Origin of the sequence: Pararhizobium sp. PWRC1-1 (genome assembly GCF_049897905.1) — a bacterium.
In the GTDB taxonomy this organism is placed as follows: domain Bacteria; phylum Pseudomonadota; class Alphaproteobacteria; order Rhizobiales; family Rhizobiaceae; genus Pararhizobium.
In genome coordinates this window covers 167,932-281,444 of sequence record NZ_JAFCXE010000001.1, presented here as the reverse complement: position 1 = coordinate 281,444, position 113,513 = coordinate 167,932, and the positions used below count along the sequence as shown (strand labels likewise).

At 58.2% G+C, this 113,513-nt stretch carries 111 protein-coding genes and 2 pseudogenes (1 of these 113 running past the window's edge); 55 read left to right on the top strand and 58 right to left on the bottom strand.

Annotated elements, in window-relative coordinates:
* Positions 1-268 precede the first annotated feature (268 nt).
* The 4 genes from ACP7E0_RS01405 to ACP7E0_RS01390 all read left to right on the top strand — a co-directional run bounded on the left by ACP7E0_RS01405 (position 269) and on the right by ACP7E0_RS01390 (position 2,864).
* A complete protein-coding gene (locus ACP7E0_RS01405; RefSeq protein WP_426122478.1) occupies positions 269-637 on the top strand; it encodes a hypothetical protein in 369 nt (122 codons plus the stop codon).
* On the top strand, positions 616-1,320 hold the full coding sequence (locus tag ACP7E0_RS01400; RefSeq protein WP_426122477.1) for an SOS response-associated peptidase: 705 nt from the start codon (positions 616-618) through the stop codon (positions 1,318-1,320). The genes ACP7E0_RS01405 and ACP7E0_RS01400 overlap by 22 nt, the downstream gene beginning before the upstream one ends.
* Positions 1,321-1,424: 104 nt before the next feature.
* Positions 1,425-1,907, top strand: coding sequence for a hypothetical protein (locus ACP7E0_RS01395; RefSeq protein ID WP_426122476.1), 483 nt, complete (start codon positions 1,425-1,427; stop codon positions 1,905-1,907).
* Positions 1,908-2,207: 300 nt separating this feature from the next.
* Positions 2,208-2,864, top strand: a complete 657-nt coding sequence (locus tag ACP7E0_RS01390; RefSeq protein WP_426122475.1) for a thermonuclease family protein — start codon at positions 2,208-2,210, stop codon at positions 2,862-2,864.
* Positions 2,865-2,868: 4 nt separating this feature from the next.
* Here ACP7E0_RS01390 and ACP7E0_RS01385 read toward each other — a convergent pair whose 3' ends face one another.
* From ACP7E0_RS01385 to ACP7E0_RS01360, 6 genes are all read right to left on the bottom strand, one after another.
* Complete coding sequence (locus ACP7E0_RS01385; RefSeq protein ID WP_426122473.1) at positions 2,869-3,900, bottom strand: hypothetical protein; 1,032 nt, start codon at positions 3,898-3,900, stop codon at positions 2,869-2,871.
* The gene (locus tag ACP7E0_RS01380; protein WP_426122472.1) at positions 3,894-5,330 is read right to left on the bottom strand and encodes a hypothetical protein; all 1,437 of its coding nucleotides are present in this window, start codon (positions 5,328-5,330) and stop codon (positions 3,894-3,896) included. The genes ACP7E0_RS01385 and ACP7E0_RS01380 overlap by 7 nt, the downstream gene beginning before the upstream one ends.
* The gene (locus tag ACP7E0_RS01375) at positions 5,330-6,148 is read right to left on the bottom strand and encodes a hypothetical protein (protein ID WP_426122470.1); all 819 of its coding nucleotides are present in this window, start codon (positions 6,146-6,148) and stop codon (positions 5,330-5,332) included. The genes ACP7E0_RS01380 and ACP7E0_RS01375 overlap by 1 nt, the downstream gene beginning before the upstream one ends.
* On the bottom strand, positions 6,126-7,583 hold the full coding sequence (locus ACP7E0_RS01370; protein ID WP_426122469.1) for a hypothetical protein: 1,458 nt from the start codon (positions 7,581-7,583) through the stop codon (positions 6,126-6,128). Before ACP7E0_RS01370 ends, ACP7E0_RS01375 begins: the two co-directional genes overlap by 23 nt.
* Before the next feature lie 835 nt (positions 7,584-8,418).
* On the bottom strand, positions 8,419-8,775 hold the full coding sequence (locus ACP7E0_RS01365) for a hypothetical protein (RefSeq protein ID WP_426122468.1): 357 nt from the start codon (positions 8,773-8,775) through the stop codon (positions 8,419-8,421).
* A gap of 159 nt (positions 8,776-8,934) precedes the next feature.
* A complete protein-coding gene (locus ACP7E0_RS01360; protein WP_426122467.1) occupies positions 8,935-10,722 on the bottom strand; it encodes a DUF262 domain-containing protein in 1,788 nt (595 codons plus the stop codon).
* A gap of 373 nt (positions 10,723-11,095) precedes the next feature.
* On the opposite strand from ACP7E0_RS01360, the gene ACP7E0_RS01355 reads away from it, so the two are divergent.
* Complete coding sequence (locus tag ACP7E0_RS01355; RefSeq protein ID WP_426122466.1) at positions 11,096-12,181, top strand: CHAT domain-containing protein; 1,086 nt, start codon at positions 11,096-11,098, stop codon at positions 12,179-12,181.
* 261 nt (positions 12,182-12,442) lie between these two features.
* Here the strand turns inward: ACP7E0_RS01355 and ACP7E0_RS01350 are convergent, their stop codons facing one another.
* The 5 genes from ACP7E0_RS01350 to ACP7E0_RS01330 form a co-directional block, all read right to left on the bottom strand.
* Entirely contained in the window at positions 12,443-14,356 is a 1,914-nt protein-coding gene (locus tag ACP7E0_RS01350; protein ID WP_426122465.1) for an AAA family ATPase, read from the bottom strand.
* Positions 14,337-14,867 carry an ABC-three component system middle component 5 gene (locus ACP7E0_RS01345; RefSeq protein ID WP_426122464.1) on the bottom strand — a complete coding sequence of 177 codons (531 nt, stop codon included), beginning with the start codon at positions 14,865-14,867 and terminating at the stop codon, positions 14,337-14,339. Before ACP7E0_RS01345 ends, ACP7E0_RS01350 begins: the two co-directional genes overlap by 20 nt.
* The gene (locus tag ACP7E0_RS01340; protein WP_426122463.1) at positions 14,867-15,433 is read right to left on the bottom strand and encodes an ABC-three component system protein; all 567 of its coding nucleotides are present in this window, start codon (positions 15,431-15,433) and stop codon (positions 14,867-14,869) included. The genes ACP7E0_RS01345 and ACP7E0_RS01340 overlap by 1 nt, the downstream gene beginning before the upstream one ends.
* A 3-nt stretch (positions 15,434-15,436) precedes the next feature.
* Positions 15,437-15,610, bottom strand: coding sequence for a hypothetical protein (locus ACP7E0_RS01335; RefSeq protein ID WP_426122461.1), 174 nt, complete (start codon positions 15,608-15,610; stop codon positions 15,437-15,439).
* Between the two features lie 215 nt (positions 15,611-15,825).
* Entirely contained in the window at positions 15,826-16,191 is a 366-nt protein-coding gene (locus tag ACP7E0_RS01330; protein ID WP_426122460.1) for a hypothetical protein, read from the bottom strand.
* A gap of 171 nt (positions 16,192-16,362) precedes the next feature.
* On the opposite strand from ACP7E0_RS01330, the gene recQ reads away from it, so the two are divergent.
* Positions 16,363-18,222 (top strand): DNA helicase RecQ, encoded by a 1,860-nt coding sequence (gene recQ / locus ACP7E0_RS01325; protein WP_426122459.1) that lies wholly within the window; start codon positions 16,363-16,365, stop codon positions 18,220-18,222.
* Positions 18,223-18,402: 180 nt separating this feature from the next.
* On the opposite strand, the gene ACP7E0_RS01320 is transcribed toward recQ, so the two are convergent.
* The 7 genes and pseudogenes from ACP7E0_RS01320 to dnaG all read right to left on the bottom strand — a co-directional run bounded on the left by ACP7E0_RS01320 (position 18,403) and on the right by dnaG (position 28,795).
* On the bottom strand, positions 18,403-19,599 hold the full coding sequence (locus tag ACP7E0_RS01320; protein WP_426122458.1) for a hypothetical protein: 1,197 nt from the start codon (positions 19,597-19,599) through the stop codon (positions 18,403-18,405).
* A gap of 88 nt (positions 19,600-19,687) precedes the next feature.
* Complete coding sequence (locus ACP7E0_RS01315) at positions 19,688-21,157, bottom strand: hypothetical protein (RefSeq protein ID WP_426122457.1); 1,470 nt, start codon at positions 21,155-21,157, stop codon at positions 19,688-19,690.
* 655 nt (positions 21,158-21,812) lie between these two features.
* Positions 21,813-22,283, bottom strand: a pseudogene (locus ACP7E0_RS01310) (DEAD/DEAH box helicase); the annotation flags it as partial.
* Between the two features lie 76 nt (positions 22,284-22,359).
* Complete coding sequence (locus tag ACP7E0_RS01305; protein ID WP_426122456.1) at positions 22,360-24,216, bottom strand: flagellin; 1,857 nt, start codon at positions 24,214-24,216, stop codon at positions 22,360-22,362.
* 173 nt (positions 24,217-24,389) lie between these two features.
* Positions 24,390-25,787, bottom strand: coding sequence for an MATE family efflux transporter (locus tag ACP7E0_RS01300; RefSeq protein WP_426122455.1), 1,398 nt, complete (start codon positions 25,785-25,787; stop codon positions 24,390-24,392).
* A gap of 219 nt (positions 25,788-26,006) precedes the next feature.
* Positions 26,007-26,641: pseudogene (locus ACP7E0_RS01295) on the bottom strand (LysE family translocator).
* 153 nt (positions 26,642-26,794) lie between these two features.
* Positions 26,795-28,795, bottom strand: coding sequence for a DNA primase (gene dnaG, locus ACP7E0_RS01290; protein WP_426122453.1), 2,001 nt, complete (start codon positions 28,793-28,795; stop codon positions 26,795-26,797).
* Between the two features lie 194 nt (positions 28,796-28,989).
* On the opposite strand from dnaG, the gene ACP7E0_RS01285 reads away from it, so the two are divergent.
* The 3 genes from ACP7E0_RS01285 to ACP7E0_RS01275 all read left to right on the top strand — a co-directional run bounded on the left by ACP7E0_RS01285 (position 28,990) and on the right by ACP7E0_RS01275 (position 30,567).
* Positions 28,990-29,244, top strand: a complete 255-nt coding sequence (locus ACP7E0_RS01285) for a BrnT family toxin (protein ID WP_426122452.1) — start codon at positions 28,990-28,992, stop codon at positions 29,242-29,244.
* Positions 29,207-29,542: a BrnA antitoxin family protein gene (locus ACP7E0_RS01280; RefSeq protein ID WP_426122451.1), complete on the top strand. Its 336-nt coding sequence runs from the start codon at positions 29,207-29,209 to the stop codon at positions 29,540-29,542. Before ACP7E0_RS01285 ends, ACP7E0_RS01280 begins: the two co-directional genes overlap by 38 nt.
* Positions 29,543-29,664: 122 nt before the next feature.
* Positions 29,665-30,567 (top strand): hypothetical protein, encoded by a 903-nt coding sequence (locus ACP7E0_RS01275; RefSeq protein WP_426122449.1) that lies wholly within the window; start codon positions 29,665-29,667, stop codon positions 30,565-30,567.
* On the opposite strand, the gene ACP7E0_RS01270 is transcribed toward ACP7E0_RS01275, so the two are convergent.
* A complete protein-coding gene (locus ACP7E0_RS01270) occupies positions 30,542-31,000 on the bottom strand; it encodes a GatB/YqeY domain-containing protein (protein WP_426122448.1) in 459 nt (152 codons plus the stop codon). The two genes, ACP7E0_RS01275 and ACP7E0_RS01270, sit on opposite strands and share 26 nt — an antisense overlap.
* A 279-nt stretch (positions 31,001-31,279) precedes the next feature.
* Between ACP7E0_RS01270 and carA the strand changes: the two genes are divergently transcribed.
* Positions 31,280-32,485: a glutamine-hydrolyzing carbamoyl-phosphate synthase small subunit gene (gene carA / locus ACP7E0_RS01265; protein ID WP_426122446.1), complete on the top strand. Its 1,206-nt coding sequence runs from the start codon at positions 31,280-31,282 to the stop codon at positions 32,483-32,485.
* A 64-nt stretch (positions 32,486-32,549) separates the two neighbouring features.
* On the opposite strand, the gene ACP7E0_RS01260 is transcribed toward carA, so the two are convergent.
* The 9 genes from ACP7E0_RS01260 to ypfJ all read right to left on the bottom strand — a co-directional run bounded on the left by ACP7E0_RS01260 (position 32,550) and on the right by ypfJ (position 39,944).
* Positions 32,550-32,933, bottom strand: a complete 384-nt coding sequence (locus ACP7E0_RS01260) for a VOC family protein (RefSeq protein WP_426122444.1) — start codon at positions 32,931-32,933, stop codon at positions 32,550-32,552.
* Between the two features lie 122 nt (positions 32,934-33,055).
* Positions 33,056-33,607: a GNAT family N-acetyltransferase gene (locus tag ACP7E0_RS01255; protein ID WP_426122442.1), complete on the bottom strand. Its 552-nt coding sequence runs from the start codon at positions 33,605-33,607 to the stop codon at positions 33,056-33,058.
* On the bottom strand, positions 33,604-35,022 hold the full coding sequence (locus tag ACP7E0_RS01250; protein WP_426122440.1) for an MATE family efflux transporter: 1,419 nt from the start codon (positions 35,020-35,022) through the stop codon (positions 33,604-33,606). The genes ACP7E0_RS01255 and ACP7E0_RS01250 overlap by 4 nt, the downstream gene beginning before the upstream one ends.
* A 171-nt stretch (positions 35,023-35,193) precedes the next feature.
* Complete coding sequence (locus ACP7E0_RS01245) at positions 35,194-36,450, bottom strand: TCR/Tet family MFS transporter (RefSeq protein ID WP_426122438.1); 1,257 nt, start codon at positions 36,448-36,450, stop codon at positions 35,194-35,196.
* A 153-nt stretch (positions 36,451-36,603) separates the two neighbouring features.
* On the bottom strand, positions 36,604-37,503 hold the full coding sequence (locus ACP7E0_RS01240; RefSeq protein ID WP_426122437.1) for a LysR substrate-binding domain-containing protein: 900 nt from the start codon (positions 37,501-37,503) through the stop codon (positions 36,604-36,606).
* Positions 37,504-37,601: 98 nt separating this feature from the next.
* Positions 37,602-37,925, bottom strand: coding sequence for a hypothetical protein (locus ACP7E0_RS01235; protein WP_426122436.1), 324 nt, complete (start codon positions 37,923-37,925; stop codon positions 37,602-37,604).
* 147 nt (positions 37,926-38,072) lie between these two features.
* Positions 38,073-38,423 (bottom strand): hypothetical protein, encoded by a 351-nt coding sequence (locus ACP7E0_RS01230; protein WP_426122435.1) that lies wholly within the window; start codon positions 38,421-38,423, stop codon positions 38,073-38,075.
* 56 nt (positions 38,424-38,479) lie between these two features.
* The gene (locus ACP7E0_RS01225) at positions 38,480-38,815 is read right to left on the bottom strand and encodes a hypothetical protein (protein WP_426122433.1); all 336 of its coding nucleotides are present in this window, start codon (positions 38,813-38,815) and stop codon (positions 38,480-38,482) included.
* Positions 38,816-39,002: 187 nt separating this feature from the next.
* Positions 39,003-39,944: a KPN_02809 family neutral zinc metallopeptidase gene (gene ypfJ, locus ACP7E0_RS01220; RefSeq protein ID WP_426122431.1), complete on the bottom strand. Its 942-nt coding sequence runs from the start codon at positions 39,942-39,944 to the stop codon at positions 39,003-39,005.
* Between the two features lie 184 nt (positions 39,945-40,128).
* On the opposite strand from ypfJ, the gene ACP7E0_RS01215 reads away from it, so the two are divergent.
* Complete coding sequence (locus tag ACP7E0_RS01215) at positions 40,129-41,157, top strand: zinc-dependent alcohol dehydrogenase family protein (protein WP_426122429.1); 1,029 nt, start codon at positions 40,129-40,131, stop codon at positions 41,155-41,157.
* Positions 41,158-41,287: 130 nt separating this feature from the next.
* Positions 41,288-41,746, top strand: coding sequence for a pyridoxamine 5'-phosphate oxidase family protein (locus tag ACP7E0_RS01210; RefSeq protein ID WP_426122428.1), 459 nt, complete (start codon positions 41,288-41,290; stop codon positions 41,744-41,746).
* Positions 41,747-41,767: 21 nt separating this feature from the next.
* On the opposite strand, the gene ACP7E0_RS01205 is transcribed toward ACP7E0_RS01210, so the two are convergent.
* The gene (locus tag ACP7E0_RS01205) at positions 41,768-42,841 is read right to left on the bottom strand and encodes a sensor histidine kinase (RefSeq protein WP_426122427.1); all 1,074 of its coding nucleotides are present in this window, start codon (positions 42,839-42,841) and stop codon (positions 41,768-41,770) included.
* 169 nt (positions 42,842-43,010) lie between these two features.
* Complete coding sequence (locus tag ACP7E0_RS01200; RefSeq protein ID WP_426122425.1) at positions 43,011-43,715, bottom strand: glutathione S-transferase family protein; 705 nt, start codon at positions 43,713-43,715, stop codon at positions 43,011-43,013.
* Between the two features lie 109 nt (positions 43,716-43,824).
* Between ACP7E0_RS01200 and ACP7E0_RS01195 the strand changes: the two genes are divergently transcribed.
* A complete protein-coding gene (locus tag ACP7E0_RS01195) occupies positions 43,825-44,190 on the top strand; it encodes a winged helix-turn-helix transcriptional regulator (RefSeq protein ID WP_426122424.1) in 366 nt (121 codons plus the stop codon).
* A gap of 26 nt (positions 44,191-44,216) precedes the next feature.
* Here ACP7E0_RS01195 and ACP7E0_RS01190 read toward each other — a convergent pair whose 3' ends face one another.
* Positions 44,217-44,828: a TetR/AcrR family transcriptional regulator gene (locus ACP7E0_RS01190; RefSeq protein ID WP_426122421.1), complete on the bottom strand. Its 612-nt coding sequence runs from the start codon at positions 44,826-44,828 to the stop codon at positions 44,217-44,219.
* A gap of 109 nt (positions 44,829-44,937) precedes the next feature.
* Between ACP7E0_RS01190 and ACP7E0_RS01185 the strand changes: the two genes are divergently transcribed.
* The 4 genes from ACP7E0_RS01185 to ACP7E0_RS01170 all read left to right on the top strand — a co-directional run bounded on the left by ACP7E0_RS01185 (position 44,938) and on the right by ACP7E0_RS01170 (position 50,781).
* The gene (locus tag ACP7E0_RS01185) at positions 44,938-45,567 is read left to right on the top strand and encodes a class I SAM-dependent methyltransferase (protein WP_426122420.1); all 630 of its coding nucleotides are present in this window, start codon (positions 44,938-44,940) and stop codon (positions 45,565-45,567) included.
* Positions 45,568-45,600: 33 nt separating this feature from the next.
* Positions 45,601-46,602 (top strand): NAD-dependent epimerase/dehydratase family protein, encoded by a 1,002-nt coding sequence (locus tag ACP7E0_RS01180; protein WP_426122419.1) that lies wholly within the window; start codon positions 45,601-45,603, stop codon positions 46,600-46,602.
* A gap of 244 nt (positions 46,603-46,846) precedes the next feature.
* On the top strand, positions 46,847-50,332 hold the full coding sequence (carB, locus tag ACP7E0_RS01175; protein WP_426122417.1) for a carbamoyl-phosphate synthase large subunit: 3,486 nt from the start codon (positions 46,847-46,849) through the stop codon (positions 50,330-50,332).
* A 254-nt stretch (positions 50,333-50,586) separates the two neighbouring features.
* Positions 50,587-50,781 carry a DUF2283 domain-containing protein gene (locus ACP7E0_RS01170; protein ID WP_276120748.1) on the top strand — a complete coding sequence of 65 codons (195 nt, stop codon included), beginning with the start codon at positions 50,587-50,589 and terminating at the stop codon, positions 50,779-50,781.
* A 39-nt stretch (positions 50,782-50,820) separates the two neighbouring features.
* On the opposite strand, the gene ACP7E0_RS01165 is transcribed toward ACP7E0_RS01170, so the two are convergent.
* Both ACP7E0_RS01165 and ACP7E0_RS01160 read right to left on the bottom strand, forming a co-directional pair.
* Entirely contained in the window at positions 50,821-52,275 is a 1,455-nt protein-coding gene (locus ACP7E0_RS01165; RefSeq protein ID WP_426122416.1) for an MFS transporter, read from the bottom strand.
* A gap of 93 nt (positions 52,276-52,368) precedes the next feature.
* Complete coding sequence (locus ACP7E0_RS01160) at positions 52,369-52,986, bottom strand: NAD(P)H-dependent oxidoreductase (protein ID WP_426122415.1); 618 nt, start codon at positions 52,984-52,986, stop codon at positions 52,369-52,371.
* Positions 52,987-53,065: 79 nt separating this feature from the next.
* Between ACP7E0_RS01160 and ACP7E0_RS01155 the strand changes: the two genes are divergently transcribed.
* Positions 53,066-53,683 (top strand): TetR/AcrR family transcriptional regulator, encoded by a 618-nt coding sequence (locus ACP7E0_RS01155; protein WP_426122414.1) that lies wholly within the window; start codon positions 53,066-53,068, stop codon positions 53,681-53,683.
* 10 nt (positions 53,684-53,693) lie between these two features.
* Here ACP7E0_RS01155 and ACP7E0_RS01150 read toward each other — a convergent pair whose 3' ends face one another.
* Together ACP7E0_RS01150 and ACP7E0_RS01145 are read right to left on the bottom strand one after the other, a co-directional pair.
* A complete protein-coding gene (locus tag ACP7E0_RS01150) occupies positions 53,694-54,674 on the bottom strand; it encodes an SDR family oxidoreductase (RefSeq protein WP_426122413.1) in 981 nt (326 codons plus the stop codon).
* A gap of 20 nt (positions 54,675-54,694) precedes the next feature.
* Positions 54,695-55,048 carry a hypothetical protein gene (locus ACP7E0_RS01145; RefSeq protein WP_426123011.1) on the bottom strand — a complete coding sequence of 118 codons (354 nt, stop codon included), beginning with the start codon at positions 55,046-55,048 and terminating at the stop codon, positions 54,695-54,697.
* Between the two features lie 302 nt (positions 55,049-55,350).
* Here ACP7E0_RS01145 and greA point away from each other — a divergent pair, with 302 nt between their 5' ends.
* Complete coding sequence (gene greA / locus ACP7E0_RS01140) at positions 55,351-55,827, top strand: transcription elongation factor GreA (protein WP_426122412.1); 477 nt, start codon at positions 55,351-55,353, stop codon at positions 55,825-55,827.
* A gap of 87 nt (positions 55,828-55,914) precedes the next feature.
* The gene (locus tag ACP7E0_RS01135; RefSeq protein ID WP_426122410.1) at positions 55,915-56,967 is read left to right on the top strand and encodes a glycosyltransferase family 4 protein; all 1,053 of its coding nucleotides are present in this window, start codon (positions 55,915-55,917) and stop codon (positions 56,965-56,967) included.
* Here ACP7E0_RS01135 and ACP7E0_RS01130 read toward each other — a convergent pair whose 3' ends face one another.
* Complete coding sequence (locus ACP7E0_RS01130; protein WP_426122408.1) at positions 56,968-57,777, bottom strand: FkbM family methyltransferase; 810 nt, start codon at positions 57,775-57,777, stop codon at positions 56,968-56,970.
* Positions 57,778-57,892: 115 nt separating this feature from the next.
* Positions 57,893-58,915 (bottom strand): glycosyltransferase, encoded by a 1,023-nt coding sequence (locus tag ACP7E0_RS01125; protein WP_426122407.1) that lies wholly within the window; start codon positions 58,913-58,915, stop codon positions 57,893-57,895.
* 340 nt (positions 58,916-59,255) lie between these two features.
* Between ACP7E0_RS01125 and ACP7E0_RS01120 the strand changes: the two genes are divergently transcribed.
* Positions 59,256-60,050 carry a glycosyltransferase family 25 protein gene (locus ACP7E0_RS01120; protein WP_426122406.1) on the top strand — a complete coding sequence of 265 codons (795 nt, stop codon included), beginning with the start codon at positions 59,256-59,258 and terminating at the stop codon, positions 60,048-60,050.
* 25 nt (positions 60,051-60,075) lie between these two features.
* Here the strand turns inward: ACP7E0_RS01120 and ACP7E0_RS01115 are convergent, their stop codons facing one another.
* Positions 60,076-60,897 carry a polysaccharide pyruvyl transferase family protein gene (locus ACP7E0_RS01115; protein ID WP_426122405.1) on the bottom strand — a complete coding sequence of 274 codons (822 nt, stop codon included), beginning with the start codon at positions 60,895-60,897 and terminating at the stop codon, positions 60,076-60,078.
* A 68-nt stretch (positions 60,898-60,965) separates the two neighbouring features.
* Positions 60,966-61,709, bottom strand: a complete 744-nt coding sequence (locus tag ACP7E0_RS01110; protein ID WP_426122404.1) for a hypothetical protein — start codon at positions 61,707-61,709, stop codon at positions 60,966-60,968.
* Between the two features lie 262 nt (positions 61,710-61,971).
* On the opposite strand from ACP7E0_RS01110, the gene ACP7E0_RS01105 reads away from it, so the two are divergent.
* Together ACP7E0_RS01105 and ACP7E0_RS01100 are read left to right on the top strand one after the other, a co-directional pair.
* Positions 61,972-62,712 carry a hypothetical protein gene (locus tag ACP7E0_RS01105; RefSeq protein ID WP_426122402.1) on the top strand — a complete coding sequence of 247 codons (741 nt, stop codon included), beginning with the start codon at positions 61,972-61,974 and terminating at the stop codon, positions 62,710-62,712.
* 359 nt (positions 62,713-63,071) lie between these two features.
* Positions 63,072-64,004 (top strand): hypothetical protein, encoded by a 933-nt coding sequence (locus ACP7E0_RS01100; protein WP_426122401.1) that lies wholly within the window; start codon positions 63,072-63,074, stop codon positions 64,002-64,004.
* Between the two features lie 58 nt (positions 64,005-64,062).
* Here ACP7E0_RS01100 and ACP7E0_RS01095 read toward each other — a convergent pair whose 3' ends face one another.
* A complete protein-coding gene (locus ACP7E0_RS01095; protein WP_426122400.1) occupies positions 64,063-64,530 on the bottom strand; it encodes an Lrp/AsnC family transcriptional regulator in 468 nt (155 codons plus the stop codon).
* A 219-nt stretch (positions 64,531-64,749) separates the two neighbouring features.
* On the opposite strand from ACP7E0_RS01095, the gene trxB reads away from it, so the two are divergent.
* From trxB to ACP7E0_RS01060, 7 genes are all read left to right on the top strand, one after another.
* On the top strand, positions 64,750-65,724 hold the full coding sequence (gene trxB / locus ACP7E0_RS01090; RefSeq protein ID WP_426122399.1) for a thioredoxin-disulfide reductase: 975 nt from the start codon (positions 64,750-64,752) through the stop codon (positions 65,722-65,724).
* A 113-nt stretch (positions 65,725-65,837) separates the two neighbouring features.
* Positions 65,838-66,734, top strand: coding sequence for a LysR family transcriptional regulator VtlR (locus ACP7E0_RS01085; RefSeq protein WP_113245712.1), 897 nt, complete (start codon positions 65,838-65,840; stop codon positions 66,732-66,734).
* A 642-nt stretch (positions 66,735-67,376) separates the two neighbouring features.
* Positions 67,377-67,670 carry an ArsR/SmtB family transcription factor gene (locus tag ACP7E0_RS01080; RefSeq protein ID WP_426122397.1) on the top strand — a complete coding sequence of 98 codons (294 nt, stop codon included), beginning with the start codon at positions 67,377-67,379 and terminating at the stop codon, positions 67,668-67,670.
* A gap of 71 nt (positions 67,671-67,741) precedes the next feature.
* Positions 67,742-68,866, top strand: coding sequence for an alkene reductase (locus tag ACP7E0_RS01075; RefSeq protein WP_426122395.1), 1,125 nt, complete (start codon positions 67,742-67,744; stop codon positions 68,864-68,866).
* A gap of 158 nt (positions 68,867-69,024) precedes the next feature.
* On the top strand, positions 69,025-69,825 hold the full coding sequence (locus tag ACP7E0_RS01070) for an aminoglycoside phosphotransferase family protein (RefSeq protein WP_426122393.1): 801 nt from the start codon (positions 69,025-69,027) through the stop codon (positions 69,823-69,825).
* Positions 69,826-69,909: 84 nt separating this feature from the next.
* A complete protein-coding gene (locus ACP7E0_RS01065; RefSeq protein ID WP_426122391.1) occupies positions 69,910-70,434 on the top strand; it encodes a GNAT family N-acetyltransferase in 525 nt (174 codons plus the stop codon).
* Between the two features lie 43 nt (positions 70,435-70,477).
* Complete coding sequence (locus ACP7E0_RS01060; RefSeq protein ID WP_426122389.1) at positions 70,478-71,419, top strand: lytic transglycosylase domain-containing protein; 942 nt, start codon at positions 70,478-70,480, stop codon at positions 71,417-71,419.
* Positions 71,420-71,480: 61 nt separating this feature from the next.
* On the opposite strand, the gene ACP7E0_RS01055 is transcribed toward ACP7E0_RS01060, so the two are convergent.
* The gene (locus tag ACP7E0_RS01055; RefSeq protein ID WP_426122387.1) at positions 71,481-72,515 is read right to left on the bottom strand and encodes an NAD(P)H-binding protein; all 1,035 of its coding nucleotides are present in this window, start codon (positions 72,513-72,515) and stop codon (positions 71,481-71,483) included.
* Between the two features lie 90 nt (positions 72,516-72,605).
* On the opposite strand from ACP7E0_RS01055, the gene ACP7E0_RS01050 reads away from it, so the two are divergent.
* The gene (locus ACP7E0_RS01050; protein ID WP_426122385.1) at positions 72,606-73,499 is read left to right on the top strand and encodes a LysR family transcriptional regulator; all 894 of its coding nucleotides are present in this window, start codon (positions 72,606-72,608) and stop codon (positions 73,497-73,499) included.
* Here the strand turns inward: ACP7E0_RS01050 and ACP7E0_RS01045 are convergent.
* Positions 73,484-74,683: an MFS transporter gene (locus ACP7E0_RS01045; protein WP_426122384.1), complete on the bottom strand. Its 1,200-nt coding sequence runs from the start codon at positions 74,681-74,683 to the stop codon at positions 73,484-73,486. The genes ACP7E0_RS01050 and ACP7E0_RS01045 overlap by 16 nt on opposite strands.
* 376 nt (positions 74,684-75,059) lie before the next feature.
* On the opposite strand from ACP7E0_RS01045, the gene ACP7E0_RS01040 reads away from it, so the two are divergent.
* Entirely contained in the window at positions 75,060-75,368 is a 309-nt protein-coding gene (locus tag ACP7E0_RS01040; RefSeq protein WP_426123010.1) for a GIY-YIG nuclease family protein, read from the top strand.
* A gap of 263 nt (positions 75,369-75,631) precedes the next feature.
* Here the strand turns inward: ACP7E0_RS01040 and ACP7E0_RS01035 are convergent, their stop codons facing one another.
* Positions 75,632-76,834: a pyridoxal phosphate-dependent aminotransferase gene (locus tag ACP7E0_RS01035; protein ID WP_426122383.1), complete on the bottom strand. Its 1,203-nt coding sequence runs from the start codon at positions 76,832-76,834 to the stop codon at positions 75,632-75,634.
* A gap of 460 nt (positions 76,835-77,294) precedes the next feature.
* On the opposite strand from ACP7E0_RS01035, the gene ACP7E0_RS01030 reads away from it, so the two are divergent.
* From ACP7E0_RS01030 to ACP7E0_RS01010, 5 genes are all read left to right on the top strand, one after another.
* Positions 77,295-79,646 carry a marine proteobacterial sortase target protein gene (locus ACP7E0_RS01030; RefSeq protein WP_426122382.1) on the top strand — a complete coding sequence of 784 codons (2,352 nt, stop codon included), beginning with the start codon at positions 77,295-77,297 and terminating at the stop codon, positions 79,644-79,646.
* A complete protein-coding gene (locus ACP7E0_RS01025; RefSeq protein WP_426123008.1) occupies positions 79,636-80,352 on the top strand; it encodes a class GN sortase in 717 nt (238 codons plus the stop codon). The genes ACP7E0_RS01030 and ACP7E0_RS01025 overlap by 11 nt, the downstream gene beginning before the upstream one ends.
* Before the next feature lie 141 nt (positions 80,353-80,493).
* Positions 80,494-81,390 (top strand): DMT family transporter, encoded by an 897-nt coding sequence (locus tag ACP7E0_RS01020; RefSeq protein ID WP_426122381.1) that lies wholly within the window; start codon positions 80,494-80,496, stop codon positions 81,388-81,390.
* A gap of 548 nt (positions 81,391-81,938) precedes the next feature.
* Positions 81,939-82,154: a cold-shock protein gene (locus ACP7E0_RS01015; protein WP_037098666.1), complete on the top strand. Its 216-nt coding sequence runs from the start codon at positions 81,939-81,941 to the stop codon at positions 82,152-82,154.
* Between the two features lie 144 nt (positions 82,155-82,298).
* Positions 82,299-82,742 carry a BA14K family protein gene (locus ACP7E0_RS01010; protein ID WP_426122380.1) on the top strand — a complete coding sequence of 148 codons (444 nt, stop codon included), beginning with the start codon at positions 82,299-82,301 and terminating at the stop codon, positions 82,740-82,742.
* A gap of 94 nt (positions 82,743-82,836) precedes the next feature.
* Here ACP7E0_RS01010 and ACP7E0_RS01005 read toward each other — a convergent pair whose 3' ends face one another.
* Together ACP7E0_RS01005 and ACP7E0_RS01000 are read right to left on the bottom strand one after the other, a co-directional pair.
* Complete coding sequence (locus tag ACP7E0_RS01005) at positions 82,837-83,478, bottom strand: MBL fold metallo-hydrolase (RefSeq protein ID WP_426122379.1); 642 nt, start codon at positions 83,476-83,478, stop codon at positions 82,837-82,839.
* A 135-nt stretch (positions 83,479-83,613) separates the two neighbouring features.
* A complete protein-coding gene (locus ACP7E0_RS01000) occupies positions 83,614-83,784 on the bottom strand; it encodes a hypothetical protein (protein WP_426122377.1) in 171 nt (56 codons plus the stop codon).
* 431 nt (positions 83,785-84,215) lie between these two features.
* Between ACP7E0_RS01000 and ACP7E0_RS00995 the strand changes: the two genes are divergently transcribed.
* Positions 84,216-84,485: a hypothetical protein gene (locus ACP7E0_RS00995; RefSeq protein ID WP_426122376.1), complete on the top strand. Its 270-nt coding sequence runs from the start codon at positions 84,216-84,218 to the stop codon at positions 84,483-84,485.
* A 103-nt stretch (positions 84,486-84,588) separates the two neighbouring features.
* Here ACP7E0_RS00995 and ACP7E0_RS00990 read toward each other — a convergent pair whose 3' ends face one another.
* Positions 84,589-85,479 carry a branched-chain amino acid aminotransferase gene (locus tag ACP7E0_RS00990; RefSeq protein ID WP_426122375.1) on the bottom strand — a complete coding sequence of 297 codons (891 nt, stop codon included), beginning with the start codon at positions 85,477-85,479 and terminating at the stop codon, positions 84,589-84,591.
* A 307-nt stretch (positions 85,480-85,786) separates the two neighbouring features.
* Between ACP7E0_RS00990 and ACP7E0_RS00985 the strand changes: the two genes are divergently transcribed.
* Genes ACP7E0_RS00985 through ACP7E0_RS00975 form a run of 3 tightly spaced genes read left to right on the top strand, consistent with a single transcriptional unit; the run spans position 85,787 to position 88,390 of the window.
* Positions 85,787-86,236, top strand: a complete 450-nt coding sequence (locus ACP7E0_RS00985; RefSeq protein WP_113317021.1) for a MarR family transcriptional regulator — start codon at positions 85,787-85,789, stop codon at positions 86,234-86,236.
* A gap of 49 nt (positions 86,237-86,285) precedes the next feature.
* Positions 86,286-86,987 (top strand): response regulator transcription factor, encoded by a 702-nt coding sequence (locus ACP7E0_RS00980; RefSeq protein ID WP_113245688.1) that lies wholly within the window; start codon positions 86,286-86,288, stop codon positions 86,985-86,987.
* 23 nt (positions 86,988-87,010) lie between these two features.
* A complete protein-coding gene (locus ACP7E0_RS00975) occupies positions 87,011-88,390 on the top strand; it encodes an ATP-binding protein (protein ID WP_426122374.1) in 1,380 nt (459 codons plus the stop codon).
* Between the two features lie 25 nt (positions 88,391-88,415).
* On the opposite strand, the gene ACP7E0_RS00970 is transcribed toward ACP7E0_RS00975, so the two are convergent.
* The 7 genes from ACP7E0_RS00970 to ACP7E0_RS00940 form a co-directional block, all read right to left on the bottom strand.
* Positions 88,416-88,700: a DNA-binding protein gene (locus ACP7E0_RS00970; RefSeq protein ID WP_426122373.1), complete on the bottom strand. Its 285-nt coding sequence runs from the start codon at positions 88,698-88,700 to the stop codon at positions 88,416-88,418.
* On the bottom strand, positions 88,681-88,983 hold the full coding sequence (locus ACP7E0_RS00965; protein ID WP_426122371.1) for a toxin: 303 nt from the start codon (positions 88,981-88,983) through the stop codon (positions 88,681-88,683). Before ACP7E0_RS00965 ends, ACP7E0_RS00970 begins: the two co-directional genes overlap by 20 nt.
* A 68-nt stretch (positions 88,984-89,051) precedes the next feature.
* Complete coding sequence (locus tag ACP7E0_RS00960) at positions 89,052-89,609, bottom strand: protein tyrosine phosphatase (protein ID WP_426122370.1); 558 nt, start codon at positions 89,607-89,609, stop codon at positions 89,052-89,054.
* Between the two features lie 25 nt (positions 89,610-89,634).
* Entirely contained in the window at positions 89,635-89,976 is a 342-nt protein-coding gene (locus ACP7E0_RS00955) for a tRNA-binding protein (RefSeq protein WP_426122369.1), read from the bottom strand.
* Positions 89,977-89,991: 15 nt separating this feature from the next.
* Positions 89,992-90,810, bottom strand: coding sequence for a pyrroline-5-carboxylate reductase (gene proC / locus ACP7E0_RS00950; RefSeq protein WP_426122367.1), 819 nt, complete (start codon positions 90,808-90,810; stop codon positions 89,992-89,994).
* A gap of 2 nt (positions 90,811-90,812) precedes the next feature.
* Positions 90,813-91,313: a YbjN domain-containing protein gene (locus tag ACP7E0_RS00945; protein ID WP_426122366.1), complete on the bottom strand. Its 501-nt coding sequence runs from the start codon at positions 91,311-91,313 to the stop codon at positions 90,813-90,815.
* 436 nt (positions 91,314-91,749) lie between these two features.
* Positions 91,750-92,010, bottom strand: coding sequence for an accessory factor UbiK family protein (locus ACP7E0_RS00940; protein WP_113317013.1), 261 nt, complete (start codon positions 92,008-92,010; stop codon positions 91,750-91,752).
* Between the two features lie 189 nt (positions 92,011-92,199).
* Here ACP7E0_RS00940 and lgt point away from each other — a divergent pair, with 189 nt between their 5' ends.
* From lgt to ACP7E0_RS00910, 6 genes are all read left to right on the top strand, one after another.
* Positions 92,200-93,045: a prolipoprotein diacylglyceryl transferase gene (lgt, locus tag ACP7E0_RS00935; RefSeq protein ID WP_426122365.1), complete on the top strand. Its 846-nt coding sequence runs from the start codon at positions 92,200-92,202 to the stop codon at positions 93,043-93,045.
* Positions 93,046-93,055: 10 nt separating this feature from the next.
* Positions 93,056-94,150 (top strand): class I SAM-dependent methyltransferase, encoded by a 1,095-nt coding sequence (locus ACP7E0_RS00930; RefSeq protein ID WP_426122364.1) that lies wholly within the window; start codon positions 93,056-93,058, stop codon positions 94,148-94,150.
* Positions 94,151-94,309: 159 nt separating this feature from the next.
* A complete protein-coding gene (gene pgeF, locus ACP7E0_RS00925; protein ID WP_426123007.1) occupies positions 94,310-95,104 on the top strand; it encodes a peptidoglycan editing factor PgeF in 795 nt (264 codons plus the stop codon).
* A 1-nt stretch (position 95,105) separates the two neighbouring features.
* Positions 95,106-96,257: a M24 family metallopeptidase gene (locus ACP7E0_RS00920; protein WP_426122363.1), complete on the top strand. Its 1,152-nt coding sequence runs from the start codon at positions 95,106-95,108 to the stop codon at positions 96,255-96,257.
* A gap of 86 nt (positions 96,258-96,343) precedes the next feature.
* Positions 96,344-97,219, top strand: a complete 876-nt coding sequence (locus ACP7E0_RS00915) for a hypothetical protein (RefSeq protein ID WP_426123006.1) — start codon at positions 96,344-96,346, stop codon at positions 97,217-97,219.
* Positions 97,220-97,443: 224 nt separating this feature from the next.
* Positions 97,444-98,376 (top strand): ribose-phosphate pyrophosphokinase, encoded by a 933-nt coding sequence (locus ACP7E0_RS00910; protein WP_060505735.1) that lies wholly within the window; start codon positions 97,444-97,446, stop codon positions 98,374-98,376.
* 27 nt (positions 98,377-98,403) lie between these two features.
* On the opposite strand, the gene ACP7E0_RS00905 is transcribed toward ACP7E0_RS00910, so the two are convergent.
* The 3 genes from ACP7E0_RS00905 to ACP7E0_RS00895 form a co-directional block, all read right to left on the bottom strand.
* Complete coding sequence (locus ACP7E0_RS00905) at positions 98,404-98,790, bottom strand: DUF779 domain-containing protein (protein ID WP_426122362.1); 387 nt, start codon at positions 98,788-98,790, stop codon at positions 98,404-98,406.
* A gap of 165 nt (positions 98,791-98,955) precedes the next feature.
* A complete protein-coding gene (gene adh / locus ACP7E0_RS00900; RefSeq protein ID WP_426122361.1) occupies positions 98,956-100,464 on the bottom strand; it encodes an aldehyde dehydrogenase in 1,509 nt (502 codons plus the stop codon).
* 179 nt (positions 100,465-100,643) lie between these two features.
* The gene (locus ACP7E0_RS00895; RefSeq protein ID WP_113318512.1) at positions 100,644-101,591 is read right to left on the bottom strand and encodes a sigma-54-dependent Fis family transcriptional regulator; all 948 of its coding nucleotides are present in this window, start codon (positions 101,589-101,591) and stop codon (positions 100,644-100,646) included.
* 200 nt (positions 101,592-101,791) lie between these two features.
* Between ACP7E0_RS00895 and ACP7E0_RS00890 the strand changes: the two genes are divergently transcribed.
* A complete protein-coding gene (locus tag ACP7E0_RS00890) occupies positions 101,792-102,976 on the top strand; it encodes a benzoate/H(+) symporter BenE family transporter (RefSeq protein WP_426122360.1) in 1,185 nt (394 codons plus the stop codon).
* 7 nt (positions 102,977-102,983) lie between these two features.
* Here the strand turns inward: ACP7E0_RS00890 and ACP7E0_RS00885 are convergent, their stop codons facing one another.
* Entirely contained in the window at positions 102,984-105,080 is a 2,097-nt protein-coding gene (locus tag ACP7E0_RS00885) for a putative bifunctional diguanylate cyclase/phosphodiesterase (protein ID WP_426122359.1), read from the bottom strand.
* 342 nt (positions 105,081-105,422) lie between these two features.
* On the opposite strand from ACP7E0_RS00885, the gene ACP7E0_RS00880 reads away from it, so the two are divergent.
* The 5 genes from ACP7E0_RS00880 (at position 105,423) to ACP7E0_RS00860 (ending at position 110,722) form a co-directional block, all read left to right on the top strand.
* On the top strand, positions 105,423-106,028 hold the full coding sequence (locus ACP7E0_RS00880) for a 50S ribosomal protein L25/general stress protein Ctc (RefSeq protein ID WP_113312831.1): 606 nt from the start codon (positions 105,423-105,425) through the stop codon (positions 106,026-106,028).
* 240 nt (positions 106,029-106,268) lie between these two features.
* A complete protein-coding gene (locus tag ACP7E0_RS00875; RefSeq protein ID WP_426122358.1) occupies positions 106,269-108,650 on the top strand; it encodes an EAL domain-containing protein in 2,382 nt (793 codons plus the stop codon).
* Between the two features lie 22 nt (positions 108,651-108,672).
* The gene (locus ACP7E0_RS00870; RefSeq protein WP_426122356.1) at positions 108,673-109,404 is read left to right on the top strand and encodes a substrate-binding periplasmic protein; all 732 of its coding nucleotides are present in this window, start codon (positions 108,673-108,675) and stop codon (positions 109,402-109,404) included.
* Between the two features lie 138 nt (positions 109,405-109,542).
* Positions 109,543-110,256 (top strand): aminoacyl-tRNA hydrolase, encoded by a 714-nt coding sequence (pth, locus tag ACP7E0_RS00865; protein WP_426122355.1) that lies wholly within the window; start codon positions 109,543-109,545, stop codon positions 110,254-110,256.
* Positions 110,257-110,260: 4 nt separating this feature from the next.
* Entirely contained in the window at positions 110,261-110,722 is a 462-nt protein-coding gene (locus ACP7E0_RS00860; RefSeq protein WP_426122353.1) for a GNAT family N-acetyltransferase, read from the top strand.
* Positions 110,723-110,742: 20 nt separating this feature from the next.
* Here the strand turns inward: ACP7E0_RS00860 and clpS are convergent, their stop codons facing one another.
* Positions 110,743-111,054: an ATP-dependent Clp protease adapter ClpS gene (gene clpS, locus ACP7E0_RS00855; protein WP_426122352.1), complete on the bottom strand. Its 312-nt coding sequence runs from the start codon at positions 111,052-111,054 to the stop codon at positions 110,743-110,745.
* Positions 111,055-111,243: 189 nt separating this feature from the next.
* Between clpS and ychF the strand changes: the two genes are divergently transcribed.
* Together ychF and ACP7E0_RS00845 are read left to right on the top strand one after the other, a co-directional pair.
* Positions 111,244-112,347, top strand: a complete 1,104-nt coding sequence (gene ychF, locus ACP7E0_RS00850) for a redox-regulated ATPase YchF (protein WP_426122350.1) — start codon at positions 111,244-111,246, stop codon at positions 112,345-112,347.
* 115 nt (positions 112,348-112,462) lie between these two features.
* A protein-coding gene (locus ACP7E0_RS00845; protein WP_426122348.1) for a hypothetical protein crosses the window boundary here: on the top strand, positions 112,463-113,513 show its 5' portion. It continues 461 nt past the right edge of the window; only the first 1,051 of its 1,512 coding nucleotides appear in the window; its start codon is at positions 112,463-112,465; its stop codon lies off the right edge, out of view.

The window sequence follows — 113,513 nt, the reverse complement described above, 5'->3', positions numbered from 1 at the left end:
GCGCGAACTAGAATGTCTGTTTTGCTCACTCTCAGAGAGTTTCGAGGTCTGGTGATTACGGTTGAGTGCAAGGCATGTGACAGAGCAGCGGAACTGGACCGAAAAGCGTTGGTGAAGCAATACGGGGCCAGCCTTCGTTTCGTTGAGTTGCGACGCAGAATGGCCATTGGCTGCGAGAAGATGATCTGCGCCGATGGCCAAGACCGATGTCAAACTAGATTCCCCTGCCTATTAGACGCCAGCCTATATCTAGAAGGGGGCACCCCATATGAATAGTATTATCGAAACGTCGACGCTGTCAGCGGATGACGCCCTGCAGGGCGCTGTGATCTTTGGAAACACGCCCGATGAAAGCCGCCAGGCTGCGCTTGGTTCTCGATTGGATTTCTATAGGCAGGAGCGCGATCTTGTCAGAAACTACGTTGAGGCTCTCGACGAGGACCTGGTGACCATTGCCTCTGGCGTCAATGCGCACGACCCAACCTTTGGCTTGGCACATTTGACCAACGTGCTGCTGAACTACGACACGCTCATGTCCGAACGCATGGGAGAGCTTGAGGTTGAGCTAAAAACCCTCGATGGTACTCTCGCCTGCTGCGACAATGAGGACTCCGAATGTGTAACCTCTACAATTTGACGTCAAACCAGCAGGCGATTAGGGATTTTATCGACATTACCCGCTATCGCGAGGGCAACCTGCCGCCGACGGTAAACGTTCACCCCGACAGGCCTGGCCCTATCGTCCGCGTTGACGTCGAAGGTGAGCGCGAACTGGTGATGTCGACCTGGGGAATGCCGACGCCCGATGTTCACCTTGATGGCAAGCCGGATCGGGGTGTCACCAATGTGCGGAAAACGTTCATTCCACACTGGCAGCAATGGCTCGGCATCGCGAACCGATGCCTTGTCCCGGCAACCTCATTCTCGGAGTACGAACAAGAAGCCGACGCGGAGACTGGAAAGAAGCCGCTGCGGTGGTTTGTGGTGAATGAAGACCAACCGGTGTTCGCGCTCGCGGGCATTCATACGAAATGGATTGGAGCACGCGGGCCGATCAAGGCACCCCGGGAAGGTGAGCATGACCTTTACGCGTTTCTCACGACCAACCCCAATGACATTGTGAAGCCGATACACCCTAAGGCGATGCCCGTGCTGCTCACAACGCGAGAAGAATGCGAGATTTGGATGACTGCGGACTGGAAGGAAGCGAAGAAGCTTCAGCGGCCACTTCCTGATGGTCGGATGATGGTTCTGCCTCGCTACACCGAAGTTGGTGGGCTTGGAGGGCATCCCGCGAAGACAAGCGAGTTGTTCGCCTAGCGGCGGAAGTGCCAGCCGGTACTGTCCAGAGAGAGTTTACTCCAGTGCATTGACGCCACTCCCTCCCGTCTCCTATTTTCCCGGGTGGGAACCGGGAAAATAGCATGAACATAAAGCGAGGGTTATTCAGGGTGTGGGTGGTGATGTCCGCCGCATATGTTTTGGCGGTCGGCGTTTTCGGTGCCAAGCCGCTGCTTGAAGAGTTCGGCAAGGCCTCAGAGCAACAATCGGCGCTGCAAGGGACTTCGTACGGTTTCCCGATTAAATGTGAGCAGGTTCTAGGCGAAAAAGACATTGATTGGACGAACGGTAACCCGTGGGAATACGACTATCAGAAGATATGCTGGTACAAGTTGGACGGCCTCAGGCACTATTTTCCCGGCTACGCCTCGTTGTCTCCGGAAACGACTTTAAAAATGACCTACGCCAGAGCTGAGACATATTTCCCGAAGCCACGACCTTGGAACAGCCTTTTGGAGGGAATTGGCTGGGTAGTCGGGCTACCCCTATTCTTTCTGGTTGTCGGTTCGGCGCTCTACTGGGCATTCTCCGGCTTCTCCGGTCGGCCGCGAAACACGGACTTATAAAAGTCACGGAGCTTTAGGCCCAGATCAACCAACGACTTTTCAGACAGTGCATTCCCGCCGCAGTATTCTCGGTCGACAGTTCATCTTTGGTCATCCCTAGCTGCCGCCGACGATCTTCGACCATCTTCCGGTCACGCTCCTTGTTCCGTTGTTTGGTCTCGTCAGCGCGTCTCTGGGCAACTTGCAATTCTTCTGGTGAGGCCGCAATCATCTCGCTCGCGATGGCATCAGCCCTCACCGTTCTTCGGTCGAACGGACGGGGCGTCTAGTTAAGTGAGCGCAACCAGCATCGGAAGCTAAGTGAAAGCTTTATTTTTTGTGTCTCTCCTCGTCGGGCTTTGGACATCTTCACTTCAAGCATCTTCAAGTGTTCGAATTGTAGACGGCGACACACTCGAAGTTGCGGGGATCGTCTACCGCCTACACGGTATCGATGCCCCCGAGGCGGGACAAAAATGCAACTCCGCGACGGGCAAAGCGTGGACTTGCGGACGAGAGGCCATAGCCTCGATGGAAGCGCTCGCAATTGGTAAAGACGTCGTCTGCGACAATCGCGGCCAAGACGGCTACGGGCGGGTCATCGGTGTCTGCAAAGTGGGATCGACAGACCTCAATGCCACGATGGTCGAGAGCGGACACGCGTGGGCCTTCCGGAAATTCTCGGAGGACTACGCTATTTTGGAGGATGTTGCGCGTCGAAATCATATCGGGGTCTGGCAGGCTGAGACCGAGGCCCCATGGGATTACAGGGCCCATAAATGGGATGTTGCCAAGCAGGACGCGCCCGACGGCTGCCCGATCAAAGGCAACATTTCGGACAACGGCCACATCTACCATGCACCTTGGTCTCCCTGGTATGGCCGCACCAAGGTAAGCGTGAAACAGGGCGAACGTTGGTTCTGCACCGAGAAGGAAGCCGTAGAGGCAGGATGGAGAGCGCCCTTCTGGGGCCGCTGACCGGCTACGGAGTGATCGACGCGTTTCGACGGCGGATACGGATTTCGATACGGCGGCGGGATTCGACATTCCCCGCCTGCCCCGTTGTCAGAGTGTCGCCCGGCAAAACCAGCTGCGCTGCCGACATTGGCAGTATCGTCGCCCCTTTCAACTTGCCATCGGCTTTCAGAACATTCGCCACTGCGATGGCTCGGGCCAGGCCAAGCCCGGCGTTATCAGCAGGCAGGACTCCTGAAATCGGCTTCTTGCCAGCCAGTACATCGATAAAGCTCTGATCGAGATTTGAGGTAGCACGCGAGATCGGCTGCTCGTCGGTGTGACCGATGACCTCAATGATATCGACCTGATATTGCTGGAGGCTCTGTGCGATCTGGTTTGAAATGGACCCGCGCAGCTTTTCTTCGAATGGCCCAGCCAACGCAGCGCTGCCAGATTGGAAGAAATAGCCTCCTGCTTCACTCAGATTGATGATCGGCGGCCACTCGTGCGGCTTGGTTTGAGCCTGTTTTTGCTCATTCTCCAAGAGGGCCTTCAATCGCTCTGCGAGAACCCTGGCGTCTGTGGTCGAGAGACCACTGTCCTTCACTACCGCCACCGTTTTTTCAAGCTCATCCGCAGCTTTTTGAAGTGCGGCCATATTCTCGGCGGTGACGCCCTCCTCCTTCAACCGCTGGAGTTCTGTGTTGGCGGCAACGAGATCGCGCCATTCCTTTTCGAACTTGGCACGGTCGGCCGGAACGAGGCTGACAGAACGGAGTTGGTTCTCCAGTGCCGCAAGCCGGTCCCTTAACTCTTTCGCGGCCGCCTCCGCCTGCTTGTCCTTTGTTTTAAGGGTAGCCACTTCAATCTTAGACGTCTGCAACGCCTTCTCGGCATCACGCGTCTTGGTTCGCTCCGCATTGATGATCGCCGCCGCCACAAGCAAGAGGCAGAAGACCAGCAACAGCATGGACTCGGCCATAGTTAGGCCAAGGATCAGTCCCCGATTGTATCCCTTGTGCTCCAGCTTCGTGGCCGGTTCAGCGTAGTCTACCATCTCCACAGTTTCCTCGGTTCAGGCTGCTTGTCCGCCGGTTGCGACATTTCTGCCGTCGGTCCATTCGATGTCAGGATTGCAGGCTCCGAAGGAGGCGCTTGGACCGATGGATGACCGTCAAGAATGATTGGATGACCTTTAGGCTCGGTCACTGCAAATGGCGTCGCCTGGAAGAGATCAGGAACATCATGCTGATTGGCCGTGCTCTTGGTAGTCTTTTCCAGCGTGGTCGTCGCGTCACCGATCTTAGCCGATGCCTTGTCCAGAAGATCGGCAGCGGTGCTGACCCTTTTCGCGACTCCGCTTAGTGGCTTGAGAGCAAGTTCGATTTTGTCCCCCATGCCTTCGAACGGTTTAAGCGACGCTTCGATTTTGGCCGGAACCTGGTCCATGGCCTGGTATCCCGCACGCATGGCTTCAGGAAGCTTGTCCAACGGCTTCAGCGATGCGTCCAAACGTTCTGGAAGGCGATCCAATGGGAGAAGGGCCTGCGTCATCCGCTCAGCCTGCTCTCTCGAATTCACGGCCGTTTCGTTGAGCCGTTTAGCCTGAAGCTCACCGAGTTCGGCTATCGCTGCCAAAACGGGGGTCAACTCGACCTTGAGGACATCCTCCGGAAGGCGCATCCCGGCCAGCCGTTCGCCAGCGGCCTCAACCTGCCCGCCAAAGGACGCGATAATCCCGGACAGGCTGTTTGATGTCTCTTGCAGTTTGGCCAACGCTACTTCGGCAAGCTCGTTGTTGGCCTTCGCACGTTCTTCTACGACCTTGTTATTTGCATCCATGATAATGGCAAGCTTCTCTGCTGCTTCCTGGATCGGGCGTATTGCCTCCCTGGAAACAGCCTCGATAGCCTTCTGTACCGCTTCACCGCTCTTTTCGGCCTGACGCGCGATTTCCTCAAAGCCCTCGGAAAGCATCTCGCTGCTTGTACGACGATAGCTAGAGAACTCGCGGGCGGATGAATCGAGTTCGGTCCGGACCTTTCGCGTCATCTCTGCCAATTCATGGCGAACACTTCGCTCGATATCCAAGGGGTCGCGGCGCATCTGGTTAAAGAGGATTCGCAGCGTGATGCCGACGATTGTCGACGTGACCGCGATGCCGAAATTACGGACGATGTCGTCGATGGAGGCGGCATCGGTAAACCTGTAGAGCGAGACACCGAGACTGGAGAGGGTATACAGAAACCCCATGTAATAGAGGTTGTCGCCCGCCTGCTCGTTGTGCAGCCTCAGACCGTTGGCAACGAACGAGAGGCCGAAGTAGAAAAGCATCAGGCAGATCGGAACCGCCGTGACCACGTAGGTATTCCACTCGAACGTCTTTGCCGTCCAAATGAAAGCCATTCCGCCGAAGGTCAGGGCGGCGAAAACGACGATTGGGCCTTTGTTTCGGACGAACGCCTGCAGTTGCTCCCGGGTAGCCATCAGTTCATCCCTTCAAGACGGGTGAATCTCTTCATCTCTCCGTCGTTGACCTTGATCCAAGCCGTCCAGAACTCGGCGATTTGCATCGAGTCAAATTTCAACCCAGGTCTTTGGAACTCCAAAAGTCGAATTTCCGTCCCGTTGAGCGCGGTACGAAACTGGTCGCGGGCGGGAGATTTTTGAAATTTCTGGAAGTCAGCTCCGTCTGCGTACATGGAAAATGCGCTGGTGTGCTCGATCAAGTCTGAGGCGACGACCATTTCTTTCGGGATGTCGCGATAGTTCGGGGAGCCGAAAATATTCAAGTTGATATTCTGGATGCCCGCCATGATCGGCGACTGTTTGCCTGCAGTCCCTTTGCCGATCTCTCCTGCAATCTCATCCAAAGGTCTCTGAAAGCCCTTTTCCCACCTCTCTTTTGCCAGGCGTTTATTCCCGGTGATGTCGTCTTCACTTGATCCGTCCCCAGGGTTGCAGCCGCTGAAGGTCTGGCCAAGCTTACCTTGCTCATCTGTCAGGGCATAAACCTCGATGAGCCCGCCCTCGGGGACGGCCTTGACGATATCTTGGAACTGATTGCGGAGATCGAGCGCCGTGACATCTGAAATAGGGTCTGTGACATCAAGAAGTACCGCCGTGATCGCCTTCGGACCGGTCACGGGGCACATCGTTACTTTGTCCAACTTCGGCTTGGAATTGGCCTCTGCCTGGAACCAGACAAATGCCCCCACCAATCCTATCGAAAAAAGACCAAACAGGATCGTCCCGATAACCAGCCCGGTATTGCTTTCTGAGCTACTTTGTCTGCGTCTGGCCATTTATGTTCCCCGGGAAAATAGTATCAAGCTGGTGATAACGGTCGATGGCAACTGAATATGCCTCCCCAATCCGCTTCACCTGTTCTGTCAGTTCTTGTTGATGCTTGTTGATTTCGACAGCCAGTTCCTGATCGTTCCATTCCTCGTGGACGTGAGGCACAGCATTCAGCCGGTCCATCCTGTAAGTCGTCCCGAAATATTTTGGCTCCGGGCTCGTTCGTGATTTTCGGTTGGCCTCACGATAGATGGTCAAAAGCGAGTTGGCGGCCTGTTCAAGCTGGTTTTGATGTTCGTTGAACAACGAGATCACACGAGCGCGATGGGCAATCGTTGCCTGAAAATCCTGACGGCGATTGCTAAGCTCCCGGATAATATCGTTGACCTTGTTGTTATGGTCGTTACGGATGTCGGTGAGATTTTCGATAAGCTGATCTTTCCGGCTCCGGTAGCGAGTGCGCTTTACGTTGCGTTGCTTCTCTGTCGACGCGAAACCGGGGTAGGGGTCGGTCATAAAGCAGGCGTCAGCGAAGGCCACAATTGAGAAAAGGAGGCCTAGACCGAAGAGCAACCATGATTTCAGGTCAGTCAATCCAGCTGGATTCGTTCGCAATCGCTCAATAACAGCGGTTCCAGCCCCTTCGAAGCTCACCTCAGCGATTTCGCGGTAATGCGCGAGCGCGAGGTTGATACCCACCGCAACGACGACATATGCCGCAAAGGTGAGATAGCCGCCTAACTTGAACACGATGGACCGGTGCGCGAGAAGCTTGGAACAGGCAAGTCCGAGTGCAAGTGCGTACCCAATGTTTACGACGGCAAAGACAAACGCTTCGATGATGCCGCCGACCAGGCCCTGCGAACTGCCTTCCCCGAGAAAGTTGCCGTTCATAATGGTTTCAATTAGGACCAGGAAGACGATAACCGACACCTTGAATGCCCACATTTCGGGACTGGTGATTTTTGCGGCGCGTTCCAGATTATGTTTCTGCTTGAATTTAACGAGCTGGTTTTCGGCAACAAGCATGTCGTCGCGAAGAATATGAAGCTCGTCCTCGCCTCGAACCGCTTCCGCTTTGAAGTCCGAGAGGCTACTTGCGTTTGCACTGCGGATGAGACTGAACTGCCCTTGAAAATCCAGGCTCTTCAAACGATCAGAAAAATGATCGAAACGGTCTTCCAAAATTTGATAAGAAGCCTTCTTCTCGGCTTCGACCTTCGCCACGATCCGCTGCTCTGTATCATCAAGCGCCCGGGCGGCCTTTGGGGGCAGGTTCGCGGAGCCGCTTTCAGCCCCACGCTCCAGAAGTTCGAGGGTTCGGCTCACTTTCTCAACTTCGATAATCGGAAAAACATCGGTCGTAGACCGAAAATCATGATTGGACTCTCGGACAGTTTCCCAGAGTCGGTTCAGTGCTTCAAATCGAGGGACGGCCATTTGCTTCCGAACTAACGTGGTTACCATAGGTTATTGGTAGCAACTCGGTAACGCATAGATTGTCCTTGGTCCAGAACATGGTTTAAAAAAGGTTAACCGACGGACATTGACCATCATGACGGTGGCGACGACTGCCCGCAACCTCCCGGTAGCAAGCCTACGAAACAGGGCTAAAACCACGGAACCTCCTTGCACCACTCCAGGCCAGAAACCCGCTAAAGCTACGGACTCCCTAGTCTTTAACGATTGCGAAGATAGATAATGCAATGGTCGTGTTCGGAGACTTTTAAACCTCTGCGTTGTATATGCAGTGATCGGCAAACGATCACGCGCCGACCACCCGACATGATAGTGCGGTCGACGAAAACTGTCGCATTCGTGAATATTAAGACGCCTGCCATCAACCACGTCCTACCTTTCGAGGTGCTACGCCCCACTGTTGTTCACGGCCTCCAAACGCTAGCTCGATTGCGAAACTTCGGGTTAAACGCGGACGTCAGGCGATTGATAATCAGCGCACTTTAGGCTCTTTATCAGTTTTATGTCCTCACCTATTCGCACTGACCCGTACCATTTGGACAGCCCGTTTTCCTAATCTTCTCCTGACGGACTTCAGTAACTCTCGGCGGCTTCAAGAGCATTCGCCCCACTAACCGTACAAAATAAAGTGCTTTAGCAATTGGAAAATCAATTGTCGGCCCCGTTGACCCACCGCCAACGCCGTTGTCAACTGCCCAAAGTAGGACCACATTGACTAACTCTCGTCACCGTAACGCCTCCCCCTGCCCGTCGCGATTTTGAGGCTAAGTGCCGAGTCGGAGACAAATTTTCTAGCTTAGTGAACGCTCCGCATTGGCGGGGATAATAGTCCGACTGCCTTGTCGGCAATAAGCTTCATCTTCTCCCATTCCGGCATGTTTTTCTCACCAATACGTTCCTGTATGGCCATCAGCATCCAGCCTGCTGCTTCGATTTCCTCCGCTTCCTTATGCTCTTGGAACTTCCGGAGGCATGCGACGATGCGGGGTCGGGGCGAACCGGCCGACAGCGGGATTGATGCCGCGAACGTCTTCGCAATAAAATAAGCTTCGGAAATACGCTGGCGGTCGCCTGGATTGCTTCTGACGATGACATTAAGGCTGAAGATCAGGGTTTCCAGCAAATGGTTGGTTTCGTCGTCAGCGCTGAACATATGCAATCCCCATCCTGTTGATGGGGATTTTAGCGGATCAAAGTCGAAGCTTGCAACCACTGATTGGATGAATGCCCTCCAATTCCTGCCTCCCGAAATTTTCGGGTTAGGAACATCACAAAAACGGAATCTGTCGTGAGTGTCTCGTCGGAATTGCGTTCAAGGAACAGGCCATCGTGTAACGGCAATGGCGGCCAGTTCCTTTGAGCGTGCGTCTACCTGGGGAAAGCGAAAGTGCGTGTGTTTCGAAAGTGCTTTGGTCAGCAAGATCGACGATTTTTGATAATTGTTTTTCTTGGCGTCGAATGGATTATTTGATGCAATGATGTTCAAGGCTCCTGCGAACAACGTCAAGTTGCCGATCCGTCCGACATTTCGGGTGTGTCGATGGACGGCTTTGTCGCCCAGATACAACAACCATCCCTCTTGTTCTGGTCTGTTTCGTCTGGGTTGAATTTTTTGCGGAATAATGTGTTCAACGTGAACTTCGTCGCTGCCCAAGACAGCCAGCTCTTGGTGCTCACCATGCTTTGCGATTTCAAACTGTTCCAGACAGTACCTAGCACGCTCGATGATATTGGCTGGATATTGAGCAGATGCAAAATCCTCCTGAAACTTTTCGTCCGTCGGCGTGTATTCCCGATAGCTTTCGATGAGATCAGGCAATGGATTTAGGGGATCGATTTCGCAGAGGTGCGCAAACAGCGTTTCTGTCTCGTTTGCTCGTTCGCGACATACATGCCTGCGAACCAGGAAGTTTTCCGTCAGCTTGAGGACTTTGACAAAGGTGGCGTCATCAATACCTCCAACCCGCAGGTGCATCAGAAATCCGTAGGCCTGCGTCGCCTTAATCATCCGGAGGTTTCTCAGGTGCCGATCAATCTTCTTCTGACCGGTGTCGCCTGAGATCAACTCCCCATATGCCTTGCCCGCGCTGACCAGATTTGCAAGAAACTCTTTGAATGTGATCTGGGTAGTCGCCTTTGCATATTCTTCAAGCTTTTCCTTAACCTCATCGACGCCCTCGCTCTCATCTTCTTCCGCCTCCTCGTCCCAGTAATAATAGGCACGATCAGGCAGTTTGTCCGTTTCGATAACTTCGCTCATAAAAAACCAACGGAAGTCCTCAATCACTTTCGATTTGGTCACCCTCGCCTGGAGTTTAGAGATGAGAAAGTAGCGGAAAAAGGAATCTGCGTCGGTACCATCAAGATGGGTCATAAGCGTCGACCAGCTCTTCTTCGCCGTTTCAAGCTGATCATCACCAAATCGGGCAGCATTGCCGAGCATGAAATTCTTTATGATGTCCGTCAGGCTGAGTTTCAGGCCTCGATTGTTGATAGTTTCGAACAGCTTGAAAGCATCCTTGGCGTTGGAGACGTCAAGCCGGACGATGATCGCGTCGCTGATAAGTTTGTAGGCAAACTTGGAAATGTCTTCAGCAGCCGTACCGTTGACCCATTCTCTCGCGCTCTCAAAGACCCTTCGCAAATTCTCGTTCAGGAACGTCTGTCCGTGGCCCGGTGGCTTTTCCAGGTGCTGCTTGAACTCCTCCGCATCCATTGTATCGAGCTTGATTTTCGCCAGAGCAGGACCATCGTAGGTTTTGCATCTCAACAGGCGCGAAATTTCTTGCACACGGTCGGTGTTTCCTTCCGCTTCAAACCTCTCGCGAAGGCATTCCAGGAGTACGCTGATTGTCGTCAGTCGCTGCTGGCCATCCACCAATTCGAGCGTATTCAGTCCCCCGCTGTGCGCCCGGGTCAAACACACGATGCTTCCCAGTAGATGGCCGTCGTTGGTCTCGATCATCTCGATGTCGTTTATGAGCTGGCGGAGCTGCTCAGGCCTCCAAGAATATCGACGTTGATAGGAAGGAATTAAAAACTGCTCGTTCTGAGTGCCCAAGAGGTTGGAAACACTCAGCGCGTGGGGTTGAATTCTCATTTATGTCTCGACCTGGTTGAATAACAAGGCTGGACCCTATGGTTGCATATGTAAAAATCACGTTATCATCGTTGTGTATTCTAAGCTCAACGCCTTGAAAGAAACTCAACGCGCCAAGACGGGGACGGCACACCCGCTTATTTTTCTCTATCCCAGAACACCGCACTGGAATTGTTCAGTCCCCCACCGCAGAAATGACCAGCCGATTCTCTGACCGCCGCGAGCCTCTCCGCAACACGACTTAGCCTACATTTTGTAATAACCTTTAACTATCAATTATTTACAGTTAAAAATGATTCAAGTTACAATCACCCGATTCAAAATGTGAACTTGAAGATATGGGGCAGACCTGTCCCATAGACAGGAGGACTTGATGGCCCGTTCTGACACACTTCGCAGTGAAATCGCCCGTCTTCAGAAGTCAGAGGCCGATCTCCAGAGAGATATTAGCAAAGTAGAAGGCGCAGCGGCGTCCGCACGTGCAGCTTCGTCGAAGAAACGCGGTGACGCCCTGAGAACGAAATCCGACACGACGCGACGCTCGAACCTCCGAGCCGCCGAAGCTGAAGATAAGAAGCACGTGGCTGCGGAAAAGAAGATCGCCGACCTGAAGGCGAGGCTCGCAAGGAATGCCAGAGACCAGGCAGCGAAACAGAGGTCGCTGTCAGCTGCCGAAAAGACAATCTCGCAAGCCGCAGGCCGGGCTTTAACAAAGCGGCGTCAGGAGGATATCAAGCATGCCAGGGAGGTCTCCCGGCTAACCTCGCCCGCTGTGCGCTACGTAGAGGTCCCCGCTCCGAAGCCAGAAAAGCTTCGCGTTCTCTATCTGACGTCGAACCCAGAGGCGACCGAGACGGAATATACGACGCCCGATGGCGTGGCGGTTAAGGAGAGCTATTGGCTGCGGACCGAGGCTGAGGTCCGACAGGTCAAAAATGCTTTGCGGGGCTCCAAATACCGCGACCTCATCGAGCTTGAACACAAACCGGCCGCGACGTTCCAAGACCTTCTGGACGGCATCAATGACCATCGGCCGCATATCGTTCATTTTTCCGGACACGGCGGCGGGCAGTCAGTCTTCCTGGAGAATGGAAGTGCCGATGCCCCTGAGGCCAGAGCATTGCCATTCGATCTCCTGATGGAAGTCCTTGCCTCTACCGACTCCCCTCCGATCATGCTGGTGATGAACGCATGCGACACGCTCGATGGGGCAGAAATGATCTTGCCTGCTGTACCCGTCGTCGTGGCGATGGCCGAACCAATTGGAGATGCGGCGGCCAGTGTTTTCGCGACGCAGTTTTATGCAGCGATTGCTGGTGCGCAATCGGTGGGTTCAGCACTCCGTCAGGCCAAAGCAAGCATGCGTGCGGCACTGTTCGAAGATGCAAATCTGCCCCAACACGTTGCGCGAGACGGGATTAATGTCGACAGCCTGATACTGGTGAACAACAAGGTTTGACATGATTGAGCTGGGCCTGGTGATGTGAAATTCGCGCTTCCAGCAATAGCATGGCATTCGAGACGGCCGCCGCGAGAACGATATCCCCGTAAATACATGGCGATAATGCAAGTTTTTCAAGCCGCAAAGGCGTGATCATTGGAAGTTGGTGTGCCTTAACTTCTAACGCCTCGATGGAGAGTTTTGCGTTCCTGATGTCCAATAAGATGCGTTATCGGACTCCAGTAAGTAGACCGTTCCGAGCACCAATACTGGCCGAAATTATTGGCGGACCTTCAGCGTGCGGTTGGTATGCGTGTAATACTCACCGACGGTGTATTCAGGCGTGTCCAGCTCTTCAGCGATCATAGATGTGGCGATTATTATTTGATGTTTAGAAACTGCTTGTCGGGACATGTTCCGAAGTAAAGTTTGAAAGTTCTTACTCCTGTCGGGCTCCATCCCCTTATCCTCAACAGTATCCATTATAAGAATGCGCGGATGAGAGAACATTGGATCGTTTGCCGCAGCAAATAGGAACGATGCCAGGAAGCTATTTTTTAGATAAACCATCGAACTGGCTGAAAAGAAACTGTCTCCATTCACCGCAATTCGGTTTCCATCGAATTCGAAATCGACACTCCTGGCATTGTCAAACGTGCTCTGTCGCGAAAGGTCGGACTTCAATAAGCTAATCGTAATGCTTTCAATTTTCTGACGAGCGGCCGCGACTCTTTCCTTCGTCCTGTTATTTTCATGCTTGATCACAGCTTCAAGGGTGTCCAGTTCCTGCTGCAGCTTCTCTCGTTCAGCGGTCAGCTCTTCGAGCTGGGCTATAACCTCACTCTTCCCGGCTAATTCTTCGAGTTGCTTGATCAGGTAACCTGCTTCCCTGTTAAGGCGTCGAAGGTTGGATCGAATCTCAGTAGTCGGAGTTTTGACAGCAACAGTATAGTGGCGATTTGCTTGTTCCCACAACTCCCTCACGCTTGCGAGCTTCGCCCGCAACTCGCGGACTTCCGTTTCGCGCACGGCTTGAAGTTCGAGTGATTGATCTTTTTGTCGAGAAAACTCGTTGATAAGTTTTAATGAACGAGACCGCGTTCGAGACCGGTCGAATGGTTCCTTACAAAGCGCACAAGCTCCATCGACGCCATGATTGTGCACAGGCTCCAGGCACGACGGGCAGAACTGGAAGTCTAGTTGCTCGAACTCTTCAATTACAGCATGAGAGTTTTGCAACTGGAAAAGCCGAGCATCAATCGCTTGGATAAACTGAGCCGAATCGGCTTGCTCGACCTGCTTGATATTGATCTCTTGTTCAATCTCAGCGATTTCTCCTTGCAGCGATACTATCCGCTGGTAGGTTTCATCCTGGTCGTTGAGCGTCAGGCGATCATCGAACTGAGCATGGAAAATCTCATCTTCCAGCCGTTCAATCTCAGCGTTCGTTGAATTAAGGTCGCCGTTGACCTTGGCACTTTCAGCTTCAAGCCACTCACGTGTCAGCGGCGTACGTTGGCGGGAATGGAGAGCAATCGTTGAACGGATTCTTGCGGAGACCTCACCGAACTCCTTCCCCGCCTCACCCGACCTGATCACAGCCCTATAATATCTGTCGCTAAACGCGCCGCACAACAAGTCCCCAACTGTTTGACGCGTTACGGCATCGTCGAACTGCTGAAATCGGAAAATCCTGTCAATCGGACTTATCTGATCTGCATAGACTAACCGCAGCACCTGGTTCATTGTGATTTTACTCTGGCTTTCACCAGTCTGAACTTCAGGCAAGCCTAGAAAGCGGAAAAGAACTTGGGAAAAGCTGTCCTTGCTGCCGCGAGCGTAGGGAAATACCTCCCACCCTTCCGAGGCCGAACCCAGTGCATCATCCATTTCACCGATGAAAATACGCATCGGACGTTGAGCCTGCGGTACTATTTCACGAGAGAGTGTAACGGGCTTTTCATTTATGGAGGCTTGGAGATAGATCGTCTCGCAGTTCAAGGCAATTTCACGCCAATCGAACAGATCACCACCAAGGCCATAAAACAGGAAATCCATGATCGTGGATTTGCCCGAAGAATTCTCGCCTCGAATTATGTTGAGGCCAGCATGGAAGCGTTCATCGAAGACGCGCTGGCCTCGTCCGAACACCACCAGGCGCTCCACCATCAAATTAGGTTGGAATGTAGTCATAGCGAAACTCTTCGAGACCGGTCTTTGCTTTTAGGCCCGTTGCACCAGTAATCGGAAGTAAATCCAAAAAACCTTTTATGAAGCCAAACAGAACCGCGTTTGATGTGACATGATTTCTTACGTTATCGGCGATAGCCTGCGGAACTTCATTGTCTTTTCTTACGATCTTCTCCTCTTCAAAATCATGAAGAGAGAGATATCCGTAGGAACATAAACTATTGAGCGCCGCCATTTGCGCAGGCCGCATCCTTTTGAACATGATCCTCTTTTCAGGAATATGTTCATAGGAGTTCTGACGATACTCCCGCCGAACACGGTTCAACTCTTTTACAAAGCCGGGGATTTTCGTCACCCCTTCGATCTCGGAAACCATCCAAGGGAAACATACGAAGAAATCATACATAAGCAGCCGCTCAAGGTCGTATGCAGAGACACCATTTCCATCAAGTAAGCAAAATGTTCGAAATACTGCGTGGAATGGGTCTTGAGCAGCACTGTAGGAAATGTACATCAGTGCCACCTGACGTAACATTTATCGGCGAGCCAGTATATCATGCCTCTGACGTGCGTACGGTTGATAAGGAAAACTTCGCTACCTTCGCCAATCTCCGAGAATATTTTACCAATAATGTCGTCATCGATTATCTTTTGAACATCTCCAAAATCCATTTCATGTATGTGAGGACATATCTTTTCGTCGAAGACATCATAGATGATGGACAGAAAATATGCGAAAAGTTCCTGCGCCGAGCTAAACTCTTGAAACTTCATCAAAAGCTTTGAAAACTCTTCCTTCTTCTGCAGCGCGGAATAATAGTCGATTTTAAACCCGGACTTTTCTATTTTGTCCTTAAGTCCGACTACATCCACTTCATCTCTGCGGTCGACGAAAAATTGCAGACTTTGAACGAACTTGTTATGTACGTCCTTATTTTCAGAAGAAATTTGGATTTCGAGCCGTTTTAACCACCCAGATACTTGGGAACTGCCAAAGGAGTGGTAGTGCTTTACAATATCACGACCAGCTTGATCGCCATGCACTACCGACTTGGATTGATTTGAAAGTGTCGTTTCCATTCGTTATTTTTTGATATCGCGTCCTGCCTGATCGCCACCTACATGGCTATTTCTCTGATCAGAGAAATTGGCATTACGCCCCATGCGTAGCTTTTGAACGCTCAGGGTGACACCGCACCCCAGCAGGAAGCCGATGACGGTCGAGAAGACGTCAATGTACTGATTTATAATATCCATTTAAACCCCCCATCCATCTCGACTAGCACAGGTCCGTTCTGGTTGAAAGAGGGTTCATATCCCACCAGCGCTTGTGCTGACACACACGATACCTCACTCTTCATATATTGGCCGGGCGAGCATAGAAGCGGTTCGAGTAGCACGGAGAACTATTCGCGAGAACGCCATGCCCCTCTTCCACCTAAATTGATTCGGCCTGAGGCACCCCGGGTAAGCTATTTTATTTCACCCTTAAGCCCGGGGAAGTCACGTGTAACAAGTATGTAGGTTACCGTCCCACCGCCTGGCCGATGATATGGGTACTCAATGGTCGTCTGAAGGCCTACGCGCGCGCCTACTGAATCTATCCCGGCTGCAACGCCGCCCAGCCATTCCTGAATATCCTCAAATGACTGGAAATCTATCTGACGGCGACGAATGACGCTATAAGCACCGTTCAGCATCGCATGCCCCATGGCAAGGGCGTTCTCTAATGGGTCGAAATGCGGTTTATGCACGACCATTTCAGCCGCACCTGCCTCCGCCCCTTCCGCAAAACCGACTTCATACCAGTTTACAGTCGATGGTTTTGCGTCAGTCATCTTAGCCCCCGAAACCTCGCCACATTTTTCTGTATCACAGCGGCCCGTCGGAAAGCCGATAGGCGAATCGTGATAAACATGAAAGAGGCTAAGCAGCTCTTTTGACCGTAGGTGATGCCGGTCGCTCACATATATGCGAAATCCACCAGTTCGAAGATACGCAGATAACCAATGCACTCTACCAATCAGAAATCTGACATCACAGCGCTTTTCGACCCAAAGGTGATCGAGAAGCCGCTCGACGCCCTTCGACGCATCTGGGGATATCAGGACTTTCGCGGAAAACAGGCAGACGTCATCCGCCATATTTTGGCTGGCAACGATGCGCTTGTGCTCTTCCCTACCGGCAAAGGTAAATCACTTTGCTTTCAACTACCCGGCGTGTGCCTTCCTGGGGTGACGGTGGTCGTCTCGCCGCTCGTAGCGCTGATGAGAGACCAGGTTGAAGAGTTGAAGGCTCTGGGAGTTGAAGCTGAGTGCCTTTGGTCACAGCAATCCGAAGAAGAGTCGCGGGCGATCAGGTCGAAACTTCGCGCTGGAAAGCTAAAGCTTATCTACGTAACGCCAGAACGTGTGGTTCTTCCGGGCTTTGCTGATCTCTTTGGCACCGTGCCGATCTCTTTGATCGCAATCGATGAATGCCATTGCGTCAGCAGCTGGGGCCACAACTTCCGCAAAGATTACCTCGGCCTGGCTAAGCTGAAGGAGCTTTATCCTGGGGTTCCCCGCATCGCCCTCACCGCCACGGCCGATCCGCACACGCGTGATGATATCATCCGCCAGCTGGAACTCGACGATGCCGTCATCTTTATGGATAGCTTCGACCGACCTAACATAAGCTATCACATTGCCGAGCGGGACAATGCTCGGACACAGCTACTCCGGTTCCTCCAGCGCCACGACGGCTCCAGCGGTATCGTCTACTGCCTATCCCGTCGAAAGGTCGAAGAGACCGCCATTTGGCTCAACGACCACGGGATCAAGGCGCGGCCTTACCACGCGGGCATGGACCCTAACGTCAAAGCGCAGAACCAGGACGCATTCCGAATGGAGGAGGAACTTTGTCTGGTCGCCACTGTCGCGTTCGGCATGGGAATCAACAAGCCGAACGTTCGCTACGTCGCACACTTAGACCTGCCCTCCTCTTTGGAGGGCTATTATCAGGAGACCGGCCGCGCTGGGCGTGATGGGCTACCATCTGAGGCGCTCATGATCTACGGCATGCAAGACATCGTTCAACGTCAAAGGATGATTGATGAAGGTGACGCAACAGATGAGATCAAGCGGATCGAGCGGGCGAAGCTAAGTGCCTTGCTCGGCATCTGCGAGACCGCTGGGTGCCGACGAAGAGCCATCCTTTCGCACTTCGGAGAGTCTGCCCCTGCGCATTGCGGCAACTGCGACACTTGTAAGAACCCCGTCGAGACTTGGGACGGCAGCGAAGCTTCCATCAAAGCGCTGGCCGCTATCTATCGCACTGGAGAACGTTTCGGTGCTGCTCATGTGATCGACGTACTATTGGGGAAGCCCACTGAGCGGGCGCAAAAATTCGGACATGATGAGCTAGCCGTTTTCGGCGTCGGCAAGGAGTTGTCCGTCCATGCCTGGCAATCCGTTGTCAGACAGCTCTTGGCGCTTGGCTACATCCGGGTCGCCCATGACGAATACGGGGCGTTGAAATTGGAGCCGTCGGCGCATGCTGTCTTCAAGAAAGAAGTCGCGGTAGTCCTTCGTCGAGACACAATCGATGCCGTCCGGAAACGGGAACGTGGAAAACCTGTCGCTTCGGCAGCCAGATCGGGACTAGCTACGGAAGATGAGCGGCTGTTCCAGGCCTTACGAGCCAAGAGGCTGGCGATTTCCAAGGAACTGGGTGTCGCTCCGTACGTCGTATTCCCCGATACAACACTCATAGCGTTTGCGACCATTCGCCCTAGGACGGAAAAGGAGATGTTGGCAATATCTGGAGTGGGAGCGACAAAGTTTTCGCGTTATGGTCTGCAATTCATGGAGATCATTGCGGACGGTTAACTGCGTATTGACGAGCACGCTGCAGATACTCAGTCAGACCAGCCGAAAAAGCTCTTCACGGTATTAAGAACGAAAAAAGCCGGACAGCGTGCCCGACTTATTCAAAACTTAGCAATTACCCGTGTGGGCGATTAGAAAGTGGTCGTTTTACGAAACATCTCATCTCTCCATTTTCACCAACTATTTCACACCTGCCGCCGCCTGTCCATCTAAACCTTTGTCTGCAGGGTCCATTTCGGTCATTCGCTCTTTCCAAGCCAATATGGTGACTATGCCCGGCAATGTCCAATCGCCGACGTCAATTCGCACGCGATTAATCGAAGGCTGCGACTGATGAACATGCCCTGGGGCAGACGTTCCATACCTTCGCCCAGTTAAGCCACAATGGTAAATTTCGAGGTCGTGAGGAAGATTGAAACGGAAAGTGACGCGTTTTGTAGGCTCGGTAAATGTCAGCTGGTAAAGGCGATCAGCGATTGAAATGAAGCTTTCTTCATCCACGACAACGTCAGCCACAGCGGTTGGAACTGATACTTTTTTATTAAATGAGAAGATGAAGTCGCCATCTCGCACAGCAACAACAAGCCCATCATCTTTGTATTCACCATTTACTTCGAAGTCATGAGCCACAATTCTTTGTCGATGGTCGTCGAAACTGAAAATCTTCAATCCAGCGAGTTTGATATCATACTTATAGTGCTTTATGATATCCTTGACATCCGTAGTATTTGTAATCTCGACGGAAGATGCTGATGAAAAATTATAAGGCTTTCCAGAATTCACGTTCGCGATGGTAAAGCTTGTTGTCTCATTCCAACGCAAGTAAGCCGCTGCCATGCCACCATATTCGGCGGGGTCTAGTTTCTCTACGTTAATAATCGAGTGATAGTCTTTTCGCCAAAAGCCACCATCTTTCCAAACCTGATCAATGACATTCGAAGCGATGAATTGCCCAATCGAATTGGAGTTCTCGTCATAGTATCCCATGTATCGCGACGTCGTCTCGATAATGATGCTCTTAGACTCCTCCCGGCTGAGCTTATTTCTCTCCATCGCATCGATAACAACCTTGCTCGAATTTGCAATGTGATTTAGGGCAAAAGACAATATTGAGCTTACTAGCTCAGCAACAAAATTGTATAGAAGCGCCATCACGACGCCTAGGATGATAAACGTGTAAGATATGCTTCTTAAACCGAGGTCATAAAGAGCAACATTGAGAGGTATACACCAAATCGGATCATTCGAACCACATACCGCTTTCAGAATTGCATTTGAGTGATCTGCCATGTAACCGACAAAAACACCCACTACTATAAAAAATATTCCGATTAATACTCTGCTCCATTTATTTTGAAGCACTTCAGATTTTACCATTAGGGGCCCTCCTCATTTCGCTGACATCAACAATCTTGGATTGCATGGAACCAATAACATTCTGTCAACGGCGACATTTCTAAATGGGCTACGCTGCCTTCGACCCCGATGGCTTGTTATCATTCCGTGCATCTATAAGGATGACGTCCTTGTGCCCAAGGATACCGAGTCTATCGAGAACGCTCTCGACTCTCTCCTGCTCTGAATGGGAGAAGAAAATAATGGCCTTGATACCGTGCTCGGCGTCACTTGCAGATTGGTAGATAGGGAGCTGTTTGCGGAGATTTTTTTCGAGCTGCGTGTTCTTGGCAAGCTTCATCTCCACCAAAGTTTTGTCTCGCCCCATAGATATCTTGTAGTCTACCGGCCCTCGGCCGTCATTCGCCTCTGTACCGACATCAAACGGCGAGCCAAACCACACAAACCGGAACAGTATCTGAAGGTCACTTTCACGCTGAATAGCTTGACCCTTGTGATAGAAAATACGGTGGCCGCCTTTATTTTCGATAATGTCCTTCAGGTATGACAAACGACGGTGGGCTTCCGCGTAGCTATCGCCTTTCGAGCTGTAAAAGTCGCTTTGGACCAGAAGTGAGTCTTGTAACTGTCGAACCGCATCGTCGAAGATCGCCTTGGTTTCGGCGACCTTCTGTTTGCTGATGTCAGATGCTTGATCCCCCGTGTTTTCCTTCAGCTGAATGTAATAATCTATCAGCTTAGGAAAATGCATGATCGTACGGGCAGCCGCACGATCCTTATCTTTTTTGGTCGGCGCTTTGTCATCTGAACGGACCAGCATCTTGTGAAAGTAGTTAAAGACCTGGCCTCTCAAATCGGCGTCCGGAATCGCGTCCGGGATACTCTCGAAATCGAGGATCATGTCTGGTCTGTTGATCCAATTCTCGTCCTTGGTTAGGATGTCTTTTGGGGTCAGGAGCACGAAATCTCGGCCGATGTACGGGAGATCAAACTCCTCTCTTTGCCAGAATTCCAGTTCGTAGTTGAACCTGGCCCTAGGAACCCACACACGACGCCGATATTTTCGGTCAATATTCGCCACCGCGAATTTCTGCGTGTATTCACACAGCCAACCCTTGATCAGGTTGGTGGTGAAATCACTGATCATGTCGCGCCCTACCCCGGCATGGATAAGGCAAACCTTCTCGATATGACTGCTTCGGGTTATACGCTCGCCGCCAAAATCGGCAAAAAGGTCTTCCAGATTAGCTTTCAATGCCGCCGCAAAATCGCGCCCCAAGCCGCTGCCTCCATTTCCATGGAGGGAGAAGCCTAGCCAATTCTGCTTAACCTCTGGGAACAGGAGCCATGCCTTCTCAAGCGATGGACTGACCTTCTTGGCGGCAACTGCATCCTTAAGGAAAACCATGTAGCGGAGAATGTCAGCGTGAAGATTTTGATACTCCGCCTTGCTACTGTTGAACAAAAGAAATGGATCGATGAAAAGAGGAAGGTCATTGATCAGCGAAATGTTCAATGATCCGTAGTTATCGACCTGTTCAGGCGTTACACCGAAAAATTCATTGAAATAGGTTGCCATATTCCGCTCCACCCCGCACCACCACATCCTGTTGCGGCTAGCCTTCGTTTTCAACCATCAAGTGCTCTGAGCAGTTCTTTTGAACAAGGATTTGGTCCCATTCCGATTGGCAGGGGATACGCAAGGAATGAGCACAACCTGTTGCCAATGCGATGTCACAACTTGATCGTGCGCTGGGCAGGATATCTTGGCACGAGCAAGCGGCCGTCGAGAATTTCCTAACAACACAGCACAGGAGCCGGTTTCGCCAGACCGAAGACGGATGACGCAGTTCGCGACGGAATGATTGGCGATGCATTACCTCCCCGTTGGCCAAATTGCAGATGACAGCATATGGTTAACTGGTGTCGGCTATTGTTGCCTTGATATTTGCGCCGCCGCTCTCAAAGCTAAAGCCAGGCATCTCGCTTTGCGAGATGAAACGGACGGGCTGAAGCCCGGATTCTTTTGTATACGTTCCGCCGAACGGACTGCCAGACTCTTACGGTCGCTGTCCGAACGGCGCGTATACACAAGGCGGTATCCGCCTAGTCGGCGGATGCTCTGGAGATGAAGACCCTTTCAACAAAATCGGCCTCGTCGAGCCGAAAGGGTTGCGAACTCAATGTCTTGCTGATACCTTTTGTTTTAGGCCCAAAACCGTGAATACGGGAAAACAATGCGCCTCGTCGATGGCAAACAGCGAGATCTTCGCATTGCCGATCATCTCCTTGAAGCCCGGCGTGACGATACGCTCCGGCGTTACATAGAGAAGATCGAGATTGCCGTTGGCAATGGCGCGGCGGACATCCACGAATTCTTCGCGCGACAGCGAGGAATTGAGGGCTGCGGCCCTGACCCCAAGCTGCTTCAGCGCCTCCACCTGATCGCGCATCAGCGCAATCAGCGGCGAGACGACAATGCCGACACCATCCCTGCAAAGGGCAGGAATCTGGAAGCAGAGAGACTTGCCGGCGCCGGTCGGAAACAGCACCACGGCATCGCCGCCGGACACCACACGTTCCACGACGGCCGCCTGCTTGCCGCGAAAGGCGGGATAACCGTAGACCCTTTTCAACACGGATAGCGGATTTTTCGCACCGTCAGTGTCAAACAGGGGATCGATACGGTCTTTGGTCTGCAGCATGGAATCGCTTTCGTGGGGAAAGCGGACTATGGCACAGGAACGGTGGCAGGTGCGAGGGCGGGACCGGCGATTTCGGCTAGCGGAACAGCGCCATGATGTTTTCGGAATTCGCGTTGGCGATCTGCAGCGACTGGATCCCGAGCTGCTCCTGCGTCTGCAAAGCCTTCAACCGCGTCGATGCCTCGTTCATATCGGCGTCGATCAGACGTCCGATGCCCTTGTCGATGGTGGTCATGAGCTTGCTGGTAAAAGCGGACTGCATGTCGATGCGCTTCTGGAAGGCACCGAGGGTTGTCATTCCATCGATTGCGCGCTCCGTGACGATATCGATATAATTGATATAGGATGCGATCTTGTCCGGATTGGCAGCGATATCGATATCCATGAACTGTATCTTTGGGATCGGCTCGATGCTGACCCGGACATTGTCGAAGCTCATACTCGTTCCACTGCCCCATTTGCGGTCTGCCGCAGGGTCCAGCTTCAGCATGACTTCCGTCGGAGATTTTGCCTCGATGATGAGGTTTGGCCATTGCGCGTCGAGCAGGGAATGCAACAGCGTCGCCATTTCTTCTGGCGTTTCAACCTTGCCGCTGTCCTTGCCGAACAGGTTGTTCACATAGGTTCGATCGAAGGAATGGCTGGTTGCCGGCTGACCGTTGATCGAAAAGGAGAAGCTGACCTCGACGCCATCCAGATTGTCACCATCCTCGTGAACAATGAATTCCTTGAACGCTATCGCCATGCCGGACCCTCTGGACCCGAAAGCGGAGGATTCCTTCAGTCCCCCGGTGCCGACACCGACGCTGCTGAGGTTGGCTATCTCCACATAGGATCCATTGCCATGGTTCTGGAGCGTCGAGATGGTCATCCTTTTGGGGTCATGAACAAGGTTGTTTGAGCCGGGCGGGTCATAGTGGTTATAGCTGGCCGAAACGGATGCACCCTCGGTATTCAGCACGGAATTGAGAACCGCGGCAAACTGTGTATTGGTTGTGATCACGCCACCAAGCCCGGGGTAGACCGCATCGACCTGTGCCTTGGTGATCGTGATAGACTTGGTGTAGCCGGCGTAATACGGACCCGGAAGATCCTGCAGTTCACCCGACGTACCTGCCTGGCTGCCCGGGTTCGACGCCTCTTTGTCCAGGATGATGTCGAAGCTGATCTGCGCGCCGGGCGCGGTAAAATCCAGCGACGATCCATCGGGAAAATCATTTAGGCCGAAAATCGCCGCACCACCCGCGCCTGCTTTCGGATACATCCAACCCGAACCATAAACGCCGTCATACTGGGTTAGGTCTCCGCCGATCAAATTGCTGCTGCTGAAGCCGCGGATACCGCCAAGAGTGTCGAGGTCGCGGGCATCGGTCTGCAAGAGGCCCCCGCCCGTGCTGTTGAACAGCGAAACGGCCGAGAGGTGCAGATCCATCGCCCTGACGGCAACGGCCCCAGACGCATCACGAACAAATGCCGATACGCTGGACGCCTTGTTGCGATCAAAATCGTAGATATTGGATATGTCGGTGTTCAACCAGTTTGCACCGCTGAAGCTGGCAGCTTGGGAAATTCCCTGAACCTGCTGCTGAAGTTCAGCCAACTCCTTCTGGACTTTTGCCTTGTCGACGCCGGGCTCCTTGGCCAGCACCAGCTTGGCCTTGAATTCACCGAGGATGTCGATGACGGCATCGAGGCCCGTATAGGCCGTATCGGCTTTTGCCGCAGCAAACCCGAGCGCATCGGCGACGGCAGAAACCGCTGCATTATCCGATCGCATCGTTGTCGAAATCGACCAGTAGGCGGCGTTATCGCTCGCCGTCTGTATCCTGAGACCGGAACTGACCTGTCCCTGAGCAGCCGCCATGCCTGAGCCGATAGATCGCAGAGTCTGGAGCGCAGAAATTGCGCCCGCATTATTATGAATGCTGGTCATATTAGATCATCTTAAAATTGATTACTTGCCCTTCATGGGCGGATGGGTTGCAGCTATACAACCCGAACCATGGTTAATGATTGTTTAACGGCAGGAAGATTATTCAAACATTTCAAACCTCTAATACTGAGAAAGGTTGTGCTTCCGGCGTATGGCCGAAAGCACGAAGAACGTCACCGTTCGCTTGCGATCTCGCGGGAAACCAGCCCGCGGCCGAGCGATTTTTGCCTCGCCGCTTGCCAAAGAACAACACCCGTCACGGCAAACAGCAAGACCTCCGCGGCCGGTGTGGCGAACCAGATCCCCCTTTCGCCGAAGGCGATTGCGAACAAAACGACCAGCGGTATGGTGAACAGATAGGGCTTCGCCAGACCCAGGATTGCCGCGTGCCTGGCGTCGCCGATGGCCTGGAAGTAACTTGCCGTCATCATCAGCGGTCCGGAGAGGAAATAGGCCATGACCATCAACGGCATGATGCGCGAAACATCCCCAATAATGGTTCGATCGTTGACGAAGAACGAACCGATCGGACGGGCGAAAAAGGCCAGTAATATTTCGACGGCGAGGCAGTAAAGGAACGAGACGATGACCGCGAGACGCAGCGCCCTGTCAGAGCGCTGCCAAAGGCCTGCTCCCCTGTTGTTGCCGACAATCGCCTGCATGGCCTGCCCCATGCCCAACAATGGCAGGAACGCAAAGGTCATGATGCGGGTGACGATCCCGTAGGCAGAGATGACGGTGTCATAGGTCTGGGTTGCCACACTCTGCAGGGTGACAATGATGGTGGCCGAGACCAAAGCCATGCCGATAAAGCCGAGGCTTTGCGGCGCACCAAGGGCAACGATGCTTCCCCATGCCGAAAACGGATTGCCCCGCAGCAATGCCGCAAGCGGCAAGACGGTTCGCCCGGAGAGGCGGAAGAAAACGAGGAGACCAAGCGCCAGCCCTTGTGCAAGCACCGTCGCAAAGGCCGATCCCGCAACACCAAGCCCCAACGATGCGATGAAGACATAGTTCAGGCCAAGATTCGCCAACGAGACGAAAAGGCTAAGCAGCGCCATCAACCCTGCCCGCCCCTCACAGCGCAAGGCATCCACATTGACCGACAGCAGCAGTTGCAGCGGGCAAAACAGGGCGATGATGGTGATATAGGCATAGGCCATCTCAGCCAGAGGTCCCGGTCCATTCGCCACGGCCAGGACCAGAGCCCTGCCGAACAGGAGAAACAGCACGACGAATCCGGCACCGATCGCCAGCGCAAGGCCATGCGCGCTGCCGAACACGGCGCGTGCGTTTACGAAGTCCCCGGCTCCGATGGAACGAGCCAGAAGGCTCGCCATGCCGCTGCCGACAAGCGTCGAGAGCGCCACAAGCAGCATGAAGACCGGAAACACCGAGGCGACGGCGCCGACAGCTTCGGGACCGACATAGAGGCCGAGCATCATCGCATCGACAATAGTGAGCAGCCCGTTCATGCTCATGACAAAGATGATGGGAAGCGCAGTCCTGGCAAAAATGGCACCAAGAGGGGCAGTCAAAAAGGCGTTATTATCGGAGGTGTCCAGCGACATCTCACTCTCCTCATTATCGCATTTCGACCATCGGGAGGGGAGCTCGCATTGCCCACCACACGAAATGCTTCGAGGGCGAGAAGATCGTCAATGTCAGGATTTCACCGAAAGTGTGCGAGCGGCAGGCAGCCTGAACCTGGTTCCGGCAATATCTTCAAACCTGAAGACGGTCAAGCGCGGCCATATTGCCCCAGACCGCCGGGCCCGGACGGTCAAGTGTCAGGCGTTGGTGCGTCTATAGAACGCCAAAGAACCTGCCAGCGCCAGCTGTGCACCACCGCAGATCCGGTCGAGCCAGAGTGCGCCGGACTTCTTCAGCACCCTGACGGCCTGCGAGCCGAGTGTGGCGTAACCGGCCATGACCAAGAAATCGATGGAGGCGAAGACCAGCGCCAGGAGCACATATTGCGGGATCTGCGGCTCCGCCGCCACGATGAACTGCGGCAGGAATGCCGAAAAGAACAGGTATCCCTTGGGATTGGTCACCGCCACGAGAAAGCTCTTCAGGAAGATCGCCCGCGCCGAACCGGAGCCATCTTCTGCCGCTCCGTGCAGAGTTTCGTTGAGCGTGCCTTGGAGCGCAACAGCATGATCCCGAGGAAGGCGAGATAGCGGGCGCCGATCCACTTGACGACCGAGAACCAGAATTCGGACGCGGCCAGCAGCGCGCCAAGCCCCAAAGCGACGGCGCCGATCAGGACAAAATCGGACAGGACCGCGCCGACCATGCCGATCAGCGCCCGGCGTACGCCGAAGCGGGAACCGTTGGTCAAAGCAAGAAGCACGGTTGGTCCGGGCGTGGCGATGCCGATGAACGAGACGAGCGCAAAAGCCAGCAAGGTGATTTCAGTCATGGTTCCCCCCTCCTGCGAATGGGCGAACCACAGGCCCAGCCCCGTCGGCAACGATCAAACTTTTGCAATTGCCGGGCGTGATGGCAAGAGGCTCGCACATGCCCTCGCCAGCCGTCAGTTCAGGAGGAAATTCCGATACCGGCAGAAGCTCCCCTACTTGCCCGCAGGCCCCTTCACGCGACCGGACAGGACGCCAAAACCGTCGATGATCGCTTCCTGGTTTTCCAGTCGCGTTACTTCCAGCTGAACCTCCTGCAGATTGCGCAGGATCTGGCTGACAGTGTCGTCGTCGCCTTCTTCCGTGGCGTAGGCCAGTTCGCTTTCCAGTTCGCGGCGCTGCCACAAGAGCGCCTTGGTGCGCTGGTGAAGGGCGAGTGCCTGCAGGTAGCCTTCGCGGGCATCCTCGGGGGCTGCGGCGGTGGTTGCGGTCCAGAGGCGGGCAAAGCGTATCTGCTGGTCGAGCGATTTCAACAGCGCATCGAAGCCCTCGGCCTCCAGCAGCTCGACGAGGATTTCGCGTGACAGGCGCGGACCTTTGGCGGCGGCGGCGTTGAGCACCGACGACCAGAAGCGCTGCAGATCGCGATTGTCGTATTCGATCGCGGAAATCTCGTCATATTCCTCAAATAGCAGCTGCGGATGATTGACGATGGTCAGCGCCAGCACGCTTTCGCGCAAGGGCGGTAGCGCCTGATGGCCGCTGACCAGCGACGAGCGGGCGAGCCGGTCGGAAATGCCCGAGCGTTCCGACATGCGTCCGCCCTGCTGTCCGCCGCGGCCCTGCCCCTGGCCGCCATTGCGGTTGGCGCCCTGGCGCTGGTTGCGGTCGAAACCGCGCTGGCCGTTCTGCTGGCGCGAGGCACCCTGGAAAAACTGGTTCAGCCGATCGCGCACGTCCTGGCCATAGTGGCGGCGGACGTTTTCGTCGGCGATCACCGAAACCACCTGTTTCAGCGTCGCTTCCAGCTGGGCGCGGCTCTCCGGCGTATCGAAGCCACCGGCCTGGGCTTCCCGCAGCCAGACCATTTCCGATAGCGAGCGGGCCGATGCCATGACCTTGTCGAACGGTGCCCGGCCCTCGTTGCGGACGAGATCGTCGGGGTCCTTGCCATCCGGCAGCATGGCGAAGCGCACGGAAAAGCCGGGTTTGAGATGTGGCAGCGCCAGATCGACGGCGCGGTTGGCGGCGCGGATACCGGCGCTGTCCCCATCGAAGCAGAGCACCGGCTGCGAGGTGAGTTTCCACAACAGCGCCATCTGGTTTTCTGTGAGCGCGGTGCCGAGCGGTGCCACGGCATTTTCGATGCCGGCCTGATGCAGCGCGATGACATCCATGTAGCCTTCGACGGCGATGATCGTCCCTGCTCCGTCGGCTCCGGACATCGCCTTGCGGGCGCGCGAAAAATTGTAGAGCACATTGCCCTTGTGGAAGAGCTCGGTCTCGTTGGAATTGAGATATTTGGCCGGCGCATCCGGCGACATAGCGCGGCCGCCAAAGGCGATGACCTTTTCGCGCGACGACAGGATGGGGAACATGATGCGATCGCGAAAGCGGTCGTAGGAGACCGGAATATCGGGACCGTGAACGACCAGGCCGCAGGCCTCGATCTGGTCTTTCGGCACGCCTTTTCCGGCCAGGAATTCCTTCAGCGCATTGCGGCTTTCCGGCGCGTAGCCGAGGCGGAATGTCTCGATGGTGCGGCCGGTCAGACCCCGGTCGCGCAGATAGGCGCGTGCCTTGGCGCCGTTTGCCGTCTGCAGCTGGTCCTGGAAAAACTGCGTCGCCACTTCCATGACGTCCTGCAGGCCGATGCGCTGGCGGTCGCGCTTCTCGGCCTCGACATCCGGCTGCGGCATGGCGACACCGGCGAGATCGGCGATCTGCTGCACGGCCTCGGGAAAAGCCATGCCATCGAGATCGGTGAGGAAACGGAAATGATCGCCGGACACGCCGCAGCCGAAGCAATGGTAGCGGCCCTTGCGGTCCTCGCAGTGAAAGCTGGGCGATTTCTCGCCATGAAACGGGCAGCAGGCCCAATAGTCCCCGCGCGAGGCATTGGTTTTCTTGCGATCCCAGGTGACGCGTTTGCCGATAACGTCCGAAATGGGAACGCGGTCGCGGATCTCGTCAAGGAAAGAGTTGGAAAATCGCATGAATACCTCTGGGCTGGCTTCCATATAGGCGGCAAACCGCGCCCGCGCCAGCGAGGGTAGAGATCATACCCGCAATTCACAGGTTGGCGGATTTCTTAACTGTATATACAATCCGTATTGTTATCGTTGGGTCTGGCTAAGCCAATGGTGCATTGTGATGTTAGACCCGCAACCGTTGACGTCTTTTGATTGGAATGACCAAAAGCGCCTCGACAATTTCCAAAAGCATGGCATCGACTTTGAAGATGCCGTTCTTGCTCTGCAAGAACCCCAGGATCGAGTTCAATCCATCAGAAACGGAGAAATCCGGACGTTTGGCGATCTGCCCAGACACCAACCGCATCATCACTGTCGTCTACACGATGCGTGCGGAAATCTGCAGAATCATCTCCGCCCGTCCGGCACACAAGAATGAGCAAAGAATCTATCACCAGAGTTTCCCTCGATGAAATCCTCGAGAAGCGGGCACACGGCGAAAAAAGCCTGACCGACTGGGCACGCGTCGCAGCGCTGACCGACGAGGACATCATGGCGGCCATGCGGGACGATCCTGACTGGGCCGAATTCATGGATGTCGACTGGTCGAAGGCGACGATCGTCTACCCGACCCCGAAGAAAGCCGTTTCGATCCGGCTCGACGAGGATGTCATCGACTTCTTCAAGAAGAGCGGCAAGGGTTATCAGACGCGGATGAACGCGGTGCTGCGGCATTTCATGACCGAGCAGAAGAGCCGGAAGAAGGGATAGCTGCCAGTCGCCACCTGCAGATCCAAGGAATTGGTATCTGGGCAGAAATGCCCAGAATAGGCCGTTGATGCCGGATGAAGAACAGGCAATGAATTGCTGGTTATCTTTCCGGAAACCGCCCGATGCCCCTCGCTGCGAACGACCTTGTGTCCAACACCCTCTTTTTTGCCGCCATGCAGGAAAACGCCCGGCAGATGACGGCGCTTTTCGCGGAAAATCCACGGTTGAATTCGATTTTCGCCTCGCAGCAGCGCTGGCTGATGGCGCAGCTGGGATTGTCGCTGCACTATAGGCCCGATCCGCAGGATCCGGCGAAAGGCCTCTATATGGGGCGCTTCGTTGCAGCAGCAGTTGAGTACGGCATTGCCAGCCGCAACACTGCCAGCGCCTTCGTCAAGGAAATGCTCGCCTATCGTTTCGTACGCCGGATCGACAACCCGCCCGATCACCGTATGCGGCCGCTGGAACCGATGGATATAGCGGTGCAATCCGTCGTCAAATGGCTCTATGCACATCTGACCATTCTCGACATGCTGGACGGCGGCGAAAGGGCTGTGGCGCTGGTGGAGAACCCGGGCCTGTTTGCAAGCCTGCAACCCGTCATCGCGCAGGGAATTCTGGAAAACCACGCGGTGCGCAGTCCAGGCGAGACATTCAATCTGTTTACCTGGGCCAATTCGGGTGGACTGGTGATGGATTGTTTCATTGCCCTGATAAAGGACCTCGATCCGGACGCGCCGCGCATCCTGCTCGGCCCGGTCTCATCGGCCGATATCTGCCAGCGCTACCTGATCTCGAAAACCCACTTGAAGCGGCTGATGGACAAGGCGGCAGAGATGGGCAGCCTTGGACATGATACCGCTGCCGGCAAGAACATGCTCTGGCTTTCGCAAAGCTTCGTGCGCGAATACTGGACCTATCAGGCGGAAAAATTCGCGATTATCGACGCGGCCTTTCATTCGCGGGCCGCGCCGGAAATCAAGTCAGGCGGATCAGCCGTCAGGCAGCTGTCAGCAGTTCCTTGAGCACGGACGACGCCTTGGCGAAATCCATCTGGCCGGCATAACGCTCCTTCAGCACCGCCATGACCTTGCCCATGTCCTTCGGGCCGGCGGCGCCGGCTTCAGCGATCGCTGCCGCGACATTGGCCCGCACATCGGCTTCGCTCAGTTGCTTGGGCATGAAGTCCTGGATGACGACGATTTCGGCGCGTTCCTTGGCGGCGAGTTCCGGGCGGGCATTGTCTTCGTAGATCTTCGCCGATTCTTCGCGCTGCTTGACCATCTTGGCCATGATCTGCAGGATTTCGTCATCGGTGGCGTCACCCTTGCCTGCGCCGCGATTGGCGATATCGCGTGTCTTGATCTCGGCCTGCATGAGACGGACGGTGGAAAGCCGCGGCGCATCCTTGGCTTTCATCGCATCCTTGAGGGCGGCAGCGAGTTGATCGCGCATCATTGTCTTCTCCTGTTTGATGGCGTTTCATAAACCAGCCGGACAAGCCGGAGCAAACGAAATGCGTGAATCCGCGGTAAAAGCCGCAGGAAAAGCCCGATCTCACCGTCTTCAAGATTGACCTTGCCGGGCGCTGCAGTTATTGACCGTCACCTGCACCAACATCGTGACCAGGCCTGACAGCGCGCGCCCATCGCCCGCTTCTGCCCGCCTGCAAACCACAACGGCCGGCCGGCGTTCCCTAGAACGTCCGCGACGCGCCGCCTGAACGGGATGAAGACAATGACCGCGACAGCCCCCTGGACCACCGCAAAACCAACCGCCCTGCTTGTTTTGGCCGACGGCACCGTCATCGAAGGCAAGGGCATCGGCGCCACCGGCAAGGTTCAGGCCGAAGTGGTCTTCAACACTGCGCTGACCGGCTATCAGGAGATCATGACCGATCCGTCCTATCTCGGCCAGATCGTCACCTTCACCTTCCCGCATATCGGCAATATCGGTGCCAATGACGAAGACATCGAAGACTTGACGCCGGCAGCACGCCACGGCGCGGTCGGCGTCATCTTCAAGGCCGACATTACCGACCCTTCCAGCTACCGCGCCGCAAAAAATCTCGACGCCTGGCTGAAGGCACGCGGCATCATCGGCATGTGCGGCATCGACACCCGGGCGCTGACCGCCTGGATCCGAGAGAACGGCGCACCGAACGCGGTGATCGCCCATGACCCGAACGGCGTTTTCGACATCGATACGCTGAAGGCGGAAGCCAAGGCCTGGAGCGGCCTTGAAGGCCTCGATCTCGCCAAGGTCGCCTCCTCCGGCCAGACCTCGCGCTGGAGCGAAAAGCCCTGGGTGTGGAACGAAGGTTACGACGAACTGGCGGGCGCCGACACGACGTATCATGTCGTGGCGCTCGACTACGGCGTCAAGCGCAACATCCTGCGCCTGTTCACCGGGCTCGGCTGCAAGGTCACCGTGATGCCGGCAACGACATCAGCCGAAGATGTGCTTGCCCAGAAGCCGGATGGCATCTTCCTGTCGAACGGCCCGGGCGACCCGGCGGCAACCGGCGAATATGCGGTTCCGGTGATCCAGGAACTGATCAAGAGCGACATACCGCTGTTCGGCATCTGCCTTGGCCACCAGATGCTTGGCCTGGCGCTCGGCGCGACGACCGAGAAGATGCACCAGGGCCATCACGGCGCCAACCATCCGGTCAAGGACCACACGACGGGCAAGGTCGAGATCGTCTCGATGAACCACGGTTTCGCGGTGGATTCGAAGTCCTTGCCGGAAGGCGTTGAAGAGACTCATATTTCCCTGTTCGACGGCACCAATTGCGGCCTGCGCCTGACCGGCAAGCCGGTGTTCTCAGTCCAGCATCACCCGGAAGCCTCGCCCGGCCCGCAGGATAGCCACTACCTCTTCCGCCGCTTCATCAACCTGGTGCGCGAGAAGAATGGCGAACCGGCGCTGGCCGAACGCTGAGTTTTTAACGTTCTTGAATGCAGAAAAGCCCCGGTCTCTCAAAGGAGTACCGGGACTTTTTTGTTTAGCCGTTGAAGACCACGGAAAGCTTGTTACCGGCCGGGTCGCGCATATAGGCCGAATACCAGTCCGGGCCATACTGCGGACGAACGCCAGGAGCACCTTCGTCGGTGCCGCCATTGGCCAGCGCCGCATTGTAGAAGGCATCGACCTCTCCATGCGATTTCACCACGAAGCCGACCATGGTGCCGTTGCCGGGTGTGGCCGGTTCCTTGTTGAACGGTTCGCAGACCCAGAGCAGGAAACCTTCGCCCGTCCCGCCCAGGGTATAGCCGTGCCAGCCCGGATATTTTACATGCGCGCTCCAGCCGATCGTCGCAAGCAACGCATCGTAGAAGCGCACCGACGCGGCATGATCCAATGTTCCAACAGTTGCATAAGCGGTCATTTTTTACCCTCCATTGATCGCCGTAAACTAAGCAGAAAAACAGAACATATAAAGAACAAAATGACGTGACGCGGATGCAATCGGCCGACCGGTGGACCTTAAGCCTCAGTGCCCTGCGCGGACTATACCGTAGCCCAGGCATCGCGGGTCAGCCGGAAGCACATCCAGTTGAGCGGAGAACCGGAAATATCCAGCACCGCATCATAGGCATGCACCGCGCCGAGTTTGGCAGTCGCCTTTTGCGATCGGATGTTTGTCGGGTCGATATGGAACCAGACATCGTCGACGCTCTGGAAGGCATGCTCAAGCATCAGGCGCTTGATCTCGAAATTGGTTGTCCCGCCCCAATAGGCATTGTTGAGGAAGGTGAAACCGATCGAGACGGCCCGCGGCTGGTCCGGCGCCACGTAATAGCGCGAGCAGCCGATCAGTTTCCCGGTAGCCCAGTCGATGAAGACCAGCGCGCTCTTGCTCGCCATCTGGGAATCGAAATACTGGCGGAAGACCTCCGGCTTGTAGCGTTCCCTGGCCGGATACCCGGCCCAAACGGCCGGATCGCTGCCGGCCGCATAGAGCCCGTCGAAATCCTCGGGCTTCAAAGGGCGCAGAAGAAGCGTTTCTCCCCTCAATTCCGGCTGAAAGTTCAAACCGTTTTCCGGCATGGAGCGGGTCATAAAACAGTTCCGGGTGGCAAGGCCAAAAGCTTCCGCTCCCGTTTCAGGAAGATGAAGAAGCGCCAGGTGAGCGACACGCTGGCAGCGGCAAGGCCGAGCACAAAGCCATACCAGACGCCGACGCCGCCGAAGCCGAAGTGGAAGGCGAGGACATAGGCGGCGACAAAGCCGATCGCCCAATAGGAGACCAGCGCCAGGATCATCGGCACCGTCGTATCCTTCAGGCCGCGCAGCATGCCGGCGGCGAGCGCCTGCACGCCATCGACCAGCTGGAACGCACCGGCAATGACGATCAGCGGGCCGGCATAGGCGAGAACCTGCGCCGCATCCGGCCGGTTGGTATCGAGATACATTGCCGCAAGCTCATGCGAAAACACCGCGAAGACGACGCTGCCGATGAAGGCGAAACCGCAGCCGATGACGAAGACGGCGATTGCTGCCCGCTTGATGCCTTCGGCATCGCGGCGGCCATGGGCAAGGCCGATACGCACGGTCGCGACCTGCGCCAGTCCGAGCGGCACCATGAAGGCGACGGAGGCGAACTGCAGCGCGATGCCGTGAGCGGCGAGCTCGACGGTGCCGATCATGCCCATCAACAGCGAGGCTACGGTGAACAGGCTGACTTCGGCAAGGATCGTGACGGCGATCGGCAGGCCGAGCTTGACGACCTCCTTCAGCACCGGCCAATCCGGCCGCCAGAAGCGCACGAAGATCTCGTAAGCGCGGGTCTGCGGCTGCGCCTGGATATAGATGTAGAGCAGCACGAAACTCAGCGTGTTGACGATCAGCGCCGAAATGCCGGCACCGACGATGCCGAGCGCCGGAGCGCCGAAATGACCATAGATGAACACATAGCAAAGGGCTGCATTGGCCAAGAGCACGATGATCGTCACGTAGAGGATGATGCCGGCGCGCTCCAGCGAGCTGAGGAAACCGCGCAGAACCATGAACAGCAGCGCCGGGAACATGCCCCAGAGCGCAATGTGCAGATAGCTTCCGGCAAGGGCTGCGACTTCCGGCTTCTGTCCCAGCATCAACAGCACATGCTCGGCCTGCCACAGCACCGGCGCCATGATGACGCTATAGCCGAGCACTGCCCACATGCCCATGCGCACGGCCCGGCGCACGGCGACGCGGTCGCCCCGGCCTTCGGCCTGCGCCACGATCGGCACGACGGCATTGGCAAAGCCCGAGCCGAAGATGAAGATGGTGAAGAACATCTGCGCGGCCAGAACCATCGCCGCAAGCTCGGTGGTACCGAGGCGGCCGACCATCAGGACGTCGGTGGCATGGATGGCGAACTGAGCCAGCTGGGCGCCGACAAAGGGCACGCCAAGCGCAATGGTGGCGCGATAATGCGCGGACCAGGAATTATCGGTGCGGACGCCCGTGTCGACAGGGGTTGAAGTCAGCATGATGAGGATAGGCCTTTGGCTTCGTCGCAACCGGTATGGGCCGCAAGACGGAAGATTGGGAAATAGAACACCCGTTTGAAAAGCACCAGCCAGAACGGCGAAAGTGCTTATTTTTTCATCCAAACATCACAGAAGTTGATCGTTTTCCGGGCGGAACCACTGGAAAACCGGTCAGATCGTCTGCCCGGCCGCACCGCCATCGTCTACCGAAGTGGGTGACGGCCGCACCTTCAGGATGTAGACCGCGATGGCCAATGCGACGAAGACGGCACCGAGAATATAGGGCGCACCGGCGAAGGTGACGGGGGCCTCAGGCGCGGTGAAGATGCTGAAGATCTGCGCGAACATCAGAGGCCCGAGGATGGTCGTGAAGCTGGAAATGCTCGACAAGGCCCCCTGCAACTCGCCCTGCGCAGACGGCGGCACCTTGGCCGAGGCGATACTACGCAAGGGCGGATCGGCCAGTGCTTCGAGGCAGGTAACCATGATGACGGCATAAATCATCCAGCCCTGGAAGGCGAAGGCATAACCGACAAGGCCGAGCCCGGTGAAGATCAACCCGACCGCGCCTGCCTTCCATTCGCCCAGCAACGGAATGGCCTTTGGCAGGACAAAGCCCATCACCAGAGCACCGCAGATCCCGAAGATGCCGAGTGACAGACCGATCTGCCCCTCGCTCCAATCATAACGATAGGAGGCGACGAACGACCAGACGGCGGGATAGACCGCATGCGCCTGCCAGAACAGGAAGAACACCAGAAGCACCCAGCCGATGCCGGGATAATTGCGCATCTGCTTGATCGCACCGAGCGGATTGGCCCGCTTCCATTCGAAACGGCGGCGGTTATGACTTTCCAGTGTTTCGGGCAACAGGAACCAGGCCAGCACAAAATTGACGAAGGACAGGGCAGCGGCGCCATAGAAAGGAATGCGCGGGCCGAATTCGCCGAGCAACCCGCCCATTACCGGGCCGAGCGCGAAACCGGTGCCGAAGGCGATGCCGATCAGCCCAAAGTTCTTGGCACGATTGGTGTCATCGCTGACATCGGCGATGTAGGCGGCGGCGGTGGAAAAGCTGGCACCGCTGATGCCGGCCAGCACCCGGCCGATAAACAGCAACCAGTAGGTTGTCGCGAGCGCGCAGATCAGGTTGTCGAGCGCAAAGGTCAGCACCGAGGCAAGCAGGATCGGCCGGCGGCCGAAACGGTCGGACAGATTGCCGATCAGTGGCGCGAAGATGAACTGCATGCCGGAATAGACCAGAAGCAGCCAGCCCCCATCAACCGCCGCTTCGCTGATCGTATCTCCCGTCAGTTCCTTCAGATAGGCAGGCAGCACCGGAACGATGATGGCGATGCCCATGATATCGAGGAACAGGATGAGGAAAACCAGGGAAAGGCCGCGCCGCGCTGACTTCGGATCGATCATCGAACAAACCTTAATGGGCATCCGGCGGCGCGCGGATACAGAACGCGAACATGACAGGCAAATCGTCTGTATCGGAAAATTTTGACGGAAACAATACGTGAACATTTCAATGTTCGTGATGATTGCGTCGGGAACATTGATGAGCGCCGCAGGCTAACACCTTGGCCGGTTCTTCAGAAAATCGATGAAAGCCCGCAATGGCGGCGGCATGTGTTTGCGGCCAGCATAATAGAGATAAGGTCCGGGAAAATCCGGCATCCAGTCTTCCAGGATCGCAACCAGCTCGCCGCAAGCGATGGCGGGCGCCAAAAATTCCTCGAAGGTGGCGATGATGCCAAGACCGTCGATCGCGGCGCGGATCTCCAGTTCGAGCGTATTGGCGGTGATGCGGGCCTGCGGCGAAAGCCGGATCACCTCATCGCCGCGCTCGAACTCCCAGGACGACACCCGGCCACTGGCGAAGCGATGCCGGATACAGGCATGATCAAGGATATCGCGCGGATGGCCCGGCTCGCCATGGGCCAGCAGGTAGGCGGGCGAAGCAGCAGCAACGAACCGCTGGCGGCGCGGGCCGATCGGCACGGCGATCATGTCCTTCTCCAGCCGCTCGTCATAGCGCACGCCCGCATCGAAGCCGGCAGCAAGTACGTCGATGAAACTGTCGTCGGCGATGACTTCGAGCATGATGCCAGGATAAGCTTTGAGGAAATCGGCGATGAGATCGGGTAGCACGACGCGGGCCACGACGGTGGCGACGTTGAGGCGCAGGGTGCCGGTAGCGCTGTCGCGAAAGCTGCCGACCTGATCGAGCGCTGCCGCAACCTCGCCAAGCGCCGGCGACAGCCGCTCCATCAATTGCTCTCCGGCCTCCGTCAGGGTGACACTGCGGGTGGTGCGGTTGAGCAGGCGCAGACCGAGCCTCTCTTCCAGCCGCCGCAAGGCTTCGCTCAGCGACGAGGCCGAGACTCCACGCAGGCGGGCCGCAGCGCGAAAACTACGCTCGCGCGCCACGGCCGTGAACACATCGAGATCGGCAAGCGGAAGGTCATTCATTGTGCGAATATCCAAACAACCGGCATTTATCGAGATGGACTATCGCACAAAGCCTCACGCGGTCAAAGCACGCCGCGATCCTTCTCCAAGCTACGCAGCTATTTCACATAGACGATCTTGCCACCGTTGAACGCTGTCTGGATGCCGACGACGTTGCGCAGCTGGACGTGCTTTTTCAGGAGAAAACTCTTGAGATAGGCATCGGACCGGATTTCGTCCTGCGCTTTGGCGATCGTCTGTGGCGAAGGATAGCGATAGGTCCGCGGCACCTGCTGCGTTTCGTCATCATCGTCAACCTCGTCCTTGATGATGATGACGGTGATGCTGACCTGGCCGGAACGCGCGTCCCGGGCGCTGGCGACACTGCCAAGCGACATGACCGCGATCAGGACGGCAAACACGAGCATGATGAGTCTGCGCATTGTTTTCTCCTCAAAAGGACCGGTGCCCGTTTGCCGCAATCGGCAGGCAGTTACATATCGGTGCCGCAACGAGTAACGGCCGGGTGTGCGGGATAGTTTCGCCGCTGCGGCGCCGTGTTCATGAGAAAGAAACCGCCGTCATCCCGATCACTTCACATAGACGATCTTGCCGCCGTTGAAGGCGGTCTGGACGCCGTTGACGTTGCGGGCCGGAATGCCACGCCGCTGCAGGGCGGCACGGATATTCGGTGTGTTGCGGATTTCCTCCTGCCCCTTGGCATAGGTCTGCGCCGACGGATAGCGGTAGGTTCGCGGCACCTGCTGAAAGTCATCAGGGCCAATGTAATCGCGGATGATGATGACAGTTACCCGGGGATTGGTATTGGCGGCCTGGCGGGCCGTCTGCGCCTTCTGAGCGTAGGCAGTTCCCGTCGCCAGCCCGCCGCCAAGGGGGACCAAAAAAGCGGCTGCGAGAACAAGCGTGACGATCTTCTTCACTGTCTTTCTCCTTCAGCAATCACTGTTGCAACGTCTTCCGCCGCAAAGTGTTGATGTCATCTTGCATAAATGATCTTGCTGCCATCCAGCGCAGTTTGAATGGCAAGGACATTGTGCGGCCGGATGTTGCGGCGCTCCAGAGATGCCTTGATCACCGGATTGGAGGCAATTTCCGCCTGTGCACGCGCCCGCGTCTCGGCCGACGGATCACGGAATATGGCCGGCGCGCGGTCGCCACCACGATCGCCGGACTTCATCATGATGACGGCAATGCCGGGTTCCATAGGATGACCGAACAGAATGGTGCCGAGCGTTTCGGTCGCAGATGCGGGCGCCGCCGCCGATAGGGCAAGCGTTGCAGCCATAAATGTCAGGGTGATGATTTTCCGCATGCTTGTTCTCCTTCACTGGCCGTCCGGCATATCCGGCTTTTCGCCAGCTCCGTGTCGATAGGAGAGATATAGGTTGTCCCGTTGCTTTTGCGATTGGCGGCAGCGCGGCGGGCGAATTTTTTTCAAGCCTGTAGTAACTATAGTTTAAAAAGGCGGCGCTCCTGCAACGGGACGCGCCGCCGTCTGTTCAGATACTGCTGTTGAACGTATCGCAGGCAGACAGCTTGCCACTATCGAAGCCGCGCTTGAACCAGGTCGAGCGCTGCGCCGAGGTGCCGTGATTGAAGCTTTCGGGCACGACATAGCCCTGGGTGCGCTTCTGCAGCGTATCGTCGCCGATCTGGGTGGCGGCGTTCAGCGCCTCTTCAAGGTCGCCCTTCTCCAAAATGCCCTTCTGTTCGGTATATTTGCCCCAGATGCCGGCAAAGCAATCCGCCTGCAACTCCACCCGGATCGACATCTGGTTGGAATCGGCTTCGCTCATGCGCTGACGCTCAGCATTCACCTTGGGCAGGATGCCGAGCAGGTTCTGGACGTGGTGGCCAACCTCGTGAGCAATGACATAGGCCTCGGCGAAATCGCCGGACGCGCCAAATTTCTGGGCCAATTCATCGAAGAAGGCCATGTCGAGATAGACCTTCTGGTCGCCCGGGCAATAGAACGGGCCGCTGGCGGACGAAGCCGAGCCGCAGGCCGAATTGATGCCGTCGCGGAAAAGGACCAGCTTCGGCTCGACATAGGTTTCACCGCTCGCCTGGAAGATGCCGTTCCAGGTGTCTTCGGTCTCGGCCAGCACGGTGGAGACGAAGGCCTTGGTTTCCTCCTCCTGGGCCGAGCCCTGCGGCGACTGCGACGGTGACTGGGTCTGCTCGTAGCCGGACTGCCCGGTCGACTGGCCGCCGTCAAGCACCTGCAAGAGGTCGATGCCGACCATCTTGAGACCGAAATAGATGACGACGAGGAAGATGATCGTGCCGATGCTCATGCCGCCGCCGCGACCGCCGCCGCCGGTCGGGAGGCGGAAACCGCCACCCCGGCCGAACGGATTGCCGCCCATGCCGCCTCGCACCGGACCGGATCCGCGCTCGTCCTCGACATTGCCCGATTGGCGCCGGCCCTTCCATTCCATGATGATCTCCCCGTCTTAGCCGCTGCGGCTATCAAGCTTTTCAAGACCATATAACGCGCCAGACGGGATTTTGTACAAGACCAAAACGACAAAGTTTTTCACGCGCTAAAATTCAACCCAGCCGTTGGCAGCCGGTGACGGCCCATGCCAGTATGGCCGCCATTGTTTTGGGAGGAACGAGCCTATGAAAGCCATGCGTCTGGAATCGATCGGCAATCTGATTGTGCGCGAGATCGAGACGCCCGTTCCGGGGCCGGACGACCTCCTGGTGCGGGTCGAGGCCTGCGGCATCTGCGGCACCGACCGGCATCTCCTGCACGGCGAGTTTCCCTCGACGCCACCCGTCACCCTCGGCCATGAATTCTGCGGCATTATCGAAGCCATGGGCGCTGACGTGAAGGGCTTTAAACCCGGCGCCCGCATCACCGGCGACCCGAATATTTCCTGCGGCCGCTGCCCGCAATGCCAGGCCGGCCGGGTCAATCTCTGCCGCAACCTGAAGGCCATCGGCATCAGCCGCGACGGCGGCTTTGCCGACTATGTCATCGTGCCGCAGAAACAGGCTTTCGAGATCTCGCTCGACATGCCCGCAGCGCACGGTGCCTTTTGCGAACCGCTGGCCTGCTGCCTGCATGGCATCGACATCGCCGGGATCAAGGCAGGCTCTTCCGTCGTCGTGCTCGGCGGCGGTGTGATCGGCTTGTTGACGGTGCAACTGGCGCGGCTAGCGGGTGCGACCACTGTCATCCTCTCGAGCCGGCAGGAAGCCAAACGGAAACTCGCCGAAGAACTGGGGGCGACCGCCAGCGTCGATCCTTCGGAAGGTGATCTCATCGAAGCCATCACCGGGCCGGGCGGGCTTGTTCCGGGCGGCGTTGATGTGGTGATCGAATGCGCCGGTGTCGCAGCGACGGTCGAGCAATCCACCCGGCTTGCAAAAGCCGGTGGTACCGTCGTCATCCTCGGCGTGATGGCGCAGGGCGAAACGGTCAGGATCGAGCCGTTCGACATTCTCTTTCGCGAGTTACGGGTGCTCGGCTCCTTCATCAACCCCTTCACCCACCGCCGCGCCGCCGATCTGGTCGCATCCGGCGTCATCAATGTGGAAAAGCTGATCTCGCGAACAATCACGCTGGAGGAAGCGCCGGAAGTGATCCGCAATCCGCCGGCCAAGGGAGAAGTGAAGGTGCTGGTGGTGGCAACGGGCGGGTAAAGCTTTCAGGGGCCGACATACGACATCTGACTGCGGCTGTTTGCCCTCTGAAGCCCGATTTCGAAAAACCGGAATGCGAACCGTGCTACAATTGCCTATGGGCAATCGATGTCCGGAAGGAACATATCCGATGATCTTGAAAGAGATGACCAGCGACGACTGCGTTGACGTCCTCTCCAGGGGCCACATTGCCCATCTTGCCTGCGCCAAGGACAATCGGCCTTATGTCGTGCCGATCCAATACGCGTTTGAATCCCCCAGCCTCTACGGGTTTTCGATGCCAGGGCAGAAAATCGACTGGCTGCGCGCCAACCCGCTGGTCTGCATCCAGGTGGGCGAAATCAAGGACAACGAGGCTTGGCGAAGCGTCGTCGTCGAAGGACGCTATGAAGAGTTCCCGGACGACGAGCGATGGCACAATGAGCGGCTCCACGCCTGGTCGCTGCTGGAAAAACGCGGCAACTGGTGGGAGCCTGGCTCTTTGAAGCCCGGCCCGGTTGCAGGCGACGGCAAAAACACCACGCCGGTGTTCTTTGCCATTCATATCGACAGTGTCACCGGCCGTCAGTCGGCTGCCGGCGAGAACTGAGAGAGACTGAAGACGCCTGCTCTAAGCCGCTTCGGGCAGGCGTGAGGTGAAGGTGGCGCGGGTGATCGACACAGCCGTGCCGTTGGCGCCGGTTGTCGTCACAATCTGCGCCGCTAGCTGCTTGACCAGTGCCTGGACGATTGCCGTACCCAGGCCGCCGCCCGGTTTGGGCACAGAAAGAATATCTTTTCCGACGCCGTTGTCCGAAACGACCAGTTTCCAATCGGCGCCGTTGACCTCGTAGGAAACCGATATCGACGCCTCGTCTTTGAGGATGGGAAAGGCATATTTGATGGCGTTGATGACCAGTTCGGTGACGATCAGCCCGAGGCTGACGGCCTGGTCCGAGCCGATCCGGCCATTCTGCGCCAGCACCTTGATATCGATCGGCTGGCTCTCGCCCGTCATCGACGACGACAGGCTGCCGCAGAGCTTTTCGAGATAGGAACCAACCTCGATCTGGTCGATACCGCCGGTCACATGCAGGTGGCGTTGCACCTCGGCGACCGACATCACCCGTTGATGCGCATCCTGCAAATCGCGGCGGGTTTCCTCCGACGTTACCGCTCGCGCCTTCAGCAGAAGAATGCTGGCAATGATCTGCAGGCTGTTGGCGACACGGTGCTGCATTTCCTCCAGCAGCACGCCTTTCTGGTGAAGCAGGTCCTCCGTGCGCTCATGCAGGATTTCCTTTTCGCGCTCGATGGCGCGGCGGGCGCTGATGTCTGTGAAAGCCAGCAGGATTGTCGTGCCGGAGCCTTCGCCGTAAACCACCTGGCGGGCGTTGAGCAGCATGATCCTGCGGCCGAGACCGGGGAAATCATGCTCAACCTCGAAGCCATCCATGGCCGTTTGCGCCGGGATGATCGTTTCCAACAGCAGACGCAACGCCGGTATATCCCATTGGCCATCGCCAAGCGTGTAGAGCAGCCGGCCATAGGTATCCTCGGCCTTTACCTTGAATGTCTCATAGAAGGAGCGGCTGGCGGCGAGCACATGGAAGCGTTTATCGAGCACCAGAAGCGGATCATGGATCGTATTGACGATCGCCTGGGCAAGCGTTTCGGCATCTTCGAGATTCTGAAAATTGATCATCTGGGTCGCGCCGTTCCGGACTTGCAGGCTGCACCTCTGGCGAGGCAGCGTCGTGTCCGGATATTTCCTACACCCTATTTCAAGAGGAGTCGCCTTTCATATCGAACCGCCGCAAAATCCAAGCGCCAGAGGTGCGCGGGATATCTTGCGGCGGCGATGCATCGTCGTATCAGGCAGCGAAACGCTTGATTACGTCGGCCAGCGGGATATGCCCGAGGCAAGCACCGGATCCGGCTGGTGCTTCACCGTCCTCGACCGCAAGCGCATAGTGCACCACAGGCTCGGCTTCGATCCGGCGGCGTAGCGCTTGAAGTTTTGGATAGGCCTTGGCATCGATGGCCTGATGAAACTCCGCCCAACGCGCCACGCCAATCAGCGTCGTATCCGCCAAGCTGAGGCGGTCACCGGCCAGAAACGGCGTATCGCCGATCATCGCCTCGAGCTTTTCATGGCGCTCCACAACGGATTTGCGGCCGAAATCGCTAAGAAACGCCAGTGTCTCCGGCGTCTCGCCTTCTGACTCAAGTGCTACCCAGAGCGGCCCGAAGGCACTGGTGAAGCCGGTATTGACGAAGGCCATCAGCTGCAGCATCCGGTCGGCCTCCGGCGTAAGGGGATCAAAGCTGATGCGGTGTTGGGTATCGCGGGCCGAAAGCCAGCCGGCAATCGCCATGGTTTCGGTGAGGACAGCGCCTTTGTCGGTGATCAGAACGGGGGTTTCCTGGCGGCCGTTCAGGCGGGCATAGGCTTCGTTCTTCATCTCGCTGAGCATGTCGACGCGGCAGAGGCGGTAGGGCTGGCCAACCTTTTCGAACGCGGCGACAAGCCCCATCGAGCTTCCGAGCGGGAAGCCGTGAAGGAGAATAGGTTCCATTTTTCGTGTCTCTCCTTGATGTTGATGGTGGCGCTGCGCAGCGATGGTTGACCCTAACCATTGGTGCCCCCATGTAAATTACGCACTCTTTTGTAACCAGGACCGCCCGATGAAAGACGTCGTCTCCCAATGCCCGATCGAAGAGACCATGCGCGTGTTGAGCGGCCGCTGGCCGACACTGCTGCTCTACTATCTGAAGAACGGCACCAAGCGTTTCAGCGATCTGCAGCGCGACAACCCGACACTGTCGCACCGGATGCTTGCGCTGGAACTGCGCAAGCTGGAAAAAGCCGGCATCGTCAGGCGCACCGCCTTTTCCGGATATCCGCTGCGTGTCGATTACGACCTGACGGCTTCAGGCCACGCGCTCGTGCCGCTGATCGATGCGCTCGGCGATTGGTGGGAAGAGAGCGCCAGCGGGCGGGCCGAGCCGGTTGAGGCAAAGATACGCAGGCCCCTGATCAAGGCCGCCTGACGCGGATGATCCGGCGGCATAGGCCGTCAATCCGGCTTGGCAGCCCCATCGATCAGCGCCTGGAACAATGGCCCAAGGATTTTAACCAGATCTTTCGGATCGGCTTCGGCAAGGGCCGACAATCCGATCATCTGGCGCATGACCTGAACGCCCGCCACCAGCGACAGGATCAGGGCGGCACGCTGCGGCGCCAGTTCGCCGCCAAGCGCCGCCGTCATCGTCTTCTGATGGCCGCTTTCGATCTGCGCCCGGCCGAGTTCCGAGGCACGCTTGCTCGACGCCGAGTGCAGCATGATCAGAAAGCCCTCAAGCGGCGTATCGCCCGCCTTGGTAATGTCCATCAGCACGGAAGCTATGGTGTGACCAAGCGCCGGCGACTTCAGGTTCTCCGGTGTCAGAATGGTTGGCGATGCGGCCGTGGCGGCAAGCACCTCGGCGAACAATTGCTCCTTCGAACCGAAATAGCGGTTGACCAGCATGGCCGTCACCCCTGCCCCGGCGGCGATTTCGCGGACACCCGCGCCATCATAACCCGATTGCGCGAACGCCTTGCGCGCCGAAGCGAGGATGGCATCGCGGGTTACGGCGGCATTGCGGCGGCGGGCAGGAACAGCCGCATCCTTGGTCACTTTATCCATTTATATACACCTGTAGACTTTTACGCTTCAAACAAGTATACAAATGAAGATATAAGATAACAACGCCCGCCGGATTGGTGGGTCAAACGCCCTAAAACGGAGACGAAACGTGACGGCAACCTGCGCATATTCCGAATATCTCCAGTTCTTCCGCGCGTGGATCGCCAACCCGCTGCGGGTCGCGGCAGTGGCACCGTCCAGTGTGTCGCTGGCGCAGGTGATGACCAAGGAAATCCGGGCTGCGGATGGCCCCGTTCTCGAGCTGGGGCCTGGGACCGGCGTCTTTACCCGTACCCTTCTTTCGCGTGGAGTTGCGGAAGCCGATCTGACCCTGGTCGAGTTCGGGGCTGATTTTGCCGAGATGCTGCGCAACCGGTTTCCGCAGGCGCGCGTGCTCACCATGGATGCGGCCCAGCTTGCCGGCCGGGACCTGTTTCCCGGCGCAATGGTTGCCGCCGTCGTCAGCGGCCTGCCGCTGCTGTCGATGCCGCCGCGCAAGATCATCGGCATCCTGTCCGGGGCCTTCTGCTACATCCGGCCGACGGGAAGTTTTTACCAGTTCACCTATGGTCCACGTTGCCCGGTGCCGCGGCCGATCCTCGACCGTCTCGGACTGAAGGCGGTGCGGATCGGCGGCACCGTGCGCAATCTGCCGCCAGCCGCCGTCTACCGCATCACACGGCGCCAGCCGTTCGAAATCACCCGCCATCATCAGGTGGTTTCCGGCACGGCCGCCTGACGCGCAGCCGTTCAAAATATCAAAGGAAATCTCATGACCGAAACAGTTCTGGTGACGGGTGGAACCGGCTTCGTTGCCGGCTGGTGCATCGTCAATCTGTTGGAGCGCGGCTACACTGTCCGCACCACGCTGCGGACTTTGTCCAGGGAACCAGCCGTACGGTCTGCCGTCGCGTCACAAACCGATGCGGGCACCAGGCTCGGCTTCTGTGCAGCCGATCTTACCAGCGACGATGGTTGGGATGCGGCGATGGCAGGCTGCAACTACGTGCTTCACGTTGCCTCGCCGCTCGGCACCGGCGCTGAAAAAGGCCGCAATTCGCTGACCGCACCGGCGCACGACGGCACGCTGCGGGTGTTGCGGGCCGCGACAAAAGCCGGTGTCAAACGGGTGGTAATGACATCGGCGGCGGCAACCGCCCGCCCGCCGCTCGCATCTGGCAAAGTGAGCGACGAGACAGTCTGGGCGGATCCGGACGATCCACAGTTCGATGCCTACCGGGTGTCGAAAATCCGGGCCGAACGCGCCGCCTGGGATTTCATGGCAACAGTCGATGGGCCGGCCGAACTCACCACCGTGCTTCCCGGCGCGGTGTTCGGGCCTATTCTGATGCGGGAAAATCTGGGTTCCGTCGACATCATCCAGCGCTTGCTGCAGGGCAATCCCGCCGCGATGCCGCAACTCGGATTCTGGATTGTCGATGTGCGCGACCTTGCCGAGCTGCATGTCCAGGCCATGACATCGCCGGCAGCAGCCGGGCAGCGCTTCATTGCGGCCGGTGATTTCCTCTGGATGCGGGAGATCGCCGCCACGCTGCGCACCGACCTTGGCCACCGCGCAACCAAGGTCCCGACCCGGCAACTGCCCAATTTCGCCGTCAAGCTGCTATTGCCGTTCATGCCGCGCCTGAAAACGCTGGCGCCGCTGATCGGGCGCAAGTTTCAACTGACATCGGAAAAGGCGCGCCGGCAGCTTGGATTCTCCCCACGGCCGGTAGCGGAGACCATCATCGACTGTGCAAACAGCCTGCCGTGACCTGCTTCTGGAAGCGGCATCAGCATTTTTCCAAGAGCGCTTTTTGTCCTGCATGCCGGGGCAACGCGTAAACGCGCCCCGGGCGGCCATATTTCCTGTCGATTCCACAATTTTCGGGGTTTCGCTTGGCGCCACATTTCCCTATAAGCCGCTTCTAGCCTGAAAAGACCAAGCCTGCGCCCCCGACCGGTGATCTCCCACCCTGGCCGGTTTTTTGCGCAGCCGGAAAAAGCGGATAGAGACCATGCCAAAGCGCCAAGACATCAAATCGATCCTCATCATCGGTGCGGGGCCGATCGTCATTGGACAGGCCTGCGAGTTCGATTATTCCGGCACACAGGCCTGCAAGGCGCTGAAGGAAGAGGGGTACCGGGTCATCCTGGTCAACTCCAACCCGGCCACCATCATGACCGACCCGGACATGGCCGATGCGACCTATGTCGAGCCGATCACGCCGGAAGTGGTCGCCAAGATCATCGCCAAGGAACGTCCGGACGCGCTTCTGCCGACCATGGGCGGCCAGACGGCACTGAACACGGCGCTCTCGCTGAAGCGCATGGGCGTTCTCGACCGCTACAATGTCGAGATGATCGGCGCCAAGCCGGAAGCCATCGACATGGCCGAGGACCGCGCGCTGTTTCGCGAGGCGATGTCGCGCATTGGGCTCGAAACCCCGAAATCGCTGCTCGCCAACGCAACCGAGATCAAGGATGTCGATCGCAAGCTGCACGTCGCCGAGCGCGACAAGCTGAAGGCGCAGCTTTCCGGCGCTGACCTCGACAAGGCGCTCGATGATCTGGAAAACACCTGGAACCTCGGCGAGACCGACCGCAAGCAGCGTTACATGAGCCATGCCATGGCGATCGGCGCGCAGGCGCTCGACACCATTGGTCTCCCGGCCATCATTCGTCCGTCCTTCACCATGGGCGGCACCGGCGGCGGCATTGCCTATAACCGTTCGGAATTCTTCGAGATCATCGGTTCCGGCCTCGATGCCTCACCGACCACCGAAGTATTGATCGAAGAATCGGTGCTCGGCTGGAAGGAATACGAGATGGAAGTGGTCCGCGACACGGCGGACAACTGCATCATCATCTGCTCGATCGAAAACATCGACCCGATGGGCGTGCACACCGGTGACTCGATCACCGTTGCCCCTGCCCTGACGCTGACCGACAAAGAATACCAGATCATGCGCAACGCCTCGATCGCGGTACTGCGCGAGATCGGCGTCGAGACCGGCGGCTCGAACGTTCAGTTCGCCGTCAACCCGAAGGACGGCCGCCTGGTCGTCATCGAAATGAACCCGCGCGTGTCGCGCTCGTCTGCTCTCGCGTCGAAGGCCACCGGCTTCCCGATCGCCAAGATCGCCGCCAAGCTCGCGGTCGGTTACACGCTCGACGAACTCGACAATGATATTACCGGCGGTGCGACGCCGGCCTCGTTCGAACCGTCGATCGATTATGTCGTCACCAAAATCCCGCGCTTTGCCTTTGAAAAATTCCCCGGCGCCGGCACGACGCTGACGACGGCGATGAAGTCCGTCGGCGAAGTCATGGCGATCGGCCGCACCTTTGCCGAATCGCTGCAGAAGGCGCTGCGCGGCCTCGAAACCGGCCTCACCGGTCTCGACGAAATCGAAATCCCCGGGCTCGAAGACACCGGCGACAACCACAATGCCATCCGCGCCGCCATCGGCACGCCGACACCGGACCGGCTACGCATGGTTGCCCAGGCGCTGCGCATGGGCATGTCGGAAGCAGATGTTCACGACGGCTCGAAGATCGATCCGTGGTTCATCGCCCAGTTCAAGGCGATCGTCGACATGGAAGCCCGGGTGCGCGAGCACGGCCTGCCGGATGACGCCGAAAACCTGCGCATGCTGAAGGCCATGGGCTTTTCCGATGCCCGCCTTGCGACATTGTCGAAGAGCCGCCCGAAGGAAGTCGCCGAGCTGCGCAACCGGCTGAACGTGCGTCCGGTCTATAAGCGCATCGATACCTGCGCTGCCGAATTCGCCTCGCCGACCGCCTACATGTACTCGACCTACGAGACGCCGTTTGATGGCGCTGCACGCTCGGAAGCGCAGGTTTCCGACCGCAAGAAGGTCGTCATCCTCGGCGGTGGCCCGAACCGCATCGGCCAGGGCATCGAGTTCGACTATTGCTGCTGCCATGCCGCCTTCGCACTGAAGGATGCCGGCTATGAAGCGATCATGATCAACTGCAACCCGGAAACAGTATCGACCGACTACGATACGTCGGACCGGCTCTATTTCGAGCCGCTGACGGCTGAAGACGTGATCGAAATCCTGCGCGCCGAACAGGAAAACGGCGTGCTGCACGGCGTCATCGTCCAGTTCGGCGGCCAGACGCCGCTGAAGCTTGCCGAAGCGCTGGAAAAGAACGGTATCCCGATCCTTGGTACGGCACCGGACATGATCGATCTGGCCGAGGACCGCGACCGGTTCCAGAAGCTTCTGATGAAGCTCGACCTCAACCAACCGAACAACGGCATCGCCTATTCGGTCGAACAGGCCCGCCTCGTGGCAAGTGAAATCGGCTTCCCGCTGGTCGTGCGCCCGTCCTATGTTCTCGGTGGCCGCGCCATGCAGATCATCCATTCCGAATCGATGCTGCAGACCTACCTGCTCGACACGGTTCCGGGCCTCGTGCCGGAAGACATCAAGCAGCGTTACCCCAATGACAAGACCGGCCAGATCAACACCCTGCTCGGCAAGAACCCGCTTCTGTTCGACAGCTACCTGACCAATGCCGTCGAGGTCGATGTCGATGCGCTTTCGGATGGCGAGACCGTCTTCGTTTCCGGCATCATGGAGCATATCGAGGAAGCCGGCATTCACTCGGGCGATAGCGCCTGCTCGCTGCCGGTCTACACGCTGTCCGACGAGATCGTCGACGAACTGGAGCGCCAGACCAAGGCGATGGCGAAGGCCTTGAAGGTCGGGGGCCTGATGAACGTGCAGTTCGCCATCAAGGACGGCACGATCTACGTGCTCGAAGTCAACCCGCGCGCCTCGCGCACCGTGCCCTTCGTCGCCAAGACCATCGGCGCGCCGATCGCCAAGATCGCCGCCCGCATCATGGCCGGCGAAAAGCTCGACGACGCGATTGCCGCCTATGGCAAGAAGCCGGATCCGCGCAACCTCAACCATATCGCCGTCAAGGAAGCCGTCTTCCCGTTTGCCCGTTTCCCCGGCGTCGATATCCTGCTCGGCCCGGAAATGCGCTCGACCGGTGAAGTCATCGGCCTCGATACCGATTTCGCGCTCGCCTTTGCCAAGGCCCAGCTTGGCGCCGGCGTCGATCTGCCGCGCGAAGGCACGGTATTTGTGTCGGTCCGCGACGAGGACAAGGAACGCGTCCTGCCGGCCATCCGTCACTTGACCGAAATCGGTTTCAAGGTGCTGGCAACCGGCGGCACTGCCCGTTTCCTCGGCGAAAACGGCATCACCGCCACCAAGATCAACAAGGTCCAGGAAGGCCGTCCGCATATTGAGGACGCCATCCGCAACCGCCAGGTCCATCTCGTCATCAACACGACGGATAGCTCCAAGGCGATCTCGGACAGTAAATCGCTGCGCCGCGCGACGCTGATGCAGAAGGTGCCGTACTACACGACGATGGCCGGTGCCGAAGCGGCAGCCCGGGCGATCAAGGCCTTGAAGGCCGGAAGCCTGGAAGTGCGCACGCTGCAGAGCTATTTCTGAGGCGATATGCAAAAGCCCCTACGCTTTTCCGCACATGCTTTAACAGTGATGCGGGAGCGTGGGCTTGATGCAAGATAGGTGGAGACTGTCTCTCGTGCTCCCCTTTGGACGGCGCCGGATCCGGGAGATCCGGCGGTGGAAAGACGCTTCGGCGTTATTCCTCAGCGCGGCGGGCGGCGCGTCGCTTGCGTTGGAGACGACTTTGAAATCCGTATAATATCGGCATTTCTGGACCGTGGAGCCATAAAGCCAGCATGAAACCCGTGATCGAATATGATGCGGCGGCAAACGCGGCCTATATCCGTTTCTCCAGCGAGACAATTCTGGAAAGCGAAGAGATTTCTGCCGGCATCATCATGGATTACGATGAACACGGCCATATTGTCGGCATGGAAGTGCTTGACGCCCGCCAGCATCTGTCACCAAAGACGTTGAACGAAGCAGCCTGACGGCGCCCAGACAGGGCGCCGCTCTTTCGTTCTTCAAAATCAAGCCGCATGCTGGGTACGCGCCAGCCCGGCCGTCCGCATTGCGAAGAAAACCGATACGGCGGCGATCACGCATCCGCTGCCGAAGACCAGGAGCATGGCGTGGCGCATGGTTTCAACGGACGCGGCCGCGCCAAACCCCATGACATTGGCAACAAGACCGAAAACTGCGGCGCCGATCGCGTAGCCGGCCGATTGCAGGGTCGGCAACATGGCCGAGGTCCGGTCGCGTTCGTCGTCGGTGGAGACGTCCATCATCAGCTGGCTGAGCGTGCCCCAGGATATTCCGAACCCGGCACCGATCATCGCCTGTCCCGGCAGCACGAGCCAGAGCATGTCTGTGGCGATAGCGATCACCACCGAGGCAAGCCCGATCAGCAGCAACACCGGGCCAAGCAGCATGATCCGGTTGCGCAATGCCAGTGATCGCAGGCTCGCCACGCCGATCGCACTCAAGCTCCAGGAAATCGCCATGACGGCGCTGAGCGCACCGGCTGCGGTCGGCCCGAGATGCCAGAGATGCTGCAGGCTATAGACGAGGAAGACCGAGCCCGCCGCCTGCGCCAGCGGCATCAGCAGGATCACCCACAATCCCGTTCCCAGCGCTTTACGGGCGCTAAAGGCCGCCCTTGGCAGGACCGGGTTCGGCGAGCGCCGGTCGAGGTAAACGACAGTTACCAGAACCACCGCCGCGCCGATCAACAATGCGGCCATCGGCAGGGTGCCACCGGCAATACCGGACAGCGAAATCATCAGGATGCCCGCCCCGGCCGCAATCAGGCGCGCGAAAGGAATGGTTGATGCCTGCCCCGAGCCGGACACGCCGCGTGGAACGATGGCGAGAACGAGGATGATGAAGATTGCGGCAGCGGGAATGCTGACGAAGAAGGCGGCGCGCCAGGAGAAATGCTCGGTCAATCCACCCGCAACCAGCGGCCCGGAAAACGCCGCCATGGCCCAGACAATTGCTTCGGCGCCGAACACTTTCGGCACAAGACGCGAGGGGAAAAGCTCGGGGATCAGCGCATAGCACAGGGCTGCGACAACGCCCTCGCCCGCCCCCTGCAGCAGCCGCCCAGCCAAGACTTGGGACATATCGGTGGCGAAGGTCGCAAGTATCGTGCCGGCGATGAAGACGACGGCGGCGGCAAGCAGCGTGTTTCTGGCGCCGAACCGCTGCTTGAGATTGGCAGAAACGAGGCCACCGATGATGGCGAAGACCAGATAGAGGGTGAAGGCCCAGGACAAAAGGGACGCACCGCCGAACTCTTCGACCGCCGTCGGCAAGGCCGTGGAGATGAAGAACTCGTTGAAGGCGAACAGGGCGACGCCGAGGCAGAGCGTGATCGTCGACACGAGATATCGCGGCCGCATCAGCTCGCCCCATCCGCCTGCCAGTTCCGTCTCAGCACCGCTCATCGGCTCTTCTGTGTAAGGGATATTGTCAGTCGTCATGCTTCCGTCTCCAGTAAGAAAGCGTGACTGTTACAACCTCAAGCGCTGTTGAGGTAAAGCCCTATTTTTCCATCGCGAGCGATTTTTACGCCGTCAGGCGGCCTGGGTCACCTGGTCTGGCCGGGTCGTGAAGAGGTCTTGGCCAATGCTGCGGGCGGTCACCAGATGCAAGGCCACCTCCGCGGCTTCCGACCCGAGCAGGAGTTCGGACGTCACTACGCGGGCACCGCAATAATCAAAGATGCCATGATCGATCTGCGTCTTCATCGCATCGCGATAGCCGCGCCGCTCATAGGTCGATGCACTGGCGCCGCCGAGGCCGACAAGATGGACTTTGAGGTGGCGCAGTTTTTTCACAGACTTGATATCCGGGCCTTCGTCATAGGCCCAGCCATTGGAAAACACCCGATCGACCCATCCCTTCAGCAGGGCCGGCATCGACCACCAATGGACGGGAAAGACCAGCACCAGCGCATCGGCACGGTCGATCCGCGCCTGTTCAGTGGCAATATCCGCCGGAATCGGCACATCCCTGCGATGAACCGCAAGGTCGGTCAACGTGAACTCCGGCTTAAAGCCTTCGTCCGACAGATCGGCGATTTCGAAGGAATGCCCCTCTCCCGGCTGGGCTACCCCCTCCGCCAGATGCCGCGCGACGCTATGGGTGAGCGAACCCTGATCGGGATGGGCGACAACGATGAGTGCGTGCATGTCGAAAACTCCTGCCTGGCTATTGCGGATGAGAGCCGCAGCTTATATACTTTTAGTAAGTTACCTTTAGTATATAGCGATGTCAAGCATGGAAAACACCGATCAAATCTCGTCCACCCGCCGCCGCCTGTCGCGCGAGGAACGGCTTCGCCAGCTGCTCGATGTCGCATGGCGGGTGGTCCGCACGGAGGGGACGGAGGCGCTGACGCTTGGCTACCTTGCCGAGCAGGCGGGCGTGACGAAGCCCGTGGTTTACGACCATTTCAACACGCGGCCGGGACTGCTGGCGATGCTCTACCGCGAATACGACACGCGCCAGACGGCGCTGATGGACAAGGCGCTTGAGGACAGCGAGCCGACCCTTGCCGGCAGGGCAAGGGTGATTGCATCGTCCTATATCGAATGCGTTTTTCTGCAGGGCCGCGAAATCCCCGGCGTCAGCGCAGCTTTGGCCGGCTCACCGGAACTGGAAAAGATAAAGCGCGACTACGAGACAGCCTTCACGCAAAAATGCCGAACCGCACTTGCCCCCTTCGCCGGTACCGGCACGATCGCGTCAGCCGGGCTCTGGGCGATGCTCGGGGCCGCCGAAGCCCTCTCCTATGCCGCTGTGACCGGCGACATCACCGCCGGTCAGGCCGAAGAAGAACTTTGCCAGACCATACTGTCTATGGTTGCCCGTAGCGGCAACTCCTAATCAACAACGCTCAATATCCGCCGATGATCGGCAACACTTCGCCGGTGATATAGCTGGAGCATTGCGGCGATGCGAGGAAGACGTAAGCCGGGGCAATTTCTTCCGGCTGCGCCGGCCGTTTCATCGGCGTATCGGCACCGAAGGTGGCGACATCGTCTGCCTCCTTGTCGGAAGGATTGAGCGGCGTCCACACGGGACCGGGAGCGACGGCGTTGACGCGAATGCCTTTATCGATGAGCTGGCCGGACAGTGCCTTGGTAAAGGCATGAATGCCACCCTTGGTCATCGAGTAGTCGACCAGCTGCTTGCTGCCCTGAATACCGGTGACCGATCCGGTATTGACGATCGCACTCCCCTCTTTCATGTGCGGCACTGCTGCCCGCGCCATGAAGAAATAGCCGTAGAGATTGGTCTTCAGCGTTTCGTCGAAATGCTCTTCCGTCAGGTCAAGCAGATCAGCGGTGTGAACCTGGAAAGCCGCGTTGTTGACGAGAATATCGAGCTTTCCAAACACTTCGACGACAGCGGCAACCGCCTTCTGGCAAAACGCCCGGTCTTTCACGTCGCCGGGGAATGTCATGGCCTTTCGTCCTTCCGCCTCGATCGCCTTCACCGTATCGTCGGCATCCTTGCCTTCTGCCAGATGCAGGATCGCGACATCGGCACCCTCGCGAGCAAACAGCACCGCAACAGCACGGCCGATGCCGCTGTCGCCACCGGTAATCAACGCGACCTTGCCTTCAAGCTTGCCGGAGCCCTTGTAATAGGGTGCATCATAAAGCGGTGCGGGGTCGAGCTTGTATTCGGTACCGGGTTTGGGCTGATGCTGCTTGGGAAACGGCGGCACCGGATACATCCGCGCACCGGCCTGCATCGCCTTCGGCTTGGAAGGCTTTTTCGCCTTGTCCCTGGCATCGGCCTCGGCGACCTCACCCTGGATATCGCGCTGCTTCTCCGCCGTGCGAGCGGCTGGACTGGGCCGTGCGGCCATGGTCTCTCTCCTCGGTTATATTACAAAATCTGAGTTGGCTTGATCGTACCGACGGACACGATACCCTCGACGACGCCCCGCGGGCCGGTCGCTGCAACGCCCATTTGGTCCAGCATTTCGACCACCGCGTAGAGCCGCTCGTTGCGAAAGGCGCTGGCGTCGCGGGTCGAATTGCCTTCGGCCGGCGCCGCGTCGATCTCGGTAAAATCGAGTTCAGCCTCTGCGGCTGTAATACGGGCATCAGCCGGCGAAAAGGCACGGACGATGATCTCTCCCTGGTTTTCGGCGCTGTCCCAATTCGGGTCGCCGGCGCGGGCAACCGGAACGAGCCGGTAAAGCTTCAATCTGTCCTGCGGACGGCTGTTTTCCTGCATCATCTGGTCCTCACTTTCTGCCCCTGATCTGGGGCGCGATATTGCGCCGCCTCAGCTGGTTTTCATCTTGAAGACCGAACGAGCACGCCTGTGAATTGTTCCCGTCAATCCGTTTCCGGCGCAGGATGAAGGTCTGACGGCCTGCGCCCTCCTCCGATTAATCTGGCTTTTGCACTCCGCTTTCTGCTATAAGCATTGTTCAAATGTTTCCGACGGTTCCAGAGTTAACGCTCCGGTGACCGTTTTCTTTTGTGCTAAGCCCTGCCTGAAGCGGGCAAGCATGGACTATGAAGGACAGTGAAATGGTCGAAAAAGTACCGATGACTCAAAGCGGATTCGCCAAGTTGCAGGAAGAACTGCGGTGGCGCCAGCAGGAAGAGCGCCCGCGGATCATCGAAGCGATTTCCGAAGCGCGCGCCCATGGCGACCTTTCGGAAAACGCCGAATATCATGCGGCCAAGGAAGCCCAGAGCCACAATGAGGGCCGCATCGGCGAAGTCGAGGATTACGTCGCACGCGCCGAAGTCATCGACCTGTCGAAGATGTCCGGTTCGAAAATCAAATTCGGCGCCACAGTCAAGCTGATCGATGAGGATACCGAAGAGAACAGGACCTACCAGATCGTCGGCGACCAGGAAGCCGATGTGAAGCAGGGCCGCATCTCGATCTCCTCGCCGATTGCCCGCGCGCTGATCGGCAAGGAAGTGGGCGATTCGATCGAGGTGGTCGCACCCGGCGGCTCGAAGGCCTACGAGATCCTTGCGATCAACTGGGGCTGATCTCCGGCAAGTCCATTCAAAAGCCCGGACGGCGCGTCAAACGCCTCCGGGCTTTTTTCTGTTAGACGATACATAAAGGCTCCAAGCGTGGAAGATATCAACGACGTCGAGATCATTGCGCCGAACTTCAAGCACCGCCTTTCCGGCGTTACCTCGACGATCATCCAGCTGATCCCGGTGCAGCGGGCGCTTGGCCAGAAGGTCGCAGCGCTTGGCCCCGGCCTGCCGGCAAGCCTGCCGCATATCGGCTACCGGGACATGTTTCGCCTGTGGACGCCTCCCTGCGGTAAGCGCGTGCGCATCTGGCATGCCCGCCGCAATATCGAAATGCTGCCGGCAATCTTTCTGCGTGACGTGCTGCGCATGCCTTTGAAGATCGTCTTCACCTCAGCCTCGCAGAGACGCCACACCGGCTGGACGAAATGGCTGATTTCCAAGATGGACAAAGTGATCGCCACCAGCGGCAAGACCGCGAACTATCTGACGGTGGAAAATAATGTCGTGATGCATGGCATCGATACGGATCGTTTCTCGCCACCAACGGATAAAGCTGCAGAGAAGCATGCACGCCGCCTCGATCCGGACAAGAATATCGTCGGTTGTTTCGGCCGGGTACGGCACCAGAAGGGAACGGATATCTTCGTCGATACGATGATTCGCCTTTTGCCCACCCGCCCCAATTGGATTGCAATCGTGGCGGGCCGCGCCACTGGCAAGCATGTGGATTTCGAAAACGGCCTGAAGGCCAAAGTTAAGGCTGCCGGCCTAGCTGAGCGCATTCTGTTCGTCGGCGAACACACCAACATCAACCAATGGTATCAAGCGCTGGACCTTTTCATTGCCCCGCAACGATGGGAAGGGTTCGGGCTTACCCCGCTTGAAGCCATGGCCACTGCGGTACCGGTTATAGCCACCGATGTCGGCGCATTCCCGGAATTGCTGGTCATCGATCAGGACGAAACGGGTGTCATCATTGGCCGCGACAGCGTCGATGCCATGGTAGAGGCCACAGCCCTCTTCATGGATGACGACAAGCGCCGTCAGGCAGCATCGAACCAGGCCCGCGCCCACGTGCTGAAAAACTTCAGCATCGAGGGCGAAGCGAAATTGCTCGGCAATATTTACCAAAGCATGCGGTGATTAAATTCGTTCGTTCTTGAACAGGAACACTGTACGGGAAGGATTCCAATCGACAACGGAAAAGCCCGCTTTCGTTGCTGCATTGATGACCGGCGTCAGTGTGCTTTCCTTGTATCGTCCCCGCTCGAAGCCGCAGTCGACCGTCAGATAACGGGTCATGGACAACGCTTGCGATGCGCCGGCAAGAATTTCCGGCTCAGCCCCCTCGGCCTCGATCTTCATAACGGCGATGCTGTTAATCTGGTGCTCCGCCACGAAATCATCCAGTCGAATTGCCTGAACTTTCTTGATCCCATCGAAGTCGTTCATCTCAATGATTGAACCGTCGCCCGTATCCGGCTTGGAATAGAAAGAGAGCGTTGTCTTCTCATTCCAGAGAGCCACCCGGTTCGTTTTGGCAAGCCCAGAGAAATTGTTGAGATCGCAGCAGTCAGCCTCCAACGTCTCAGGTTCAAAGGCATGGTATTGAAGGTTATTTTCACGGGCGAAAAAACCAAGCTCTCCGACATTGGCTCCGCAATCAATGAACGCGCCCGACAGATCACCGTCGATTCGATGCAGCAAATAGGTCCGGTTCAGTTCTTTAAACCTGCCCTTTACCGACTTCTTGTAAAGCCACAGGCGATATCGACGGCAGATATTAATCTCGCCCGTCGGGTCCTGAACATGAATGATATTACGCTGACTATCAACGGCGACCCTGTGCTGATAGCCCCTTAATTTATTTCGTCCATTGGTATAGCGCTCAAATACCGCATCGGGCATAACCTCGATCGACCGGCGCCCGAAACGCTTTAAAAAATCACTCATACAGCTTGCCCCACCCCTACAAAGCCGCCCCCGGCTTGACTGGGATACACTGTATTACGCTTTACTTGTCAACTCTGCGCTGGATGAATCCACTACTTTAGGTTGAGCTTAAGTCTCAAGGCTTGCGCTTGAACAGTTCGATATAGGCGTTGGCCACGGCCTCTTCCGAAAATTGTCCAACCAGCGTGTTGCGGCCGGCTTCGGCAATGCTTGCGGCCAGCTGCGGCTGGGCGATCAGCTGGTTGATTGCACGCGTGTACCCGGCAACATCGTCGATATCGACGAGCAGACCATTCTCGCCATCACGGACAAACCAGGACGGGCCTTCCGAACGTGAGGAAATGACCGGTTTTTTTTGCGCCCAGGCTTCAAAAATAACGTTGCCGAGCGGCTCGTGGCTGGATGGCATGACGAAGATATCCGCCGCCGCAACAAAAGGCCGGGTGTCCTTGTGCCAGCCGAGCAGGCGCACGCGGTTTTCCATCTTGTGCTCGCGGATAACCGCCTCGATTGCACCACGCTCTTCGCCATCGCCGGCGATCCACAAAACCGCGTCCGGGACCGCCGCCATAGCCTTGATCAGCAGGTGAAAGCGCTTGCGCAGGACGAAACGCCCCATCGTCATAACAATGGGTACGCCTTCATGCGTATTGACGGAGGCACGATCAATCGGCGCGACGGCCGTCGTGTCGGTGAAATTCGAGATCACCTCGACGCCGCGCGTCCAGCCGAGCTTACGCACGTGATCGCCGATGCTGGGCGTATTGCACACCAGAATGTCGGTATTCTTGAAATAACCGAGATGGGTCGGATAGTCGCCAAGCCGCGACAGTTTGATCGCGCCATTATAGGCGGGCATGAGCCGGGCGCCGCGGGTCGACCATGAAATGATCGCATCGACCTTGTCCTTCCGCGCCATCGACAGCACCTTCATCGGCAGCAGGATGCGATCGGCAGAAAGATTGCGGAAGTTGCTCTGAATGACACGTGCATGCGGCTCCACATCCTCGCGCCATCTGCGATTCCAGCGCATGACGGCTGTCTGCTCGACGCCGCGCCGCGCAAGCGCACCGACCAGATGCACGAAGAATTTCTCCGCGCCGCCATCCTTGCCGAAAATATACTGATGAACCCGCATTGGTCTTTATCCCGCACTTTGCTTTCTGCCGCCTGGAATACCTGAGCCGGCATCTATGGGCAGTTGCGCCCTTATCCTACCCTTGCCATAGCTGCACAAGGGCCTGCAACCCGTTGTCCAGCAAATCTTGGCTGCCCCGAGCTCTCGACCGGGCACACACGGTTTCCCCCGCAAGAACTTCCGATAATTCATCCCGCTCGGAATCCATACTTGTTATCCGCGGCTCAACCGCGATATTGCAAGCGGGGATGCCGTATATTACGTGCACGAACGCCGCAAAGTCCTGACAGAAAGCGGCGGCCGCGAACCTTGCGGCTTCTCCTGCGCCGGAAAGGGTAAAATGCAGTCGCTTGAAACCTACGTCATCAATCTGGATGGCAGCAATGACCGCCTTGAAGCCATCAGCGCGCGGCTCACCGATTTCGGCATCTCCTTTGAGCGCATATCCGCAGTCGATGGCCGGCCTCTCGATCTTTCGACGGTCGCAGATTACGATGAAGCGCATGCCGAACGCTACATGGGCCGCCGCCTCGTCGGCGGCGAAATCGGCTGCTACCACAGCCATTTGAAAGTCGCGGAACGCTTCCTGCAATCCGGCGCCCGCTATGCGCTGGTTCTGGAGGATGACGCGCTGCCGCTCTGCAATCCAGTAGAACTGCTGGAAAAGGCGCTTACCGATCTGGATGCGATCGATCCCAAATGGCTGCTGATCAATATCGGTAACAGCAAGCTGAAGATCGCTACACCGCTGAAACGCTACGAGATCGGCGGGCATCAATGCGAGCTTGTCGCCGCCCATTATTTTCCGATGACGACCAGCGCCATCGTCTGGTCGCGCGAAGGAGCCCGGCTTTTCGTCGAGCAGCACCGCAAGATATTCGCGCCAGTGGACAACTATTTCCGCCATTGGCTGACCCGCACCGGTCACGGCTATTCCTTTACGCCACCGCCGGTAACAACGACCGAAGCGGCGAGCCAGATTCTTGCAAGTGCTGGACGCGGCAGAAAGACCAACAAGCGAAAATGGTTCTACGGCCTGACCAAACAGCGGCGATTGATGCAGGACAAGTTCATTGCCTACGTTCACAAGAAGCGATTTCGCCCAGCGCAAGCCCCAAAGCATGGGAATGCCTGATATTCACAGATGTTCCAAATCCGGGTCAGCGAAAGGGGAACGACTGAAGGAGAGCGCTCATTCGCTCTGGCGAAGGCACGGACGCAGCCCCATCGCGGACGCCATGTTTGAAGCCTGACAGAAAAGTTTCGAAGTCGATTGGCCCCGCGATAGGCGCGCCACGACAGCTGAAATAGTCGATGAACTTGAAACCATCGCCTTTCAATTCACCATGCGGCTCCATCCAGCAGGACGGAATATCGTAGGCGTCAGCAAGAATGAGCCCATGCAAGCTACTGGAAACGATATAATCCGAGGAGGAGATCTGATCGGTGATCTGTTTCGGATCCCCCAGCAGGTTCAGTATCTTCCAGTGTTTGGGCAGGCTTGCGCCATACCGGGAGACAAAATTCTGATAGGTGACGAAATGAGGGATGATCGCTACCTCGGCAGTCGAGGTCACTTTCTTGGGCCAAATCAGCGGTAAAAGCAGCGCTGGATCGCCGAGTGCCACGGGTCTTTCAGGCGCAACTCTCGCCTTGGTCAGTTCACCGCGCACCGCGTCGATAACAAGTTGCTGCGGCCACAGAGCTTCCGTACCCGAACTGATGAACCCTGCCCCCCAGACATGCAATGTTCTCCAGGGACGTTTATGCAAAAATCCCAGCTTATCCTTGTGGTGCTGCTTGTAGTAGATGTCCAGAAGGCTACCGACACCGAGCAGCTCAGCTTCTGACTCTTTTACATATACCGGTTCACACGAGAACAGCTCACGGAGAAGGTCGGCCATCAGGTTGTCGCCGTAGTTCTCAGCTGATTTACCGAATTCCTGCCCAACGGAAGCGGCAAAAACCTTTACTTTTCGCATTTCCTTTCAACCTTTCCAAATAGCGGCAGGTCATGTCAGGATGCGGTCATTCCGGTTTTGTGCAGCCACTACGAAATCTGGCTGGCGCCGGCACTCCAAACACTTTTCCCGTCGGCTATGATCTTCGCGATATCCCTGTTTTTCCGCCACTCGCGGCCGGTATCAACGATCAGTTCGGGCTGGTTTACCCCCGGCATAACCCGGCATCGGAATTGCCGCACATATCGATGCAGGGGCATGTTATGGGGCGGTCTCATCTGTCTTTCCGGATCCAGATCCGGATTCATGAGAGTTGAGCATTGGCGGATAAACTCCGAGGAGAAGAATGAAGGGCCTGTGCCAAACATATTGTATCTCCTGCGCCACAGCGTCATACCGGCTATACCGAACTTCCGCTTTCCCGTGTGAAACTGGTCAATACCATTCCACTTGTCTTCTTTGCAGACCAGCTTCGCTGCTCTGGTGGCACCCTCAAACAGAGGCAGGACATTGTGAGGGGTTATGCTCTCGAGCGCAAGCCAGTCATCTTCCAGGTGAAAGACCAGCGGTGACTGCACCTGCGCCCAAACCGTTTTCACGGCCTGGCCGAAGCTAGGCGTATGTGGCTCTGTTATCCGCGCACGCGGGAAATAATCGAGGATCATGTCGCGGCAGAGCCGGCCGTCTTCTTCATCACCACAGAAAGGGTCGATGTTTGCGTAGCAGTTATCGATGCTGAAGTGGCGGAAAAGATTTCTCTCGAACGAGTGGAGCGTATCGTAGAGCAGTTCCGGCCGCCGTCCACAGATGAGAGCGATGTCAATCTTTTGCATGAATGTCCTTGAAACAGGAAAGTCCTGACGATACGGCAAAGCGCCAAGCTTCCCTGATCACAGCAGAAATGCAGCAACAGAACATGCCGGCAGCCATCTTCGCGCGAAAGCGAACACGCTGAATTTCCCATATATTCAGCCGATTAGGTCGAAAAATCAATACGATCGACCATTCCGCGCGGCGATTGACTTACACTATCCATATCCTTAATTGAAGAAAAAACCGCCCGCTCGCAACATCTGCACCACGCCAGGATCTATCATGACAGCCATTGAACTGACCATTGTTGCTACCCGACGGCCGGATCTTCTTGCCGCGACAATGGAGAGTTTCCAGGCTAGACTCCTAAAGAACTTCATGATTTCCCGTGTCTCGATCAACATAGACCCATTGTGGGGCGATGATCAGGATGAAGCGCAGTGCTGCGACATCATGCGCAGATACTATCCTGAATGCGTGATCTACACGCCAGAAAAGCCGGGTTATGCAGCCGCCGTGGAGCGACTCTGGTCAAAATCGACAGGCGAAGTCCTATTTCATCTGGAAGATGACTGGAATCTCGCCGAGGACATCGACGCATCGATCCTCGGATTTTTTTCAGATCCGGCAACAGCCGAGATCTCGTTGATATGCAAGGAAAAAAACTGGGACATCAGCAAACGTGGCGTCTATCACTATGCTAAAGTGAAATACAATGTCTGCGGTCTGGACCTTCCTTTGTATCGGAAAGTGCCCTCATTCACCGTCAGCCCGTCGTTTATCAGGGGAGATTTCGCTCGCCGATGGGCCAGCTTGATGGACCTGAGCCTGGATCCGGAAAAACAGGCCCGCTCAAACAAAAACCCGGCCCTGACGCGCTATGTCTCGCCCTTCAGAAACTACGTTTATACCGGAAAATCCGTCTACAACATCGCGGTCGACATCGGGCGGGATTGGCGTGACACCAGAAATATCAAAAAATCTATCGTGGACGGCACGTCCCACTGGTCGCCCCAGAAGTAGTGGCTGGAAAGCCCACAGCAACATCTCAGCCCACGCGCTTCTTCTAGCGGATCATCAGCGTGGTGCGGACTGCAGAGGTGTGTCCGCTGGCAGTCAGCACCTCGATGACCAAGTCTTGGAAAATCACCAGATCCCCCGGTCATGCAGGAAAGAAGGAAATCGCTTCTGCTCGAGATTACCCGGGCTGGAGAACGAGTGGCGAAGCATTCGCTGTGGAGGCAAAGGCTTTGAGGGCAGCTTGGCGTTAACACTTCACGCCGAAATTAACGGTAAGCACTGCAGTTTTGTTCAATTGCAATAGAATTGACAGAGGCGTTCTTATAACGCTTTCACCAGCACCAACAACGAGACCACTCGATATGACCGCGCGCATGAGTATCCGCCCATTGGGAAACATGGGAAACCAGATGCTGCAGTATATGTTTGCCCTTAGCGTAGGCGATCAGGCCGGTAAAATGGAGATATTCGGCCAGAATCTTCCATTGTGGAACATCAAAGCGCCCGTACCCCCTGATTTTTCACCAAAACCTTTGATTTTTCGTGGTCAAAATTACATCGATGCTACCCAGTTGGCCAATTTGATCCGTGCCGGAAAAATACGCGACTGCGAAATGCACGGCCTGGGCTTCCAGATGAGCAACTACGGCACACGCCAACGATACGAGGCCGTGTTTAACGCCGAGACAGTTGATGCCGTGGGATACGGGCCTGAGCATGTGGTCATCAACGTTCGCGGAGCTGAAATCCTCGACCGGAAACACGATGACTACGGCCCGGTGCCTCTCTCGTTCATCGACCAGGTTATCAAGACCTCCGGCGCAAAGCCGGTGTTCATGGGGCAGTTGGGCGATGATTTTTATTCGCAGCGGCTCCGGGAACGGTATGCTGGCTCGATCTTCCAGCCGAGCCGGGGGGCCTTGATCGATTTCGAAGTGCTGCGCCGGTCTCACCAGATCGCTATTGCCGTCAGCACATTTTCCTGGGTTGCGGCCTGGCTGTCGAAGGCCCAGATTATTCATGTGCCGCTGTCCGGCCTCCTCAACCCGCGGCAGAGACCGGACGTCGATCTTCTGCCTGAAAATGATGAGCGCTATCGTTTCTACGAATGCACCCCACGCCGCTGGACCGCAAGTGCGGAGGATATTGAGTGCCTTTGGGCGCCCCGCCAGCATCAGCAACTCGACGCAGCGCAAATTCGCCAGTTGAAGGCGGCTGCTCGCCGCAAAACAGCGCCAGCGAGAGTTTGGAGAAGCATCCGAACTAACGCGCGGGCTAGGCTAGGACCAACCTGAACCATCCTTGTTCGCTTCACGGAAAGCACGGGGACATTCTACGCGCGAATTCGGAGCCTTAAATCGCTACCAGCCCAACGCTCTTAACTTGGCGGATCGTCAGCATGGTGCGCACGGTATCGACACGTTCGTTGGCGGTCAGCACCTCGATGACGAAGTCCTGGAAGACCGTCAGGTTTTCCGAGACGCAGTGCAGGAGGAAATCGCTTTCGCCTGAGACCATCCAGGCCTGGCGGACCAGCGGCCAGGCATTCGTCGCGGCGGCAAACGCCTTGAGGTCCGCTTCCGACTGATGCTTCAGACCGACCATGCAGAAAGCCACCAGATCGAAACCGAGCGAAGGTGCGCTGAGCAGGGCGTGATAACCCTTGATGACGCCCCCCTCCTCCAGCTTGCGAACACGCCGCAGGCATGGAGGAGCGGAGATTCCTACCTTCTGCGCGAGCTCGACGTTGGTCATACGCCCGTCACCCTGCAGTTCGCGCAGGATCTTTATATCGATGGCATCCAGCTCAGTGCGAAACACGTGCGCCCCTTGTTCAATATGAGTCGGCCATATCTGCCCGAAATTGGGCCTAACTCGCAAGAAAATTTCGCGATGGCGATAAAAAAGTGCGCAGGCTCAGCATGTACTGTTGGTAAAGTCGGACCCGCACTTGAATATGAAGGGCCTGCGTTCATAAATGTAGGCTTCACCGACGACGGATAATCCGTGCGCATGCACGGGAAAGACAGGACCTGGCCCATGACTGCCCGACACACCAAAGTTCTCATCATCGGCTCAGGCCCGGCCGGCTATACCGCTGCCATCTATTCGGCGCGCGCGCTGCTCAATCCGGTTTTGATCGCCGGCATGGAACAGGGTGGCCAGTTGATGATCACCACCGATGTCGAGAACTATCCGGGCTATGCCGATCCGGTCCAGGGACCGTGGATGATGGAGCAGATGCTGAAGCAGGCGCAGCATGTCGGCGCCGAAATCGTCAACGACCTCGTCACCGATGTCGATATGTCGGTGCGCCCGTTCCGGCTGAAGACCGACAGCGGCACCGACTGGACCGCCGACGTCTTGATCATCGCGACCGGTGCCAAGGCGAAGTGGCTGGGCATCGAGAGCGAGCCGGTCTTCCAGGGGTTTGGGGTTTCGGCCTGCGCCACCTGCGACGGCTTCTTCTATCGCAACAAGGACGTCATCGTCGTCGGCGGTGGCAATTCTGCCGTCGAGGAAGCGCTCTACCTGTCCAACCTCGCCAAGACCGTGACGGTGGTGCACCGCCGCGATCATTTCCGCGCCGAAAAGATCCTGCAGGAGCGGCTGTTTGCCAAGCCGAACGTAAAGATCATCTGGGATCATGAAGTGACCGAATATACCGGTGCTGCCGCCAAGCCGCCGATGCCTGCCTCGGTCAGCGGCGTCAAGCTGCGCAACACTAGGACGGGTGCAACGAGCGACATGCCGATCGACGGCGTGTTCGTGGCCATCGGCCACGCGCCGGCGGTCGAACTGTTCAAGGACAAGCTGCGCCTGAAGCCGAACGGCTATCTCTGGACGGCGCCGGATTCGACGGCCACGGATGTGGCTGGTGTCTACGCGGCCGGCGATGTGACCGACGATATCTACCGTCAGGCGATCACCGCTGCCGGAATGGGCTGCATGGCCGCTCTTGAAGCTGAAAAATATCTGGCGGGCCATATGCCTGTCGCAATTGCGGCCGAATAGAAGCCGCGAAGAATGGGAGCGGTCAAAGGCCGCTCCTGAGTGGGAACAGACAATCAGCCTTATGGCGGAAAACACCAGGCCGTTTTCCGCCACGAGCACCTTTGGGGGACACCATGCCGCTAGACTGGGACAAATTGCGCATTTTCCATGCGGCGGCGGAAGCGGGATCGTTCACCCATGCGGCCGACAAGCTGCACCTGTCCCAATCGGCCATCAGCCGCCAGGTGAGCTCTCTGGAGCAGGATGTCGGCATCAAGCTGTTTCACCGCCATGCCCGCGGCCTGATCCTCACCGAACAGGGCGAAATCCTCTATCGCACCGCCCATGAAGTGCTGATGAAGCTGGAAAGCGTCAAGGTCCAGCTGACCGAAAACACCGACAAGCCGTCCGGCAAGCTGCGCATCACCACGACGGTGGGTCTCGGCCAGGGCTGGCTGACCGACAAGGTGCAGGAATTCCTGTCACTTTATCCCGACATGCAGGTTCAGCTGATCCTCGACAACGAGGAACTGGATGTGAACATGCGCCATGCCGATTGCGCCATCCGGCTGCGCCAGCCGCAGCAGTCCGACCTTATCCAGCGCAAGCTGTTTACCGTGCACATGCACGTCTATGCGGCGCCCTCCTACATCAACAAGTTCGGCGAGCCGCAGTCGGTCGAGGATCTGGATAACCACCGGATCATCACCTTCGGCGAGCCGGCCCCCAATTATCTTCTCGACGTCAACTGGCTGGAGATCGCCGGACGGGATTCGGACAATCCCCGCCCCTCGCACCTGCAGATCAACAGCCAGACCTCGATCAAACGCGCCTGCCTACTCGGCATCGGCATCGCCATGATGCCGGACTACATCGTCGGCCGCGATCCCGGACTTATTCAACTTCCGATCGGTGCCGAGATTCCGTCCTTCGATACCTATTTCTGCTATCCGGACGAGATGAAGAACGCTGCCAAGCTGAAAGTCTTCCGTGATTTCATCGTCGCGAAGGCCCGTAACTGGGCCTTCTGATGCGTCCTTCGCACTTGCACAAAAAACGTTCTCTACCTTTCCCCTAGACAAACTATTGTTTTAACTGATTTTTTTCCACATCCCCAGCTTTGAGGGGCGTGCAAGGAATTGAAATCGCCTGAAAATTGCGCAGTAGTGCGTCCCACACATGGCTGTCATGCATATTAAATGATTGCGAGTAGCCCAAAAAACCATCATACCGACTGCAGCTGATGCATCTTGGTGGCTTTTTTCCTCCCAGTGCCACCGCAGCAGCTGTTCCCCTCTGGAGGTTTAATTACCTTCATAACTATAAAGGGCCCAAGTTTTTCTTGTGGCCCTCTTTTTTTGCCCAGATTTCAACCGCGTCCCTATGGTTGCAATATTTTCTTGGCATGCGGCATTGAATTTTTCCAACACCCTTCCCACATCCAATTCAGCTGATGCACATGGTGGTCCTTTTCCTCCCAGTGCCACCGCAGCAGCTGTTCCCCTCTGGAGGTTTTATAACCTTCACATCTAAAAGGGCCCTGTCCTCCAGTGGCCCTCTTTTTTTGCCCAAATTTCCCTTCCCAAACATCTTTCACAAAGACGTGACTTGAATATCGGCAAATACCGATCTACATATCGTTATATCGGAATTTAACGATACAGAGTAGACCGATGGACAAAGACGAAATCTTGAAAGCCCTGGCGCATCCCAAGCGCATCGAGATGCTCGGCTGGATGAAAGAGCCCGAAGTGCATTTCTCCAGCCAGCATCATCCACTGGACATGGGTATCTGCGCCAGCCAGTTTGAGCGCTGCGGCCTGTCGCAATCGACTGTCTCGGGCCATCTGTCGATCCTGCAGCGTGCCGATCTGGTCACCACCAAACGTGTCGGCCAATGGATTTTCTACAAGCGGAACGAAGACACAATCGAAGCGTTCCTGAAAGACATCGGCAACACGCTCTGACAAGCAGCCTTGTCCAACGTTTTATCCTCCCAAGATAAACATCCCCCCGCAGAAAACGAAAAGGACTTCCCATGACTTCCCTCTTCGACCCGATCAAGATCGGCGACATCGAGCTTGCCAACCGCATCGTGATGGCGCCGTTGACGCGCAACCGCTCGCCGGGCGCCGTCCCGAACACACTCAACGTCACCTATTACGAACAGCGCGCCTCAGCCGGTCTCCTGATCACCGAGGCGACCGCCATCACCCATCAGGGCCAGGGCTATGCCGACGTTCCCGGCCTCTACACCAAGGAAGCGCTGGATGGCTGGAAACAGGTGACCGCGGCCGTGCACAAGGCCGGCGGCAAGATCGTCGTGCAGATGTGGCATGTCGGCCGTATCTCGCACACGACGCTGCAACCGAACGGCGGCAAGCCGGTGTCGGCATCCGCCATCCAAGCGAAGTCGAAGACCTATCTGATCAACGAAGACGGCACCGGCACGTTTGCCGAGACATCCGAGCCACGTGCGCTCGAACTCTCGGAAATCCCGGGCATCATCGAAGATTACCGCAAGGCCGCCCGCGCGGCGATCGATGCCGGTTTTGACGGCGTCGAGATCCATGCCGCCAACGGCTACCTCATCGACCAGTTCCTGCGCTCAGGCTCCAATGTCCGCACCGATGAATATGGTGGCCCGATCGAAAATCGCGCCCGCTTCCTGTTTGAAGTCGTCGACGCGATCACCAAGGAAATCGGCGAAGGCCGCACCGGCATCCGCATTTCGCCAGTGACGCCTGCCAACGACTCGTCCGATCCCGACGCGCAAACATTGTTCACCTATGTCGCCGAGGGACTGGCCAAGTACAAGCTGTCCTATATCCACATCATCGAGGGCGCGACCGGCGGCCCACGCGACTTCCAGCAGGGCGACAAGCCATTCGACTACGTAGCGCTCCGCGACGCCTATGAAAAGGCCGGTGGCAAGGCCGCTTGGATGACCAACAACGGTTACGACCGCGATCTCGCGATCCAGGCCGTCACGGACGGCAAGACCGACCTCGTCGCCTTCGGAAAGCCGTTCATCGCCAACCCGGATCTGGTCGAGCGCCTCAAGGACAACGCGCCACTCAACACACCGGACCAGGCCACCTTCTACGGCGGCGGCGCCAAGGGCTATACGGATTATCCGGTGCTTGAGCAGCAGGTCGCTTGAACATCCCCCTCCCCTTGAGGGGGAGGGTCGGCACGTAAGTGCCGGGGTGGGGTGATTTTCAGCGTGCTGCAATCCATTATAGCGCTCGCGGCGGTCACCCCCACCCGCCGCGCTGCGGCGACCTCCCCCCTCAAGGGGAGGTAATCGAAAGAAGCGCAATGTTCGACCATTTCATCCAGGCCTGGGCGCTCGTACCGGACGGTACCCCCGTCGTCACCCACTCCAGTCACCTCCTCCCCGTCCGCTGGCAAGGCCTTCCCGCGATACTGAAGGTTGCGACCATAGCCGAGGAATCACGCGGCGGTTTGCTGATGCGATGGTGGGATGGCGAAGGCGCCGCCAAGGTCTATGCCCATGACGGTGATGCGATCCTGCTTGAGCGGGCGCAAGGCAAGCGCTCGCTGCTGACCATGGCGATGAACGGCGACGACGACGCCGCAAGCCGGATGATCTGCGAGACTGTTCGCACACTGCACAGGCCGCCTGCAAAACCCCATCCCGAGCTTGTTTCCCTCGATATCTGGTTCCGTGCACTGGAAGCCGCATCTTCAGCCCATGGCGGCATGTTCAGCACCTCGGACGCTGTCGCAAAAGCGCTGCTTGCGGAGCCCCGCGAAGTCGGCGTGCTGCATGGCGATATCCATCACAGCAATATTCTCAATTTCGAAGACCGGGGCTTTCTGGCGATCGACCCGAAGGGCTTGTTTGGCGAGCGTGGCTACGATTATGCCAACCTGTTCTGCAATCCGGCCCTGCCGAGGACGAAGGACCCCGCAAGACTGCGCCGCCAGCTTCCCATCGTAGCAAAGGAATCCGGCCTTGCGCCCGAACGGCTGCTGCGCTGGATCATCGCCTATGCGGGCCTTTCCGCTGCCTGGTTTCTCGAGGACGGCGGCGATCCGGCACCGGCTCTTCATGTTGCCGAAATCGCTGCTGCGGAGTTGAACAAGGGTGCCTGAACAGTTTCCGCCGATCCTTGATTTACCGACTGTACAACACCGATCTCGCGGCTTAGAGCTTCGGAAAATTGCTGGAGACCCCTGATGCACCTGCGCGACGCCGAAGAGACCGACCTGCTTGCCATCCGCGACATCTACAATGATGCCGTGCTCAACACGACGGCGATCTGGAACGACACGCAGGTGGACCTCGAAAATCGCGCCACATGGTTCACTGAGCGCAGGCGTCTCGGCTATCCGGTGCTGGTGGCGGTGACCGATGACGGCACGATTGCCGGTTATGCCTCCTTCGGCGACTGGCGCGCCTTCGACGGTTATCGCCATACGGTCGAGCATTCGGTCTATGTCGAGAAGAACCAGCGCGGCGGCGGTATCGGCAAGCTCCTGATGCAGGCCCTGATCGAGCGGGCTGCGGCTTGCGACAAGCACGTGATGGTCGCCGGCATCGAGGCCAACAATGCAGCCTCCATCCGCCTGCATGAAAAGCTCGGCTTCGAGATCACCGGCCAGATGAAGGAAGTCGGCACCAAGTTCGGTCGCTGGCTGGACCTAACCTTCATGCAACTGACCCTGCCCGAGAAAACAAAAGCGTCTCCCGAAACCGCCTGATCGATGCTATCAAGGGCCGTCGAAGCGAATGGTCCCCGAGCGGATGAAGCACAAAAGACGGCGGTACGAACGGGCTTGGTGGGCAACGCTGATTGCCGCCTTCTTGCTCGTCGGGACGTTTTCGCACGCTCCGAGCGCCATCGCGCAGCCGGAGTGGCGCGCGCCGCCCTGTGTCTATTCTACAAATACCGGGACGGCGACGCTCTGCGTCCGCGCCCGCAGCTATAGCCGTGACATCTGCACCGCACTTGGCCATTTCGCCGAAACCAATGCGCTGCCGCCCGATTTCTTTGCCCGGCTGATCTGGAAGGAAAGCCTGTTCCGGCCGGATGCGGTGAGCCCGAAGGGTGCCGAGGGTATCGCACAGTTCATTCCCTCGACCGCCAAGCTGAGAGGCCTCAATAACAGCTTCGACGCGCTGGAAGCCTTGGGGAAATCGGCCGAGTATCTCGATGTGTTGCGCGACCGCTTCGGCAATCTCGGCTTTGCCGCCGCCGCTTACAATGCCGGTGAAGGCGGGCTGAGCAGCTTTCTGGCAACCGGCAATCTGCCGTCTGAAACCCGCGCCTATGTGCTCGCCATCACCGCCCATCCGATCGAGGAATGGAAGGACAATCCGCCGGCAGCGCTTGATCTCAGGCTCGACAAGGGTAAATCCTTCTACGATGCCTGCACGGCCCTTGCCGACAAGCGGCGCCTCAAGGAGGTAGAATTCGAGGAGGAAGGCACCTGGGCACCCTGGGGCGCGCAATTGTCAGCGCATTTCCAGAAGTCCGTGGCGCAGCGGCTGTTTCTCACCACCGTCAGCCGCATGCCCTCACCGCTCAATGCGGAGAAGCCGCTGATCCAACGCGAGCGCAACCGGGCTTTTGGCAACCGGCTGCGCTATACCGCCCGCATCGGCCGCCAGACGCGGGCCGACGCCGACGCCGTGTGCACGCAAATCCGTACGACCGGCGGCGCCTGCATCGTCTTCAAGAACTGACTTGCCTTTCAGGCAACAGCCCGCCCCGCGCGGCAAGACCGGCGGGGTGCAGCGCAAGCGCTCATGCCGTCACCTCGCCCGTCTCGCCCTGACGAGGCGCCGGCAAAGCCCTTTGCGGTATCGCCAGTTCCGGCGGCAGGCAGCCAAGGGCGGCCAGCGAGGCGCGGACGGCCTCGTCGATCGGGGTCCAGGGTTCGGCGCCGATGGCGGCAACCAGCCGGTCATTGGGCATGCGCAACGGCTCCTGCCAGATGTAGCGCATCTCCCGCAGCTCTTTCAGCAACGGCACGAAAGGTGCTGCGAACGGCATCATCCACCAGGGGAACGCCTTGACCTTCATGTTCGGGTTGCCGCTGGCGCGGCGGATCGCGGCGACCAGACGTGTGCCGTCCTCATCCCAGAAACCCTGCATGTGATAGACGGCGAAGGGTGCCAGCGTTTCGCGGCGGTCGATGAGGCGCGCCATCGTCTCGGCCACATCAGGCAGATAGGCCCATTGATGGCCGGTGCCCTTGCGGCCCGGATAGGTGACGCTGGCCACCGGTTTGCCGGGTGTGACCATCCCTTGCGAAAACCAGCTATTGGCAGCGCCCGGACCAACGAAATCCCCTGCCCTGACGATGATGACGCGAACGCCCTCTTGCGATGCGGTTTCCAGGCGCCGCTCCATCTCGGCGCGGATCTTTCCCTTGGCGGTTACGGGGTTCTGTGGCGATTTTTCGTGGAGCAGTGGAAAGGCGTCGGGGCCGAAATTGTAGATCGTGCCGGGCAGCAGAACCGTGGCACCGGTTGCCTTGGCCACCGCGATCGTATTGTCGATCATCGGCAGGACCAGCGTGCCCCAATTACGGTAGCCCGGCGGGTTGACGGCATGGACGATCAGGCTTGCTCCACGGGCTGCGGCAAGCACATCGTCCGCCCGCATCGCATCGCCCTGCACCCAATCGAAATGCTCGCTTTTTGCGGCCGCCTTGGCGGGATCGCGATGGAGCGCACGGATCGCCCAGCCACGGGCCTTCAAGTTACGGGCAACCGCGCCTCCGATACCGCCGGTGGCGCCGAGGATAAGAGCAATCTGTTTTGCATCCTCAATCATATCTGATCTCCTTGTTCGACGGAGATCATCCTGAACTCTTTCCAATTAAACGGAATTGCCGAAAAATATTTAGATGATATACAAAAATAGATGAGCAACAGTGAACCCAGCTGGGATTTCTACCGCACCTTCCTGACCGTGCTGCAGGAAGGATCGCTGTCCGCTGCCGCGCGCGAACTGGGGCTGACGCAGCCGACCATTGGCCGGCATATCGATGCGCTGGAAACCATCATGGGCTTCCAGCTGTTCATCCGCTCGCCGCAGGGGCTGATTCCGACGGAGGCGGCGATCGATCTGAGATCGCATGCCGAACAGCTGGCCTCGAACGCGGCCGCTCTGCTGAGGGCCGCGACCGGACAGGGCAGCGGTGTGCGCGGCACCGTGCGGATCAGCGCCAGTGAAGTGATCGGCATCGAGGTGCTGCCACCGATGCTGACCGCGCTCAGTGAGCGGTATCCGGACCTCGTCATCGAGCTGTCGCTGTCGGATGCCGTCGAAGACCTGTTGCGCCAGGAAGCCGATATCGCCGTGCGCATGGTCGAGCCGCAACAGGACGCCTTGATCACTCGCCGGATCGGCGGCATTCCGCTGGGACTGCACGCCCACCGTCGCTATCTCGACAAACACGGTATGCCGGACAAGCTGGAAGACCTGTTTGATCACCGGACCATCGGCTTTGACCGCGAAAGCGCATTTGTCCGGGCCATCCGCAGGCGCGTGCCGCTGATCGAGCTGATGCGTCCCTCGTTTCGCGCCGACAGCAATCTGGCCCAGCTGGCGGCCATCCGCGCCGGCTTCGGCATCGGCGTCTGTCAGGTTCAGCTCGCCAGGCGTGATCCGGATATCGTGCGCGTGTTCGAACAGGAGTTCGAACTGCCGCTCGAAACCTTCGTCGTCATGCACGAAAACCTGAAAACCACGCCACGATGCCGCGCCACCTTCGATGCGCTGGTGGAGGGATTACTGGCCTACATCGGCAGATGATCGGACGGCACGCCGCCGGCTGGAGCCTGCACCAGCCCTTGCGATCCCCGCCGCGGTGCCAGCGCCTTCACCGAAAACAGCGCATAGATGATCAACGGCAGGCAGACGAGATAGGATGTGCGGATGCCGGCATGTTCAGCAATGAAGCCGAGCAGAGGAGGCGCGAGGAAGAAGACGATGAACGTCACCTGCCCGAGCGCTGCGACATTCACCTGTGCTGGCCTGTCGGTGCGCTGGGCAGCGGCCGAGACCGCCAGTGGATAGACCGCACTGCAGCCGCCGCCCATCAGGGCGAAACCGAACAGCGCGATATAGGCATGTGGCGCCAGCCAGACGGCGGTGAGACCGATGGCCGACAGGACCAGCAAGACCGAGGCGACGTTGCGGGCGCCGAACCGGTCGACGACCGGATCGATGAACAGCCGGGCGATCGCCATGAAGAAGGTGAACAGCGTCAGCCCGAGACCGCCAATGAACGGCTCGACGGCAAAGACGTCGCGCATGTAGATCGCCGACCAATCGATGCCCGCGCCTTCGACGAGGAAGGCGGCGATGCCGATGATGCAGAGCGGCAAGAGGCCAAGGGTCGGCACGGCAAACAGCGGCGCCTTTGCCTCATGCGACACGGCGCGGGCCGGCGCATTGCGGATGCCCGATATGGCAAAGAGGCCGACGGCCAGCACGACGGCGAACGTCACCGCGAGATGAAGCTGCATCGGGATTTCGCCCTGGCGCACGAAAGAGGCAATCAGCGCGGTAACGAAAAACCCGAGGCTCCAGAAACCATGCGCCCTGTTCATGATGCCACGCCCGAGCCGCGCTTCGAGCCGGTCGATCTCGACATTGAGATTGATTTCAAGCGCGCCGGCAAGCAGACCGGCGACAAAAAGCACACAGAACACCAGCGGCGCGGCACCGACCCAGGGAACGATCGCAAACGAAGCGGCCGTGCCGAGAATGGTGATGAAGGCCGTGGTCCGCGCGCCAAGGTGTGCGATCAGCGGCGAGGAGAATGTCAGCGAAATCAGCGCCCCGATCGCCATGCCGATCAGCGTCAGCCCGAGCTCAGATTTATTGACCCCAAGCGCCACCTGCAGATCCGGCATGCGGGCGAGCAACGCGCCGAGCGACACGGCAAACAGGAAGAAACAGGTATAGATCCTGTGATGCGGCGCAATGGTCATGACGGGGCTCCTCGATAGGCCGTTGTGTACCGGGAATTGGGCTGAAGCGGAAGCCGCTTGGCCTGTTCGGTGCCCCGATTTTCCGCTCGGTGGCTAGATGTTGCTACTTGAGGCAAAGTTTCCCGAGTGTGCGTATATTTCGCATTATCTGCTTGGTTTGTAACAGCTTGCGCGAAGCCGCACACCCTCTCCGCCTCTGCCACCTTTCACCCGGTCATCCCAATTTTCCCCTCATTACCGGGCTTGTCCCGGTAATCCAGCCACGCGACGTCCGTCGTGTGAGAGGAATCTTTAAGCACCGCAGACGCCGTGCTGCTGGATTACCGCCACAAGGGCGGTAATGAGGGGTACGGGGGTATCTTGAAAAATTGCTGCAATTAGCCATGATACACGCAGGAAGGGTTACGTCTACATTCTCGCATCCCAACGCAACGGAACGATTTATACCGGCGTCACCCGGGACCTGCCCGGCCGGATTTTCGAACATCAAAACAACCTGACGCCCGGATTTACATCCCGGTATGGCGTGAAAACGCTGGTTTGGTTTGAGGAGTATGATCTTTTGATTGACGCGATCCAGCGCGAAAAGAGCATCAAGAAATTTACCCGGAAATGGAAGCTCAACTTGATTGACGCAATGAACCCGAATTGGGCGGATATTTCGCACTATCCGCACGGGTTGTGACAGCCTGAGCGAAGGGCTCCCACAACATCTTCTGTTTTCAAACAAAGAATCCCCACTCCCTCATTACCGGGCTTGTCCCGGTAATCCAGCCACGCGACGTCCGTCGCGTGAAAGGAGTCTTTCAGCACCGCAGACGCGGTGCTGCTGGATTACCACCACAAGGGCGGTAATGAGGGAGTTTGGTGTTTGGCCATCACCACCGTTGAAAACCCAACAAAAAACCCGCCGTTTCCGGCGGGCCCGTTGTCGTTCAGTGGAGCTGCTTACTTGCAGGCGCCGCAGAAGCGCTGGATGCGCTTGCAGGCTTCCTCAAGCAGTTCTTCCGAGGTCGCGTAGGAGATACGGAAGTTGGGACCGAGGCCGAAGGCCGATCCGTGAACGACGGCGACGCCTTCGGATTCGAGCAGTTCGGAGACGAAGTCTTCGTCGGTCTCGATGACCTTGCCCGACGGCGCAGTCTTGCCGATCAGGCCCTTGCAGGACGGATAGACGTAGAACGCACCTTCCGGCGACGGGCACTCGATGCCCTTGGCCTGGTTGAGCATCGACACGACGAGGTCGCGGCGGCCTTCGAAGATTTTCTTGTTTTCCGGAATGAAGTCCTGCGTACCGTTGAGCGCCTCGACGGCAGCCCACTGGGCGATCGAGCAGGCGCCCGAGGTCTGCTGGCCTTGGATCATGTCCATCGCCTTGATCAGCGACAGCGGCCCGGCCGCATAGCCGATGCGCCAGCCGGTCATGGCATAGGCCTTGGAGACGCCATTCATGGTCAGCGTCCGGTCATAGAGTTTCGGCTCGACTTCAACCGGAGTGGCGAACTTGAAGTCGCCATAGGTCAGGTGCTCGTACATGTCGTCGGTCAGGACCCAGACATGCGGGTGCTTCAAGAGCACGTCGGTCAGGGCCTTCAGTTCGGCATGGCTATAGGCCGCGCCCGACGGGTTGGACGGCGAGTTGAAGATGAACCACTTGGTCTTGTCGGTGATCGCCTTGTCGAGGTCTTCGGCGGTCAGCTTGAAATTGTTGGCCTGGGTCGCTTCGACGAACACCGGCGTGCCGCCGCAGATCGACACCATCTCGGGATAGGAAACCCAGTAAGGTGCCGGGATAACGACTTCATCGCCCGGATTCATCGTCGCCATGAAGGCGTTGAAAAGAATCTGCTTTCCGCCGGTGCCGACGATCGTCTGGGCAGCCGAATATTCGAGGTTGTTTTCGCGCTTGAACTTCTTGGCGATCGCCTCGCGCAGTTCGGGGATGCCGGAAACCGGCGTGTACTTCGTCTCACCGCGGTTGATCGCGTCGATCGCAGCCTTCTTGATATTATCAGGCGTATCGAAATCCGGCTCTCCGGCGCCAAGCCCGATCACATCGCGGCCCTTGGCTTTCAGTTCCCGGGCTTTTTGGGAAACGGCGATGGTGGCGGATGGCTTTACACGGGAAAGGGCGTCGGCAAGAAAGGCCATGATATGTTTATCCTGATCAGGTTGAAACAGCATGCGGCCAATGGAGCGGCTCTGCCAGGCTCCATAGCGGTTAGGTGTATGTCGAAAGACCGCCCCGGTTTCAAGCGCAAATGCCCTTAAAAATCGGCAAAATGCGTAACCATGACAATGTTTCATCAGTGACATCACCGGTTTCTATGAATCACTTTGTCGGCTCAGCCGCGCAGAGGCCTGAAACGACTCTGCTTTTTGAACCCGGCTAAAGCGAAATGCCGGACCCCAGCGGCGGCGGGAACATGAGAATCAAGAACGTTTCTCCACTGAGATTTATTCATCAAAAACAATCGCTTTCGCCGATTTCCACAACGCCTTGATTTGGTCACAACAAATGCCTTGGCCTGCCGCAATTCCGTCCTTGTGCAGCCGATTTCGGAGCCTTTTCTGGAGGTAGACGAATCCATGTGCGCCGAGGGGGCCTGCAATGCTTCTGAACACCGAAAACACGGCCAAGCCGCCGAGCCGCATGACCGGGCGGCAAATCGAGTATCTGATCGTGGCGATGCTTGTTGCCGTCACACTCGCTCTGCTGTTCGTGATGGGATTTTTCTCGCATGCCATGGCCGAGACGAACGGAAGCAAGCCGCAGCGCTTTGCCGGCTATGTGCGCCCCAACGACATGGGCACGGGCGCCCTGCTCTTCCCGTCCAAGGAACCGGGATCGTTCGTCGAGGCACCGCGGCTTGCGAGCGATGTGGTCATCGACGTCAACGGCCCGATCGTCCGCACCCGTGTCACCCAACGCTTCCAGAACCCGAGCAAAGGCTGGGTCGAGGGCACCTATGTCTTTCCGCTGCCGGAAAATTCCGCCGTCGATACGCTGAAAATGCAGATCGGCGACCGCTTCATCGAGGGTGAGATCAAAGCCCGCGAAGAGGCCCGCAGGGTCTACGAGGAAGCCAAGGCGGAAGGCAAGAAGACCGCCCTTCTCGAGCAGCAGCGTCCCAACATCTTTACCAACCAGGTGGCCAATATCGGTCCCGGCGAAACCATCGTCGTGCAGATCGAGTACCAGAGCAGCGTCGACCAGTCGGGCGGCGAATTCTGGCTGAGGTTCCCGATGGTGGTGGCGCCGCGCTACAATCCCGATCCGATCGTGCAGACGGTCGATCTCGATCCGAAGTCCGGCTATGCCGTCAACGATCCCGTTCCGGACCGCGACAAGATCACGGCCCCTGTGCTTGATCCCGCTGAAAATGCCAGGATCAATCCGGTGACATTGACGGTCAATCTCAATGCCGGATTCCCGCTCGGCACTGTCACCTCGCCTTTCCATCAGACCGAGATGCAGACGGTCGATGACATGGCCCGCAAGATTTCGCTGAAGGGCGGCAGCGTACCGGCCGACAAGGATTTCGAACTGAGCTGGAATGCCATCGCCGGCAAGACGCCGAATGCGGGCCTGTTCCGCGAAACGCAGAACGGCAAGACCTATCTGCTCGGTTTCGTCACGCCTCCCACCGCATCCGCTGCAACGGAAACCCCAGCGAAACGTGAAGTCGTCTTCGTCATCGACAATTCCGGATCGATGGCCGGGCCATCGATCGAGCAGGCGCGTGACAGCCTGGCGCTAGCGATCTCGAAACTGCGGCCGGAAGACAAGTTCAACGTCGTCCGCTTCGACGACACGATGGAGGTGCATTTCCCCTCGCTCGTCCAGGCAACGCCGGACGAGCGCGAGAATGCCATCGCCTTCGTTCGCGGCCTGACCGCCGATGGCGGCACCGAAATGCTGCCGGCACTGGAAGCTGCTCTTCGCACCCAGGGCCCAGTCGAGCCCGGCGCCCTGCGGCAGGTGGTGTTCCTTACCGATGGCGCGATCGGCAACGAGGCGCAGCTGTTCGAGGAGATTTCGAAGAACCGGGGCGATGCCCGCGTCTTCACCGTCGGCATCGGCTCGGCGCCCAACACGCATTTCATGACCAAGGCCGCAGAACTCGGCCGTGGCACCTTCACGCTGATCGGCTCGGAAGACCAGGTCGCAGCGCGCATGGGTGAGCTGTTCGCCAAGCTCGAAAATCCTGTGATGACCGACATTGCCGTCAGCTTCGATGGCGCCAATGCGCAGGATATCACCCCGAACCCGATGCCGGATCTCTATCGCGGCGAGCCGGTGGTGTTGACGGCGCAGCTGGACGGCGCCACGCCTGCAGGAAAGCTGCAGATCACCGGCAAGACCGGCAACCAGCCCTGGCGGATCGAAATGGATGTCGCCAAGGCCTCCGAAGGAAATGGCATCGCCAAGCTCTGGGCCCGCCGCAAGATCGACGATCTGGAAGCCAATGCCTATGCGGTGAACGATGCGGCCGCGCTCGACAGAGAGATCGAGAGGGTGGCGCTGGCCAATCACCTGGTCTCCCGCGTCACCAGCCTTGTCGCCGTTGATGTCACGCCGTCACGTCCGGCCAACGAGCCTGTCGCCAGCACCGACATGCCGCTCAACCTGCCCGAGGGCTGGGATTTCGAGAAGGTCTTTGGCGAAAAGCCAGAACAGGCCATTCCGGAAGGCCAGCGCAAGGCATCGCTGGAACAGGGCGAACAGCAGGCAATGATGGTCGCCGACCGGATGGCCGCAGCCCCGACGGCGCGTGCCGCCAGCATGATTGCCGACGCGGGCAAACAGGTAGACCTGCCGCAAACGGCAACGCTGGCCGACCGGCATATCCTGATCGGCCTGATGCTGCTTGCCTTCGCCCTGATGGCAGCGACAACCTTCAGCCTGTGGCGCTGGCAGCTGCGTGGCCTGGTTTCGGAGGCGCGTGACCGTGTACGATAAGCCCGGCAACGATGCAAGCCCAGAGCAAGGACAGGGCAAGGAAGGGGGCGCCAGCTTTCTGGCGCGCCTCAATCCGCTGGAGACCGTGGTTCTGGCCGGGATCCTGCTGATCGCGCTCGCCGGCCTGATGCTGGTCGGCAAAGGCTTTTACATGAAGGCCAAGTCGGAGTTTTCCCAGGTTCTCCTCAAACGCAGCTTCGAGGCGCAGCTACAGGGTGAAACCAATGCCAAACCCTGGCCCTGGGCCGACTTCTCCACCGAAGCGGAAATCACTGCCCTTCGGATCGGTAAAACGGCGGTCGTGCTTTCCGGCGCCAGCGGCGAGGCTCTGGCCTTTGGTCCGGCGCGACTGGCCAATACCCCGGCGCCGGGTGAACTTGGCACATCGGTCATCGCCGCCCATCGCGATACGCATTTCCGCTGGCTGAAAGACGTCAAGCAGGGCGACCTTCTGGTCATTACCCGCAAGGATGGAACCAACCTCACCTTCCGCGCCGGCGCCAGCCGCATCGCCCGCTGGGACGAGAGCGGCATTAACGCCGATGCGCCCGGCCGCAATCTGGCGCTCGCCACCTGCTGGCCGTTCGATGCCACCGAGCAAGGCCCCCTTCGCTATATCGTCAATGCCGAACTTGTTGCAGATGCCGTTGAAGCGAAAGGTTCGATGGCGGAAGGCCTCCCCCTTTCGCCGGCACGATCCTTCTGATTGTGACCTGCGCGAGTGGTCTTCGTGCCCTTGCCTGTTTTTGATGCAAATGCTAGCCGGAACGTCATCACAACCTGACACGCATGCCTGAAATCGTTCCGATGCGAGGCCTTCCGTGCCGAGCCATCCGGAACCGATATCGTGACCCGCATCCAGGCCAATCTCTTCCTGCTCGTGTCCGGCGCCATCTGGGGTGCCGGTTTCGTGGCGCAATCGACAGCGATGGATTCGATTGGTCCGATGTGGTTCATCGGCCTTCGATTTGCCATTGCAACCGCAGTCGCGGCACCGTTGGCTTTGTGGGAGCACCGCAAAGCACAACAGCCGATACCGGGATCCGGCATCCGCAATTTCCTCTGGATCGGACTGGCGCTGTTTGCCGGCGCGATGACCCAGCAGCTTGGCCTCCTGACGACCAGCGTCACCAATTCCGGCTTCCTGACTGGGCTCTACGTCGTGTTCGTGCCAATCCTGACGGTCGTGTTCCTGCGCCGCAAGCCGCACTGGATCATCTGGCCGGCTGCCGGATTGGCGCTATTGGGCATCTTCCTTCTCAGCGGCGGCACGCTTGCCGGCCTCAACAATGGTGATTTCCTGACGATCATCTGCGCTGCCTTCTGGGCACTTCAGGTCATGCTGGTCGGCATTTTCGTCGGCAGTACCGGCCGGCCTATGCCGCTGTGCGTGGTACAATTTGCCGTTTGTGCCGTTCTCGGCTGCTTGGCCGGGGCGATTTTCGAACCGCTCGATATGGCCGCCATCACCAACGCCCTGCCCGAAATCCTCTATGCCGGTTTCTTTTCCAGCGGCATCGGTTTCATCTGCCAAGTCGTCGGCCAGCGCTACACGACGGCGCCGCAGGCAGCGATCTTCCTGTCGAGCGAAGCATTGTTTGCCGCGCTGCTCGGCGTTCTGCTGCTCGGGGAGACCATTACCACGATTGGTTACATCGGTTGCGCGACGATCTTTGCCGCCATGTTGATCGCCGAGATCGTCCCCGAATTGACCAAAGCGAAGCGCGCCACAGCCGGCGCATGATACCTCGTCAGCGGTAAGGGCGCGGTTTTCTCGACACCGGGTATATTTCACTGGTAGCAGGCAAGTACCACGTTTTATCAAACGGTTAATATTTAAAATCCCGAAGGGATTGGCTGGCGTTGCCTTGGCCTTCTGCGACCCTCTCCGTCGCAAACAGCTCAAAAAATTCGCACTACCAGCCAAATGACAATATTTTCAATAGCTTGCAGTATATCAGCCGAAGAACCGCATTTTTCGGCAGTTGATTGCTTTTTAAACAAACCAAAACGGCACACTTGCTTCAAAAAACTTTTGCTTGCCAATTTAAAATAAACACAGCAAGCTTACTGTGTTCGGGCAATTTGCGAACACGGGAAGACCTTTATATTAACGCGCGCCGGAGACGCACAATGTTCCGGGCAGTCGGGCAAAGACGGAGTTTTTCGATGACTGGCTGCAATAACAGGACCCTTTCCTCATAATCGAGAACTGCCTGCCGCACGCCCTTTTGGGGCAAAACACTGTAATGCTGCCCGCCGCATCCGGGCAGAGGAAAAAGGACCTGACGCATGGCCGAGACTGGCATTGTTAAATTCTTCAACACCGACAAGGGCTTTGGTTTCATCAAGCCGGACAATGGTGGCGCAGACATCTTCGTGCATATTTCCGCAGTCCAGGCTTCGGGCCTGAACGGACTGTCCGAGAACCAGAAGGTCAGCTTCGACACAGAACCGGATCGCCGCGGCAAAGGTCCGAAGGCGGTCAACCTGCAGGTCTCGGGCTAAACAGCCCGCTTGCTGCAAACAGATTCACGTTGAAGCCCGGCCTCGTTGCCGGGTTTTTTCATTCAGCCTGCATTCAGTTTCGCCGTATTAATCTGTCTCCATCATCAAGGACTGAATTGTCCGGCCGAAAACAGGATCGAATCAATGAACAAGGTTATCAAAGCTGCCGTTCTTGCCCTCGCCACCGCAGCGACGGTCATCCCGACAGTGTCGTCCGCCCAAGCTGAAGACTGGGGCCGCCGCGGCTACCGTCATGGCGGCTACGACAGGGACTATCGCCGTCACAACAATGGCGACGCCGTAGCGCTGGGCGCACTCGGTCTTGCCACCGGCGTGATCATTGGCGGCGCGATTGCCAGCCAGCCGCGTTATCAGGAACGGGTCTATATCGATCCGGAGCCCGAATATTACGAGCCGCGCCGGGTCTATCGCCGCCCTCGCCCCGTCGTTGTTCAGAACTACGGTGGACTGGAGCCTTGGACACCCGGCTGGTACCGGTATTGCTCGCAGCGTTACCGCTCGTTCGATTCGCAGTCGGGCACGTTCCGCGGCTATGACGGCCGGGATTATTTCTGCCAGGCCGGCTGAGACTAACAGTAATACTTCAATGAAAAAGGCACGTGCTGATCTGCACGTGCCTTTTTTGCTGTCTCTGCCTACGGCACAGTGTCGATGCTGGCCGTTACAAACCGCGCAGATAGGGGTTGGTCCGGCGCTCCTCGCCGATCTGGCCGCCCGGGCCATGACCGCAAATGAAGCCGACATTATCGCCGAGCGGCAGTATCTTGTCGCGAATGGAATCGAGCAACTGCTGGTGGTTGCCACCCGGCAGATCGGTACGGCCGATGGAGCCGCGAAACAGCACATCGCCGACATGGGCAAAACCCTGCTCGCGATTGTAATAGACCACATGGCCGGGCGCATGGCCGGGGCAATGCAGCACCTCGAAGACATGCTCGCCGAAGGAGACGGTGTCGCCATCCTCCAGCCATTGATCCGGCAGGATATTCTCGACCTTCATCGCCAATCCGAACTTTTCAGCCTGCGTCTCCAGCTTTTCGAGCAGGGGCAGATCGTCCTTGTGCGGGCCGATAATATCGAGGTTCAGGGCTTCTTTCAGTTCCTTGGCGCCGCCGGCATGGTCGATATGGCCATGGGTCAGCCAGATCGCCTTCAGCGTGATGCCGTTTTCCTTGATGGTCTGCAGGATGAGATCGACATCGCCACCCGGATCGACGACAACGCCTTCCTTGGTTTCGGTATCGAACAAAACCGTGCAATTCTGCTGGAAATGGGTAACCGGGATAATGCCCGCCTGTAACATGGAGCCGTGCCTCGCTGTCTCACTCGTAGGACAGCATATAGGATGGACGCGCTGCAATGAAAACGGCAAAGACGGGTGTTAAGGCACATCGCAGCTGCGAAACGCGGGCTGCCCAAAGATGCCGGGCAAATCGCCCTAGCGCATGTCTGCCAGTTCAACGGCTGCCGGCAGCGGCGCCTGGACATTGATCGTCGTCATCAGCAGCGCGAAAACCGCGAGCTTGGCGGCAATGACGGTGATGACGACCGGACGCAGCTGACGCGCGGCCGAATACGGCTCCTCGGAAATGTTCGGCTGCATGTTCATACCCTCTCCTGTTGGCGTCTAAACACCGGAATTCCCCAAAAGTTCCGGTAAAGCGGAACGAATTCAGTATTTTACAATCTGGGGATATTCGCAGTTCCCATGGGAACAGCAGAATGGGCAAAGACGCGAACAAAAGAGCCCGTCTGCATTTCACTGGGAAGTGATTGCGCGGGAGATCGGCTATGGGAAAATTCTGTCGTCGATGGCAGGGCGAAACACGCGTCATCCTTCGCTATCGCGCGCTCATGACACAGTCATGAACATGGCGGCTTTCCTCTCCACCTGAAGGCGATTTTCAGCAAAAATCTCATTTCGCAGCTGCGAAATTGACTCGTGCGGATTTTCGCCTCAACCTGCACATGCCGGATCGACGGCGTGCCAGGTGAGTCCGGGGGGCCGGACGCCAATGGCTGAAACGGGAGCAGCGAACAATGGAAGCATTATTGCCTATCATTACGCAGTTGATTGCCGGTGCTGCGGGTGGAAACGCGGCGGGCGCGGTTCTCAAGCAACAGGCGCTCAGCGTCGTCGTACGCACGATTGTCGGCGCGATCGGCGGCCTTGGCGGCGGTTTTCTCGTTCAGATGCTGGGTGGCGAAGCCGCAGCCGCCGGGCTGATCACGCAAGCCATCGGTGGACTTGTCGGCGGTGGCGTCCTGACCGGGCTTGCTGGCTTGGTCATGGGCAAAAGCCGAGCCTGAAACGCGGATCGCGATCCGTACCCGGTCGCGTCAACGAACCAAATCTCAACGAAAAAAGGCGGCTCATCTGCCGCCTTTTCTTAATGCGTATCGAAGACGCGAATTATTCCGCAGCGGCAGCGACCGGATAAACTTCCTTCATGTAGTCGTTCATCAACGTCTCGGAAATCGTCGCCGGCTTGAACGCATAGGGGCCGATCTCGGAGACCGGCGTGACCTCGGCTGCGGAACCGGTGAGGAAGCATTCCGAGAAATCTGCAAGCTCTTCCGGCATGATCACCCGTTCAACAACCTGATAGCCCCGGCGCTTGGCAAGCTCGATGACCGTCTGGCGGGTAATCCCGTTGAGGAAGCAGTCCGGCACCGGCGTATGGATGACGCCATCCTTGACGAAGAAGATGTTGGCGCCGGTCGCTTCAGCCACCTGGCCGCGATAATCCAGCATCATCGCATCGGCATAGCCCTTGGCTTCTGCCGCATGCTTGGAAATCGTGCAGATCATGTAGAGACCGGCGGCCTTGGAGGCGCAAGGCGCCGTCTTCGGATCCGGCCGGCGGTACTCGGCAATGTCGAGGCGGATGCCCTTCAACTTTTCGGCCGGATTGAAATAGCTGCCCCACTGCCAGATGGCGATGGCGACATTGATGCGGTTGCTCTGGGCCGAAACGCCCATCATTTCCGATCCTCGCCACGCGATCGGGCGGGCATAGGCTTCGGAGAATCCCTGACGCTTCAAAAGTTCAACCGTTGCCGCATCCAGCTCTTCAACCGAATAAGGGATCGTGAAACCGAGAATTTCGGCCGACTTGTGCAGACGCTTGTTGTGTTCGGTGAGCTTGAAGATGCGGCCACCATAGGCGCGCTCGCCTTCGAAGACTGCGCTGGCATAGTGGAGCCCGTGGGTCAGCACATGGATCTTGGCGTCTTTCCAATCGACGAATTCGCCATTGAACCAGATCTGCCCGTCCAACTGATCAAAAGGAACTGTTGCCATCGTCTCATCCCTCGGCGTCCACGCGCCATTCTTTGTGTTGATTGTCTTCCCTGATTCAATTTATCGGCAAACGCGAGCCAGGGAAATCCATTATGATGAATTTGGATTGGCGATCGGCGCGGCGCGGCCTATCTTCAGAGATAGAGCAAGCGCCGGAAGTTCGCCCTTCTGCGGTCAAAGGCTTACCAATGACGAAAAAATATGTCAATATGACTGACATATTTTTTCAAATGTTTCGTAGAATGCACTGTAATTGAAAGGAAACGACTGCGTGGCAGGACAGCCGAACCAGAAAGCCGAAAATGACATGCCATCGGCTGGGGCAGACAACACGGACGCGGTTGATTTTGAAATCATCGAGCTGTTCTTCTTTGCCTATCGGGATTTCACCTCCGATCCCGATGTGATTCTCGAAAAGCGCGGTTTCGGGCGCGCGCACCACCGTGTCCTGCACTTCGTTGATCGCGAACCCGGAATGACCGTCGCCGATCTGCTTGAGACGCTGCGGATCACCAAGCAGAGCCTGGCGCGTGTTTTGAAACAACTCATTGATTCAGGGTATATTCATCAAGTTGCCGGACCGGAGGATCGCAGGCAACGCAAGCTCTATACAACGAAGGAAGGCAAGACGTTCGCAAGAGCCTTGGCCGAGCCACAATCACGGCGCATCGCCGAGGCCATGGAAAAAACCGGTCCCGGCGCACGCGAACTGGTCAAACGCTTCCTGGCCGGCATGAAAAATGCCGACGACAAATGACACCCGGCAGACACAGCCGGCCTATGCGAGATGACAGGGCTCAAGACAAATGACAAAGACGATCAGGATCGACGACGATGCCGCCCATCTGCTGGTCGTGGATGACGACCGCCGGATTCGCGATCTTCTCAACCGCTACCTGATGGAAAAAGGATTTCGCGTCACCACGGCTGCGGATGCCGACCAGGCGCGCCGCAAGCTCGAAGGCATCGACTACGACCTGTTGATCGTCGATGTGATGATGCCCGGCGAGACTGGCATTTCGCTGACCCAGAGCCTGCGCAAGATCAAGACCGTGCCGGTGATCATGCTGACGGCACTTGCCGAATCCAATGCCCGCATCGAGGGCCTTGAGGCAGGCGCCGACGACTACCTGCCAAAACCGTTCGACCCGCGCGAACTGGTGCTGCGCATCAACAATATCCTGCGGCGCAACGCCCCCGCAAAAGCCCCCAAGGTCGAACAGGTCATCTTCGGCCCGTTCACCTTCTCGGTGGTGCGCAAGGAGTTGCGGCGCGGCGCCGACCATATTCGGCTGACCGACCGCGAGCAGGAGATCATGATGCTGTTTTCGCAGCGCGCCGGCGAGACCATTCCGCGCCATGAACTGGTCAGCGACGAGGCGGAGGTCGGCGAACGGACAATCGACGTGCAGATCAACCGCCTGCGCCGGAAGATCGAAGACGATCCGTCCAATCCCGTCTGGCTGCAGACGGTACGCGGCATTGGCTACCGGCTAAGCGTGGACTAGGCGAATGAACCGGTTAGGCTTCCATGGCAAGCTTTGACATCCTGCGGCGTCCCCGCACGCAAACCGGCGAAACACCCTTGAAGCGCAGCACCCGCTGGCTGCGGCGACGGCTGCCGATGGGGCTCTATGCCCGTTCGCTGCTGATCGTCATCATCCCGATGGTGCTGCTGCAGTCGGTGGTTGCCTTTGTCTTTATGGAACGGCACTGGCAACTGGTCACCCAACGGCTGTCGGCAGCCGTCACCGGCGATATCGCCGCCGTCATCGACCTGATCGAAGCGATGCCCGCCAGCGATTATGCCGATATCATCCAGATCGCCCGGGACCGGCTCAACCTGCGTATCTCAATCGAGCCGGATGGCGAATTGCCGGCGCCGCGTCCAAAACCATTTTTCGAAATCCTTGACCAGATCCTCAGCGAGGAGATTTCCGACCAGATCCGCAAGCCGTTCTGGATCGATACGGTCGGCAATTCCGATCTCGTCGAAGTGCGCATCAAGCTCGACGACAAGCGTATCCTGCGGGTCTACGCACGCCGCAGCCAGGCCTATGCCTCCAACACCCATATCTTCATCGTCTGGATGGTCGGCGCCTCGCTGGTGCTCCTGACCATCGCCATCCTGTTCCTGCGCGGACAGATCCGGCCGATCCTGGCGCTCGCCAATGCGGCCGAGAGCTTTGGCAAGGGGCAGAAGATCGACGATTTCTCCCCGCGAGGCGCCGAGGAAGTCCGCCGGGCAGGCCTTGCCTTCATCCAGATGCGCGAGCGCATCGAGCGCCAGATGGAACAGCGCACGGCGATGCTGACCGGCGTCAGTCACGACCTCAGAACCATCCTCACCCGCTTCAAGCTGCAACTGGCGCTGGCCGGCGACAGCGCCGATCTCGACAACCTCAACCAGGATGTCGAGGACATGCAGAGCATGCTGGAAGGATACCTCGCCTTCGCGCGCGGTGAGGCGGAGGAAGATGTCGGGCAGCTGAAACTCAGCGACTTGATGAACCGGCTGACGCTCGAGGGTGAACTGCACGACAAGACGGTCACGACCTCGGTGGAAGGCGACGACAATATCCGTGTGCGGCCGAATGCCTTTACCCGGCTGGTCGCCAATCTGGCATCCAACGCCTACCGCTACGCCAACACCGTCCATATCGATGCCAAGCACAGCAGCAAATGGCTGACGATCACCGTCGACGATGACGGTCCCGGCATTCCTGAGCGCTCGCGCGAAGACGTCTTCAAGCCATTCTTCCGGCTCGACGAGGCCCGCAATCTCGACAGTTCAGGAACTGGCCTCGGCCTCGCCATTGCGCTGGACATCGCCAGAAGCCATGGCGGCAATGTCACGCTGTCAGATAGTCCGATGGGTGGATTGAGAGCTGTGGTTCGGGTTCCGGTATGATCACCGCGAATATGTGCCGATCAGATCAGCTCGAAACGTATTTATGAATTATAGAGTTAATCAGGGTTTGGTACGGAATACCTTCCTGCAGCGCGCGAGACTTCAACTGGGCAAGATCAGCCTTGGAGACCCGCAGGGAAATCTTCTCCCGATCCTCGCTGAATGTTATCCGCGCGGTTGCTTCCAATTCAGCGCGGCGAGCAGGCGTCAGCCCGCTCTTGAGAGGCAAACTGCTATTTTCAAGTGCCTCGATCAGCGACGCTTCTTCTTCGTCGAGATAACCGCCGATTTCAGGCTTCTTGGACATCATCTTCTCCCGGCAAATAACCCTGTCTAAGCCGTCGGCTTGGAAACGCGGTCTTCAGGAACAGGTTACCATCCGCATCCTGCACATAGGGAACCGCATACACATACCCCGAGAACAACACGCCGAGCATCCGTTGCTTCGGATACTTTTCGGCATTCGGATGCTCTATGTCATCCAACAAACCACCGGCATCGATCGCGGCAACAATATCTTCAAAACAGACATGCCGATCCGAATGCTCCTTTAGGGCTCGGTTTTTATCGATGCTCCAAAGAAATCTCGCCATAGTACTATTGCATGGACAGAGTATGGCTTGTCAAATCCGTCGTAGATGAAGTTGCGGCGGGCAGATTCTCACCGCGAATAGGTGCCGATCATCCCGCGCCGTTCATTGAACCGGTGCCAAGCGTCGATACGTTTTGGGTGCTTTGCCCGCATCACGTCGAGCGGGGCGAGAAGCCGCCCTTGCCTTTGCCAGTGCGCGTCGAAAATCTCGATGATGCGGCGGTTCGGCCAGGGTTTGTTGACGATCGACAGGAGAGCTGCAAAAGCCTCCTCCTCGCGGCCAGCGCCAAAGCGGTGGGCGAGGATGCCGTAGGCGAAAGCGGTGGAGCGGCTGACGCCCGCGTGGCAGTGGACGAGAATGCGGCTGCCCTGCTGTTCGATCGCCGGAAGGACGACATCGAAGAACGCCGTGACCGCATCCGGAAAATGACCGGTTGCCAGCGCGTTTTCCTGGTCACGCAACCGCACGACATGGTGCTTTGCATTGGAGATGCGCGGAACGTGCTCTTCAGCCAGTTCCGGATCGAGCAGCGAAACGACATGCGAGGCCGACCAGTCTCCAGCGACCATGGCCGCATCGCGCAGGCAGGTGACACGGACGAAGTCTCGAACGGCACTGAGGTCCATCAGCAATATCCTTAGAAGAAATTCCTTACAGCAGCCGTTTGCCGTTCGGCACCGGCTTGTCGGTGGCGGCAAGCACGATCGCGCCGGCCTCGTCTTCGAAGCCCAATGTCAGGACTTCAGAGCGAAACGGGCCGATCTGGCGCGGCGGGAAATTGACAACGCCGAGCACCTGGCGGCCGATCAGGCTTTCCGGCGTGTAGTGCGTGGTAATCTGCGCCGACGATTTCTTGAGGCCGATCTCCGGACCGAAATCGATGACGATCTTGATCGCCGGCTTGCGTGCTTCGGGAAAGGGCGACGCCTCGATGATCGTGCCGGTACGAATATCGACGCGCTCGAAATCGGCGTAGGTGATGGTGTCGGTCATGGAAAACGTCCCGAATTACCCGGCCAGTTCTTCCGCCCGCTTGCGGGCTGCGGCAATCGCTCTGTCGAACAGAGGCTGCATGCCGTCATCGGCCATGAGAATGTTGAGTGCCGCCGCCGTGGTGCCGCCGGGAGACGTCACGTTCTGGCGAAGTTTTGAGGCGTCATCGGGGGACTGGTGCAAAAGCTCACCAGCCCCCGCGACGGTTTCCCGTGCGAGCCGCATGGCAAGGTCCGCCTGAAGACCGGCCTTGCGGCCAGCCTCCGCCATGCACTCGACGAGATAAAAGACATAGGCCGGGCCGCTGCCGGACACGGCGGTAACCGCATCGATATCGGCTTCGGTTTCGACCCATTCGACCGGGCCGGACACTTTGAGAAGATTATGGACGAGATCGCGCTGCGCGCTCGATACCGCGCCATTGGCAAAGGCGCCGGTGACGCCACGGCCGATCATTGCCGGTGTGTTCGGCATGGCCCGCACCATGGCTGCATCGCCGAGATGCGATTGCATGAAGGATAGCGTCGTACCGGCAGCGACCGACACGACCACCGTTTCAGGGCCGACAAGCCCCTTCAATGGCGGCAGCACCGTGCCCATCATCTGCGGCTTGACTGCGAGGAAGAGAACGCCAGCCTTGAGCTCCGCAGGTGCCGTTGTCACATGACGCGCGCCGTTGTCGGCGATCAGCTTGGCCATGGCAGGCGGCGGACCGGGATCGATAACCAGCAGATCGGCACCGGAGATGCCACTTTTCAGCCAGCCGGCGAGCATTGCGCCGCCCATATTGCCTGCACCGATCAGAACGATCGGACCCGACGTATGCACAGTCATCGTCACGCCTCTCCGACGGTTTCGAACATCACGGCCTCGACGGCACTCTGTGCATCGACACCTGACCAAACCACAAACTGGAAGGCCTGGAAATAGGATTCGCAAGCTTCAAGCGCGCTGGACAGCAGCACCTCGACCTGCTGGTTGGTCGGCTCGGCACCGCCGGCAAGCAGCAGCGACTGGCGGAAGATCACCACGTCTTCCTGACGCCAGAGATCGAAGTGACCCATCAGTACCTGGCCGTTGATATGGGAGAGCAGCCGGATCACTTCGTTGACGCGGCTTTCGGGAACCTTGATGTCGAAGGCGCAGGCGAGATGCAGCGCCTCGAATTCTTCCATCCAGGAGAAGGAGACGTGGTAATCGGTCCACTTCCCTTCCACAGTCATGGCGATTTCGTCCTCACCAGAGCGCTCGAAGGACCAATCATTATTGGCAGCGACGAACTCGATCATATCGACCGGGTTCGATTGGCGCTCAAATTCCAGTTCCATCAGGCTCATACATCACCCCAAAAGTCCTGATGCAGACATGCGACATCGTGTTCACACACGATGACTGCAAACTCAAACACCAGAAACAAACATTTATGATTACCGGAAACACGACCATCCTGGCTGACATACCCTGCCTGGAGCTTGCGTGATCCGTTTCGAATCATCATTTAAAATCAGTGTATAATGCCGGAGTCCGCATGAAAGCCCCCCGGGTGAAAAATAGCGCCGGTGGTTGTGGATAGGCTCTCTTAAATTGATTCAGCACCCGTTCTTAAACGACTCTGCCATAAGCGTTTTTCGGCAGTGTCCACAGGGTGAAAGATTTATGAAAAATGCCGTGCGGGCGGCCCTGAAAACGAGCGCCCCTGTACCGTCCCGGGACACCTGCCCCAGAAATCGATCAGACGCGATGGCGCAGCGAGCGCCACCGCGTTGATTCTCCTTATTTGCCAGCGTCTGAAAGGCGCGCTTCGAGTGCTGCGATGCGGGCGAGAAGCGCGTCGTTTTCGTCACGTGCCTTCAGCGCCATTTCCCGCACGGCTTCGAACTCCTCACGCTTGACAATATCCATGGAATTGAGGAGCCGTTCGCCCTGGGCGCGAAAAACCGTTTCCATCTCCTTGCGTACGCCCTGGGCTGCACCCGCCGCGTCCGTCATCAACTTGGCAAAATCATCCAGAATGCGGTTTGCACCTGTGCTCATTGTCTCGGTCTCCGGTCTCTAGCGTCCATTGCCCGCATGGCGGGCTTGAAGAGGAGGTAGGAGCACATGGGGGCCGATGCAAGGAAAAATACCGGTGATGTCAGCCTTTCGTGAACGCGGCTTGCCTTGACCCTGCCTTGCCGCAGGGCCATGTTCCGGCAAAACAACCGGCGGAAATGAAGCAAGACCTTGGAAACAATAGCGACACTCTTCTCGATCATGCCCTTTCCGGAAATCGATCCGGTACTCATTTCCATTGGCCCGCTGCAGATCCATTGGTACGGCCTCGCTTACGTCGCAGGCATCCTGATCGGCTGGCAATATGCCCGCAGGCTGGCGCGCAACACAGCACTTTGGCGTAACGGCGCCCCCGCCGTCACTGAAACGCAGCTCGATGATTTCCTGCTCTGGGTTGCGGCGGGCATCGTCGGCGGCGGACGCATTGGCTATATCCTGTTCTACGATCTGCAAAGCGTGCTTGCCAACCCGCTCCGGGCACTGGAAATCTGGAATGGCGGCATGTCCTTCCATGGCGGCCTGATCGGCACGATGATCGCCATGATCCTGTTTGCCAAGCGCAATAGGATTGCCGTCTGGAGCCTGTTCGATATCGTCGCCGCCGTTGTGCCGATCGGGCTTTTCTTCGGCCGCATCGCCAATTTCATCAATGCCGAACTGTGGGGCCGGTTATCGTCCGCCCCTTGGGCCGTCGTCTTTCCGACAGGTGGCCCTTTCGCCCGCCACCCGAGCCAGCTTTATGAGGCAGCGCTCGAAGGCCTCGTGCTGCTGACCGTCCTTGCCGTGATGATCTACTACCGCCACGCGCTGAAAACCCCTGGCCTCGTCTGCGGCGTGTTCGTCACCGGCTATGGTCTGGCACGCATCTTCGTGGAATTCTTCCGCGAGCCGGACGCGCAACTCGGCTATCTGCTCGGCGGCTGGCTGACCATGGGCATGCTGCTGTCGGTGCCGATGGTGCTGATCGGTCTCTGGGCCATCCTGCGGGCCTGCCGCGCCACTGTCGCGACCGCGTGAAGGGGCCGACATGACCACCCCGCTTGCGGAAAAGATCAAGGCCATCATCCTTACCAACGGCCCGATCAGCGTCACCGACTATTTTTCGCTTTGCCTGGCCGATCCGGAACATGGCTACTACAGGACGCGCGAACCCTTCGGCCAATCCGGCGATTTCATCACGGCGCCGGAGATCAGCCAGCTGTTCGGCGAGATGATCGGCATCTTCCTCGTCCAGGCCTGGCAGCGGCACGGTGAACCCGTACCGGTCAATCTTGTCGAGATCGGTCCTGGCCGTGGCACGATGATGGCCGACATCCTGCGGGTTATCCGCAAACTCTCCCCGGCCCTCTACGAGGCAGCCGACGTGCATCTCGTCGAAACCAGCGAGCGCTTGCAGAAGGTTCAGCAACAGACGCTGGTCGCCCACAAATTCAAGGTGGCGTGGCATGACGGTTTCGACACCGTGCCGGCCGGCTTCCTGCTTTTGGCGGCCAACGAACTGTTCGACGCCATCCCCATCCGCCAGTTCGTCAAGACAGCGCAAGGATTCAAAGAGCGGCTTGTCGGTCTTGATGCCGCCGGAGAGCTGGCGTTTGCGGCCGGCGTGGCCAGCATCGATCCCGATCTATTGCCGCCTGCCGCCCAGACAGCACCGTTGGGAACCGCCTTCGAGACCGCCCCTGCCCGCGACGCGGTGATGGCGGCACTCAGCGAGCGCATCCGCACCAGTGGCGGAACAGCGGTGATCATCGATTACGGCCACATGGCAACGGGCCTCGGCGACACGCTGCAGGCGGTGCACGACCACCAGTTCGACCCGCCGCTCGCGCATCCAGGCCAAGCCGACATTACCAGCCATGTCGATTTCGAACAGCTTGCCCGCAGGGCGGTGACCGAGGGCTTGCAGATCAACGGACTGACCTATCAGGGCGATTTTCTGATTGCGCTTGGCCTTGCCGAACGCGCCGCAGCCCTTGGCCGTGACAAGAGTGTCGAAACCCAGGAAAACATCCGTGCCGACGCCGAACGGCTGGCCGGTGGCGGCGAAGGGAAAATGGGCGAATTGTTCAAAGTTCTGGTGGTCAGTAGCCCGAATGTGGCGCTTGTTCCCTTCCAGAAATAGCGGCTGCCAAGACGCCGCGGCGACGCCCGCTGTCGTTTCGGTGGATTGACAGAGACCGCCCCTTAAGGCCAACATCCGGCCAAATCACTCAGGGCTGACACAGCCGCCATGCCCGGAAAACCCACCGCATTGCAGCATATCGAAAAGGCAAAACAACCGATGAAGGATGATGCCTTGCTCTCCCCTGTGCAAAGCCCGCTTATCGCCTCAAGAGCGGGAAGCGCCATCAGACATGGCTATTTCACCCGCGAAGGCGGCGTTTCGGATGGCATCTATCGCGGCCTCAATGTCGGGCTCGGTTCACGAGACGAGCGCAATCGTGTCGAGGAAAACCGTGCCCGGGTCAGCGCCTGGTTCGGTGCTGAGCCGCAGAAACTGGCGACGGTGCACCAGGTCCATTCGCCCGACGCCGTGATCGTCGATGCCAGCTATGACGGCACCCGCACTGAGGCCGACGCGCTGGTCACCGCGACGCCGGGGCTTGTGATCGGCGTACTTTCGGCCGATTGCGGCCCCGTCCTGTTTGCCGATGCTGAGGCCGGCGTGATCGGTGCTGCGCATGCCGGCTGGAAAGGCGCGCTGACTGGTGTGCTCGAAAGCACGATCGCGGCAATGATCTCGCTCGGCGCCCGCCGCGAGCATATCGCCGCAAGCCTCGGTCCTTCGATCAGCCGCCGGAACTACGAAGTCGGCACCGAATTCGTCGAGCGATTTCTGGAGAAGGACCCCGGCTACGCGGCCTTCTTCACGCCCTCGCCGCGCGAGGGCCACGCCATGTTCGACCTGCCGGGGCTGACCATCAAGCGGCTGACGGACGCCGGCGTCACGGCCGAAAATCTCGACCTTTGCACCTATGCGGACGAGGAGCGTTTCTTCTCCTACCGCCGGACGACCCATCGCAGCGAGCCGGATTATGGCCGGCAGATTTCTGCAATATCCTTACGGGAGGCATGACATGGCACTGCATTTTACGCAGGACGAATTTTCGGCGCGGCTGGAACGGCTGACGGCCAAGATGAAGGAAGAAAAGCTCGCCGCCATGCTGCTGTTTGCACAGGAAAGCATGTACTGGCTGACCGGCTACGACACGTTCGGCTACTGTTTCTTCCAGACGCTGGTGGTCAAGGCCGATGGTTCGATGGTGCTTTTGACCCGCTCAGCCGATCTGCGCCAGGCCAAGCACACGTCGAATATCGAGCGCGTCGAGGTCTGGGTCGACCGGGTCAACGCCGATCCGACAATGGACCTGAAGAACCTCTTGAGCGATCTCGACCTGCTCGGCACCCGCATCGGCATCGAGTATGACACGCATGGCATGACCGGCCGCATTGCCCGGCTGCTGGATCAGCAGCTGACGAGTTTCGGCGAGCTGGTCGATGCATCGCTGCTGGTCAGCCGCCTGCGCCTAGTCAAGAGTGCTGCGGAGATCGTCTATGTCGAAAAGGCAGCAAGCCTTGCCGACGACGCACTGGACGCCGCCATTCCGCTCATTCATGCCGGCGGCAGCGAAGCCGCCATCCTGGCGGCCATGCAGGGCGCCGTCTTTTCCGGCGGCGGCGACTATCCGGCCAACGAGTTCATCATTGGCTCCGGTGCCGATGCCTTGCTCTGCCGTTACAAGGCCGGCCGCCGGACGCTGGATGTGCAGGACCAGCTGACACTGGAATGGGCCGGTGTCAGCGCGCATTATCACGCCGCCATGATGCGTACCGTCGTTATCGGCGAGCCGACCAACCGCCACCGTGAACTGTACAGCGCCTGCCGCGACACCATCCAGGCGATCGAAATGGTCCTTCGCCCCGGTAACACGTTCGGCACGGTCTTCGACGTTCACTCCAAGATCATGGACGAGCGCGGCCTGACCCGGCACCGTCTGAACGCCTGCGGCTATTCGCTCGGCGCCCGCTTCTCGCCGTCTTGGATGGAGCACCAGATGTTCCATATGGGCAATCCGCAGGAGATCACGGCCGACATGTCTCTTTTCGTCCATATGATCATCATGGACAGTGACAGCGGTACGGCAATGACGCTGGGTCAGACCTATCTGACCACGGACGGCGCGCCGAAGGCATTGTCGCGCTATGGGTTAGACTTCATCTCTGCTTAGGAAAATTGATCTATCGTCCTCATGAACGGCGGAAGAAGGTGGGGGCCTTCGCGCATTCCGTCACCGAAGAACCGGACGGTAGGACGATGCACAAGCTGATCATGCTTTTTGCGAGCCTTGGAATGGTTGCAGCTCTGACGGGCTGCAACAGTATGGACGACCTGACCCCGCAGGTCGATGTCGGCGCCGGCACTTTCCGCTCGCCGCCGGTCAATCAATCCGATCTCGACTCCATGCAGACCGTTGACGTCGCGCCGCAGGCGTCGGCGCCCGTGCAAAGCACGCAGCTTGCCTCGCCGGAACAGGAGGGTTTTTCGGAAGGCCCAAGCGGTACGGTGATGGCGCAGGGAGATTCCGACTATACTGATCCGGCCGGATCACTGGATGCGCAGGCCAATCGCTTGCAGCAAGGCCAGATCCCAACACAGGAGCAGAAGGTCTCGCGCAGACCCGTCGCTGCCGAACCGGTGGACACAGCATCGGACAACGACACCGCTCGGAACGAGCAATCCCCTGAGCCTGAACTGCAGCTGGCCGAGCAGGAACCGCAAACCCAGCCGCCGCAGAAGGCTGCGGCCATCGCCCCTGCGGCGGCGGCAGGTACGATCCGCTTCCTGCCGATCATCGGTGCGCCGGTGGAGGTCGTGACACCGCTCTCCAAACAGCTCGGCGCCGAGGCCCGTTCGCACGGCCTGACGATCAAGGCCGCATCCGACACCAGCAGCCAACACATCCTCAAGGGCTATTTCTCGGCGCTGAACGACGGCGGCAAGACGACGGTGGTCTATGTCTGGGACGTGCTTGACGGCACCGGCAACCGGCTGCACCGCATCCAAGGGCAGGACACGGTCAACGCCACCGCCGCCAATCTCTGGTCCGTCGTTCCCGCACAGACGATGCAGGCGATCGCCACGAAGACCATCAACGAGTATCTGAGCTGGCGTGCCGGCAACGCCGGCTAAACGCCGGGCAGGGTCGAAAATTCAACGCTGTGAGGCGAAATGTCGTTACTTCGCCACGTTTGAGCAAATCTTTTTAGGATAAACTACGCTGCAACGCGGCAATCCTCTTGCATTCAAAGTCAAGGGCGTTATGAAGCGCGCATAAGCTTGGGACGATCGAGACCCCGGCTGGCTTACGGAATTTGCGCGGACGACAAACCCGCGCCAGCACAGGCGGACCATCGATGAAGGTTTTCGCAGGCAACTCGAACCGGCTCCTGGCCGAAGCGATCTGCAATTATCTCAACCTGCCCCTGGGCAAAGCAACCGTCAGACGGTTTGCCGACCAGGAAATTTTCGTGGAAATACAGGAAAACGTGCGCGGCGAGGATGTCTTTGTCGTCCAGTCGACCTCGTTTCCGACCAATGACCACCTGATGGAACTGCTGATCATGATCGACGCCATGCGCCGCTCATCAGCCCGCCGCATCACTGCCGTCATTCCCTATTTCGGCTATGCCCGCCAGGACCGCAAACCCGGTCCGCGCACGCCGATCTCGGCCAAGCTGGTCGCCAACCTGATCACCGAAGCCGGTGCCGACCGCGTTCTGACACTCGACCTGCATGCCGGCCAGATCCAGGGCTTCTTCGACATTCCGACGGACAACCTCTACGCCGTGCCGATCCTGTCTCGCGATGTGAAGGAACACTACAATCTCGAAAACGTCATGGTCGTCTCGCCTGACGTCGGCGGCGTGGTGCGCGCCCGTGCGCTGGCCAAGCGCCTCGATTGCCAGCTGGCGATCGTCGACAAGCGCCGCGAACGTGCCGGCGAATCCGAGGTCATGAACGTCATCGGTGATGTCACCGGCAAGGACTGTCTGCTGATCGACGATATCGTTGATTCCGGCGGCACGCTCTGCAACGCTGCCGAGGCTCTGCTGAAGAATGGCGCCACCAGCGTCACGGCCTATATCACCCACGGCGTTCTGTCCGGCGGTGCTGTCGCCCGCGTCACCTCGTCGAAGCTGAAGGAACTGGTGATCACCGATACGATCCAGCCGACCACCGCGGTTCAGTCGGCCCATAATATCCGCGTTATCTCGACGTCCAGCCTGATCGGCGAGGCAATCAACCGCACCAGCCAGGAAGAATCGGTTTCCAGCCTGTTCGATTGATCCGCTCAATCGGCGGAATTGCCCACCTCAAGCTCTTTTAACAATCGGAATAGCGCAGGCCTCGCCGCCTGCAAACAATCGCGACCGCGTGAGAAACCGCCGTTCACGGCCATTGTCGAGCGAGAACATGCCGCCCCTGCCCGGCACGACGTCGATGATCAGTTGCGTATGCTTCCAGACCTCGAACTGGCTGGCGCTGATATAGACGGGCACACCACCAATCTCGCCAAGTTTCACGTCGTTGTCGCCGACGATATAATCGTCGGCCGGATAACACATCGGCGACGAACCATCACAACAGCCGCCGGACTGATGAAACAACACATCGGGATGATCCTGCTGAATCTCCTTGATGAACGCCAGCGCTGCGTCGGTGGCGAGCACGCGTGGTTCGCCGTTGAGTGTGTCGGTCATGAGAAGCATCCTTGAAGACTAGTGGTAGAACGGCGTTTACCCTCCCCTTGAGGGGGAGGGTCGGCACGCAGTGCCGGGGTGGGGTGACCTTTGGAGGTCTGCGGCGATCACCCCTACCCGCAGCTACGCTGCGACCTCCCCCCTCAAGGGGGAGGTAAAGCCAGATCAAAAGAAACCCAGTGCCTTGGGGCTGTAGCTCACCAGCATGTTCTTGGTCTGCTGATAATGATCGAGCATCATCTTGTGGGTTTCGCGGCCGATGCCGGACTGCTTGTAGCCGCCAAAGGCAGCACCAGCCGGATAGGCGTGGTAGCAATTGGTCCAGACGCGGCCGGCCTGGATATTGCGGCCGAAATTGTAGCAGCGATTGGCATCGCGGCTCCAGACGCCGGAACCTAGGCCGTAAAGCGTGTCGTTGGCGATTTCGAGTGCCTCTTCATCGGTCTTGAAGGTGGTCACGGACACGACCGGCCCGAAGATTTCCTCCTGGAAGACGCGCATCTTGTTGTGGCCCTTGAACACCGTCGGCTTGACGTAGAAGCCACCCGAAAGCTCGCCTTCCAGATTGTTGCGCTCGCCGCCGATCAACACCTCGGCGCCTTCCTGTTTGCCGATGTCCATGTAGGACATGATCTTTTCCAGCTGTTCGCTGGAAGCCTGGGCGCCGATCATCGTCGACATGTCGAGCGGGTTGCCCTGCTTGATAGCCGCGACACGCTTGATCGCCTTTTCCATGAATCGGTCGTAAATCTTTTCATGGATCAGCGCACGGCTCGGGCATGTGCAGACCTCGCCCTGGTTGAGCGCGAACATCGCAAAGCCTTCCAGCGCCTTGTCGAGATAGTCGTCGTCCTCGCGCATGACGTCTTCGAAGAAGATGTTCGGCGACTTGCCGCCCAGTTCCAGCGTCACCGGAATGAGGTTCTGGCTGGCATATTGCATGATCAGACGGCCAGTTGAGGTTTCCCCCGTGAAGGCCACTTTGTTGATGCGCGGGTTGGTGGCCAGCGGCTTGCCGGCCTCAAGGCCGAAACCGTTGACGATGTTGAGAACGCCGGGTGGCAGCAGGTCGCCGACGAGCTCGATCCAGACGAGGATCGAGGCCGGTGTCTGTTCGGCTGGCTTCAGGATAACGCAATTGCCGGCGGCGAGCGCCGGTGCAAGCTTCCAGGCGGCCATCAGGATCGGAAAATTCCACGGGATGATCTGGGCGACGACGCCGAGAGGCTCATGGAAGTGATAGGCGACCGTATCGTGGTCGATCTCGCCGATCGAGCCTTCCTGGGCACGGACGCAAGAAGCGAAATAGCGGAAATGGTCGATGGCGAGCGGCATGTCGGCGGCCATGGTTTCACGCAGCGGCTTGCCATTGTCCCAGGTCTCGGCCTTGGCCAGAAGCTCGATATTGTCTTCCATCCGCTGGGCAATCTTCATCAGGATGTTGGCACGCTCCGTCGAGGACGTGCGGCCCCATTTTTCCTTGGCCGCATGGGCGGCATCCAGGGCCAGCTCGACATCGGCAGCCTCGGAACGGGCAATCTGGCACAGCACGCCGCCGGTCACCGGTGTCGTGTTGTCGAAATAACGGCCGCTGACCGGCTCGCGCCAATCACCACCAATATAGTTTCCGTACTTCTGCTTGAACGGATTTTCGACGATCTTTTGATGCAACATGTGATTTCTCCTCCTGAACAGACTCCAACATCTGCTGGGAGGAAAGGTGCGCCCGAACGTTCAGAACGCGTAGGGGCAGCCTGCTTGCGCGGGACGCCAAGTGTTTCAGATGTGCGACAGGTGAATTGCAGCAAACATGCTGCAGCGCGGCAGACGGCGCCGCGCCGAGGCCTGCCGCATCAATTGACCGAGAGTTTCTTCATCTTCCGGTAGAGCGTCGCCCGGCTGATCCCCAGCGTATCGGCGGCCAGCGACACATTGCCGTGCGCTCGCGACAGGACGCGACGAAGAGCGGCGCGCTCCGCATCGAGAAGATCCTCGCCCTGCCCTACCGCTGTCTCGTTCAACAGATCGGCGGCAGGAATGCCATTGGCAATGCGCCGGTCGTCCAGATTAAGCTTGAGTCGGGCGGCGCGGGTTGCGCCGAGCACGAGATCGTCGCGGTCGATGGCAATCAGCGCCGGGCTGCTCTTGCCGTCGGCTGGCACCAACAGGATGCGCGCGCCGTTGAAGGCGCGGTGGAACAGATTGGCCTCGATGCGGGCGGCCGCATCGCGAACCGCCTGCGACAACAGCAGCATGGCCATTTCGCCGGCATCGTCGCGGCAGGTGGAGATATCGATCGCTGCGGCAACCCGTCCGAGATGATCGCGGATAGGCGCAGTGACGCAGGAAAGCCCCGTGTTGCAGCTGAGGAAATGCTGGTCACGCTGGATGACGACGGCGCGCTCGTCGGCGATTGCCGTACCGATGCCGTTGGTGCCGACGCTTGCCTCGCTCCACACCGTTCCGGACCAGAGGCCCAGCCCGCGAAAATCGTGGTCGTCGCCAGGCGCGCCGCGGCGCTCGAGCGCAATTCCGTTCTCATCGGTCAACAGCAGGCAGCACCCTGCCTTGCCGACCGTCGAAAACAGCCGGTCCAACTCGCCCTGCGCTTCCTCGATCAGATGCCCGGATTTTTCCCGCGCCGCCCGGAACTCCTGTTCCGACAGCCTGAGTGGTGAGCGGGCATCCTCCGGAGAAAGTCCATGCACGGTCAGGCAGCGGCGCCAGGAGGCCGCGACGGGCGAACTGGCTGCGGCCGACACGTGATGTGCAACGGCTTGAACGTGATCCGAATGTTTCATCGGCTCTCCTCCCTGAGGGCTGACGCGAACCTCATCATACAGGCAAGGGCAGTAAAACGTCCAGTTGAGCAAAGGTCAAAGACAAAACTGCAGTCGCACCATTTAATGGCCGCGCGAAGCACATGGTATTGCACGAACATGACGATATGATAGGCGAATCTGCCGTCAGGCGCCCGTCCCACAGCCATGGTTCCCGTACAATGTTTCGTGACTTCTCCCTTCAGAGCCTGTTCATGGGCCTGCTCACTGCCTTTGTCGGTTTTGCAAGCTCCTTTGCCGTCGTGCTGCATGGGCTGACGGGCGTCGGCGCAACTGAGGCGCAGGCAGCTTCCGGTCTGATGGCGCTGTCGATCTCGATGGGTGTGTGTGCGATCGTGCTCAGCCTTTCGACGCGACTGCCGGTGAGCATTGCCTGGTCGACGCCGGGAGCAGCACTGCTGGCAAGCTCGGGTGCTGTGGCCGGCGGGTTCAATACGGCAGTCGGCGGCTTCCTGATCTGCGGGGCGCTGATCATCATTGCCGGACTGTGGAAACCGCTGGGGCGAGCGGTCGCCGCAATCCCGGCGGCGCTGGCCAATGCAATGCTCGCCGGTGTGCTGATCGGCCTGTGTTTTGCGCCGGTCAAGGCCATCGCCTTCAATCCGCTGCTCGGCCTGCCTATCGTTGTCGCCTGGGTGATCGTTGGCAGCATCAACCGGCTGTTTGCGGTGCCCGCTGCCCTTCTGGCGTTCGTCCTGGTATTGGCCTTCGGGGTCGAGATGCCAGCCGATGCTATGACGCAGCTTTCGGCAACGCTTGTGCCACATATCGAATGGGTCACCCCAGCGTTTACTGTCGCCGGGCTCGTCAGCATCGCACTGCCGCTGTTCATTGTCACCATGGCCTCGCAGAACATTCCGGGCATCGCCGTCTTGAAGGTCAACGGTTATGAGCCACAGCCGGGGCCGCTGTTTGCAACGACAGGCCTGTTCTCGATGCTGAGCGCCCCGTTCGGCGGCCATGCGGTCAATCTGGCAGCGATCACCGCTGCGATGTGCGCCGGCGAGGATGCGCATCATGATCCCGCCCGGCGTTACTGGTCAGCCATTGTCGCCGGTGCCGGTTACATCGTCTTCGGGCTGATCGCCGCAACCGTGACAGCCTTTGTCAGCCTGGCGCCGCCGATCCTGATTCAGGCGGTTGCCGGCCTTGCCCTGATCGGCGCATTTGCCGGTTCGGCCATGGCCGCCTTCAAGGAACCCGACGGCCGGGAGGCGACGGCCGTCACATTTCTGGTGACAGCGTCCGGCGTCAGTTTCGCCGGTATCTCGGGAGCCTTCTGGGGACTGCTGGCCGGTGGGCTGATGCTCGCGCTCGCGCGCTTCACCAAGTCCCGCAAACGCTGAAGATCGATCAGGCCGCTTCGGACTGATCGTCCTCGTCGCGCACGATGTTTTCCGGCTTTGCCGGGGCTGGAAGCAGCAGCGGCGTATTGTTGACCACGTGGTCGATCTCGCTGAGCGGCATCGGCCGTCCGAACAGGTATCCCTGCACCTGCAGGCAGCCTTCGCTGCGCAGGAAATCCATATGTTCCTCGTTCTCCACCCCTTCGGCCAGCACGGGAATATCGAGGCTCTGGGCGAGGATGATGGTCGAGCGGACGATCGCAGCCGACTGCCGGTTGTTGGTGACGCCATCGATGAAGGCGCGGTCGATCTTGATCTTGTCGAACGGGAAGTTCTGCAGGGTCGAGAGCGATGAATAGCCGGTTCCATAGTCGTCCATGGCGATCTTGACGCCAAGCAGCTTCAGCTGCCGGATGATATGAAGCGCGTGCTGCTGGTCGGCGATGATGCCCGATTCGGTGATTTCCAGTTCAAGGCGGCCGGCGTCGAGACCGGTCTCCTTCAGGATTTCGCTGACGCGGTTGGGGAAATTCGTATCGGCCAGCTGGGCCGGTGCGACATTGACGGCGATCTTGATCGGGTTCTCCCAGGACGCAGCCTGCTGGCAGGCCGTCAATAGAACCCAGTCACCGAGTTCGTGAATGAAGCCGTTCTTCTCGGCGATCGGAATGAATTCCGTCGGCGGCACCATGCCGCGCACCGGATGCTTCCAGCGCAACAGAACTTCAAAACCGATGATGTCACGGGTCAGCGAGTTGTTCTGGTACTGGTAATAAAGTTCGAACTCGTTGCGCTCGATCCCCTGGCGCATATCCATGGCAAGGACGCTGCGGCTGCGTGCGGCATCGTCCATCGAAGGCTCATAGAGCCGGATTGAATTCGAGCCGGCCGCCTTGGCGCGGTACATGGCGAGATCCGCCTGCGCCAGAAGCTCTTCTGGCGTGCGTGCATCGACGGGAAAGAGCGAGATACCAACGCTGCTGCCGACCAGAAGCGTCTTTCCCTGCCATTCGACGGGTTTGCCGATTTCGGCGATCAACCGCGCTGCAAAGGTCTTTGCCTCGCTTTTCATGAAGAAATTGGAGGTCAGCGCAACAAACTCGTCTCCGCCGATGCGCGCGACATATTCCCCTTCCCCCAGAACCTTAGCCATCCGCTCGGAAATCGTCCGCAACACCGCATCACCGGCCGCATGCCCATGCACGTCGTTGACATCCTTGAAGCGGTCAAGATCGAAGGACAGGACAGCGACACGCGCCGTATCGTCCTTCTGCCGCCGGATGATGTCTTCGAGATGCTCGCCGAAGGCAACCCGGTTCGGCAGGGCCGTCAGCGGATCGTGCAGCGACAGGTGACGGAAACGCTCGGCGGCCACCTGGGTGGAATGAAGGTCAATGACATAAGTCGATGCGCCCAGGCCCAGCATCAGGCACATCATCACCATGACCATGACGATCAGCAGATTATCCGGGATGAGAGCCGCCGAGGGCTGGATCATCGGATCTGGAATGATCGTGACCGCAGCCATCCCGGTGAAATGCATGCTGACGATCGCCAGGATCAGCGCGACGACCGCACCATATTTGCAAAAGCGGGTGACCGGGCGGGCAATCCGGCTGGTGGCAAGAGCACCGAAGCTGACACCCAGGATGATCGATGCTGCGTAATAGGTAAAGTCCCACTCCATCCGCCCGGCGATCTGGTAAGCCATCATGCCCATATAGTGCATGATGGCGATACCGGCGCCGACGATCGCGCCGCCAAGCTCGATGGTAGGACCGGTCTTGCGCATGGAAGTGACGAAAAAGCCCAGTATCGTCATGCCGATCGCGGCACCCAAGGAAGCCAAAGTCAGGATCGGTTCATAGGCATGTTCGAGGGACGGCCTGAAGCTCAGCATGGCGATGAAGTGCGTCGTCCAGATCGTCGAGCCGCCGATGACCCCGCCCATGAACAGCCAGTTCAGCTTCTGTATCCCGACAGTCCGCCTCACGCGGGCATAGAGCCGCATGGTCAGGACGGAGCCGAGAACACAGACGAGAGTTGCAAGCGACAGCAAACCGTAGTGATGATCTGTGGCGATGCAGGAAAGAACCTTGAGCATGAAACACCTGTTTTGAACGTGGGCGCAATGTGCCATGCAACAACTAAGAGAGATTAACGCCGTTGGCATTCCGTGATTTGACGGTTATCAAGCTCTGAAAGATATCACGCACTGCGTGCAGGTATGGTTGCAGCGCCACCTCCAAGCGGGTTTTTCGGCAAAACCGGGATTTTGTCGAAAAACAGGCCTTTGCTTGCAATTCCGGGCGTTGTCGGCTATGGACGCGCGTCCGCGCAGACACCCTTGGAGGCAAACGCGGATGAGACGGTCAAACGTCTCAGTTCATCCTGTCTTTATAGATCAAGCGGATGAGCTCTCCAAAAACACCAGAAAGGTACGACCATGAGCCATGCATCCTACGAGCTCAAGGCCGAAACGCGCGAACGGGTTGGTAAGGGGTCCTCCCGTGAACTTCGCCGCAACGGTCTTATTCCTGCAGTCATCTATGGTGACAAGCAGACACCGATTTCCATCGCCCTCTCCACGAAGGAAGTCACCCAGAAGATTCACGCCGGTGGTTTCATGACCACCATCGCCACGATCGACGTTGGCGGCGAGAAGATCCGCGTCCTGCCGAAGGACTACCAGCTGGATCCGGTCCGTGACTTCACCATGCACGTCGATTTCCTTCGCGTTTCGAAGGACAGCGTCGTCACCGTGGAAATCCCGGTTCACTTCGTCAACGAAGAAAAGTCCCCGGGCCTCAAGATCGGCGGCGTTCTGAACATCGTTCGTCACGAAGTCGAACTGGTTGTTCCGGCCGACGACATTCCGGAATTCCTGACGGCTGACCTGTCCGGCCTCAAGATCGGCGACGGCATCCACATCTCGAACATCAAGCTGCCGAAGAACGCAACGCCGGTTATCGGCGATCGCGACTTCACGATCGCTACCATCGCCCAGCCTGCTGGCGGCACGACGGAAGAAGAAGAAACAGCTTCCGAATAAAAAATCGAGGCCTGACGGCCTGGATTGTGAACCCGTCTCACACCGCGTGAGGCGGGTTTTTTGTTGCGCGGTGCACGCCCTACTTTTCCAGCATGGTTGAACCACGCCTTCAGCTTTTATCCTGAGGTTTCAGCAACATTTAAGATTTTCATGATGTGTTGTCGCTGGGGGATTTTTCCGGCTTCAGTGTACGAGAATCCTAATGGGACGTAAGATTGGTAACGCGACCGGGTGCATCCAATGATGCACTCTGTTGAAAATCGTTTTATTGCGATCGTTTGTGGTGCGATGCTTGTCTTTATCGCTCCGCTGATCGTGTTGTTTCTGACCCTGTCGTCAGAGCGCGTTGCGCGTGAAAGCTTGCAGAACACGCAGGTTCTCATGGAGGCAGGTGCTCAGGCGCTTGCCAAGCCCCTCTGGGATTTCGACACGGACGGTGTCGAGCAAATCGCAAAATCGCTGATCGGCGATGCGGCGATCATGTCCGTGCAGGTCAAGGACAGTTCACAATCGATCTCCGTCACTCTTCCCGCTGGCCCAGTGGATGCCAGCCTGCCGCACAAGGTCCTCACCAAGGAAATCCTTTATAATTCGAAGGACGGCCAAAGATCTGTCGGCACGCTGGAGATATGGGTGTCCACGCCCGGCCTCCTGTCGCGCTTCAGCAAGGATGAGCTAAGCATATTCTTCATCCTGATCGTCGCCGTCGGTATTGTCTTTGCCGCGGCCATCCTCGGCAACCGCCTGACCGTCATCCGGCCGCTGATGCGGTTGACGGCAGCAATCGAAGCCACAAGGCGGCTCGGTTCACGCCACCATGTCGACTGGACATCGGACGACGAGATGGGAGCCCTGGCACATAATTTCAACGAGATGCAGAGCAAGCTGGAGTGTGAGGAAACCGAACTGAAGCTCGCCCATAGCCGGGCAACTGACATCTACAACCTCACCCCCTCCATGCTGTTTTCGCTTGATCCGGCCAATTGCCTCACCGCCGTCAGCGACTACTGGCTGACGGCCACGGGCTATGCCCGCAGCGATGTTATCGGACGTGTTTTTACCGATTTCGTCGATGAACATTGGCACGAAACCTACCGGGCACGCCGCCGCAACGGCAACACCACCCATGCCAATATCTGTGAAGTCACTGTGCCGTTCATCAAGGCGAATGGTGACACGATGACTGTCCTCATCCTTGAAATGAAAAGTGCGGCCAGCGGCGAGCGTGGCGGTCTGTCCCTGTCTGTCATGACCGACGTCACGGAACTGAAACAGGCCGAAAGCCGCAACCATGCGCAGGCGATCACCGACCACCTGACAGGTCTTCTCAACCGCCAGGGTTTCGAAGCGGCCCTCGATGAGGGCATCCGCCAGGCCGACGAAAACACGATGCAGCTCGCCTGTATCTTCATCGATCTCGACCGCTTCAAATGGATCAACGATAATTTCGGCCATGCAGCCGGCGACGAAGTATTGCGCCAGGTGGTTGCCCGCATCCGCACCACCCTTCGCCCGGGAGATACGATGTCACGGCTCGGCGGCGACGAATTTGCCATCCTCGTCAGCGCCGAGGATGTCGAGGCTCTGGCAAGCGAGATCGGCGACCGCATCTGCGCCAGCCTGCGTCAGCCGATCCTCGTCGAAGGTGCTGAGCTTTCGGTGAGCGCCAGCGTCGGCATCGCACTGTATCCCAACCACGCGGTAAACGCGGCAGAACTGCTCTTGAAATCCGACATGGCCATGTATGCGCGCAAGCGCGATGGCAAGAACGGCATGCTGCTCTTCGATACCAGCATGCTCGACATCGCCCGCGAACGCCACGAGATGGAACAGAACATCGAAGCCGGCCTCAAGGAAGACTGGTTCGAAGCCTATCTGCAGCCGATCGTCAGCCTCAGCGATGGCCGCATTGCCGGGTTCGAGGCGCTGATGCGCCTGAACCATCCGGAAAAGGGCATCCTGCCGCCCGCCAAGATCATCGGCATTGCCGAGGAAACCGGTACAATCGCCCGCATCGGCGAGCGGGTGCTGGAAAAGGCGATCAGCCACCTTGCCCGGCTGACGCGGATGGAGGGGACAGAGACCACCTACCTCGCGGTCAATTTCTCGCCGCTCCAGTTCGAAGAGACGTTGCCGCACAAGCTGGCAGCACTGCTGCTCAAACACCATATCTCGCCAGCCCGCATCGTCATCGAGATCACCGAAGCGGTGCTGATGGCCGACAATCCCGATATTCATGCCGTCTTGAAGCAGCTCAGCGAATTCGGCTGCCGCATCGCGCTCGACGATTTCGGTACCGGTTATTCCTCGCTCAGCTATCTCAACCGGTTCCCGGTCGATATCGTCAAGGTCGATCAGTCCTTCACGCGGTCTCTGACGACCGGAACTGCAGACGTCCGCCGAAAGAGCCGCATGCTGATCAAGGGCATCCGGACGATCTCGCATCAGATGGGCTGTACCGTGGTTGCTGAAGGCATCGAGACCAAGGAACAGTGGGAACTGCTGCGCAAGCTGGGTCTCGACTATGGCCAGGGCTATCTCTTCAGCCGGCCGATGCCGATCGAAAACATGCTGCTGATGCTGGAAATGGAATCAGAAGCAAAGGCAACCAGCCTTGCATGACGATCATTAAAGGAGAACGGGTATGAGACACGTCGCGTTCGCACTCGCTCTCCTTCTATCAGCCACGGCTGTGTCGGGCACGGCGATCGCGCAGACGCTGAAACTGCTGACGGAGGAATATCCTCCCTACAATTTCAGCAAAAATGGGGTCATCAGCGGTGCTGCCGTGGAGCAGGCCGAACTGATCATGAAGGCCCTCGACACCCCCTATGCACTGGAAATCCTCCCGTGGGCGCGGGCGGTGTCACGTGCGGAAAATGAACCCTGGACCTGCGTCTTCACGACAGGGCATGACGATGAGCGGGACAAACGCTTCAAATGGGTCGAGCCGCTGCTCGTCGATCGCATGGTCATGCTGCGCAAGACGAGTTCGGGCGTCAATCCGGCCACTATTGAAGAAGCCAAGCGCTTCACGGTGGGGACGCAGCGTGGGGATTTTTCCGGCACCTATCTCCAAAACCACGCTTTTCCCAAGATCGATCTCGCCGCCGATATGGAAACGACACTGAAGAAGCTGCTCGTCGGGCGCATCGACTTGATGGTGACTTCCGAAAAGACATTCGAGGCGATGCGCGATCAGGGCACGGCGATTGAACCCGCCCTCACCCTCGAGGGCAAGCTCTATGGTTTCGCCTGCAACCTCAGTCTGCCGGATGCCGTGGTGGAAAAGATGCAGGCGCAGCTCGAAAGGCTCATCGCCGATGGCACGCAGGACCGGATTTTCGCCAAATATGGAATACGCTTGAATCGCTGACCTCTCCCATCCGGTTTGCCCGCGAGCCGGATACGAGTATAGCCAGACCATAAAAAGGGCCCTCGCGACTGCACACGGTTGACATCCGCTCGCCAACGCGGTGCAAGACAGATCTGTCCGACTGTTAGAGATATATCCATGCTGATTTTCGCAGGTCTTGGTAATCCCGGCTCCGAATATGCCGGCAACCGCCACAACATCGGCTTCATGGCCGTCGACGCGATCCAGCGGCGCCACAGCTTCTCGCCATGGTCGAAGAAGTTCAAGTCGCTGATTTCGGAAGGCGAGGTCGGCGGCGAACGCGTGCTTTTGATGAAGCCGCAGACCTTCATGAACCTGTCGGGCGAGGCAGTCGGCGAAGCCATGCGCTTCTACAAGCTGGAGCCGAAGGACATTCTGGCGATCTACGACGAACTTGATCTCATCCAGGGCAAGGCGCGGATCAAGACCGGCGGCGGCCATGGCGGGCATAACGGCATCAAGTCGCTCGACGGCCATTGCGGCCGGGAATACCGCCGCCTGCGGCTCGGCATCGGTCATCCCGGCTCCAAGGAAAAAGTGCATAACCACGTGCTCGGCGATTTCGCCAAGGCCGACAAGGTCTGGCTGGAGCCGCTTTTGGACGCGCTCGCCGATAATGCCGAGATGCTGACAAAGGCCGAGGATTCGCAATTTCTCAACAAGCTGACGCTGGCAACCAGCGGCAAGCCGGAGCCCGAAGCCGCACCCGCGAAACCGGCTGGAAAATCCCATATCCGCCAGGCCCGCAACAGCGCCCAGCCAAAGATCCTGCCGACAACCGGGCCGATGGCCGACATGCTGAAGAAGCTGTTCGGCAACAAGGACGAATAGCCCCGTGCTGGCTGACGATTTTCGCATCCGCCCTGCTGCACAAGGCGACCTTCCGGCCCTGCTTTTACTCTACCGCCACCTCAACGCGGACGATCCGGATATTGCGCCGGATATCGCAGCCGACCGTTTTGCCGAGATCACCGCCCATCCCGGCATGACGGTGCTGATAGGCCTCTCCGGCGAAGTGTTGACCGCGTCTGTGACGCTGGTGGTGGTTCCGAACCTCACCCGGGGCGGCACGCCCTATGCGCTGATCGAGAATGTCGTCACCCACGCAGGATACCGCAAGCGTGGCCATGCGAGAGCCTTGATGCGGCACGCATTCGCATCGGCCTGGCAACATGGTTGCTACAAGGTCATGCTCCTGACCGGGTCAAAGGACCAGGCGACGCTGAAATTCTATGAGGGATGCGGGTTCACGCAGAACAAGACCGGATTTCAGATCAGGCGTCCGCCCGGGGTTTGACGCTACAGAAGAGCTCCTGCCTATTCCTCCGGCTCCGTCGTGAACATCAGCGGAAAGCCCGCCTCCTTGCCGAAGTCGGTCGCCTCCTTGGCCTTGCTTTCGGCAATATCCCTGGCGCAAACGACGATAACGCAGACGCCCAGCTTGTGGGCGGTCATCATGATCCGGTAGCCGGTCTCCTCGCTCATGTGGAACACCGCCTTCAGCACCATGATGACGAATTCGCGCGGTGTGTAGTCGTCGTTGATCAGAATGACCTTGTAGAGCTTCGGCCTTTCCAGCTTCGGCTTGGTTGTCGTTTTAGGTTTGAGACTGGTGTCGTTGTCCGCCATCGGAAATCCGCCCTTTGATCACAGGGAGTGGTGGAAACCGCTATTGTGCATCGCAAACGGGCTTCAAACAAGATGCACTCGGGCGCCATCTCCCCTATAAAGGCCGCAAAGCCGGTCTGAGACTTGACCTCGGCGCAAGTTTCCGCAAAAGGCACAGCAACAGAATTCGATCGGACAGGTTTCAAGACCATGGGTTTCAAATGCGGTATCGTCGGACTGCCGAATGTCGGCAAGTCCACTCTCTTCAACGCGCTGACCAAGACGGCGCAGGCGCAGGCCGCGAACTATCCGTTCTGCACCATCGAGCCGAACACCGGCGAAGTGGCCGTGCCCGATCCGCGCATGCGCAAGCTGGCCGATATCGCCAAGTCCAAGGAACTGATCCCGACCCGTATCTCCTTCGTCGATATCGCCGGCCTCGTGCGCGGTGCGTCGAAGGGTGAAGGCCTCGGCAACAAGTTCCTCGCCAATATCCGCGAAGTCGATGCGACCGTGCATGTGCTGCGCTGCTTTGAAGACGACGACATCACCCATGTCGAAGGCCGCATCAATCCGGTCGGCGACGCCGAGACGATCGAAACCGAGCTGATGCTCGCCGATCTGGAAAGCCTGGAGCGCCGCACAGAGCAGACACGCAAGCGCGCCGCTTCCAAGGACAAGGAATCGGTCACGCTGCTGCCGGTCATGGATGCCGCCTTGAAGCTGCTTCAGGAGGGCAAGCCGGTGCGCACGCTTTTGCCGACACTGGATGCGGAAGAAAAGCTGCTGCTGCAGAGCCTCAATCTGCTGACCGCCCATCCGGTTCTCTATGTTTGCAACGTCGCCGAGGCCGATGCCGTGTCCGGCAATGCCCACACCAAGGCCGTTGAAGAAATGGCCAAGGCGCAGGGCGCCGAAACCGTGGTCATCTCGGCTGCGATCGAATCCGAAGTTGCGCAGTTGCCGGAAGAAGAAGCCAGGGAATTCCTGGAAGCGCTCGGCCTGCACGAAGCCGGTCTCGACCAGCTGATCCGTGCCGGCTACAAGCTGCTCGACCTGATCACCTATTTCACCGTCGGCCCCAAGGAAACCCGCGCCTGGACCATTCCGCGCGGCACCAAGGCACCGGCTGCAGCCGGCGTCATCCACACCGATTTCGAACGCGGCTTCATCCGCGCCTTCACCATCGCCTATGACGATTATATCGCTTTCGGCGGCGAAAGCGGCGCCAAGGAAGCCGGCAAGGCGCGCGACGAAGGCAAGGAATATGTCGTCCAGGACGGCGACGTCATCCACTTCCGTTTCAACACCTAAACGGAACATCCAGCCAGCCAAACGGCTGCACGTGCGACAGGCAATTCAAGACACGACAACGCCGTTCGTTAACTTTAGCGAACGGCGTTGTCGTCTTTGGTGTTTTGCGGCGGCCATGGCGCTTGCCCTTCGGCCGTTCGGCTATATGTTTGCCTCGCAATCACTTGAGGAGTTTTCGATGCGCCTGATCCCTGCCCTTCTGCTTTCAACCGCCCTCGTCACCCAATCGGTGCAGGCTGCGGATATCAGCCATCAGGGCGCGCAGGAACTTGAGCAGAAATTCACCGCCTACCTGCCGGAGACCCTGGCAAAATCTGGCCTCATCAAGGTCCGGCCCGGCACCGACGACTACGAGGTGACGTTCGATCCAACCGTGCTCCTGAAGGACGTTGATCCAAAGACCTTCAGCATTTCAGGCCTAAAGCCGTTTCTGTCGCTGATCCGGCCGATGGAAGACGGGCTCTGGCACTTCTCCCAGGCAGCCGATCTCGATGTGAAGGGACAGTTCACCGCCGGAACCGAAAAGACCGATTTCACCTACAAGATCGACGCGATGCGGGCCGAAGGCATTGTCGATCCCGATCTGCTCTATTTCAAATCCGCCGACATGTCGGCCGGCGGTATTTCCATGACCTCGACGTCGCCGCAACAATCGGTCGAGGCGCGGTTCGGATCGATGACATCGACGATGAATACGACGCGGGCGACGCCGCAGACCATCGATATCCGCTCCCACATGGCGATGAACGGCTTTACCGAAACGATCATCGACCCTGCCAAGATGAAGGTGGATATATCCGCCGACAGCGTGACGGCGGATGTCGCTTTCAACGGGCTCACCTATCGGCCGGTGCAGGATCTGTTTTTCTTCATCCTCGACAATGTGAAGAAGGAAAAGCTGCTGCCGACCGAGCAAGTCCGCCTCAAGGCTCTGGTGCGGGTCAACCTGCCGATGTTTGAAAACCTTTTGGAATCGATCGAGGTTGCCAATCTCAAGGTCGCTACCCCGACTGGCACCTATGGCGCCGAAACCCTGCGCTACACCATCGATACCAACGGCCTGAAGGATGACGCGAAAGTCGGCTTCGGCGTCACCATCGATAAGCCGTCGCTGCCGCCGGGCCTGGTTCCGGATGCCTTTGCTTCGGCGCTTCCCGAAACCGTGA

Coding starts and splice junctions, on each gene's coding strand:
- ACP7E0_RS01405 (WP_426122478.1), top strand. CDS start 269: ATGAATAGTATTATCGAAACGTCGACGCTGTCAGCGGATGACGCCCTG.
- ACP7E0_RS01400 (WP_426122477.1), top strand. CDS start 616: ATGTGTAACCTCTACAATTTGACGTCAAACCAGCAGGCGATTAGGGAT.
- ACP7E0_RS01395 (WP_426122476.1), top strand. CDS start 1,425: ATGAACATAAAGCGAGGGTTATTCAGGGTGTGGGTGGTGATGTCCGCC.
- ACP7E0_RS01385 (WP_426122473.1), bottom strand. CDS start 3,900: ATGGTAGACTACGCTGAACCGGCCACGAAGCTGGAGCACAAGGGATAC.
- ACP7E0_RS01380 (WP_426122472.1), bottom strand. CDS start 5,330: ATGGCTACCCGGGAGCAACTGCAGGCGTTCGTCCGAAACAAAGGCCCA.
- ACP7E0_RS01375 (WP_426122470.1), bottom strand. CDS start 6,148: ATGGCCAGACGCAGACAAAGTAGCTCAGAAAGCAATACCGGGCTGGTT.
- ACP7E0_RS01370 (WP_426122469.1), bottom strand. CDS start 7,583: ATGGCCGTCCCTCGATTTGAAGCACTGAACCGACTCTGGGAAACTGTC.
- ACP7E0_RS01365 (WP_426122468.1), bottom strand. CDS start 8,775: ATGTTCAGCGCTGACGACGAAACCAACCATTTGCTGGAAACCCTGATC.
- ACP7E0_RS01360 (WP_426122467.1), bottom strand. CDS start 10,722: ATGAGAATTCAACCCCACGCGCTGAGTGTTTCCAACCTCTTGGGCACT.
- ACP7E0_RS01355 (WP_426122466.1), top strand. CDS start 11,096: ATGGCCCGTTCTGACACACTTCGCAGTGAAATCGCCCGTCTTCAGAAG.
- ACP7E0_RS01350 (WP_426122465.1), bottom strand. CDS start 14,356: ATGACTACATTCCAACCTAATTTGATGGTGGAGCGCCTGGTGGTGTTC.
- ACP7E0_RS01345 (WP_426122464.1), bottom strand. CDS start 14,867: ATGTACATTTCCTACAGTGCTGCTCAAGACCCATTCCACGCAGTATTT.
- ACP7E0_RS01340 (WP_426122463.1), bottom strand. CDS start 15,433: ATGGAAACGACACTTTCAAATCAATCCAAGTCGGTAGTGCATGGCGAT.
- ACP7E0_RS01335 (WP_426122461.1), bottom strand. CDS start 15,610: ATGGATATTATAAATCAGTACATTGACGTCTTCTCGACCGTCATCGGC.
- ACP7E0_RS01330 (WP_426122460.1), bottom strand. CDS start 16,191: ATGACTGACGCAAAACCATCGACTGTAAACTGGTATGAAGTCGGTTTT.
- recQ (WP_426122459.1), top strand. CDS start 16,363: ATGCACTCTACCAATCAGAAATCTGACATCACAGCGCTTTTCGACCCA.
- ACP7E0_RS01320 (WP_426122458.1), bottom strand. CDS start 19,599: ATGGTAAAATCTGAAGTGCTTCAAAATAAATGGAGCAGAGTATTAATC.
- ACP7E0_RS01315 (WP_426122457.1), bottom strand. CDS start 21,157: ATGGCAACCTATTTCAATGAATTTTTCGGTGTAACGCCTGAACAGGTC.
- ACP7E0_RS01305 (WP_426122456.1), bottom strand. CDS start 24,216: ATGACCAGCATTCATAATAATGCGGGCGCAATTTCTGCGCTCCAGACT.
- ACP7E0_RS01300 (WP_426122455.1), bottom strand. CDS start 25,787: ATGTCGCTGGACACCTCCGATAATAACGCCTTTTTGACTGCCCCTCTT.
- dnaG (WP_426122453.1), bottom strand. CDS start 28,795: ATGCGATTTTCCAACTCTTTCCTTGACGAGATCCGCGACCGCGTTCCC.
- ACP7E0_RS01285 (WP_426122452.1), top strand. CDS start 28,990: ATGACCAAAAGCGCCTCGACAATTTCCAAAAGCATGGCATCGACTTTG.
- ACP7E0_RS01280 (WP_426122451.1), top strand. CDS start 29,207: ATGAGCAAAGAATCTATCACCAGAGTTTCCCTCGATGAAATCCTCGAG.
- ACP7E0_RS01275 (WP_426122449.1), top strand. CDS start 29,665: ATGCCCCTCGCTGCGAACGACCTTGTGTCCAACACCCTCTTTTTTGCC.
- ACP7E0_RS01270 (WP_426122448.1), bottom strand. CDS start 31,000: ATGATGCGCGATCAACTCGCTGCCGCCCTCAAGGATGCGATGAAAGCC.
- carA (WP_426122446.1), top strand. CDS start 31,280: ATGACCGCGACAGCCCCCTGGACCACCGCAAAACCAACCGCCCTGCTT.
- ACP7E0_RS01260 (WP_426122444.1), bottom strand. CDS start 32,933: ATGACCGCTTATGCAACTGTTGGAACATTGGATCATGCCGCGTCGGTG.
- ACP7E0_RS01255 (WP_426122442.1), bottom strand. CDS start 33,607: ATGACCCGCTCCATGCCGGAAAACGGTTTGAACTTTCAGCCGGAATTG.
- ACP7E0_RS01250 (WP_426122440.1), bottom strand. CDS start 35,022: ATGCTGACTTCAACCCCTGTCGACACGGGCGTCCGCACCGATAATTCC.
- ACP7E0_RS01245 (WP_426122438.1), bottom strand. CDS start 36,450: ATGATCGATCCGAAGTCAGCGCGGCGCGGCCTTTCCCTGGTTTTCCTC.
- ACP7E0_RS01240 (WP_426122437.1), bottom strand. CDS start 37,503: ATGAATGACCTTCCGCTTGCCGATCTCGATGTGTTCACGGCCGTGGCG.
- ACP7E0_RS01235 (WP_426122436.1), bottom strand. CDS start 37,925: ATGCGCAGACTCATCATGCTCGTGTTTGCCGTCCTGATCGCGGTCATG.
- ACP7E0_RS01225 (WP_426122433.1), bottom strand. CDS start 38,815: ATGCGGAAAATCATCACCCTGACATTTATGGCTGCAACGCTTGCCCTA.
- ypfJ (WP_426122431.1), bottom strand. CDS start 39,944: ATGGAATGGAAGGGCCGGCGCCAATCGGGCAATGTCGAGGACGAGCGC.
- ACP7E0_RS01215 (WP_426122429.1), top strand. CDS start 40,129: ATGAAAGCCATGCGTCTGGAATCGATCGGCAATCTGATTGTGCGCGAG.
- ACP7E0_RS01210 (WP_426122428.1), top strand. CDS start 41,288: ATGATCTTGAAAGAGATGACCAGCGACGACTGCGTTGACGTCCTCTCC.
- ACP7E0_RS01205 (WP_426122427.1), bottom strand. CDS start 42,841: ATGATCAATTTTCAGAATCTCGAAGATGCCGAAACGCTTGCCCAGGCG.
- ACP7E0_RS01200 (WP_426122425.1), bottom strand. CDS start 43,715: ATGGAACCTATTCTCCTTCACGGCTTCCCGCTCGGAAGCTCGATGGGG.
- ACP7E0_RS01195 (WP_426122424.1), top strand. CDS start 43,825: ATGAAAGACGTCGTCTCCCAATGCCCGATCGAAGAGACCATGCGCGTG.
- ACP7E0_RS01190 (WP_426122421.1), bottom strand. CDS start 44,828: ATGGATAAAGTGACCAAGGATGCGGCTGTTCCTGCCCGCCGCCGCAAT.
- ACP7E0_RS01180 (WP_426122419.1), top strand. CDS start 45,601: ATGACCGAAACAGTTCTGGTGACGGGTGGAACCGGCTTCGTTGCCGGC.
- carB (WP_426122417.1), top strand. CDS start 46,847: ATGCCAAAGCGCCAAGACATCAAATCGATCCTCATCATCGGTGCGGGG.
- ACP7E0_RS01170 (WP_276120748.1), top strand. CDS start 50,587: ATGAAACCCGTGATCGAATATGATGCGGCGGCAAACGCGGCCTATATC.
- ACP7E0_RS01165 (WP_426122416.1), bottom strand. CDS start 52,275: ATGACGACTGACAATATCCCTTACACAGAAGAGCCGATGAGCGGTGCT.
- ACP7E0_RS01160 (WP_426122415.1), bottom strand. CDS start 52,986: ATGCACGCACTCATCGTTGTCGCCCATCCCGATCAGGGTTCGCTCACC.
- ACP7E0_RS01155 (WP_426122414.1), top strand. CDS start 53,066: ATGTCAAGCATGGAAAACACCGATCAAATCTCGTCCACCCGCCGCCGC.
- ACP7E0_RS01150 (WP_426122413.1), bottom strand. CDS start 54,674: ATGGCCGCACGGCCCAGTCCAGCCGCTCGCACGGCGGAGAAGCAGCGC.
- ACP7E0_RS01145 (WP_426123011.1), bottom strand. CDS start 55,048: ATGCAGGAAAACAGCCGTCCGCAGGACAGATTGAAGCTTTACCGGCTC.
- greA (WP_426122412.1), top strand. CDS start 55,351: ATGGTCGAAAAAGTACCGATGACTCAAAGCGGATTCGCCAAGTTGCAG.
- ACP7E0_RS01130 (WP_426122408.1), bottom strand. CDS start 57,777: ATGAGTGATTTTTTAAAGCGTTTCGGGCGCCGGTCGATCGAGGTTATG.
- ACP7E0_RS01125 (WP_426122407.1), bottom strand. CDS start 58,915: ATGCGGGTTCATCAGTATATTTTCGGCAAGGATGGCGGCGCGGAGAAA.
- ACP7E0_RS01120 (WP_426122406.1), top strand. CDS start 59,256: ATGCAGTCGCTTGAAACCTACGTCATCAATCTGGATGGCAGCAATGAC.
- ACP7E0_RS01115 (WP_426122405.1), bottom strand. CDS start 60,897: ATGCGAAAAGTAAAGGTTTTTGCCGCTTCCGTTGGGCAGGAATTCGGT.
- ACP7E0_RS01110 (WP_426122404.1), bottom strand. CDS start 61,709: ATGCAAAAGATTGACATCGCTCTCATCTGTGGACGGCGGCCGGAACTG.
- ACP7E0_RS01105 (WP_426122402.1), top strand. CDS start 61,972: ATGACAGCCATTGAACTGACCATTGTTGCTACCCGACGGCCGGATCTT.
- ACP7E0_RS01100 (WP_426122401.1), top strand. CDS start 63,072: ATGACCGCGCGCATGAGTATCCGCCCATTGGGAAACATGGGAAACCAG.
- trxB (WP_426122399.1), top strand. CDS start 64,750: ATGACTGCCCGACACACCAAAGTTCTCATCATCGGCTCAGGCCCGGCC.
- ACP7E0_RS01085 (WP_113245712.1), top strand. CDS start 65,838: ATGCCGCTAGACTGGGACAAATTGCGCATTTTCCATGCGGCGGCGGAA.
- ACP7E0_RS01080 (WP_426122397.1), top strand. CDS start 67,377: ATGGACAAAGACGAAATCTTGAAAGCCCTGGCGCATCCCAAGCGCATC.
- ACP7E0_RS01075 (WP_426122395.1), top strand. CDS start 67,742: ATGACTTCCCTCTTCGACCCGATCAAGATCGGCGACATCGAGCTTGCC.
- ACP7E0_RS01070 (WP_426122393.1), top strand. CDS start 69,025: ATGTTCGACCATTTCATCCAGGCCTGGGCGCTCGTACCGGACGGTACC.
- ACP7E0_RS01065 (WP_426122391.1), top strand. CDS start 69,910: ATGCACCTGCGCGACGCCGAAGAGACCGACCTGCTTGCCATCCGCGAC.
- ACP7E0_RS01060 (WP_426122389.1), top strand. CDS start 70,478: ATGAAGCACAAAAGACGGCGGTACGAACGGGCTTGGTGGGCAACGCTG.
- ACP7E0_RS01055 (WP_426122387.1), bottom strand. CDS start 72,515: ATGATTGAGGATGCAAAACAGATTGCTCTTATCCTCGGCGCCACCGGC.
- ACP7E0_RS01050 (WP_426122385.1), top strand. CDS start 72,606: ATGAGCAACAGTGAACCCAGCTGGGATTTCTACCGCACCTTCCTGACC.
- ACP7E0_RS01045 (WP_426122384.1), bottom strand. CDS start 74,683: ATGACCATTGCGCCGCATCACAGGATCTATACCTGTTTCTTCCTGTTT.
- ACP7E0_RS01035 (WP_426122383.1), bottom strand. CDS start 76,834: ATGGCCTTTCTTGCCGACGCCCTTTCCCGTGTAAAGCCATCCGCCACC.
- ACP7E0_RS01030 (WP_426122382.1), top strand. CDS start 77,295: ATGCTTCTGAACACCGAAAACACGGCCAAGCCGCCGAGCCGCATGACC.
- ACP7E0_RS01015 (WP_037098666.1), top strand. CDS start 81,939: ATGGCCGAGACTGGCATTGTTAAATTCTTCAACACCGACAAGGGCTTT.
- ACP7E0_RS01010 (WP_426122380.1), top strand. CDS start 82,299: ATGAACAAGGTTATCAAAGCTGCCGTTCTTGCCCTCGCCACCGCAGCG.
- ACP7E0_RS01005 (WP_426122379.1), bottom strand. CDS start 83,478: ATGTTACAGGCGGGCATTATCCCGGTTACCCATTTCCAGCAGAATTGC.
- ACP7E0_RS01000 (WP_426122377.1), bottom strand. CDS start 83,784: ATGAACATGCAGCCGAACATTTCCGAGGAGCCGTATTCGGCCGCGCGT.
- ACP7E0_RS00995 (WP_426122376.1), top strand. CDS start 84,216: ATGGAAGCATTATTGCCTATCATTACGCAGTTGATTGCCGGTGCTGCG.
- ACP7E0_RS00990 (WP_426122375.1), bottom strand. CDS start 85,479: ATGGCAACAGTTCCTTTTGATCAGTTGGACGGGCAGATCTGGTTCAAT.
- ACP7E0_RS00985 (WP_113317021.1), top strand. CDS start 85,787: ATGCCATCGGCTGGGGCAGACAACACGGACGCGGTTGATTTTGAAATC.
- ACP7E0_RS00980 (WP_113245688.1), top strand. CDS start 86,286: ATGACAAAGACGATCAGGATCGACGACGATGCCGCCCATCTGCTGGTC.
- ACP7E0_RS00975 (WP_426122374.1), top strand. CDS start 87,011: ATGGCAAGCTTTGACATCCTGCGGCGTCCCCGCACGCAAACCGGCGAA.
- ACP7E0_RS00970 (WP_426122373.1), bottom strand. CDS start 88,700: ATGATGTCCAAGAAGCCTGAAATCGGCGGTTATCTCGACGAAGAAGAA.
- ACP7E0_RS00965 (WP_426122371.1), bottom strand. CDS start 88,983: ATGGCGAGATTTCTTTGGAGCATCGATAAAAACCGAGCCCTAAAGGAG.
- ACP7E0_RS00960 (WP_426122370.1), bottom strand. CDS start 89,609: ATGGACCTCAGTGCCGTTCGAGACTTCGTCCGTGTCACCTGCCTGCGC.
- ACP7E0_RS00955 (WP_426122369.1), bottom strand. CDS start 89,976: ATGACCGACACCATCACCTACGCCGATTTCGAGCGCGTCGATATTCGT.
- proC (WP_426122367.1), bottom strand. CDS start 90,810: ATGACTGTGCATACGTCGGGTCCGATCGTTCTGATCGGTGCAGGCAAT.
- ACP7E0_RS00945 (WP_426122366.1), bottom strand. CDS start 91,313: ATGAGCCTGATGGAACTGGAATTTGAGCGCCAATCGAACCCGGTCGAT.
- ACP7E0_RS00940 (WP_113317013.1), bottom strand. CDS start 92,010: ATGAGCACAGGTGCAAACCGCATTCTGGATGATTTTGCCAAGTTGATG.
- ACP7E0_RS00930 (WP_426122364.1), top strand. CDS start 93,056: ATGACCACCCCGCTTGCGGAAAAGATCAAGGCCATCATCCTTACCAAC.
- pgeF (WP_426123007.1), top strand. CDS start 94,310: ATGAAGGATGATGCCTTGCTCTCCCCTGTGCAAAGCCCGCTTATCGCC.
- ACP7E0_RS00920 (WP_426122363.1), top strand. CDS start 95,106: ATGGCACTGCATTTTACGCAGGACGAATTTTCGGCGCGGCTGGAACGG.
- ACP7E0_RS00915 (WP_426123006.1), top strand. CDS start 96,344: ATGCACAAGCTGATCATGCTTTTTGCGAGCCTTGGAATGGTTGCAGCT.
- ACP7E0_RS00910 (WP_060505735.1), top strand. CDS start 97,444: ATGAAGGTTTTCGCAGGCAACTCGAACCGGCTCCTGGCCGAAGCGATC.
- ACP7E0_RS00905 (WP_426122362.1), bottom strand. CDS start 98,790: ATGACCGACACACTCAACGGCGAACCACGCGTGCTCGCCACCGACGCA.
- adh (WP_426122361.1), bottom strand. CDS start 100,464: ATGTTGCATCAAAAGATCGTCGAAAATCCGTTCAAGCAGAAGTACGGA.
- ACP7E0_RS00895 (WP_113318512.1), bottom strand. CDS start 101,591: ATGAAACATTCGGATCACGTTCAAGCCGTTGCACATCACGTGTCGGCC.
- ACP7E0_RS00890 (WP_426122360.1), top strand. CDS start 101,792: ATGTTTCGTGACTTCTCCCTTCAGAGCCTGTTCATGGGCCTGCTCACT.
- ACP7E0_RS00885 (WP_426122359.1), bottom strand. CDS start 105,080: ATGCTCAAGGTTCTTTCCTGCATCGCCACAGATCATCACTACGGTTTG.
- ACP7E0_RS00880 (WP_113312831.1), top strand. CDS start 105,423: ATGAGCCATGCATCCTACGAGCTCAAGGCCGAAACGCGCGAACGGGTT.
- ACP7E0_RS00875 (WP_426122358.1), top strand. CDS start 106,269: ATGATGCACTCTGTTGAAAATCGTTTTATTGCGATCGTTTGTGGTGCG.
- ACP7E0_RS00870 (WP_426122356.1), top strand. CDS start 108,673: ATGAGACACGTCGCGTTCGCACTCGCTCTCCTTCTATCAGCCACGGCT.
- pth (WP_426122355.1), top strand. CDS start 109,543: ATGCTGATTTTCGCAGGTCTTGGTAATCCCGGCTCCGAATATGCCGGC.
- clpS (WP_426122352.1), bottom strand. CDS start 111,054: ATGGCGGACAACGACACCAGTCTCAAACCTAAAACGACAACCAAGCCG.
- ychF (WP_426122350.1), top strand. CDS start 111,244: ATGGGTTTCAAATGCGGTATCGTCGGACTGCCGAATGTCGGCAAGTCC.